The following is a 111,485-nucleotide window of genomic DNA, read 5'->3' as shown; positions in this document are numbered from 1 at the left end:
GTCGTAGCCGGTGGCGTTCTTGATCAGATCCTTGTTCAGTTCGAGCAGATCGCCCTTGCCCGTCACGACCTTCAGACCTGCCACCCAGTTGCGGGTCATGCCATAGCGAATCACCTTGATGCCGCCGGCGTTGGTGCCGATATTCCCGCCGATCTGGCTGGAGCCGGCCGAGGCGAAATCCACCGGATAGTAGAGGCCCTTGTCCTCGGCAAACTGCTGCAGCTGTGCGGTGATCACGCCAGGCTGGCAGACCACGGTGCGATCCATCTCATCAAAGGACAGGATCCGGTTCATGTAGTCGAACGACACGACCACCTCACCATTGGCCGCCACAGCCGCAGCGGAGAGCCCGGTACGTCCGCCAGACGGAACCAGCGCGACCTGGCGCTCGTTGGCCCAACGCACGATGGCCTGTACCTGATCGGCTGTTTTCGGAAACACGATGGCCGAGGGTGCCGGTGCGAAATGCTTGGTCCAATCCTTGCCATAGGTGGTCAGCGAATCGGCATCGGTCAGCACCTTTCCGGGCTCGACCAGGGTCTTAAGCTCTTCGATCAGGGCGGGATCGGTCATCATGGGAACTCTCATTCGATTCATGGTCATCCTGAGTACGCTTCAGCTCGGGATATAGGTGTTTCGGAGGGCCCATATGCTAGCATACGCCCCCCTTTGAAACGTGCCTCGGCAGACTTCCCGACACCGCTGTCACCCGGTTCGGCCAGCCTTCGCTGGACACATCAGTACTCTTTTCCGGCCTAAAGGTTTTACGCAGATGAGCCAGACCTCTCTCGACAAGAGCAAGATACGTTTCCTTCTCCTTGAAGGTGTCCACCAAACTGCCGTGGATACGCTCAAGGCTGCCGGCTACTCCAACATCGAGTACCTGACCGGCTCGCTGCCCGACGCCGAACTGAAGGAAAAGATCGCCGAAGCGCATTTCATCGGTATCCGTTCCCGGACCCAGCTCACCGAGAGCGTCTTCGACGCCGCAAAGAAACTCATCGCCGTCGGCTGCTTCTGCATCGGTACCAACCAAGTCAACCTCAATGCCGCTCGCGAGCGCGGCATCGCGGTATTCAACGCGCCCTACTCCAACACCCGTTCGGTAGCCGAACTGGTGCTGGCCGAAGCCATCCTGCTGCTTCGCGGCATCCCCGAAAAGAATGCGTCCTGCCACCGTGGCGGCTGGATCAAGTCGGCGGCCAACTCCTTCGAGATCCGCGGCAAGAAGCTCGGCATCATTGGTTACGGCTCGATCGGCACACAGCTGTCCGTGCTCGCCGAGAGCCTGGGCATGCAGGTGCTCTTCTACGACGTGGTCACCAAGCTGCCACTGGGTAACGCCCAGCAGATCGGCTCGCTGCATGAACTGCTCGGCATGTCCGACATCGTCACCCTGCACGTGCCGGAAACGCCTGCGACCCAGATGATGATGGGCGCCGACGAGATTCGCGCAATCAAGAAGGGCGGCATCCTGATCAACGCCGCGCGCGGCACGGTGGTGGACCTTCAGGCCCTGGCCGACGCGGTCAAGGACAAGCACCTGATTGGCGCTGCCATCGACGTGTTCCCGGTCGAGCCTCGCTCCAACGATGAAGAGTTCGAGAGCCCACTGCGCGGCCTGGACAATGTCATTCTCACCCCGCACATCGGCGGCTCCACTGCCGAGGCCCAAGCCAACATTGGCCTGGAAGTCGCAGAGAAGCTGGTCAAATACAGCGACAACGGCACCTCGGTGTCTTCGGTCAACTTCCCGGAAGTGGCGCTGCCATCGCATCCGGGCAAGCACCGTTTGCTGCACATCCACGAGAACGTTCCGGGTGTGATGAGCGAGATCAACCGCGTGTTTGCAGAGAACGGTATCAACATTGCCGGTCAATTCCTGCAGACCAACGAGCGCGTCGGTTATGTGGTGATCGACGTCGATGCGGAATATTCCGATCTGGCCTTGGAGAAGCTCCAGCAGGTCAACGGCACCATCCGCAGCCGCGTTCTGTTCTAAGCAGAACGCAGAATGAAAAAGGGAGGCTTCGGCCTCCCTTTTTCATTGCTATCAGTTAGGCATCAATTGGCAGGTGCGAGATTGGCGCCAGCACCCGTGTCGCGGCGCTCGGGTCGTTCCGAAGGGGATCGGCGCTCGATGGGCTCGACCGGCTCTATTGCGGGCGGCGCCTCAAGCGTGGGCGGGCGTGGCTGGCGCGAGTCGGCATCCGGGCGCTCAATGACGTCTTGTGGCTCACGATTGTCCAGCGGATGCTCGCGGCTTTTTTCCGGCAGGGTAGGACCGGTGCCGGTCGCCAGCGCGGCAGATGCCAGCACCAGACTTGCCGCGAAAATTGGAAAACGCAGGTCCATAGATCACCTCCTGAAAGGCAACTCGGGCGCATCGCGCTACAGCGAATCAGGTCGCCAGGCGTCAGCGCTGCCTAAAAGCAAAAAGCCCCGGCCATGGGCCGGGGCTTTCATCATCTGGCTGCACCGCATCAGTTGCCCGTGCCACCAGAGCCGCCAGTGCCGGATCCGGTTCCTGACCCGGTTGCGCTGTTACCAGTACCCGTGGTGTTGCCCACGCTGGTGCCGGTGCCCGTGCCAGGTCCCGCTTCGGCGCCGGTTTCAGTGGTAGTGCCTGCACCGGTGGTCATGCCCGAGCGGTTGGTGTCATCAGTGGTTTTGCCATCCATCGACTCCTGCTTGGTTTCGCCGCTGGTGGCACTGTCGTTGTCGGTTGTGCCCGCTGCGAAAACACCCGTGGACATCAGACCAGCCAGAGTTAAAGCAGCTAATTTTGTCATTTGCATGTGCAATCTCCTTATCCCATGGGTTACATCTATTCCGGCATCCGGCGGGCGCAGGGGTTGCATCGAACGCCGTTGAATTCCGTCCTCAAACGGTTCAAAGCGCCGTGCCAGCAGCGTTCCAGTGAAGTTGACCGTTCGTCGAAAAACCGTAGCCATGACCGTTCGTCGCCCTTCCAGCACGTCGCCCCTCCGAAACGCTGTGCGTACTTCAGCGCAGCAACTGCCACAGCGATATTCCCACCCCGGCCATACTCTCTCCGGCGACTAGCCCAGCGGCCGCCACGATCACGAATCGCTCGGCTAGGCCGCCCCAGCGCGCCGCAAACAGCCAGGCCAGTAGCGCGCCGAACGCCATCATCAGCGATATCGATGCAGGGATGATGAAGGCCAGCCCCAATGCCGCGGAACTCGGCAGCCAGCGCAACCGCGCCATTGGCAACAGGCCTTCCAGCGCTCCCAGACCGATGCCGGTCAATGCACCGGCCACCATTGCCCAGCGTATGTCGGTGCCGATCGAACCCAATCCGGCCGTAAGGGCTTCAGCCACGGCCTTCCAGGTGGCCACCGCAGGCGCTGGCCACTCGGTGGTGATCAACATCGCCTGCGGATCGGGAATCAACAACTGGTAGACGACTACCCCGACCAGACTGCCAACCAGGATCCCAAAGCATTGCGCGACGGCCTGGCGCGACGGCGCCGCGCCGATGGCGTGGCCGACCTTGAAGTCGTTGAGCAGATCGGTGCACTGCCCCGCCGCACCGCCAGCGGTGTTGGCGCTCATCAGATTGATCGCTACCTGGCCGGGTGCGATCACGCCAAAGCTTAGTTGTGACAACTGACCGATGGCGCCGATAGGAGGAATGCCCGTGCTACCTACCACCCGCGCCGCCACCATGGCCAGCAGGACGGCCAGCGGGATGGACAACGCCGCCATAAACGGATGGATATCGAACAGCGTCATCTGCATGATCACCACCAACACCGCGGCTAACGTCAGCCCGAACAGCGGCACGGCGTTGGGTCGAGCCGGCTTCAAAGGGCGTGTCGATTGCTCCCGGCGCGCGCGCAACATGCGCAAGCCAAGAGACGTCAAGGTGGCACATACCATCAGGCTGACACCCGGCCAGAGCAGCCACTCGATCAACAAGGCGAACTGCGGCCCGCTGGCATCCGCCGGCATCACCACCAGCCCTTCGGCGATCAGCCAGGGCGAGAGCAGTCCCCAGGCCAGTACGGCGCCGAGCATCAGCGACAGCCCGACCCGCAGCCCGATGATCCCACCGAAGCCCAGCAGCAGCAGTGATGGCTCCAGGCTGAACGTCAGACGCTCCAGCTGAGCCCCCGGAGCCCAGCGCGGCAACGACCACAGCAGGCTATCGACCAGCTTGCTCAGCGCCGCCAGCAATGCGGCGGCGCTGAGCACCAACAGACGTCTCGTCGCTTCGGCGCCGTGGCTGTAGATCTGCTGCATGGTCGCCAACGTTGCCATCCCCTCGGGGAACCGCAACCCACCTTCGACGATCAGCGACGGCCGCAGATACCAGGCCACCCAGATGCCGAGAAAGCTCACCGAGAATACCCAGGCCATCAACGGCAACGTATCCAATTGCTGACCGGTGATCAGCGTGTAGGCAGGTATCGGAGCCACCAGACCGCTGGAGATGATCGAGGCGGCAGACGACGCGGCGGTCTGGTTGATATTGCTCTCGTGGAGCGACCAGGCAGGCAGGCGCAAGGCTCGCCCGAGGCTCTGCCAGAACGCGAAGCCGACCAGCAACGCGATGATCGACATGTTGAACGACCAGCCGATCTTCAACCCGGAGTAGACGTTGGAAGGGGTTAACAACGCACCGAGCAACAAGCCGGTGAGCAACGCACGGAGGGTGAGTTCGCGTGGGGCTTCGCTCATGCCGGCTCCATCGTATGGGTGATTGACTCACCTTAGTCCATCTACTCAAGCCGATCGTTTAATCAACCACTCGTCGGCTTATCGTCAAGCCAGCGCAGATCGGCCCTCAATCGCAGCGTGAACGCTGAACTTCATCATTCCATGCCGGTCGTTTAGTAACTTTTCTACGCGGCATAACGGCACCCAAACCAAGGATTGAACATGGACGAAGCGGATCTCACTCACCAGGAACGTAACCGGCCTACCGTCACCCTGCTTACCGGCAATGAGCTGCTGGGATTGTTCTTCAAACACTTTCTTGGCGAACAGGCTCAACTGGACGTGGCGTTGGCCGGGCTCGAGAAGATCGCCAGAGAGACCACCGACCTCTATCTGGTCGACGCGGGCAACAGCCAGACCGAACAACTCTCGACGCTGCTCGATCGGATCGATGAGCAGACGCCCGTAGCACTGGTCAATATCGCGCCGGAACAGGCCGAGCAGCTGGTGGACAAGCACCCCGGCATTCGCGGTGTGTTTTACAGCCACGCCACCCGCGAACACCTGCTCGATGGCATCCAGATATTGCTCGATGGTGGCGACTGGCTGCCGCGGGTACTGACCGAGCGATTGCTCAGTCAGTGGCGGCGCATGCGCCAACTGGCCGGCAGCAAGCCGTCGCTGACCCTGCGCGAGCGTGAAATTCTCAGCCTGGCCGGCAAGGGCCTGTCCAACGCGGAGATTGCCGAGCAGCTGTGCCTGAGCCCGCACACCATCAAAAGTCACATCCATAACCTGTTGCGCAAGATCGGCGCCTCCAACCGTGCCGAAGCGGCGTTCCTGCTGCGCGGCAGGCTGGACTGGTCCGAGTCGTGTCACGCCTGACGCTCGGCCTGGTCCTGCTTAGCCTGCTGGGCCCGCTACAGGCGCAGGAATCGCAGGAACAGGCCGAAGCCGAGGCGGAGTTGAGCGGCCTGATCATCGATAACACGATCACCCGCTTCGGCCATGACTTTCACCGCTATCTAAGCTTCCAACTGCAGGACGCCAGCGAACTCGAGAATGACCTGGTGATTCGTGAACGCCCCTCGGCACGCTGGGGCAGTCTCGTTTGGGTGGAATACGGTCAGCGCACCGTTTATCGCCGCTTCCTGCAGCCCAACGTCGCCGAGATCGAGTCGATTGCCGAGCAAGCGGCACAGCTCGTGCTGGAAGAGATCAACCGCAGCAAACTGCAGAATCTGCTTCAGGACACCTTCGACATGGATCGCGATGAGCTCTGATCAATCGCAGGGATTAATCCGCTCCGCTCGTCACGAAGCGGGTGCTTTGAACCGTTCGATGGATGTTCACCGCTTCGTGTTCAGTCAAGAATCCGAGCAATCTTTCGAGGTGCCCGCATGGATCGTCTAGCCTTGTTTCGCCGCGGCTTGCTCGCCGCCCTTCTGCTCACCGGACACGCCTCGCTTCATGCAGCCGACCTGCTGGACAATGCCGACCTCGCCGAGAGCTCGTTCAGCATCGTCAATCCGGCAGTACTTGCGCTGGAGCTGCCCAGCGGCCAGACCGCTCAAGTGTTGCAGCAAGGCAACGACAATCTGGCCGAGCTCAGCCAGATCGGCGAGCACCAGCTGGCCAGCATCGTCCAGCAGGGCAGCGATCAGCAGGCCTTCATCCTCCAGCAGGGCGAAAACCAGCTCGCCAGCATTCTCCAGATCGGCCAGGGCAACATGGCCGCCATCACCCAGATTGGCAGCGACAACCAGGCTGCGATCGCCCAGATGGGCGCCAATAACAACGCCAGCATCGAACAACTGGGCAGCGGTCTGAGCAGCAGTGTCATTCAATACGGAAGCGGTCAGCACATTCAGATCGTCCAACACTACTAAAACAACAAAGGGAATTTTCCATGCGCAGCCGCCTGCCCCTCGTTGCACTCGCCTTCCTGCTGGCTGCTACCAGCGACCTCCATGCCGACAATAGCGCACAGATCGATCAGACCGGCACCGACAACTCCGCCTTCGTCGACCAGACCGGTTCACTCAACGAAGCGCTGATCAGGCAGAACGGTACGAGCAATACCGGCGCGATCTACCAGCTCGAGGCCGGCGAGTCGAACCAGGCCACTCTCGTGCAGCTCGGCGGTGGCAACGACGCATCCATCTATCAAGGGCCTGAAAGCCACTTCGCCAGTGCGAGCGTGTATCAGCAGGGCACAAGTAACCGCGTCGAGGTCGAGCAGACTTGGTATGCCAATGAACTGCAGATCAGCAGCATCGGTGACGGCAACTATGTATCCGCTACCCAACAGGGCCTCGCGCAGGCCGAAGCGCGTCAGATCGGTAACGACAATTCGGTGACTTTCACCCAGGACGGCATCTACCACGGCACCCAGATGGCTGTTTACCAGGTCGGTGACGAAAACATCGCCACCATCGATCAAGGCGATGCCGGCCATCTGACTCTCGCCCAGAACGGTAACCGGAACAGTGCGCAGATCAGCCAGAACTCGCTGTTCGGCGAGGTCATGTTCAATCAGGCGGGCGACGACAATCTGCTGGTCGTGGAGCAAAGCGGGCGAGACAATGATTTCAGAGGCTCATCGACCGGGAACGACAACAGTGTCGAACTGGTGCAATGGTTCGATGGCAACCGGGCCAGCGTCGTGCAGAACGGCGACGGCAACCTGGCCGAGATCCGCCAGTTGGCCGAATACAACGAGGCTCGCGTCAGCCAGATCGGGACGGCAAACGAGGCGGCAATCACCCAGAGCGCCGCGGGCATGCACGCCGTGATCCAGCAGACGGGCAGCGGCAACCTTGCCACGATCGTTCAGCAGTAAGCCGCATCGGCTGACTCGCACCTGGCTATGGTCGTGCACCCATGTTTGCTCTCACCCTGGCGACTTTAATGCTGACAACCACCGCCGCGCCGGTCGAGGCGCAGCTCGAGCTGCGCCCTGACGATGACCGGCTGCGCTTGCGGCTGTGCTTCAGCAGCCCGGAACCCCACCCGCTCGTCTACCATCTCGAAGTGCGTACCAGCGGGCGCGCCGGCACGAGCCGCAGCCGTCAATCGGGCAAGCTGATCAGCGGTCCCGTGGCGCAATGTCCGCTAAACAACCGTATCGGCTTGTCCGACGGCAGCCAAATCGAGGCGACGCTGACCTGGTCCGTCGACGGCGAAGAACAGACACCTCTGCACCAGGCCTATCCCGCTACCCAGCCGACCAGCCCGGCATCCCCGCAACCCGCCCCGTCGCCGCTGGAACAACCGCGAGCACCCGACGAACTGTTCGTCAGCGCCGATTCACACCTGCGATAACCGCAGCGACTCGCTGCGCGCAAGACGGCGGCCGACCTCAATGCCCTTCAGCTCGACGTAGTGATACGTCAAAGTCGATACGGCCAGCACCATCGCCAACTCCAGAAGGGTGAGCAGATCGTCTATCAGCAGGCTGCCCGAACTGATGTAACGCATGATCTGTTCACTGCCGGCTTGCTGCAGGATGACGGTGTAGTCCGTTCCGGTAAGTTTGGACAGCACCACCGCGGCACTGGTAAAGGCAAAGATTACGGCCGCGTGGGTCAGATAGATGGAGAAGGACAACTCTCCCAGGCGGGCGAAGCCCCGACGCTGCAGCAATCGCGACACAGCCCCCCGCTCACAGGCAAATACCAGTACCACCAGGCAGAACAGCAGGCTGGCAATGATGCCCTGATGCGGCGTCTCGTGGGTGAGCGTGCGGTACACCAGCAACAGGCAGAGCAACTCGAGCACATTGAAAAACGCTTGGTCGTGCATGCGGCTAATCGCAGGCTCCAGACGCCGGTAGAGCTGGTAAGTCAGCGCACCGGCAAAGAAGCACGAAGCGCCGCGCCAGATGAAGGGCTTGATTACATCGAGCTCGACGTACAGTGCCGCGAAGGACACCAGCGTGGCCAGCGCCAGTATCTGCCCGCAGTAACGCGGGACGCACAACAGCACCAAGCCCAGCAGCATGTACAGGTAGTACTCGATGCTGATGCTCCAGGCCGGGGTATTGAAAGACAGGCTGTTGAAGCTGCTAATCCAGCTCTGCAACAACAAGGCGTTGGGCAGGATTTCGCTCGGGGCGGTCTTGCCGCTGAACGCCGGGTCGTTGAACGAAAACCCATGATGCTCCGCCCAGAGCTTGCCGAATTCCAAGCCGATGAATACCACTAGCATCAGCAGGTGAAGTGGATACAGGCGAAACGTCCGGCTGATGACGAAGCGTTTCAGCACCTGCGGGCCGAACTCGCGGGTGCCGTACGCATGGAACATGACGAAACCACTCAGTACGAAAAAGAATTCGACGAATAAATCAGCGTGCCGAAAGAAACTGAGCTCGGAAAAACTCAGCAGGATCTGGGTATGAAACAACACCACCGCAACCGCACAAACACCGCGAAAACTATCCAGTACGACAAAGCGTTTCATTCCTTTCACCTTGCTCGACATCCAGTCACATGCGCTGCGCGCGAGCCGCACAACGGCACTGGCCAACGGAGATAAGCGCGGGAGACGTTCCCGAGCCATATTGAGAGCAATTGGCCATCAAAAGAGTTCCGAGGTTTTCGGCAACGACCTCTGAATTCCTTTCGAAAGGCTGAGACTGGACCCCGTCGCGGTTTACCCGTACGGTCAATTACCTCCTAGCCATCCCAGACGTCGAGGTTCGCGTGCCGCGCTGGTATCACCCGTCGACTCTTTTTCGCATCCTCGTTGTCCTAGGCGTCGCTGCCCTTATCGGCTTCGGTGTGATTGCTTTCATCGAGCGCAATACCTTTACGCGTCTCACGCCCCTTCACGGCCCCGAAGCGCGCAGCCAAGTCGCCGGGGCATCCCGCACCGACTGGCGCCGCTATCAGGGCGGCGGCCGGTCGAGGCTGGCTATCTTGCTTACCGATGAAGATTCCGCCTGGCTCGGGCTTGCGCATGGACTGAAAAGCATCGGCGTGCCTTTCACCGTCACCCAGGATCCAGCCGAGGCTACTCGACACAAGGTGGTGTTCGCCTACCCGGCCCTGTCGGGACGACACCTCGACGAGAAAGCACTCCTCACGCTGCGCCGATACGTCACTCATGGCGGAACCCTGGTGGCGACCCAGGTGCTCGGTGGCGGCCTGCAAGATCTGTTCGGCTTCGATTCGGTGAGCGAGTCGCGCAGTCATTACCGTGTCGATTTCGCCGAAGATGCGTCAGCCTCCGAGCCTTCGCTGAGCTGGATAAGCCACCCTCACGAGCGGTCGGTGTTGCTCGGCAATCAGGCAAACCCCGATAGCTGGATCGGCACACAAGTCTATGAAGGCGCGAGCTCAACCCTGGCCCATTTCGAAGATGGCTCGCCGGCTCTGGTGCGGCATCTGGACGCCGGTGGCGGCGCGGCCTACGCGCTGGGCTTCGACCTTGGCTTCTTTATCATGCGTGCCCACGGAGATCGAAACGACCAGGGATATCGCAGCTACGCCAATGGTTATGAACCGTCTGTGGATGTCTGGCTGCGCTGGATCCGCGAGCTGTACCGGCAACGCGAGCCGTTGGCGATTACGCTGGATACCGCGCCACAGGGTAAGCAGCTCGCAGCAGCGGTGACCTTCGACGTCGACTATGTGGACTCGATGGAGCACTTGCTGGCTTATCGCGACCTGCTTCAACGGCAGCAAGTGCCCGGCACGTTCTTCATCCAGACCAAGTACTACCGCGATTATCAGGACGAAGGATTCTTCAACGACAGAACGCTGGAGATGATCGACGAACTGCGACGCAGCGGGATGGAAATCGCCAGCCACTCGGTGAGCCATACGGACATGTATGCCTCGGTTCCCCTGGGCGATGGCAGCGAGCGCTATCCAGACTACCAGCCACGGGTAAAGGCGCATGGCGATACCCGCAATGCGACGGTGCTTGGCGAACTGCGGGTCAGTAAATTTCTACTGGAGGATCAGAGCGACGCCGAGGTGGTTTCATTTCGGCCCGGTTATCTGGCCACGCCCCCCGGCCTGCCGCAAGCCATGGAGGCGTCGGGATACCGTTTCGGCTCCTCCGAGACGGCAGGCAACGTAACGACACATCTGCCGTATCGCAGCAACCATGACCGCCGCTACGAGCGCGAAACCTCGGTCTTCGAATTTCCTATCACGGTCGAAGACGAAATCGCGCCAGCGATGGACCTGCGCACCGATGAAGCCGTCACCCTGGCACAGCAGATCGCCACCTACGGTGGGAGCTTCGTCATCCTCGTGCATCCCAACGAGGTCGATCACAAGTATCGCTTCCTGGAAGACGTCATACCGCGCCTCAAGCCCTTCGCTTGGTTCGGCACCCTCGCACAGCTTGGGCAGTGGTGGGCCGCTCGTGATCAGCTGAGTCTCGATGTCGAACGCGACGGATCCACCCTCGTCGTCAGCCTTACGGCAATCGAGCCTATAAGCGGCATCAGCATGCAGCTGCCGGCAGAGGCGAGCGTTCGCGACATCGAACAGATCGGCAGCCTGCTCGAAGGCAATCGCCTGTTGATCAACCATCTACCAGCCGGGACCACCACGATCCGCCTCGATTGAACTGTCCCGCTCGCCCAGCCGGAAACCGATCGCGGACCGTCGTTGCGGTTGCCGTCGCCATCCATCGCCTGCCCGGAACCGCAAGCGGGCGCATAGCTTCTACCGTGCCAGTCCATCCAACTTGCCAATAGTCGAGGTGCTCCCATGCGCATTTCTCTCAAACCCCTGCACAAGCAAGTCATCGTCATCACCGGTGCCTCAAGCGGGATCGGCCTGGCGACGGCCCGCCTCGCCGTCGAGAAAGGTGCCCGTGTGGTGCTGGTGGCGCGCAATGAAGAGGCCCTGGTCGATATCGAGCGCGACCTGAACGCAGGCGATCGCGTGCTGCATGTGATGGCTGACGTGGGCCAGCGCGAGCAACTCGACCGCGTCGCCAGCGAGACGATCGCCCGCTTCGGTGGTTTCGACACATGGATCAACAATGCGGGCAGTTCGGTCTGGGGTCGCTTTGACGAGGTCAGCGATGAGGACCATTACCAGGTCATGCAGACCAATTTCTGGGGCACTCACTACGGTTCCGCGATCGCGGTGAAGCACTTGCGCGACAAGGGCGGTGCGCTGATCAATATCGGCAGCGTCGAGTCGACCAACGCCCTGCCGTTCCACAGCAGCTACAGCGCCAGCAAGCATGCGATCAAGGCCATGACCGACGTCCTGCGGGTCGAATTGCAGAAGTCGCGCACGCCGATATCCGTGACGCTGGTGCGCCCCTCATCGACCGATACCCAGTTCATGGATCACTCCAAGAACTACCTGCCCAGCGCACCGGTGTTCCCACCGCCGGTCTATGCACCGGAGGTCGTCGCCCAGGCGATTCTTCACGCCGCCGAGCACCCGCAGCGCGACGTCTATATCGGCAACGCCAAGCTGCTCTCGCGGCTGGCGCAGAACGCCCCGCGTCTGGCCGACTGGGTTAACCGAACCTTCGTTTACGACACCATCCAGAGCGGGCGCCCGGACCGTCATCCGCGTGGCGCACTTTACGACAGCGATGTCGGCAGTGCCGGTGATGGCCGCGCCAGCGGTCGCTATCCGGGCATGGTATTTCGGCACAGCCTCTACACCCGCGCCACCCAGCATCCTGTTGCGACTGCCGCAGCCGTGGCGGTTGGCGCAGCGGCGCTGGTCGCGCTGTTCGGACATCGCGGACAGTAGTTAGCCGCCAGACGACGCAGCCCATGCTGCGTCGTCAGTGTCGTTCGCTCAGGTTCGGCCTAGGGTTCAGGCGCGTTTCAGCGTCCTTCCTGCAGCAAGACGTGTCACCGAGCCACGCCGGCAAAGGCGCGACACAGCGGTACAGCGGTACAGAATGAAACAGCTGCTGGCTCGCCGACTGGTTTGTTAACTATCGATCTTATTGAAACTTATAATTGGCTGATCCAATCGATTGACAGCCGCATTGATGTATCACACCCGTCGATTTGTACTATTGATACGCTCACGTTTGTTCAACCCGTCCTCGCCCGTAGCATAGCTCCCGTACCCACTCCTACCGAGGACACCCAAATGAAAAAGCTACTTGCAAGCATGATCCTGGCCAGCATCGCTTCCACTGCCTTTGCCATTCCGCCTAGCCATCCACAACCCCTATTGGGTGAAGTGCAGGACGCTTCAACCGTGCAGAAACATGCCGTTGGTGATCGCACCGTTTCGGAAAATGGTTTCGATCGTACGCCACTGAGCAACCAACTTGCGGAAGATGGCTTTGATCATACGCCAACGGGCGAACAGGTTGCTGAAGACGGATTCAACCTGACACCACAAGCTGACCAACTTGCAGATGACGGTTTCGACCGTACTCCTATCGGCCAATTGTTGGCGGAAGACGGCAGTGATCGCACTGGGCCTGGTTCCGCTTAAACATAATGTTCATTCAAGGCGCCGTAGGCGCCTTTTTTATGCCTTATATAAAAATGTTAGCTGCTAACTATATAAGTTAAGCCTGTTACTCAAGCTTCAAAAAATCACAGGCGCACTTAGACTGATTATTTATTCCGAGCTACCGGCAGTTTCGCCAAGACCCAATCGTTCGATGACGCGGATCAATCCGTCAGGATCTGCGAGATCAAGGACGCGAGCGTGACTCCGAGATGCGCCAGACCAAAAAGCGCAGCCATTACCACTTTCCCACGCGACCCCGCATCAGCGGCCAACAAAGAGCCGGATCTTCTGCGCAGCACGAGGGCGCTGCCATCAACATCGCGGGGCACACCGGCATAGGGAACCCTGCCGAACGGCTGACGGCGCATTGGAGCACCGTCAACAAGCTCCACAGCCAACGAGACTTTGTACAAGAAACGAACAGAACTGAGACAGGGGCAGCCGGTACGCGCCAAGGCCATTTCAGGTCATCAAGCAGCGGCTCGCTTAGAAAAAAGGTTTCATCGCCGAGCCAAAATACCGCAACTGATGGCGCTGCTCGCGCCGTATAACCTGATCAATTCAAGCTGTACCAAAATTTTGGCGAAGTAGGGAAAGACGCCACTTAGACTCTGCGAGGCGATAGGCGGCGGGGGGAGCGAAGCTTTTCAGTCGACGCCATTTGAAAATCAGCTGACCTGAACCCGCCAGAGGCGCAGTCCTTTTTTGTCACGGCAGCTTAGGGGAAACCTGCAGCAGAGGCGCGAGCCTCGCCTTGCACATGCAACAACCCGAAAATACTTGTACAAAACATCATTAAAGTACAATGTTTTAAATGGCTTTATGCCATCATTCTGGCTGCACAGTCAGATCATGGATGATCCCAACCTCAGGGCTCTCCCATGAACCTAACCGTGAAACTGAAGCTCGGCCTTAGCTTCGCCGCACTTACCCTCATCGTCCTGTTCGTTTCTATATTGGCGATGGTCGAGCTGGCCAAGTTCAACGATACGTTTTCCAACTACGTCGAGGGTGTGAGCGTCCGCGAGGAGCTGGCCTCTGGGTTGCTCATCGCAACGCAACGCCGTGCCGTTGCGGCACGCAATTTGGTGTTAGTGTCCACCGACGCCGATTTGCAGCTGGAACATGCCGCCGTGCTTGAGGCACACCGCGATGTGCAAACGCACCTCAGCGGCCTGAAGGCAGCCGTTGCTCAGATACATGACGCCGAAGCGGGCAAAGAAAAGCAGCTGCTTGCCGAGCTAGAGCGTATTGAAGGCCTGTACGGTCCGGTAGCTCTAGGCATAGTGGAGCGCGCCGTAAACGGCCAGCGCGAAGAAGCCATCCTGCGGATAACCCGCGACTGCATCCCCCTGCTCCGACAGCTGCTGGCGGCGGGCGAAGCCTTCATGCAACACAGCCGTGATGTGGCAAACGCCGAAGTCGAGTCTGGACGCGCTGATTATGAGGCCCAACGCAACCTGATGATCGGTGTCTGCGTGCTCGCGGTACTGCTCGCCCTGGGACTGGGTATTGGTATCGTCCGTAGCTTGCTGCGCACCCTCGGTGCCGATCCGCTCGATCTCTCCGCCGCCGCCCATCGCGTAGCTTCTGGCGACATGCGCAACATGCCGGGTATCGAGCAGGCGCCCGCTGGCAGCGTCATGGCTTCACTTGGAGAGATGCAGCGCAGCCTCGGCGAACTGATCGGCCAGGTGCGCCGGTCTGCTGAAACGATATCGTCCGCCGCTGAAGAGCTATCGCAGTCGACCGAACAAGCGAGCGCCGGCGTGGTCTCGCAAAAGCTAGAAGTCGATCAGGTGGCCACCGCCATTCACGAAATGGCCGCCACGGTTCTCGGAGTGGCGCGCAATTCCGAAGAAGCCGCCAGCGCGGCGCTTTCAGCCGACCAGCAAGCTCAATCAGGTGAGGCGACGGCACGTCAAGCGGTCGTGCAGATCAAACAGCTGGCCGATGAAGTGGCCCAGTCGGCCGCGGCAATGGCTCGCCTGAACAGCGAAAGCGAACGAATCGGCGGTGTGTTGGACGTCATCAAGTCGGTGGCCGATCAGACCAACCTGCTAGCCCTGAATGCTGCGATCGAAGCGGCACGCGCCGGCGATGCAGGGCGAGGTTTCGCCGTGGTGGCCGACGAGGTACGTACCCTTGCACGACGTACCCAGGACGCGACGGTGGAAATCCAGTCGCTGATCGAGGGGCTGCAACGGATCGCCGGTGAGTCCGCCAAAACCATGCAAGGCTGTAGCGACCTGACGGAGCGCACCGTTGCAGGCGTCAACGATACCGGCGCTGCAGTGGTGGATATCACCCGCATGATTGCAGCTATTCAGCAGATGATGCAGCAGATTGCGACCGCGGCCGAGGAGCAAAGCGCCGTGGCTGAAGAGATCAGCCGCAGCGTGACCAGGGTGCGGGATATTGCCGATCTGTCCGCTGCCTCCGCCGAGCAGACAGCCGCATCGAGCGTGGAACTAGCGCGGCTTGGTGGTGCTCTGACTCAACAGGTCCGGCGGTTCGAGATCTGACGCGGGCCCCGCCTGGTCAATGAACGGAAACGGGAAGCCGAACGGATCGACCCTGCGTTATAGGTGCTGTGTGTTTAGGGCCGAACGTGTTCGGCCATCCCTCCTCCGCGCCGTACCCGCACGCGAGGTGCGGCCAGGGTTGAAAGCGCAACGCTTCACCACAACCAACCCAACCACAGCAAAGCGGCCAGCAACCAGGCGCTCATGGTGAGCGCGCCGGTGCTCCAGAAGCGGTTCCAGCGGCGCTCCCGTTGCCGCCAGCGCGAGGTATTCGGGTGGAGTGTTTGAATGGTCATGGGTGGGTGTAACACCAGACGTCGGAGTAGCAGCGAGAGCGTCAGCGCCGGGTTGGGTAGATTCGCCAGGCGTGCCGGAACCTTCCAGCCCCTTTTCAAGGCCACGCCACCCAAAACCGATGCCAGCAGTAGCGGCCATAGCGCGGCCCAGATGCCCCCCGGATAGAGGCCATGCAGCATCGGCGCGCGCAGGGCGGGCCACAGCCAGGGCAAGAGTAACGAGCCGCTGCTGAGCAACGCCCAGGGCAACAGCTGAGGTAGCGGTGGACGGTTCGCTGGCGCATCGCGGGCATCCCGGCGCAGCAACCACAACGCGCGAATCAAAAGCAGGGCAGTAGTCAGGCTGCTGAGGCTCAACCAGACCAACCAACCTTCGAAATCACCGGCGTGCCAGACGTCTTTCAACGCTGTCTTGACCGCCCCGCCGCTGGTCAGCGGCAACCCCATGATCGCCAGGGCCGGCAGCGCCAAGAGCAGCCAGCCGATACGCGGCAGACGACCGGCATGGATCAAGCCCGCCGCAAGAAACAGCGCACCCTTGGCGAGGCCGTGATGGACGCCGTAGAGCATCAGCACGACGGTCATCGCCTGAAGTTGCTCGGGATGTCGCCAAGCCAGCGCCAGCAGCATCACCAGATAGCCCATCTGACTGACCGATGAATAGGCCAGCACCGCCTTGGCCTTACCTACACATAGGCCCAGCAGTGCTGGGTAGATGGCGCCGAAGACGCCCATGGCGAGCAACACGTCCGCCCAATCGGACAGCAACGGATCCGCTTCCGGCAAACAGCGCCAGAGGCCGAGAAAGCCCGCCTTGAGCATCGCCCCGGAGAGCACCGCACTGGCCGGTGCCGGCGCCGCCGGGTGCGCCAGCGGCAGCCACACGTGCAGCGGCCAGAACCCGGCTTTCAGCCCGAGGCCGATCAGCAACAGCAGCAACGTCAGGCCATCAATCGGCAGTGTCCGCCAGGCCGCAAAGGCAAAGTCGCCATCGGCGGCATGGCTGCGCAACATCAGCCCACCGAGCAAGGCCATTTCGCCGCAGATCGCCAGTTGCAGGTACAGCCGCCCGGCACGGCGTGGACCCGGGCCGCGCTGATGCACGATCAATCCGTAAGCGGAAAGGCTCATGGCGCTAAAACCGAGGTAAAAGCTCAGCGCATCGGTGGCGATGATCAGCAGCAGGTTGCCGGACAGCGCCAGCAGCCAGAACGTCCAGAAGCGCAGGCGTCTCGGATCGTCCTGTTGGCTGCTGCTGGCGAACACCCCGGCGCAGCCCCAGAGCAAGGCCGTGAAGCCCAGCCAGGCGCGGCTCAGGTGATCACCCGCACCCCAGCGTACGCCTTCCCAGAGCATCGGCAGATCCAGCGCCGGCATGGGCCAGATGACCATCGCCAACGCCGGCACACAGCCGAGCCAGAGCCAGCCGACGGCATGCTCGCGCAGCGTCAACAAGCCCAAGCCGGCCAGCAATGGCGCCAGCGGGACGAGGAGCCACAGCCAGGAACTCATATGTCGAACTCCCGCCGGACGATCAGCTGCGCCCAGCCCAGCGGGCTCAGTGCGGTGCCGGCCAACAAGCCGACCGCCACCGCCAGCGCTGCGGTGAACAACGCCGGCAGCAACAGCATCCAGTGCGTTTCCCAGCGCTCCTCGCGCCAGTTGTCTTCATGCCAGTCGGCCGGGGCGGCAAACCACCCGCGCCACAGCAGCGGTAGGAAATAACCGGCATTGAGCAGCGCCGAGCCCATCAGCACCAGCAGCACCCAGTCTTGGCCGACCTCCAGCGCGCCCATCCCCAGCGCCCACTTGCTGACGAAGCCGGCAATCGGCGGAATGCCGATCATCCCCAGGGCGCCGATGCTGAAGGCGGTCATGGTCAGCGGCATGCGTCGGCCCACGCCGTCCATCTCGCGGATGCGGTGAATCCCCAAGGTTTCGGCAAAATTGCCGGCGCAGTAGAAGAGCGTCACCTTCATCAGGCCCTGATGGACCAGATGCACCAGCCCACCGACCGCCGCAATCGGCCCGAGCAGCGCTACGCCGAGCGTCACGTAAGACACCTGGCTGATGGTCGAGTACGCCAGGCGTTTCTTCAGCTCCTGCTGCTGCAATGCCCGCCACGAGCCGTAGAGGATGGTCGCCGCGGCCAGCCAGAGCAGCGGCCCGGCAATGTCCAACTGATCCATCGCCTCGGCGCCATAGACGTCATAGACCACCCGGACGATACCGAACGCGCCTGCCTTGACCACCGCCACCGCATGCAGCAACGCGCTGACCGGCGCGGGCGCCACCATCGCCTTTGGCAGCCAACCATGTAGAGGAATCAGCGCCGCCTTGACGCCGAGCCCGGCGACCAGCAGGACAAAAGCGACGCGCAGCGTTAGATCGTGCTCGCCCACCGCCTGCAGCAGATAGCCACCGGGCTGGAAATCCTGTCCACTGGCCAGCCCATGCAGCAGCGCCACACCCATCAGCACCAGCGCACCGCCGCCCACGGTGTAGGCAAGATAGACGCGCCCGGCGCGCAGCGCTTCGGGCGTACCGCGATGCACCACCAGCGGGAATGTCGCCAGCGTCAGCATCTCGTAGAACAACAGAAAGCTGACCAGATTGCCCGCCAGCGCGAGGCCTACGGTGGCGCTCACGCAAAGGCTGAAGTAGCCGAAGAAGCGCGACTGCAGCGGAGAATTTTCAAAGTAGCCAATGGCATAAACGGTAGTGGCCAACCACAGCACCGACGACAGCGCGACGAACAACAGCGACAGCGCATCGCCCTGCAGCACCAGCGGCGCGCCGGGAAGGAACGGCAGGCTGAAGCGGAACTCCAGGCCTTTGCTCACGCCATAGATCATCGCCGCCACCAGCAACAGCTTGATCACCACACCGGCGAGGTTGAGCGTGACCCGCAAGCGGCGCTGCTCTTCGCGCAGGGTAAAAATCAGCAGGCCCGGCACCAGCGAGCTGAACACGATTGCCAGCGGTAGCCAATGGGTCCAGTTCATCGCGCCACCCCACCGAGCCAGAGCAGCAAGGGCTCGCTGATCAGCGCCAGGCTGAGCACCAACAGCGCCGGCAGCATCGCCAGCCATTGCGCAACGGGATCAGGCTTGACGCTGGGTGGGTTGGGCCGCGCACGATCGAAGCCCAGCGCCACCACACGAAACACGTAAGCCGCCGACATAAGCGTGCCGAGCAGCACACCAAAAGCCCACGGCCAGTGCTGCGGTTGCTCGAACAGCGGCTGCAGCAACAGCCACTTGGCAAGAAAGCCTCCACTGGGCGGCAGGCCAATCAAGCTGCCACCGGCGACGGCGAAAGTCGCCATGGCCACCGGCATGTTCTGACTGGCGCCTTTCAGCGCCCGTACCCGACGCGTACCCAGCACCCGCTGCAGCTCGCCGGCCGCCAGGAACATCGACACCTTGGCCAGCCCATGCGCCAGAACGAACAACCACAGCGCCGCCTCCATGCGCGGCTCCTGCCAGTGGAGCAGCAGGCCGAGCGCCAGCAGCGCATAGCCCAGCTGGGCCACCGTCGAATAGGCCACCAGCACCTTCAAACGCGGCGCGCGCAACGCCGACCAGCCGCCAGATATCAACGCAAAGATGCCGGCCTCGGCGAACAGAAAACCGGCCTGACGCCCCAACTCCGGTGGCGCGATCTGGCTCCAGATCAGCCACAGGATATAAATCGGTCCCTTGACCACCAGCGCGGAGAGCAAGGCGCTTACCGCCGTCGGTGCGCCGGAATGCGCCGGCGGCAGCCACAGGTGCAGCGGCCACAATGCAGCCTTGAGCATCAGCCCGACACTCATCAGCAGCAGCGCCAGGCGGGTGGTGCTGTCGGCCTCGGTCAGCTCGGCCAGCACCAACACATCAAGCACGCCGTAGCGGCCATAAAACAACGCCACGCCAAACAGGTAGGCGAGCGACCCGGCCAGCGACAGCATCAGGTAGTTGAAGGCCGGGCGATAGGCCTTGCGCCCGGCCAGTGCCACCAGCGCCACGGCACAGAGGCTCAGCAGTTCAAGCGTGACGTACAGGTTGAACAGGTCCGCCGATAGCCACAGTGCGACCAGCGACGCATGCAACAGGCAGGACAACGGCCAGTAATCCTCGTTGCCAGTGGCGTGCGAGCTGCGCGCTGCATAGAGCGCGACCAGCAGATGCAGGCCGGCGGTAAAGACCATCAGCAGCGCGGTGAGCGGGGTCAGCTGGAACCGGATCGCCAACGGTGTCTCCCAACCGCCGATCTGTAACAGCTGCGGCCCGAGGCTGATCGCCTGCTGCAAGGCAAACGCCGCGGCGGTCAGGCTGGCTGCGCTCATCAGGATCACGCAGAGGCCACTACGAGCCGGCCGCAGCAACACCAGCAGCAGAGCTGCAATCAGGGGTAGGGACAGGCTCAGCAACGCCGCATTCATTATTGCGGCTCCTGCTGGCCCTTTGACTGCTCCGGATCTTGCGCCACGCCGGCCAGCCGCAACGCCAGGGCGGTGGCGCTGACCGCCACCACTAGCCCGGTCACCACCAGCGCTACCAGCAGCGGATCGCTCGGCTGGCTGCGCGCCGCCAGGGCGATCATCACCAGAAACACGCCACTGCCCATCAGGTTGAAGGCGATGATCCGGCGCAGTGCCTGACGCAAGGTCAGCAATCCGTGCAGTCCAAGCAACCACAGCGCAGCACCGATGATCATCCAGAACAGGCTGCTGGTCATGAGGAGACATCCTCCCCTTCGCCCACCACCAGCAGGCTGAGGCTCGCAGCGATCGACAGGGTCGCTACGCTCTCGATCAGGACAATGAGCAGCTTGGCCGCCCCGCTTGGGTAGGTCAGCCAGCCCTCGCCCAGCCAGGCGGTCATCAGCGCAACACCGATAAACACCAGCAGGCCGCCCAGCACCAGCAAGCGCAACGGCTTGAAGGACCAGCGCAACCGTGGCACCAAGCCCGACAAGCGCAGCAGCACCACACCCGAGGCCAGTAGCGCCCCAGCCTGAAAGGCGCCACCTGGCGCGCTGGCACCGCGCCACAGAATGTAGCCGGCGGCCAGTACCAGCAACGGGGCCAGCACCCGCGCCCAGGCTCGTAGAAGCGGCCAGGGCTCCGCCAGATCCAGCGGTCGCGGCCCCAGTTGCCGCGCGCCGAGCAGCGCCAGCAGCAGGACGGCCAGTTCCAGCAGCGTGTCCCAGGCGCGGTAGTTCAGCAGCACGGCGGTTACCGGGTGGCTGACACCGGTCTCATCCAGATGCAGGTTGATCAGCGCCGGCAACCGCGGCTCGACCTCACTCAGTGGCGCCAGCCCTTGCACCAGCAGGATCAGCATGGGCATGACCACCGCCGCGGCCGCCAGAAGGCACCTGGCAGATCCGCTGGCTTGTGCTGGCGCGCCAGTGCGGTGAACAGCAGAACGCCGGTCAGCCCGGCGCCAATCGCCGCTTCGGCCAACGCCAGGTCCGCTGCGCCCAGGCGCGCCCAGATCAACGCCAGCGCGAGGCCGAAGGCGATGAACAGCAGCACGCTGGTGTAGAGGTTGCGACCATGCAGCGCGCCGAAGGCGAGCCCCAACAGGAGCAGGCCAAGCACCCCGTCGAACAGCCATTCAGTCATCGCGTGGCTCCTCTCCGGCCTGTCTCGCCAGCAACTGGCAGGCGGTGGCGCTGGACGCCAGCAACAACAGCCAGATCAGCACCATCTGACCGATTTCCCAGAGGCTGTCGGCACGCAGCGAGAGCCCGGCAATCACCAGCCCGAGGCCCAGAGTGTCCGCTTTGGTTAAGGCATGCAGACGGCTTACGGTGTCGGGAAAGCGCAGCAGACCGATACTGCCCGCCACGAAAAACAGCAGGCCGCCAATCAGCAGCAGCCAGCTGAGACCATCCAGCAGCAGCTCAGTCATGTCGGCCCCTGCGCAGCAATTGCACCAGCGCGGCGCTCGCGACCGCTGCGAGTAGCCCCAGCAGCAGCGCCACGTCACGTAGCGCCGGTTGGTGTTGCCATTGAGCAAGCACCAACAGCAAGGCCGTGCCGGTGGTGCCGAACAGCTGGATCGCCAGCAGCCGATCCACCCGACCCGGCCCCAACACCACGCGGCCGAGCCCGATGATGATGGTTAGCAGCAGCAGGGACGCGTACACCGCCATCAATGCGGGCGCCCCCGCACCAGCAGCTGCTCGAGGCGCTGTTCGAGTTCGCTCACGGTGGGTTTCCACGGCTGGCGCTCATCAAGCACATGCACGCGCATCTGGTCGCCCTCCACTCGCGAGGCCAGGGTGCCGGGCAACAAGCCGACCAGCGCAGAGAGCACCAGCCGCACCTGAGGCGAAGGGCTGGCAATCGGGTAGTCGAGCCACGCCGGCTGCAGCGGTCGGCGTGGATGAACCGCACGCACGGCCACATCCCAGGCGCCAGCGGCCATCCTGCCGAGAAAGAAACCGACAAACCCAGGCAGCGCCCGCAGCGACGGCTGCCAGGGCCGCAAGCCCAACCAGACTGAAAGCCCCGCGGACAACAGGACGGTCGGTGCGCCCAGCGACCATCCGCCGCCCTCGCTGAACAGTGCCCAGATCAAGGCATAGATCACCGCCCAGCCCAGCCCATCCAGCCATCGGCGAGCGCTTCCGACCTCCATCATCACTGCGTCTCCTTGTGGCACGTTCTGTTATGGAACGGGCTCTGGACCGGACGTTCCGCTGAATCGACGCGCCGCCTTGTTTCAATCCGTTGCCGAGCGATCCTGCGGCGGCGGGCAGGCGATCTCGAGCGACTCGCCCGGCCCCAGCTGGCAACTGCCTTGAGCATAGTGCAGCGGCACCGAACCCGAATTTTCATGGGCCGCGCGAATCGACAGCGAGCCGTCAGCCAGCTGCAGATGCAGGCGTGCCTGCCGGAACACCAATGTCAGCGCTATCTGCCGCAACTGCGGCGGTGGCGAGGGAAAGACGTACAGACCATCAAGCTCCAGACGTACCCCGAGGTAATGTCGCTGCAACACGTCGAGTGAGCCACACATGGCGCCGAGGTGGATGCCTTCCTGCGTGCCACTGTTGCCCGGCGAACCCAGGTCGGTGGCCAGTGCCTGTTGGTAATAGGACCAGGACGCCTCGCTGTCTATGCCTGCCAACGCGCCGGCGCAGACGACCTTCGACAGACTCGACTCATGAGTGATGCGGGCAAGGTGATAGGCGACGGTGTGGCGTACGCTGGCACTGTCATGGGGATAACCCAGACGCTCGAGAATTTGCTGCAGCGTCTGCCAGGGCAGCAGGTGATAAGCCATCAGCACATCGGCCTGCTTGGTCAGCTGATAGCGATCGCAGCTGTCATGCCGCGCTTCGAGCATCCAGTCCAAACGCGGCCGGTCGCCGTGCAGCCACTCCTGCGATGGCGCTTCCAGCTTGTCGAAGCCTTCAAACTGGCTGAGCAATCGATCGTCGACGAAGGGCAGGTAGAGCCCTTCAGCGACCGTTTGCCAGTGTTCCGGCTCGTCCGGCTCCACCTTCAGTCGTTGCCGTAACGCGACTGCATCGGGCTCGCTGAGCAACGCCAGCACCTGCCGCGCGCGGTCGAGCGTCCAGGCCGCCATCAGATTGGTGTAAGTGTTGTTGTTCAACCCCGGCTCTGCCGCGTCCGGGTAGCTGTTGTGATATTCGTCAGGGCCGATCACACCGCAGATCAGGTAGCGCTGCCGCGACGCATCGAACTGCGCCAGGCTCGCCCAGAAACGCGCCACTTCGATAATCAACTCACCGACCTGCCCGGCCAGCAATGCCTCGTCAGCGGTGGCCAGATACAGCTGCCAGGCGTCGTACGCCACGGCCGAGCCGATATGCCGCTGCAAGCGGGTGTGGTCGGCCATCCAGCGGCCAGACATCGGGTTGCACTGCCACGGCGGCGTCTCCTCTTCGCCCGTGCGTGCGCTGCGCCAGGGGAACATGGCGCCCCGCAGCCCGACACGACGAGCCCGTTCACGCGCCTTGTCTAGCCGGGCATAACGGTAGTCGAGCAGGCTTCTGGCGAGTTCGGGCCAATGGGTCGCGAGTATCGGATAGGCGAACAGCTCGTCCCAGAATACTTGGCCGTAATAGCCTTCCATCCAACCCCGAGGCGGAAAGCCAAGGTCACGCCCAACGCTGAGCGGCGACACGGTTTGCAGCAGGTGAAACGCGTGAAAATGCAAGGTGCGCTGCAACTCGGGATCGTCCGAGGCGAGTGCGTGATCCTGCCACAAGGTTTGCCAGGCCTCGGCGCTCGCCTGTTTCAGGTGCTCATAATCGTCGCCGGGCAACTGTCGCAATGCCTCGCTACGGGCATCCTTGTCGGCAACCGGGCACTCCTCGTCGATCAGCACCACGACCCGCTTTTCAATGATCAACCGACCGTCGTCCGGCACCGCGCATCGGGCGTCCTGGATCAGTCGCTGTTCGTAGATGGTGCTGCGCCATTGCAGCTGTCGCTCAGGCGACCGGAGCTGCATCGCCATCGCCAGGCGCTGGCGATGGTCATGCAATCGGGCGCTGAGGGCGGCGGTGCCATTGTCGTCATGGTCGAACGCCAAGTGCTGCAGACGCCGTCCTTCATAGGCGCGGTTGCGCTCCACCCCGGCGTTACGTACGCCACCGTCCAGCACTGAGCGCAGGCGCACCTCCAGACCGGGCGGCAGCTGCAATTCCCAGCGCAACACGGCGAGATTGGGGGTCGCCATGCTGACCAGACGACCCTCCAGCAACCTCAACCGATGGCCAGCCAGATCGAATTCGAAATGCCGTTCGAGCACGCCAGTGTCCAGACTCAGCGTTTGCCGATAACGCTGCAGGTCGACCCTATCGAGGCTGAACCAATCGCCATCATCTAACGCAAAGCTGAGACCGAAGGGGGCCGGCAAGTTGACCAGGGCCGCCATCTGCACCGAGTCACCATTGACCTCGCGCGGCGCCTCGTCATACCAGCCGGCGCGGTAGAAACCCGCGTAGTGTTGGCTTTCATCCACATGCTGCTGAATCGAGGCTTCCGGTGCACTGGCCCGCCACGACAAGACCCCGTTGCCCAGCGCCAGCAAGGCTTCGCGCCGTCGCTCATCGCCGCGGTCGTAATGCTCGAAGACGATCTGGCACTGCGTTTTCGGCTCAGCCATCAAGCCTCCTCGCCTTCTCGAGCAGCTTCTGCGCCAGCTCGACCACCTGTTGTCGATCGGCATACGCCGGCTGCGAGCCATAACCCGTGACGGCAAGGTTCGCCGCGGCAACGCCCCAGGCGGCGGCCTCCCGTGGATCAAGGCCTTCGAGCAAAGCCACGGCGAACACGCCGGTAAAGGCATCGCCAGCGCCGGTGGTATCGACCGGTTCTACGTCGCCTGGCGGGATGTGCAGGATCTGGTCAGCCGTCGCCAGCACGCAGCCGCCATCGCCCAGTTTGATGCACACCACGGCAGGCCCGTCGCGCTGCAGTTGACGCGCGGCATCCGCGTGCTGGTCCAGGGTGTCGAGCGAATGGCCAACCAGCCCTTCGGCTTCCGAGACGTTTGGTGTGATCGCGTACAGCCTGGGCAATAGCGCCCGCTCCACCCGGTCGGGGAAGGAGGGGTCGAGCACCGCCTGAATGCCCCTTCGAGTCGCTGCTTCCAGCGCATGGCATACCACCGGCGCCGGCACTTCGTAATCGAGGACCAGACAGGCGGGGGTGGCGCAACCGTCGATGGCAGCGGCCATGGCTTCGATGGCCGCTTCGTCCCAGCTGTCGTTGGCATTGGTCGCCAGGACGATATTTTTCTTCCCATCCGGCGGCACCATGATCATCGACACGCCAGTGGACTGACCGGCGGCGCGCCCGACGTTATCCACCTCGACGCCGGCCTGACGCAGCGGGTCGAGTGCCTGTTCGGCCAGCTCGTCGTCGCCGACGCGGCCGAGCAACAGGCTGCAGTGACCGAAACGCGCGCCGAGATAGGCCGTATTGCTGGCCTTGCCGCCGGACAGGCGGCACAGGTCATGGGCCAGCTGGGTTTCGCGACTGCCTGCAGGCTCGTCGACCCGCACCTGGAAGTCAGCGTTGATGCTGCCCAGCGACAGCAAGGTGAGACGTTGCATGGACATGCTCCGACGGCTCAGGCTCGTCCTTCAACGGACCTGAACCGCCGGCGAGGGTTCGCGTTTCGCTGAGTGCAAGACTCAGCCGAGACGGAACCGCGCGGTGTTCTGCGCCAGGCTGCGCGTACCTTCACCCAGCCGGTCAGCCACACCGTGCACCGCTGGCGCAGCTTCGAGCAGACTCAGTGCGGCCTGATCGACCGGGTATTCCCACTGACGTCTTCTGCAGTCGCGGCCTGCTCCACGGCGGTGGCGATCTGCACAATCATGTCGCTGACGCGCTGCACCGCACCGGCGATCTCGCTGAGCTGATCGCCGAGTTCACCGGCATCGCTGTCAACTGCGAAGCGGCGATCGCTCTGTTCGCGGAGCGCTTGGGTAGCACGGTGCCGCCTGCCAGCAACATCAGGACGCGCTACCATTCCCGGTAATGCAAGCTGCCATCTCTTCAGATCGCATCCGAACATCAAGCCGAGAAGAAATAGCGGGTGAGATGGAAAAATACCGGCGCGGCAAAGCACACCGAGTCCATCCGATCCAGCATGCCCCCGTGACCTTTGATCATGGTGCCCCAATCCTTGGCTTGCAGGCTGCGCTTGATCGCCGAGAGCGTCAGACCACCCAAAAAGCCCATCACCACGATCACGAAGGACATGGCCACCGATTCATAGAAGCTGAACGGCGTGAGCCAGTACATGCCGCCGCCCGCCAGCGTTGCCGCCAAGCCGCCGCCGACCAGCCCTTCCACTGTCTTGGATGGGCTGACCACAGGCGCAACCTTGGTTTTCCCGAACAGTTTTCCGAACACGTACTGCAGTACGTCGCTGATCTGAACGACGAACATGAGATAAAACAGCAGCAGGGCGTTCTGCCCCTCGAACCCCTCGAGATCGAGAATGAGCAGCGCCGGCGCATGGCTGATGCAATACACCGTGATCATGATGCCCCATTGGATTTTGGCCGCGCGCTCGAGAAAGCCATCGGTTTCTTGTGACAGCACGGCAATCGACGGCAAGAACAGGAACGCATAAACCGGCATCAGCAACGTGACCATCGAATACCAGTGGATGCCGATGAAGACGTACTGCAAGGGGATGAGAATAAAGAAGGCTGCGAACAGTGCGTTGTGATCGCCTAGCCGAGTGGGGGTCAGGGTGATGAACTCTCGCAGGGCAAACAACGACACGAATGCGAACAGCACCACCGTCGCCGTGTTACCCATCAGATATGAGGCGACAAAAATCGCGATCATCGACCACCAGGCGTTGACTCTCAGATTCAGGTTGTCGACCGTCGCAATCGAGCCTTCCGTCTTGACCAAGCGCTTCAGAATCATCCCCGCGACGGTGGCGACCGCCAAAAGGGAAACGACCCCGGCCATCAACAGGTAGAACTTGTTCTCGATCATCATTGGGCAAGCCTCACCACCGCTTCGCGGGCTCTGTTCAAGAAGTCGCCGATCTCTTCGTTCTCTAGAACCGCAAGCGGATCGCCGATCCGAATGGTGCAGATGATCGGCAGGGGCACGTGCTTGCCTTTCGGCATCGAGCGATAAAGGTTGTCCAGATAGATCGGGACCAGGTGCGCCTGCGGAAACGCCTTATGGAGTCGGTAAAGACCTGATTTGAACTCACCAGGAAGCGCCTGAAACCTGCGCGTCCCTTCGGGGAAGATGATCACCGAGTACCCCTGTGCCATTACCTGACGCACCGGCTCCAGAGGATCTTCACCGTCTTTCGAGTGGCGATTGATCAGCACCGAGTTGAGCCCACGCGTGGCGATATATCTCAAGAACCTGTTCTTGCCCCAGTAATCGGCTGCTGCAAGGGGCTTCGTGTTGATCCTCGTCTCCTTCGGTAGGGCCGCCATGATCGCCAGCGTGTCGATATGGCTTGTGTGATTGGCGAAATAGATGCGCTGACCGGACAGGTCTGGCGTGCTTTCGAAGCGAGCGCTGGCACCCAGTAGTAGCCGCAGAATCGAGATCAATAAGGCCGATATCCACATCACTGGGCCTCCTTCAACTGACCGGCAACTATTCGGGTGCGGGCAGCACAGGTCACGACGGAACCCACCGCGATAATGATCAGCGCGACAAACAGGCTATGGTGTGTGGAGAACAAAAGAGACTCTGGAATATTCAGCGCCAGGCCAGCTGTCATGACCGCCATGCGATGCTGCTTGGCCATAGGTCCGGCGAAACTTTGCTTGAGCCCTAGCGCTCCGCCAAACACCCGTACATAGGCAGTCAACGCAGCGGCGAGCGCGGCAAACCAGCCAAGCGAAGGATAGGCCGCTGCATACCCAAGCGTAACGATCAACAGACTGTCTGCGATGCGATCCGGAAATTCGTTATATAAGCTGCCCAGGGCCGATTGCTTCCCGCCTTCGATGGCCACCATCCCATCGAGCAGGTTGCATACCAGCCTGAGTTGGATGAATGCGATCGCCACAAGAGAAGCAAAGACACTGGCAGACGCCGCCATGCTTGCAGCCGCCGCTGCCGCGAATCCGATACTGGCAACTGAAATTTGATTAGGGGAGATGTCATGCTTGATTAGAAACGTGGCAAGTTTCATTGCCCAACGCTTAGATCGAGATGTAATGGGTCTTCGGTTGTCTTGCATTCGGCGTTCCCTTCCCTGGTATATATATCCGTATTTGTTTAAAGCGACAGCTGCTATCTAGCCTCTATCGAGGAAAAACTACAACTCGACCTAATTCGGCTCGTTATGCCGTGCCGAATAATTGCGCATAGTTATCTGATCGTTCTCTTTTTCTACCAACTTCCGTAAGGAATGCCGTACTTGTCGATATATTGCTTGGTTTTTTCATTAATCTTGTAAGCGTATCGCCCATCAGTCTTCCCTTGCGAAGGACCGAGCGGCTCGATTTCAGCTTGCGCACGGGCGATTTTGACAGGCCTGTTGCATTCATCCCGAGTCCATACCTGCACAATACCGCCCGGCGCCAAACCCAGATGAAGAGCCGCTAAATAAAGGGCTGGCCGGTCCGGTGTTTTCGGGCACCGTCGATGAGTCGAAATATGCATAAGCTGCCGAGCTCTCTCTGGGATATCGATCCATACTCGATAAGTTTGCGGCTCCACGATGGATTGCCAACGGACATAGACACGCTTGGGCAGGTCCGCGCCGACTACTCCGTCAATGCCACCGGACTTGCCTCTTGGCCAACCTCTCGCAAAGTCGGTTTCGAAATTGTCAATGCCGGTACCGACGATACCGCTGCTACCTTTATTGAATGTTCTGCCCTGGATATCTTCAACCAGACTCGCCTCAACCCATCCCACCATGTAGAGCGGTGAGAAGAACTCCAGGCTCCACCATTCATACTTAGGATCCTTATCACCGGATAGGGGATCTGCGGTCTGGCAGCTACTCAAAACCAGTACGCCCAGCAGCGCCATGACGTGCTTGATCAAAATAAAGTCCATTCGGCGGCGTGAGGGTGGAATTGGCGGACCCCGCCAATATTTGGCGCGTTAATATAGTCCAGCCTTAAACCGCTCGGCGCATATTTCGTGAACGGGTTACCCCAGTACGCAGAAACATGGATATAGCGCGTTTTCAACAACTGTTCCTCAGCAGGCAGAATCCGATAGCTACGATCCTTAAACCGTTCGTAACGAGGACTTAGATCGGCTGGAATCGAATACTTGGATCATTCCCTTCGATCTCGTTGAGCCTGGCCTCTTTCTTCTCACCAACTTCCATAAGGAATTCCGTACTTGTCGATGTATCGCTTGGTTTCTTCATTGATTTTGTAAGCGTATCGCCCATCAGTCTTCCCTTGCGAAGGACCGAGCGGCTCGATTTCAGCTTGCGCACGGGCGATTTTGACAGCGTTGTGACATTGATCCCTGACCCATGCCTGCACGACCCCTCCCGGCGCCAGCCCTAAATAGAGTGAAGCCATATAACGCGCGGGCCGTTCAGCAGAACAGCGATGATTTGTCGAGTCGTGCATGATTTGCCGAGCATCGTCGGGTATTTCAATCCACCCTCTATATGTCTGCGGCTCCACTACCGATTGCCAGCGAACAAAGATTCGTTTGGGCAAGCTAGCACCCACTACCGCTCGCTGACCGCCCGCCAACCCATGTGGCCAGCCCCTGGCAACTTCGGTTGCATATCCGGGATCACCGCTCCCCACGACACCGCCTCCGCCATGATAGAAGAAATTGCCCTTAACATCTTCGATGATGCTTTCCTCAACCCAACCTATCATGTAGGTGGGGCCGACAAATTCCAAACTCCACCACGGAGACTTTGAACGGTCCGACTCTGTTTCCGGACCTGCTGCCTTACAGCCGATCAATAAAAGCGTGAGGACGGGAATAAAAAGCAACTTGTTCAAAATAGAGTCCAGTTAGGAGCATGAGGGTGTCGATTGCGAACGCCCCCCTCATTTGGAGCATTGATATAAAGCACCTTGAGACCGCTTGGGGTTCGCTTTCCCTGCGGGTTATTCCAATGCGCGGAAGCATGTATATAGCGTCGTTTCAACAGAGCTTCTTCGTCGTAGTTCAAGCTGTAGTTGCCTTGGATAAAGCGACTACACAAATCAGTTAGGTCACCAGGAAGTAAATAGTGTAATTCGTCAGGTATATCTTCAAACCTTACGCCATTCCTTCTTGCGAGCTCGTACATAACACGAAAATAGACAATCGATAACGCGTTGCTGACGCGGCGCTTGAGTTGTAGACCGGCATACACCCGCTTTTGCCGAGGCGCCAGGCGATCTCGCGGATCGACAGGCAGTAATTGCGCCTCCGGGGTGACGATCTCCAGCATGGCCGGCGGCCACCCCTCCGCAATCATCCGCTGCCTGGCCTCGGCCGCGTCCTGGTAGATGGAGGTCGTCGTCACATCGATGCGCTGAGCTACGACCAGTGCCTGCATCGGGCTGACCATCACTCGCTCTTCGGCGTCGTCCAGGTAGCCACCGCCGATGTCCGAGTGCACGCCCGGCAGGATGATTTCAGGATGGTCCGGGCTGACCTCGCTCAGTGGAAAATTGGCGCGTATCTCGTCACGCGCCACCAACTGCACCACGTTCGCGAAGTATTTGCGCGACAAGTAGAGATTCAGCCATGGCGTGATAGAGCTTCGGATATTACCCAGATTCTTCAAACCACCAACAGAAGCGACGGTATCGAACAGCCCGATAAAGCTGATGTTGATATCGCGTCCGTAATGATCGACGAAATCTTTATTGAAGACGCGCACGTTGCTTTGCAATGCCGCACCTAGAAAGCCCTGCTTGCCTTTGACGACCTCGTTGGCGAAATGCCTAGCCGCTGCAGCACCGCGGCTGAAGCCAAAGGTATCGAAGGTCAAAGAACAAATTTCGTGGTCCGGATAGTCCTGATGTGTACTTTGGATAAGTTCGCTGATCCGGTTAAACGCGTCCTGAACCTGTCCCGCGACGCCTGTACCGCCGCGTCCTGCCGCAGCGCCCAGGTCGCTGTCTTGATTTCCGGCCTCGGTGCCCGCTCCATCTACGTATAGTTTGCGGTACCCCCGTTTGTTAGGAGCCTCTCCTTCCAACGTAGAGGTTGCCCAATACAAATCCATCAGCTTCCGCACATTAGTCACATCATTTCCGTAACTGCTGTCCGGCTCGGCCATATATGGCTTGCAGTTGGAATTCAGATCTTCGGCCGCTATGGGGTGATGGGCGCCGCATGCCAGACCGAGCGCGGCGTTGGTGGCGTTGTTGAGAGTACCATCGAAGAACACGCCGATACGCAAGGCCAGCTGGATCTTCTCGGGTGATTTGGCCGGTTGGCTGCTGTGGCGCTCGTATTCGGTCCAGCGCTCGGCATGGATATCGACGGGCTGGACGTCCTTCAACTCGGCGTCGCGCTTCGCTCTGGGGATATTGGGTACGTAACCGCTCATTATTTCCACCATCCTTGGTTGGAACTTTCGCCCGTGCATAGGCGTCGGTTGGCGCCATCGGGACAGGTTATGCGCCGCGCCATGGTGTTAGTAGGGCTGAGTACAGGGGGCGTTTCAAGCGCGTCGTTCACAAAGTGTGCATCTGGCGTTGCGGTTCTGCGCTTTACCCAGCATCACGCGGATGCCGCTTGCCAGCGGATATTTCGCCGAAACGCGTCACCAGAAATCGTTAACGGGTCCCGGCACCAGCTGCAGGCGCCGCCGTCGCCCCACTCTTGAAGTGAACGCCCCTTCCAAGTGCAAGAATTCTCCGTATAGTGCGCCGTCGCCTTCGGATGTGCCGACCTTACAAGGTCTGGCGTGTGCCGAAGATCAGGGCATGATCCTTGCCTGAGCCATAACGCAGCCCATCACCCCGGCGCTGCGTCCGCCGAATGCCCTACCCGGGTGGCCGGCCTGATGCTGGAGATATACGATGTCTACCGAACCCGTCACCTTGATGGTGGCTCGCCGCGTGCGTGATGGCCGCTACCACGATTTACTCGCCTGGCTGCACGAAGGCGAACAACTGGCCGCGGACTTTCCCGGCTACCTCGGCTCCGGCGTGCTGGCACCGCCGCCCGGCGACGATGAATTCCAGATCGTCTTCCGCTTTGCCGATGAGCAGACGCTCGACACATGGGAGCATTCGGCTTCGCGCCGGGCTTGGTTGCAGCGTGGCAGCGAACTCTTCGCCCAGCCTCACGAGCACCGCGCCCGAGGCATCGACGCCTGGTTCGGCGAAAACGACAGCGCGCGCCCTGCGCGCTGGAAGCAGAGCATCGCGATCTGGCTGGCGTTTTTCCCGGTGTCGCTGGTGTTCAATCTGTCCTTCGGCGGTGTGCTTGGCGAGCTCAGCCTGGTGATGCGCATCCTGCTCAGCACACTGGCACTTACACCACTGATGACGTACTTGTTCATTCCACTGTCGACTCGCCTGCTGGCAACCTGGCTACAAACGCCATCGCCCCAACGCGCCCGTGAAGAAAAACAACCCGCACCCGCCCGTTGATCGGAACGGCAAGAGCCGCTGCATAAAACCATTGCTGCCATTCATCTGACGCCATTAAAGTGCCACCACGGGGTGCCGATACGCTGATGAGTCCGCTGCGTTTTGGCGCAACGGAACGGTTTCGTCTCAGCAACGCAGCCATGGACCGTAGTCGAGGAGACCGGCGTGCAGCGCGCAGCCAGTCACCGCGAGGGCCGGATGAACACTCCCGCAGCGGATGGATACTCAATGAATAATAAGAAGATCACCTCGCGCCGCATCTATAGCGCGTTGCTTACAGCGACCTGTCTGCTGTTTCCCACAACCGCGCCGCGCGCCGCCGAAACCCTGAACCTGCTGAATTGGGAGGAATATCTCAGCGAGGCAGTGATCGAGCGCTGGCAGGCCGAAACCGGCGTCCAGATTCGACAGGTGTACTTCGACAGCGGTGACAGGCGCGACGAGGTGCTTGCCAAGCCGGGTCACCAGATCGACATAGCGCTGACCGAATTGATCAGCGCTGATCGCTTCGGCCAACGCGGACTGCTCGATCCGATTGATGCCGCTTCGCTGCCCAACCTCAAGCACATCCCCCAGCGCTGGCAGAACAACTGCGGGCCGCATGCCGTTCCTTATCTGTGGGGCACCCTCGGCATCGCCTACCGCGCCGACCGGCTGCACACAGCACCGCAATCCTGGGCTGACCTGCTGCAACCCGCTGAGCGCGACGAACCACACATCATCATGATGGAGGATCACGAAGACATTCTCGCAGGCCCGCTGATTTACCAGCAGCATTCGATCAACACCACCAGTAACGAAGAGCTGAAGAGGGCCTTCGAGCTGCTGACCGCGCAATCGAGCGCGGTACTGAGCTACGAATATGCAATCACGTCGCTGCGCAGCCAGCATCATCTGGACACCGCGGACATGGCTCTGGCCTACAGCGGTGATCAGCAGGTGCTCAATGACGTCGAAGGGATCGAGGGCGAGCCCTGGCGCTATGTGGTGCCCAAGGAAGGTACTCTGCTCTGGGTCGATTGCCTGTCCGTCACGGCGAGTGGCACGAAGAAGCAACTGGCCTATCGCTTCCTTAATTTCATCAATGATCCGCAGATCGCCGCGCTGAACGCCACGGAGTTGGGCGTTGCCACGCCCAACGCTGCCGCCAAGGCCTTGCTGCCGGATGACATGAAAGCGGACCTGACGATCTATCCACCGGCCGAAGTGCTGGAAAACAGCCAGGTCTACGAACCGCGGCCGCTGGCGTCGACGCAGACCCGGCGGCGTATCATCAGCGCACTGATCAATGCCCATGACGCTCGGTAAACGCGCACTGCTGGTGATCTTCCCGGTCATCCTGATCATCCAGCTGCTGGCCGCGACCGCCGCCTACTTGACTCAACGGTCTTCACTGCTGGGGCTTGAAAAGGCACGCCTGGCCCAGCAGCTGTCTGCGTTGAAGTCTGCGTATCTGGACTACGAGGCGTTCAACCGCAGCGTGCTGTATTCCATCATCGACAGCGAGGCGTTACAGCTGTTTCTGCGCGAGTCGGACACCGCTTACCGCAACGAAACACTTGGCTTGCGCATTCAGCAGAGCATTCGCTCGTTGTCCACCAGCCAGCTGTCGTTCGTCTCATTCGCCATCGTCCAGCCCGACGGTACCGTGGCGTACTATTTTGAAAGCAGCCTATCGCCGTTCGCCACCATCAACGCTCGGCAGCAGCAGCTTGTACAGGATGCCAGGCATACGGCGAATACGGGTGCGATGAACTACCTGGACGGTGCCGACGACGGTCCTCTGTTGTTGCACACCGATTTCCTGCTTTCGGCGTCCAGCAGCCGACCACTTCCCAGCCAGCGGGGGGAGGCCTTCGCTCTGCAGCTGGCGGTGCGGCCAGAGCGCTTTCTCGCGTTGAAGAAAAAACTCGAAAAGGAATACGGCGCGGCGGTCGAAATCGCTCCGGCACTGCCGTCCGCGGCCCCAGGCCTGTCCGCCGAAATTGGCCTATCGAGCTCCCTACGCGCGAGGATTACGCCAACAGCTGACTATATTGCTGATCATCTGCAGACCCTGAGACTGGCCTTCGTCATTGGCGGCTCGCTGATCGGCCTGATCACCATCGGTCTGTTGCTGCTGCTGATCCGCCGCTACATCACCGACCCCATCAGCCAGCTCGACAGCCAGCTCACCGACCTGCTGCTGTGCAAACGCGACGCCCTGGACGAGCCCAGCGATGGCGGCGAGATCGGCCGGCTGACGCTGAACATGAAGACCCTCCACGAGCGCAATACCGCCGCGCTGCAACGTATCCAGGAAATTTCCTGGACCGACAGCCTGACCTGCATCAGTAACCGGGCCCATTTCGGCGTGCTGGCCGGCGCCATGTACGACCAGTGCGCACAAAGCGGTCGGCAACTGGCGCTGCTGTTTCTCGATCTGGACGACTTCAAGCAGGTCAACGACCAGCATGGCCACGACGCCGGCGATGCACTGCTGCAAATTTTCGCCAAACGCGTGCAGGGCGTGCTCGAGCGTCACCGCCAGCTCCATCCGGACACCGAGGCGGCGTTCGCCCGGCTCTCCGGCGACGAGTTCGCCGTCTTGCTGATGGCCGACGCCAACAATGACACCTTGCCTGCACTCACCGACGCCCTGCTGGGCCTGTGCCGAGGCGGCTTCCATCTGGACGATCGCATCTACCCGGTGAGCGTCAGTATCGGCACTGCCCGCTACCCCGCCGACGCCGACTCCATCACCCAGTTGCTGACCCGTGCCGACACCGCGATGTATCAGGCCAAGGCCGAAAGCAAGAACGTCGCGGTGGCTTTTTCAGCGCAGCTGGAGCAACGCAACCAGCGCATCCGCCAGGTAGAGGAACAGCTGCGCCTGCTCAATGGCGACGAACAGTTCCGCCTGGTTTACATGCCCGCCGTGGATCGCCAGGGAGCCGTGACCAGCTGTGAAGTACTGTTGCGTTGGCATTCGCCGCTGCTGGGCACGGTCTCGCCGGGAGAATTCATTCCCATCGCCGAGCGCGCCGGGCTGTTTCCGAAGATCGACGGCTGGGTGATCGACAATGCGCTGGCCGGCTATCCGGAGCTGGTCAAGCTGTTCGGCGAGGGTGTGATTCTGGCGATCAACGTGTCATCGGCGCAGCTGACCGATGACCGTCTTTGCAACTACCTGATCGAGCGCGCTGCGCATTACCGCATCTGTCCCAACCGCATCGAGATCGAACTCACCGAGACCTACGCCGCCGAGCTGAGCAGCAACACCATGGAAGTGGTGCGCGCGATCCGCATGGCCGGCTTCCGCGTGGCCATCGACGATTTCGGCGTCGGTTACACCTCGATCCAGCAGTTGCTCGAATATCCGGCCGATACCATCAAGCTGGACATGGCCATCGTCGACCGCCTGACCCGTGCCGATATGCAGGAGAGCCTGAAGGCGATCGTCGCGTTCTGCCAGGCCCAGGGCAAGCGGGTCAATGCCGAGGGCGTGGATACACTGGAGAAACAGTCCGCGCTGTTGCAGGCCGGCTGCGATCTGTTCCAGGGTTACCTGATTTCTCCGCCGCGCTCGGTGGGCGCATTGGCTGAATGGGTGGCGATCCGCGATCGCTCTCCGGCCGAACTGCAGCAGGTACCGCAGGTGATCGCCCTGCGCTGAGCAGATACCGGGGGCGGACAGCGCTCCGGCGGTGCCTGCAGCTTGGGCGAGCGCACGTCGCCCAAATGCCTAGCCCATTCGAAACCGCCAACCGTGGGCGGGGTTAACGGCTGGCTCAGACCTCGTCCTGATCCTTCTCACCCAAACGGCGATACAGCGTACGACGGCCGATTCCCAGCAGCGCGGCGGCACGGCGCTTGTTGCCCTCGACCCGTTCGAGCACGTGCTGGATGTAGCGCATCTCCAGCTCGTCCAACGTTGGCAGCAGGGGGCCGTCGATCATCAGCCCGAGCAGATCATCGGCCTGCTCGACGGGCGTGCTTTCCTGATAACTGGCGATGCGCGCCGGCAGGTGCTCAAGTTCGATAGTGCGACCATGGCAGAAGGTCACCGCACGCTCCATGGCGTTCTGCAGTTCCCGCACGTTACCGGGAAAGGGGTAACGCCTGAGCTGCTCCAGCGCCGCTGGCGACAGGCCTCGCACCGGCCGCCCGTCACGCGCGGCGACATGGGCGACGAAGCCAGCCGCGAGCAGCTCGCGGTCCTCCTCCCGATCACGCAACGGCGGTACTTGCAGGATGAAGGTCTCCAGACGGAAGAACAGGTCTTCGCGGAAGGACTCGCGGCCGGCGGCGGTTTCCAGCGGCCGATTGCTGGCCGCGATGATGCGCACGTCGACACTCAGTTCGCGCTCGCCGCCCACCGGACGAATGGTGCCTTCCTGCAGTACGCGCAGCAGTTTGGCCTGCAGCGGCAGCGGCATTTCGCCAATCTCGTCGAGAAACAGCGTGCCGCCGTCGGCCTGCTGGAACAGCCCTTTGTGCGCACGGCTGGCACCGGTGAAGGCGCCGACGGCGTGACCGAAGAATTCGCTTTCCAGCAGCTCGGCCGGCAAGCCGGCACAGTTGATCGCCAGGAAGGGGCGCTGCGCCCGCTCGCTCTCGGCATGCACGGCACGGGCGACCAATTCCTTGCCGGTGCCGCTTTCGCCAATCACCAGCACCGGCCCGGCGGCACGCGCCATCTGCCGGATCTGGTCGAACAGTCCACGCATCACCCGGCTGCGCCCGAGCATGCCGTGGAAGCGATCATCGCTGAGCAGTTGCTGAAAGCGCCGCACCTCATCGCGCAGATGACGGGTTTCCAATGCCCGAGACACCGCAAGTCCCAGATGATCGAGGTCCAGCGGTTTGGTCAGAAATTCGTCAGCGCCCTCCTTCAGAGCCGCCACCGCCTGCTGAATACTGCCAAACGCGGTAATGACCAGAAACGCCGGTGCGGCCTGCATCGCCTTGACCCGCCGTAGCAAGGCCATGCCGTCGGCGCCCGGTAGCCGCAGATCACTGACCACCAGATCCGGCTCCCAGCCCTCCAGCAGCGGTACGGCCTCTTCCGCGCTCGCCACGGCTTGCACTTGCAGCGCACGGTCTTCCAACTCCTCGACCAATAGTTGTCGCAGGCCGTCATCGTCTTCCACGATCAGGACCCGCTGCGGGGCGTTGTCATCCATTTGCATCAAAATCTTCCTCATCCGCCAGCGCCAGGGAAATCCGAAACGCCGCGCCACCCAGCGAACCCTCGACCAGTTCGATCCGCCCGCCGCATTCGGCCACTACGCCATGGACGACAGCCAGTCCCAGCCCGCTGCCCTTGCCTACCGGCTTGGTGGTAAAGAAGGGCTCGAACAGAGCGGCACGGTGCTGTTCGGCAACGCCCGGCCCGTCGTCCTCGACCTGGAACAGCAGGCACTCCTGCTCACGCCACCAGCGCAGCAACACCCGCCCGCCCGGGCTGGCCTGAGCGGCGTTGCGCAGCAGATTGGTCAGCGCCTGCTCGAAGCGCGGCGGATCGACCTCGCAGAACAACGGCTCAGGCGATGCGTGAAGCGTCAGTGCGACGCCCAGCGCGCTCAACTCGTCCGCCACGAATGGGCCAGTACCTCGGCGGGCATGCGGCGGACCGGGCGCCCGGCGGCGCGGCCGAAGTCCAGCAGCTGGCGGACGATCTCGCTCAGGCGTTGCACCTGGCTGCGGATCTGCAACAGGCCCTTGCGCTGGCCGTCCTCCAGCGTCTCGCTGCGCAGGACGCGCTGGGCCTTGCCGTCGATCACGCTGAGCGGGCTGCCCAGTTCATGAGCCACACCAGCTGCCAGACGGCCGACCGCCGCCAATTGCTGAGAACGCCGCAGACGCGCTTCGAGCTCCGCCTCGCGCGCCTTCTGTTCGGCCATGCGCTGTTCGGCATCGGCAATGCTGTCGAGCATCTGATTCAGCGCCCGACCCAACACCGCAATTTCCTGGGGACCGCTACGGGGGGCGCGATGTTGACGATCGCCAGCGGCGACCCGTGCCATGCTCTGGGTCAGTTGCTGCAAGTGGCGCCCGATCGCTGACCAGTGTCCGAGCAGCACGATGCAGACCGCCAATAGCGCCAGTACCGCAGCGGATATGCCAGCGATCAGCCGCAGCCGCCGAGTGCCTGTTTCGAAGTCGTTCCAGCGACGCGTCACCTGCAACAGCCCATTGATGCGCCCGCCGCTCTGCTCCAGCGGCAGAAAGTAGGAATACACCTCTCGCCCGCGGATGCGCTGATAGCCACCGCGGCGCTTGCCGTCGGCGGTCAGCTCCTGAATCGAAGACTGATCCTGGTCAGGCTCGATGGCGCCCGCGAAGGCCACCAGCTCGCCCTGATCATCGTAAAGATAGGCACCATAGACACGGCCGACGCCAAGCACCGATTCGAGCACCTGCTGCGAGGTGCGCTCATGCTTCTTTTCCAGGCTGTCGCTGAGCGGCAGCCGCACCGCCCGCGCCACCAGTTCAACTTCCTCCTGTAGACGTCGCTCGCTGTTGCGCTCGACCGTCCACAGCAACAAGTAACTGAAGCCGAGCATGATCGCGACCAGGGGAATAACCACCTTCAACAACAGCGCCCCGCGCAACGTCGAAGATCTTTGCCAAACTGCTACATGTGCCATTCTGGCACCATACAGAGCGGCTTCTATAGCGTCGACGCGAACAGGACGAACGGTGAAAATCTTTACATTTCAGCCATTTAAGATATTTCAATAGTGCTGGCACGGCTGATGCAGTGTTCGTTGCGTCTTTCAAATCGCAGGAAAACCGAACATGACCAAGCTCAAGACCCGTTTCGTGACTGCCAGCCTTGCCGCTCTTCTCATGACCGCTGGCGCATCCCAGGTATCGGCGCAGCAGACCAGCCAGACACCAGCGACGCAGCCCGCCCCAACCGTTCAGGCAGCGGACATCAGCGACAAGAAGCTGGAGAAATTCGCCGATTCGCTCGGCGAGATCATGGAGATCCGCGAAGACTTCACCGCCAAGCTGGAGAAGACGGGCGACCCGGCCGAGGCCCAGGAGCTGCAGCAGCAAGCCAATGAGAAGATGATGAATACGGTGGTCGAGAACGACCTCAGCATCGAGGAATACAACGCCATCAATCAGGCGGTACAGAACGACCCGCAACTGCGTGACCGTGTCGTGGCGATGGTCCAGAACTAAGCGTTCAGGGATTCCATGAGGCTGCTCCGGCGGTGCTCAGGCTGTAAACGACCCCGTCTGCTGGCGGGGTTTTCTTATAAGTAATCCAGAAATAGTGCCCTGGAAGAGGAAGCCGGACGCTCCGTGATCCATGAGCCGTTTCGATCGTTCGCGCGTTTTGCACGGGGACGCAGACCCTCGGACGCCCTGCGTCCTACTTTTTGCGAGCAGGACGCGAAGGGGACAGACTACGGACGGATCAGCACCTGCATATCCAGACCACTGGTCATTTACCGCGCAGCGACAGCCCTTTGAGAAAGTTGCGCAGCAGCTGATCGCCGCAGGCCCGGTAGTTGCTGTGGCCGACCTTGCGGAACAGCGCGTTGAGTTCCGGCTTTGACACCGGGAAATCGACTGACTGAAGAATCGCATGCATATCATCTTCCTTCAGCTCGAAGGCCACGCGCAGCTTCTTCAGCACCATGTTGTTGGTCACCGGCAGCTCGATAGGTGGCGTCGGCCGGCTCTCGTCCTTGCCGCGCTTATAGATCACAAGTCCATCGAGAAAATGCGCCATGATCCGATCAGGGCAGGGTTTGAAGCCCTCCTCCTCGTCCTTCTTCAGGTAGGCCACCGCCTCGCTATCGGGAATTTCGCAACCGGTAAGCCGGGTGATTTCGGCGATCTTGGCGTCGTCGACGTTGAGGATGTAGCGCAGGCTGCGCATCACATCGTTATTGAGCATGGGGGATCCTTCTGGATGGCTGACGCCGTGACGGTGCCGGGTCGCATTCAACGGGAGGGCCGGCGCGCGCCGAGCCTCGATGGTGCGCGAGTATAAAGGGTCGGCAGCTCGTTGGTGAAAAACGCGGCCCGCCGGGCTACTGCGGCAGCTCGACGTTCACCTTGATAGCGGAATACCAGGCGGTGACCTGAGCGATATCCTCGTCGCTCAGGCTCGCTGCGATCACGCTCATCTGCGGATGCTTGCGCTCGCCCGAGCGGAACGCCTTGAGCTGGCGGGCCAGATACAGCTCGCCATTGCCCGCCAGATTCGGCGCATCGGCCACCTTACTCAAACCATTCAGCCCATGGCAGGCGGCGCACATCTTCGCTTTGGCTTTGCCGGCTGTCAGGTCGGCGGCCCTGGCTTCGGTGGTGAAAAGCAAGGCCAGCAGCATGATCCAGGGCACCAGTCGCCCGCCGCGGTGAGGTCTAGTCATGGGTATTCCTCGAACAGCACCGACCGACCGGCGTACAAGCCGGTCGGCCTCGCGCTATGCCCCTCAATCGGCCTTGCCGCTGTAGGAGATTCGGTAGATGGCCCCGGCGGTGTCGTCACTGACCAGTAACGAGCCATCCTTGAGTTGTGCCACGTCGACGATGCGACCGTAGTACTCGCCGGTTTCCTCATCCAACCAGCCTTCGGCGAAGGGCACGGTATCGCCCGAGGGCGCGCTGCCATCGGCGGCGAACGGCGTGAACATCACCCGTGCGCCCGCCGGCACGGTGCGGTTCCAGCTGCCGCGCTGCGCAGAGAACAGGCCGCCACGGTACTGCTCGGGAAACATCTTGCCGGTATAGAAGGTGAGCCCCATGTCCGCAGCGTGTGCCACCGTTTCCACAACGGGAAAGGTCAGGCCCTCCGGCGGTGTCTCATCGGCATATTCATTGGTGCGCACCTGACCGCCGCCATACCAGGGCATGCCGAACTGCATACCGGCCTTCGGCGCGTGATTGATCTCACCTGGGGGAATATCGTCGCCCATGCCATCCACTTGGTTGTCGGTGAACCACAGCTCCTTGCTGGTCGGGTTGTAGGTGATACCCACCGAGTTGCGCACCCCGGTGGCGTAGACCTCCCGTTTGCTGCCGTCGCGCTCCATGCGCACGATTCCGCCGATACCGTTCTTGGCGTACAGCTCGAGCTTGTCCTTTGGCGGCACGTTGTGCGGCTGGCCGAGGGACACGGTGAGTTTGTTATCCGGCCCGACGGCGCAGACACGCGCACCGTGGTTGTAGCTTTCCTCATCGGTGGGGATCAGCTCGCCGCTCGGCACTACGATGTCGGCGGCCACATCTGGCCCTTCGTAAAAGAACTCGGCGGCGGGAAAGACCAGCACCCGGTTGTGCTCAGCGACGAACAGAAAGCCATCCGGGCTGAAGCACGGCCCCGGCTGGGTGAAGGAGATACCCGGCGCAAAGCGTTTCACTTCATCGGCGGTGCGATTCTTGGTACGGTCGGTGACTGCCCAGAGATCGGTCTTGCGCGAGCCGACAAACACCACACCGCTGGACGGACCCACTGCCATATGCCGCGCACCAGGCACCACCGCGTAGAGCTCGATCTTGAAGCCCTCCGGCAGCTTGATTCGCTCGAGGTTCTGACGAATCGCATCGGCGATCTCACCGTCCTGCGGCACGGTTTTCATGTCGAGCGACTGACCCGTGGTCTTCATTGAGCGCATGCGTTCCAGCGCTTCGTCGCTGGTGGGCGCAGCAAGCGTTATCCCGGACATGCAAATCAGAAAGGCGCTCAGCGTAAAAGGGGCATATTTCATTGGGCCAACCTCAGCGAGGGTCGTCTCGATGGACGATCGATGTTGTTGCTCAGCGCCTCCCAGGCCCACGGTGACAACCGTTCAGCCACGTCAGGAATACGAAAACCGAGTTCAGTCACAGCGTAGCGTTAAACGAAACCTTTGCCAGACAAATGGCCTGACGCATTCGTCAAGCAACCTGTCGATTCGACTTGTCAGAGCTCATGAGCGCCCCGGGCAATTTCCGGGCTCGCCCATGTTGATTGGTGCAAGTGGGAGAAGCGTCATGAAAAGAGCGGCATTGAGCCTTGGTGTTCTGCTGGCTTACTCGGGTGCATGGGCTGTCACCCCGGGTACTCATTGGGATTACTCCGGCGAAGCCGGGCCGGAGAACTGGGCGAAGTTGACGCCCGAGTTCGGCGCGTGCGCGGGTAAGAATCAGGCGCCGGTCGACCTCAGTGACTTTGTTGAAGCCGATTTGGCCCCGTTACAGCTCAGCTATGTCGCGGGAGCCAGCAAGGTCGTCAACAATGGGCATACGGTGCAGGTGGTCTATGAACCTGGTAGCCATCTGACACTCGACGGTAATGAATATGACCTGCTGCAATTTCACTTTCACATGCCCAGCGAGAACCACATTGAGGGCCAGTCCTACCCGCTCGAAGGGCATCTGGTACATGCGGACAAGGACGGCAATCTCGCCGTGATCGCCCTGATGTTCAAGGCTGGCGAGCAAAACGCCGCGCTGGCTCGTCTGTGGGACGCACCGCCGAAGGCAGGCCAGACTCAGCTGATCACACCGATGGCGACGGTTACCGATTTACTGCCCGCCGATCTGGATTACTACCGATTCAGCGGTTCACTAACCACGCCGCCCTGCACCGAAGGCGTACGCTGGCTGGTACTCAAGCAATCGGTGGTTGCCTCGCGGGAACAGATCGGGGCGTTGACAGCGGCGGTAGGCCACACCAATAACCGCCCGCTACAACCTCTCAATGCCAGGGTCGTGCTTCAGTAAGAAAGGGCCCTGCACGCACCCAACATTCGATTTAGCGGCATTCGGCCGCGGCGGATTCAAGCCCGGCGAGACGGGATCATCACAGCGGTGCTTCCCGCCTTCGCTGGGCGTGTGCCCCTGAATGACAGGGTCAGCGGGCGAGGCTACACTGCGCGCCTTCCTTCGACCGATTCGATTCGCCTGCCAGCCACGGCCCGCGAATCGCTCGTCTGTTCCCAACCTCTGCCGGGGCCACCGGCCAGGACTCGTCATGATTCGCATCAACGAACTGCAATTGCCGCTCGACCACCCCGCCGAGGCGCTGCGCCGCGCCATCGTGGCACGGCTGGAGATCAGCGATACCGAGCTGCTCGACTTCACCGTGTTCAAGCGCAGCTACGACGCGCGCAAAAAGAACAGCGAGATCACCTTCGTCTACATCATCGATGCCAGCGTGGCGGATGAAACCCAGGTGCTCGGCCGCCTGGCTGATGACCGCAACATCCGCGTCTCGCCGGACACCGGCTATTACCCGGTCGGTCAGGCACCCGAGGGCTTGAGCGAGCGTCCGCTGGTGATTGGCTTTGGCCCGTGCGGCCTGTTCGCCGCGCTGACCCTGGCGCAGATGGGCTTCAACCCCATCGTGCTGGAGCGTGGTCGTGATGTACGCAGCCGCACCAAGGACACCTGGGCGCTGTGGCGCAAAAAGGTGCTGAGCCCGGAATCCAACGTGCAATTCGGCGAGGGAGGCGCCGGGTTGTTCTCCGACGGCAAGCTCTACAGCCAGATCAAGGATCCGAAGTTCTACGGCCGCAAGGTGATGCACGAATTCGTCCGCGCCGGTGCGCCGGACGAGATCATGTTCGTCAGCAAGCCGCACATCGGCACCTTCCGCCTGACCGGCGTGGTCTCGACCATGCGCGAGGAAATCAAGTCGCTTGGCGGTGAGGTGCGTTTCAACAGCCGTGTGGTCGACTTCATCATCGAGGACGGTCGCATCCAGGGCGTGCGCATGGCTGACGGCGAAGAGCTGCGCAGCCGCTACGTCGTGCTCGCCCTGGGTCACAGCTCGCGCGACACCTTCCGCATGCTCCACGAGCGCGGCGTTTACCTGGAGGCCAAGCCGTTCGCCGTGGGCTTTCGCATCGAACACCCGCAATCGCTGATCGACAACGCGCGCCTGGGCAAGTACGCCGGGCACCCGGAATTGGGCGCCGCCGACTACAAGCTGGTCTACCACGCCAAGAATGGCCGAGCCGTCTACAGCTTCTGCATGTGCCCGGGCGGCACCGTGGTGGCAGCCACCTCCGAGCCCAACCGTGTGGTCACCAACGGCATGAGCCAGTACTCGCGAAATGAGCGCAATGCGAATGCCGGCATCGTCGTCGGCATCAATCCGGAAGAGGATTTTCCTGGCGGCCCGCTGGCGGGCGTCGAGCTGCAGGAGCAATTGGAATCCCGCGCCTTCGAACTGGGCGGAAATGACTACTGCGCGCCGGGGCAGCTGGTGGGCGACTTCGTCCGCGGCAAGGCATCGAGCGCGTTCGGCGAAGTCGAGCCGTCCTACAAGCCGGGCGTGCGCCTGGGTGACCTGGCGCCATCGCTGCCGGATTATGTGATCGAAGCCATCCGCGAAGCCCTGCCGGCGTTCGGCAAGCAGATCCGCGGATTCGACCGTGCCGATGCCATCCTCACCGGCATCGAAACGCGCACCTCATCGCCGGTGCGAATCAAGCGCGACAACGAGTCGCTGCAGAGCATCAACACCCGCGGCCTTTATCCAGCGGGCGAAGGCGCCGGTTATGCGGGAGGCATTCTTTCGGCAGGCGTCGATGGCATCAAGGTCGCTGAGGCCCTGGCAACCGCAATGCTGGCCGATCTGCAGGGCTGATAAAGCAAGCGTAACGGCGCGGCACCCGGTTTCGCTCAACGCTCGTCGGACATGAGGCGCGCCACTGTTCCGTCCGCTTGCAGCTGTTCAAAGGCCGCCTGGGTGCGCAGCACCACGTCCTCGCTGGTCTGCAGGCTGTAGGCCATGTAGAGGCTCGTGGCGGTATTGAGGGTAAAGGCACGTTCCAGACAACCATCAGCGAGCCCCGCTTCAGTGCAGAACATCCTGACGCCTTGTTCCGACATCGGTACCAGGTCGACCTGGCCATTGAGAAGGAGTTTGAAACTGTCCGCGTTCGAGACGGTTACCACCAGCTTGGTAAACCCCTCTCCCAGCAGATAGCTGTACCGGACATCGCCTCGCAGCGCACCGATGCGGTACTGCTTGGCCTGCTCCAGCTTTGCGACCTGGATGTCCTCTCTCAAGGGCAATCGGTACAGGTGATAGTCGATCCGCAGGATTTCTCCAGCCCAATGAAACTGGTCTTCACGCTCGGGGGTGCGGGCGATCAGGTAGATCAGCACGTTCGGCTCGCGCAGCGCCATGTCATAGGCCCGTGCCCAGGGATAAAGGCCGATTTGATGATCGGGCAGCCCCGCACGCGCAAGGGTTGCCTCCACCACCTGGGTCGCAGGGCCGACCACCCTGCCCTGGCGCAAGAAGCTGAACGAGGTGTCTTCAGTGACGACACGAATGGTCTCAGCCTGCACGCAGGGCACCAGGCAGGACAGCAGCAAGGCGATACGAACGATCAGCGGGGGCATCATAAAGGCCTCGGTAATTCCCTAGTCGGCAACCCGATCGCGGCCCTGTGCCTTGGCCCGGTAAAGGGCTTCGTCGGCGCTGTGCAGCAAGAGGTCGAAATGATCCATGGTTTCGGCATCGAATGTGGCAACGCCAATGCTCAGCGTCACACGTGGCGAAATCGGTGAGTCGCCGTGGGGCACGGCCCGCTCGGCCAGCCGTTGCTGCAAGCGCTCGGCCGCTCGCCTGGCGCTGGCCCGATCCGAGCCTGGCAAAAGCACCACGAACTCCTCGCCACCCAAGCGCGCAACCACCTCGCCGGCCCGGCCAAAGGTGCTCGTCAGCGTATCGGACACGATCTGCAAACATCGATCACCGGAGGCGTGACCGTGGGCATCGTTGTAGCGTTTGAAGTGATCAACGTCACACATGAGCACCGCCAGCGGCTGGCCTAGTCGTAGCGCGCGGCGGAATTCGACTTCCTTGATTTCATCGAAGTGTCGGCGGTTGGCTAGTCCTGTCAGCGGGTCGCTGCGCGACAGTTCCTCGAGCCGCCCGTTGGCTGCACGGAGCTCGGTGGTGCGTTCTTCGACTAGCTCAGCCAGGCGGTCCCGATGGGCAGCCAGCGCCAGTTCGTCCTGATGCTGGCGTTCGAGATATGCCGAGAGTTTCGCCTGCAAGCCGTTGACTCCAGACTCCAGCAGGCTCAGCTCATCGTGGCGCTCAACGGGGCGCTCGAGGCGCAGGGTCTGATCCAGATTTTCAGGCGTCAGACGAGTCAGGTGACGGGCAATCCGACGCACATGCAAGGTCACGGTGCGATTGAACATCCACATGATCAGCCCGGCCAGCAGTAGCGATTGAATGACCTGCGTGATGACGATGTTGGTGATTTCATCGACCAGCCGCTCCCACAGCAGCCCTTCGTTACCTTCCAGCTTCAGCTCGCCCACCGTTTCAAGGGCGCCGGGATAAGGCTCGTACGTCAGGCGATGCTGCAATGTCGGCGCCCGGTGCTGAGCCTGCTGCTGAGTCCGTTCGCGCCGGATGATTTCCGGCTCGCGCCCGGCGCGGATGATCTGCAATTCGACACGGCCAACCGGCGCCGCCTTGGCAACACTTTCAATCTGCGTTTGTAGGGCATCGCTGTCCATCTCCCAGATCGCCTTGGCCAGGTTGTTCTGGAATACCTGATCGATCAGCACCAATTCGGCATTCATTGCGGCCAGGCTGGTCTGCCAGGCCGACCAGGTGCGCACCCCAACAGTGAGCAGCGTAAACAACAGGCAAAAGCCGAGTGTGGCCAGCACCAGACGACGTCCGAGCGAACCGGTCTGACGCTGCGAGAGCGTTGTGGGATCGGGTTTGTTGCTCGCTTTCATTTCAGCCATTTAGCGGCAATCGCGTCATAGCGACCATCGGCTCGCACTCGCGCCAAGGCCTGACGGAACCGCTCGACCAACTCATCCGAAGTGTTGAGGCTGAAAGCCATGCACAAGCCGTTGGCACCGCCCAGGTCATCCAGGCTCAGCTGAGGGACGGCGCTTTCGTTCGGATTGCCGCTGGCCTGGCGCACCAGATAATGGGCGTTGAGCTCGTTGGATATCCACAGGTGCACCCGCCCGGCCTTGAGCTTCTGGTAGTTGTGTTCGTACTTATTGCTCGACTGGAGATTGCGACCCACCTCGAAGCCCTGGCTGATCAGATACTGCTCGCCGACATCTTCCTTGACGGTCGCGATCTGGTATTGGCGCGCATCCTCGAGGCTTTTCAGACTGAACTGCGTGCCGGGCAGCGAGAACAGGTACCAGCGGGTCGGCGCAATGACGCCTACCCACTTGAACAGCGACTCGCGCTGCGGGGTCCGGGCGATGGAATAAATCAGGACGTTTTCGGAATTGAGTGCAATGTCATAGGCTCGCGCCCAGGGCATCGATTGAATGTGTGCGGGTTCCCCGACCTCGTCCAGAACGGCCTGCACCACCTCGGTGGCCATGCCGGTGAGCTTGCCGTCGATGGTCATGTTGTAGGGCGGCAGTTCTTCGGTAACCACACTAATGCCAGCCGAGGCAGAGGCCGTCTGGCTGCCGAACAGCAATGCGAGCAACGACAGGGCAAGCGTCAGATGGCGGTGCGATGGTGGGTTCATCGGGAAACCTCTGGGACGAAAATGTCAGGCATGCACGCATAGACTGCCATCATCCTGACATCATTCAAAGAGCGTTCAAGCTCTCCTTTTTTCGGCGGCGCGAGCACAGACTTGAACGCGAAGGCTTCGTCACCTCGGCGCGCTGACGAGCGGTAGCGGCTGCGGAACGCCGGGACAAGCGGGGAGATGCCCGCAGATAAGCCGCCGGCTGCGGTGGCGATCTGCTGGTTTATCCGCTGAGTGATGGATACTGCGGCGGCGATCTCGTTCAGTGCGAGCGACGTCTGGTTCGCGTCGCGGTCTGATAGCGGCCTGTATCACTGCGCGCAATGACGGGTGATGAGGCGGGTTATCAACAGCGAGACGATAACGCCGGCGATCAGAGCCAATCCGGAAGCAATAAGAATCAAGTTGCTGCTGGCTACCGGATCGGCCTGCATGGATCTTGCTGAGCCTGATAGGCCTATCCGTCATCAATACCAGTACCGACAATCACGGGCTGAATGCCTCATTGCAAGGACATGTGCGATGCGGCTGGCGCTCGACGGTCAGGCGGTCAGGCGGTCAGGCCGTTGGCGGTTGTATTCGAAAGCTTCGACACAAACGGGTGGCTACTGCGCCACTGCCTCCAGACCGGTGGACGTAACAACCTGACGTGCCTGTTCTGATCCGAGGTAATCGAGCAGCGCCTGCGCCTTGTCCGGGTGCTCCGCCGTGCGGACCACGCCGCCGGCGAAGCGTGTGACCGATTGCAGCGACTCGGGGATCTTGCCGATGAAGCTCGCGCGCGGCTCGGCGATCAACTCGCTGACTTGCTGAAAGCCGAGCTGATATTCGCCGTCCGCCACAGCGGTAGCGACCGGTTTGTTGCGCACGCGATGCCCCTTGCCCTGCATCTGCGCTTCGATGCCCAGGCGCTTGAACAGCTCTTTCTCGATGTAGTCGCCGCTGGCACTGTCTGAGTAGGCGACCGATTCGGCCTGCAACAGCGCTTCGCGTAGCTGCTGCTCGTTGCCGATCTGTGGAACTGGCGCACCTTTGCGAACAACCGCGCCGATGCGCGAATCGGCAAGTTCCACACGCGAATCCGCCAGCACCACTCCTTGTTCGATCAATGTATCGAGGGCGTACCCCACCATGATTACCGCATCCGCTGGCTCACCCCGGGCGAGGCGATTGGGTATCGACTTTTCCGATTTACCCATCGAGGGGCCGCGGGTAGTGGTGACGGTATCGCCCTGGCGCTTGGCGAAATCGGGCGAAAGCTTCTGGTGCGCAGCGTTGAAGCCTCCGGAAATCATCACCTTTATTTCCTCAGCCCGGCCTATGCCAGGCAGCGTCAACAACAGGAGGGCGGTGAAGGCGGCTGATGTTGAGAAATTGGACATGATGTAACTCCGGATAATTGTTGTTAGCGGGAGTAGCCGATCCCGGCTTCGGGACGCCGGGATCATGCGGGTGCCAGAAGCCGAGCCCCGATCAGGCCTGATGCGGAACGGCGTTGCGGCGGCGTTTGCGGCGCAACTGTTTGGCCCCGATCCATACCAGGATCAGTGCAGTGGCGAACAGGCAGGTCGCACTGATGGGTCGTTCGAAAAACGTCAGCGGGTCGCCGCGGGAGAGGAGCATGGCGCGGCGGAAGTTTTCCTCCACCATCGGTCCGAGCACGTAGCCCAGCAGGATCGGCGCGGGCTGGAAGCCAAGACGCACGGCCAGGTAACCGAACAACCCGATCGCCAGCACCACACCCACATCGAACACGCTGTTGTGGGTGCTGTAGACCCCAATGGAGATGAAGAACAGGACGCAGGGGTAGACGATGCGATAGGGCACCGAGAGCAGACGGGTCCAGATCCCTACCAGGGGAATGTTCAGCACGAGCAGCAGGAGGTTGCCCACCCAGAAACTGGCGATCAGCCCCCAGAAGACGTCCGGGTGCTCGCTGATCAGCTGTGGCCCTGGCTGGATGTTGTGAATCATCAGCGCCCCGAGCATCAGCGCCATGGTGGCGTCTCCCGGAATGCCCAGCGTCATGGTGGGTATGAAAGCCGTCTGTGCCGCCGCGTTATTGCACGACTCAGGCCCGGCCACGCCCTCGATGGCGCCCTTGCCGAAGCGTGAGGGGTCGCGCGCGAGCTTCTTTTCCACCGCATAGGAGATGAAGGAGGCAACTGCCGAGCCGGTACCGGGAAGCGTGCCGAAGAACGAGCCGATGCCCGCGCCGCGCAATACCGGCATCGTCGCCTGCTTGACCTCGGCCTTGGAAAGACGCATCGACATGCGCCCGCCAATCGCCGTACCGCTGCCAATCCGATTCACCCCACGCAGCACGTCGGCGATACCGAACAGCCCCATTGCCAGGGCGACCAGTGCGATGCCATCACTGAGGTGTTCCATACCGAGGGTGAAGCGCATCGCACCGGAATTGACGTCAGTCCCTACGAGGCCGAACACCAGGCCAATAAGAACACTGGCGATGCCCTTCAATGGCGACCCGCTGGAGAGCGTCGACGCCGCGATCAACCCGAGCAGCATCATGGCGAAGTATTCCGCCGGGCCGAACTTGAAGGCGATCTCCGCAAGATAAGGCGAGAACAGCGTCATCAACACGATGCCGAACGAAGCGCCGACAAACGAAGACAGCATGGCCGTCAAAAGTGCCTGTCCGGCTCTGCCTTGCTTGGCCATGGGGTGCCCATCCAGGCAGGTCACGGCATGCGACGCGACGCCAGGCAGGTTCAGCAGAATGGAAGTAGTAGCGCCGCCGTATTGAGCGCCGTAGTAGAGACCGGCCAGCATCATCAACGCGCCGGTTGGATCGAGGGTGTAGGTAATCGGCAGCAGCATCGAAATCGCCGCCAGCGCGCCGATGCCTGGCAGCACACCCAGCAGGTTGCCGATGAACACGCCGATGAAGCAATACAAGAGGTTGGACGGCTGCAGCGCGACACCGAACCCGCCCATCAGACTTTGCAGGATTTCCATGTCAGACCCCACGCAACAATGGGAACTGGATCTGCAGTCCGTAGGAGAAGACCAGCACGGCGATCACCGTCATACACAGCGCCAACAACGCGGCGGTCGTAAGCGAGTTTTCCTTGTCGCCGAGTGCCGAGATGAAGATGAGGCTGAAGGTCGCCGGAATCAGACCGGCATAGGCCCCCAATACGATGAACGCCAGCATCCCGCCGATCACGCAGACCCACCCGCGGTACTGTGGCGGCCCGTCCTCCTCCTCATCCTGACCGGACGCGCTTGGTGTTGCCAGGTGCAGCACACCGATCAGCAGGAGCAAAGCGCCCAAAACCATCGGAAAGTAGCCGGGACCCATTCGCGCCGATGTGCCAGCTTCATAGTTCAGAGAACCGAGCAGCGTACCGAGACCGATCAGAAGAATAAGGCCGCTGGATGCCAGGTGCCGTGGATTGGAAAGCAGATTCATGGAACGCCTCGGCTATACGAATCGAGAGGCGGGCGACGATGCACTGACATCGCCGCCCGGATAGGAGCAACCCCGACTGAGGCCACGAGAGGCCTGAAATCAGTCGGCGCGAATGCCAGCCTTCTTGATCACAGCGGTCCACTTCTCGCGTTCGGTGCCAACGAATTGCTGGAACTCCCGCGCGGAGCCCGAGGAAATGACCACCCCAAGTTCACTGAGGCGCTTGCGCGTCGCCTCGTCCGCCAGTGCAGCCTGGAGCGCCGCATTCTGCTTCTCGATGGTCTCGGCAGGCAGGCCCTTGGGGCCAACCAGCCCCCACCAGACTGCCGCCGTGCTGTTCGGATGGCCCAAGGAGGTAACGGTAGGCAGGTCCGGCAGCAAAGCGTTTTGCTTGTCATCCAGCACGGCCAGGGCGCGCAGCTTGCCGGCCTTGATATGGCCGATGACTTCGGTCGGGTTGATCGACATGAACGAAATGCGTCCGCCGATCAGATCGGTGATCGCGGGCGACCCGCCTTTGTAGGGAATGTGCAGCGCCTCGAAACCACCATCCTGCTTGAGCAACTCGCTCGCCATGTGGCCAGAACTGCCGTTGCCCGCCGACGCATAAGTGAGCGCTTGCGGGTCCTTGCGACCGGCGGCAATCAAATCATCAAGCGTCTTGTAGGGTGAGTCTTGCGGCACTACGACGACCAGCGGCGCATAGCCGATCTGACCGATCGCAACCAGATCAGTCGCAGGGTCAAAGCTCAGGTTCGAATACAGCGCTGCGTTACTGGCAAGGGTATTGGAGGCAGTCAGCAGCATGGTGCCGTCCGGCTCGGCCGAGGCTACGGCCGCCGAGCCGATATTGGTTGCCGCGCCGGGGCGGTTCTCGACGATGATCGAGGTGCCGAGTGATTTCTCCATCTCTGGCGTAACGAGACGGGTGACGATATCCACGCCGCCACCTGCTGCGTAAGGCACCACGATCCGCACTGGATCGTCGGCAGCAAAGGCAGATGTCATGCTCGCCGCGGTAGAAATGAGAAGGGCCGCAACCGCCCGGGTGAGCATGAGAGGTTTTTTCACGGTATTTGGCATTGTTGTTTTTCTCCAAGTACTCGGGACGGAACAACCGCCCCGTGCTAAAAAGCATGGCGACGGCGATTGATATGGTCCAATACATTTTCCAGGCTCGACTTATTCGGTAAACGTATAGATGGATTTCCGACAGCTTCGTTATTTCGTGGCCGTGGCAGAGGAGCTCAGCTTCAGCGCGGCCGCGCGGCGCCTGCACATCAGCCAGCCGCCGCTGAGCATGCAGATCAAGGCGATAGAGGAGGAGTTGGGAGCACCGCTGCTCAAGCGAACCAACCGCCGAGTCGAACTGACCCAGGCTGGCACGCTGCTGCTGGCCGAAGCACGGCAGGCGTTGGCGCAGCTCGATCATGCTGGAGACGTGGTACGCCAGGCCGTGCGAGGCGACCTGGGTGCCATTCGGATTGGTTTTACCGCGTCGGTACCCATGTATGACGCGTTCCCGGCAATGCTGAGCCGCTATCAGGGCCGCTATCCCGGGGTCCGAACGGATCTGACGCACCTGTCGACGGCCGAACAGCTGAGAGGATTGGTCGCGAAAACCCTGGATGTCGGCTTTCTGCGGCCGTCGATGCTGTTCGCGCCCCCCAGTGGCATTACCGTGCACGAAATGTGGAAGGACCGGCTGGTGGCGGTATTGCCGAAGAATCACCCGCTTGCCCAACGCGACTCGACGTCCGTGTCGGTGGGCGAGCTGGCCGACCAGCCGTTCATCCTGTTTCCACGTGGCCTGGGCTGCGGGCTGTTCGAACATGTCAGCGCTCTGGCAAGCCGCGCCGGGTTCGCGCCACGTCTGCAGCATGAAGTTCGCGAAGGCACGACCATTCTCGGCTTGGTCGCTGCAGGCATGGGCGTTTCCATCCTGCCGGAAATCTATGCACGCACCGGAATCCCTGGCGTGACCTACCGCGCCCTGGATACGGCGGATGCTGCGAGCCGTCTATTGCTGGCGCACCGCTCGGGCGAACAGACGACCTCTCCCCTGCTTCAACGATTGCTCGCCACCGCGCTGGAGACTTGACCGGCCCGGTCGATTGCGTACGGATCAAACCCGAGCTCGAACCTGCCGCGGGTTGATACCGAACTGCCTTTTAAACGCGGTGGCGAAGTTGGCTGCGCTGTTATAGCCGGCACCCCACGCCGCTTCGGTGACAGTGGCGCCTTCGCGCTCCAGGGCTTCGCGAGCCCTGTGCAAACGTCTGGAGCGCTGATATTCGAACACCGTCATGCCTTTGAACAGCCGGAACTGACGCTGCAGCGTCGTGGCATTCACGCCCATTTCCCGCGCGATATGGTCGAGCGTCCAGGTATCTGCTTCACCACTGTCGAGCAACGCGACCAGGCGCTGCAGCCGGCGGTATTCTTGCGGCCGTAGCCTCTGCTGTGCGGCATGATCACATTCGCCGAGACTGCCCAGTGCCTCGCAGGCGATATCCAGCGCGCGACTCTCCAGATACAACCCTTCGAGCAGTGCGTCATAGCCGGGCGGGTTGAGCATCTGATCAGCCAGCGTCAGCAGGCGCGAGGAAGGCTTCCAGACTCGAGGCGCCAGGTGGCTGTCCATGAACCGGCGGACCGCGCTATCGGTCGCACCGGTATCTTCACCACGGCCTTCGAACCAGTCCGGGGTCAGACTGACCACCAGCTTGCGAATGTGACTGCCACGCCGCGCCTGACGGCGAAACTGCACCGGCTCGTTCATCGAAACCGCGATGCCCTCGGGCGCTTGGCGTGCCGATGGTTGCCCAAGTGTAAGAGCCAGATCCCCATAGCTGACCTGACTTTGCCCCTGAAGGAAGAGCACGAACGACAATCGCGGCCCCACCGTGTTCTCGGTGACGAAGTCCTGTAACTCTTCACAGTCGGACCAGTGGAGCGACAAGCCGTCGCGCAGCTGGGCCCACTTCACCCGGCCGTAGAACAGACGGTCGTCGTCTCCGTCGGACAGGCGCAATCCCGTCCGGCTCAGGACCGGAAGCTCGTCGCCGCGAATGATGTGATCAGGCTGATTCATGCTGCGTTGCACCTCGTGGGTGATTGATCGCAAAGCAAATGTTCGACCGCGCAAAGGTTTGCCGGCCAGACGCATGGCAGACTACGCGCCGACATCTTTTGATGCAAATCATTATCATTAAGCGGCGCGAACGTTTGCCATTCACGTCCGTCGTCCCGCTGCGACAGGAGCCGCCCATGGACAGAACTCTCCACCCTTCCCGCTTCGGCCAGCGTGCTTTCCCGCTACTGCTTGCCGGCCTGCTCGCCCCCTTCCCGCTCAGTGCGCTGGCGCAAAGCGTTGCACCGCAGAACGAGCCGGTTGAGCTGGAGAGCATCACGGTCGAGGGCAACCGCCTGTATGACATGCCATCTTCCGAGCAGAGCGGTGGCTATACCGTCCCCGCCGCGACCGTCGGCACCAAGACACCGGCTGAATTGCGCGATATCCCGCAGTCGATCAGCTCCTACACCAGCGATTACATCCGCGACCGTCAGTTCGTGAATCTCGACGATCTGGCCAAGTACTCCACGGGGCTGCGCACACTGACCAACGACAGTGGGCGCTCGTCGATCTACGCCCGCGGTTACGAGTACGACGAGTTCAACATCGACGGCCTGCCTGCACCCATGGCCAGCATCCACGGCACCGTGCCGTCGCTGTCGCCGTTCGACCGGGTCGAAGTGATGCGCGGCCCGTCCGGCCTGTTCAACAGCACCAGCGAGATGGGCGGCATCGTCAACATGGTGCGCAAGCGTCCGACCAGCGAATTCCAGGGCAGCGTCACTGGCCGCTACGGCAGCTGGGATACCACCTACCTGGAAACCGACCTCTCCGGCCCGCTCGATGAGCAGGGCCGAGTACGAGGGCGCATCGTTGCATCGCGCGCGGACTCCAACGGCGAGGTCGACTACAACGAGAACACCAGCGAGAGCTTCTACGGTGCGCTGGACATTGACCTGACCGACGCCACCGTGATGTCCTTCGGCCTGATCCACCAGACCAAGGACATTGCCCCGCACAATGGCTACCCCACCGATGCCAACGGCAATCTGCTGGACTGGAGCCATTCGACCTACCTCGGTGCAGACTGGAACGACTTCGACGGCCGCACCACGGACGCAATCGCCGAGCTCACGCATCGCTTCGACAATGGCGGTTACGGGCGCATCGCCGTGCGTGGCTCGCAGCGCGACACCAACTATCTGTACGCCTATTCCGGCGGCGCCGTCGCAGCCAATGGCGATACGCGAATGGTGGCCACCGGACGCGATTTCCAGCAGGACACCTATGCCGTCGACGCCAGCTACAGCCAGCCGTTCGAGCTGCTTGGGCAGGTCAGCGAATTCGTCGTCGGCACCGACTTCAAGCGCTACGACAGCGATTACCGCAACGGCAGCGCCACGCTCGGCACCGTCAACATCTATAACTACACCCCCAGCCTCTATGCCGAGCCCGACCTCGTCTATAGCTCGAAGGTGACCAGTGATGATCAGGAAGCCGGGCTCTATGGCAAGCTGACGTTCCGCCCCGTCGAACGGCTGGCACTGATCGGCGGCATGCGCCTGAGCTGGTACGAGGGCGAGTCGAGCACGACCAATCTCGTGAATGGCGCCAGAACGTCGGACGATCAAAAGCAGAACGGCCACGTCACGCCTTACGGTGGAGTGGTGTATGACCTCGATTCGAATCACTCCCTGTACGCCAGCTACTCGCAGGTCTTCAAGCCACAGTCCGACACGGACGCCAATGGCCAGCTGATCGATCCGCGCGAAGGTGAGCAGTACGAACTGGGCATCAAGGGCAGCTATTTCGGCGGTGACCTCAACGCCCGTATCACGGCGTTTCAGCTGACGGATGAGAACCGCGCGACCAGTGCGCTGGATAGCTTCGGTGTGCCCATCAGTGGCGTTTACGAAGCCACCGGCAAGGCCCGCATCCGCGGGGGTGAATTCGAAGTGAGCGGTTATCTCACACCCGAGTGGGAGGTGATGGCCGGCTACACCTACATGAAGACCGAAGACCTCTCCGGCGACGCCAATACGCTCTTCATGCTAATGCCGCGCCACCAGGCCTCGCTGTGGAGCAAGTACACCCTGCCAAGCGGGACCCTGCGGGGCCTGGGCCTCGGTGCCGGTGTGACCACCATGAGCGACTTCTATCTGGAGCGCTCCGGCACCCGTGTTAGCGCGCCGGGTTACGCCGTGGTCGATGCGAAGCTGTCCTATCCGGTAACGGAGCAGCTCACGGCTACCCTCGATGTGAACAACCTGTTCGACCGCGATTACGTATCACGCGTCGGCAGCGTCGCCACCTTCAACTTCCAGGGCCCATCGCGTAGCGTTGCCCTAGGCGCCCGCTACGAATTCTGATCCACCCGAGCCGCCGGCCTTCTATAGCGTCTGCTATAGCTGCCGGCGGCTTTGTCATGGAGACGTTAATGCCTCAGTTTCATGCAAAAGTCCCAACACCACGCGCGTCGCGCAACATGACCCGTCTGTGCAAGCACTTCGCCCACAAGGCCGAAGTACAAATGAACGAACGCCACGCGCAGGTCCAGTTCGCGTTCGGCCAGTGCCGGATGCTCGCAGAGGCCGATCAGCTGCTCATCGATTGCCAGGCCGAGGCCGGCGAAGCGGAAAAGCGCCTGCGCTTCGTCATCGACGATCACCTCTATCGTTTCTCTGGCGAGGAGGCGCTGAAAATCGAATGGCGGGACGGTCCGCTGCCGGATGCCGCGCCCGAGCTGCCGACATGAAAGGCGCGCTGGCCCTGTTGCTCATCAGTCTTGGCATCGGAGTCTCGCCTGCAAAGGCTGCCGAAACGGACGGTTGGCAGCCCGTAGTGCTGCCGCAAACCGAACAGCGCGATATTCATTCGCGCCACACCGGCAACGATTACCGCATCTTTGTCTCCCAGCCACAGCAGCCACCGCCACCCGGCGGGTATCCGGTGCTCTACGTACTGGACGGCAATGCCCTGTTCCCGATACTCGCGCTGCAGGCCAACGCGTTGGAAAACCGACCCGACCCGGCCTTGCGCACCTCGGTGCTGGTGGTTGGCGTCGGCTATCCAGGCGATGCGCTCTACGACGTTAAAAAGCGCGCCAGGGACTACACGCCACCACCAGTGAAAGCTGGCGCAGCGGAAGAGCCGGACCCGCGATACGGCGGTGCGGAGGCGTTTCTGGCGTTTTTGCAGAGCGAGCTGAAACCGCTGATCGAAGCGCGTTATCAAGTTGATCGCCAGCAACAGTCGCTGTTCGGGCATTCCCACGGTGGGCTTTTCGCGCTGTACACCCTGATCAACCAGCCCGGTGCGTTCCAGAATTACCTGGCCGCCAGCCCCTCGCTCTGGTGGAACGATGGGCAGATCCTCAGGCAGAGCGACCGCCTGCTCGCCAACGCTTCGAGCCTTGCACCGACTCGCCTATGGCTGACCGTCGGCGGCGCCGAGGAGCCTCCCGCCGGCACCACTCCGGCATCAGCGCGGGAGAGGCACCAGGCCGAGCGGCGCATGCGTAGCAACCTGCAAGCCTTGCATGAGCACCTGGCGCCGCTGGACAGCCATGGATTGAGCCGCAAGCTGAGCATCAACCCGGATGCCGGTCACGGCGACAATGGCACGCTGACGGCCGCCCGAGCCGTGGCGTTCGCCGCGCAACCCAAGGCGGCGGACTAAGCGGAATCAGCGAACCTGAAACCGCTGTTCGGCCAGTTTGCGGTCGCCCTGGAACACCATGAAATGCCACTCGCCCGGCACCAGCTCATGGGTCTCGGTGAATTCGAATGCCATCACGTCCAGCGGCGCATCAGGCACCAGCTTCTGGATCACTTCGTAGCGGTCGTGACGCTCGCCGCTTGGGTCGACCACGCCAGGGGTGAGATAGAGCAAGGTTAGAGGCGTATCGTCGGCGCGCTTGCCGTCCAGTTGGTAACGCAAGCCGAACTTGGTTCCGATCTTCATCGGCACGGTGTCTGCCTCGAGGATACGCTGGTCACTGCGGGTCAGGACACGCTCGCCGGGCTGCTGATCCTGGTAGCGCTTTTCGAATACGCCGGCTTCGATCGGCCCTGCAACTCGCACATCGGCGTAGGCCAGACCCGGTAACAGCAACGCGAACAGCAATGAACGAAGAGTAGGCATAGCAGGCGCTCTCAAGGAAAAGCGGCGAGCCTATGACATTGGCGTGACAACCTTGTGACGCTCAAATGTGCCAGCCTAACGACGGCATTCCGGTCGTAGATGGGCCCTGATCCGGACAACCAGCCGCGACCTGTCGAAACCAGTGATAGAGTCCCGACCAACTTCCCAATCGCAGGAGAAACCATGCGCTCACTGTTCACCGCTCTGATGCTCGCAGTCCCCCTGGCTGCCTCCTCGCTCGCCTTCGCCGTCGACTCCCCTGCGGGACGCTGGCAGACCATCGACGACGAAACCGGCAAGCCCAAGTCCATCGTCGAAATCCAACAGGCCGCCGACGGCACGCTCAGCGGCAAGGTGGCGGAAATTCTTCAGTCGGACCACGGCCCCAACCCGGTGTGCAGCGAGTGCGACGGCGATCGCAAAAACAAGCCGATCACCGGCATGACCATCCTCTGGGACCTTAAACCCGACGGTGAAAACGTCTGGAGCGGCGGCACCATCCTCGACCCCGCCAAGGGCAAGACTTACCGATCCAAGGCGACGCTGCTCGAAGGCGGCGACAAGCTGGAAGTGCGCGGCTACATCGGCATCGAAGCGTTGGGTCGCAGCCAGACCTGGATTCGCCAGTAAGCATAGGCAGATCCGGCAGCCCGCCGGGCACGGAGGGCGCGCACCAGCCAACCGCCGCCACGCGGACCAGCACGCCGAGATGATTCGCGGGTCATACCCAAATGCGTTCTCTCTCCTCCGGCGCCAAGGCGCAAGTACCCCATAAGTATCGCCACGCACTCTGCGTGGCGTTTTTGCTGGTTATCAGCCTAAAGAGCTCCGCTGAAACCGCTGGCAGATTCAACCCAGTGCTCGAGCAGGCCGAACAGCTCGAACAGCTGGAAACGCTGATCATCGCCCAGCATGGCGAGATCATCGTCGAGCGTGGCTTTCACGGCCATCGCACGACCTCACCGGCCAACATCAAATCTGCGTCCAAGTCAGTGATTTCCGCGCTGGCCGGCGTCGCCATCGACAAGGGTATTCTCGAAGGGCCCGATCAACCCATCGCCGATCTTCTAAAGGCGGATATCCCGGCCAATCCTGACCCGCGATTGCAGCAGGTGACGGTGGGCAATCTGCTCTCGATGCAGGCCGGGCTAGGATCGACTTCGGGGCGCAACTACGGCGCCTGGGTAGCAAGTCGCAATTGGGTGCGTGCGGCGTTGGCCCGGCCGTTCGAGGCTGAACCAGGCGGCGCGATGATCTATTCCACAGGCTCCAGCCACCTGCTCTCGGCCATCCTCACCCGCCGCACCGGCAAAACCACCTTGCAGCTGACGCGGCAATGGCTGGCACCGCTCGACGGCTTCGCCATCAGCGCCTGGACGCGCGATCCGCAGGGCATCTATCTGGGCGGCAATGAAATGGCGATGACGCCGCGCTCGTTACTCGCCTTCGGCGAGCTGTATCGCCGTGGCGGGCTCACAGCTTCGGGAGAGCGGCTGCTGTCCAAGGAGTGGATCGATACGTCGTGGACGCCGCGAACCCGCTCGCGTTACACCGGTCACGGTTATGGCTACGGTTGGTTCATCACTCAATTGGGCGGCGAAGAGGTGCGCTATGGCTGGGGCTACGGCGGGCAGATGATCTATGTGGTGCCTGGGCTCGACATGACCGTGGTGATGACGTCGAGCACCCAGCAGCCCTCCGGCGGCGCCATGGGCCATCGTGATGCGCTGCATCGCTTGCTCGGTCAGATCCTCATTGTGGCTCGTAACGCAGCCCCATCTCCCAGCGAGTAAGCAGCCGCTCTGCGCTGCGTCCTTACGCGTTTTTTTGGCAGGGAAACCGCCCGACCGGGCGGCCTCATTGGCTTGCGCCCCCGACGAGCGGTGAGCCAAACCAGGCCCAATTAGCTCAACTCACCCGGCCCGGCGCCGATAGAAAACCTGATCCGTAGATATCGCTGCGGTGGTGTCAGTCGGCTATGACTGGCCCTCGGATAATTCTGAAGCAGGTTCATTTCATGAACATCAAACAAAAACTGACATGGGCGTTTCTCACCATCGCGTCGCTGCCCGTCATAGTCGTGGCGATTGTTGTCATCCTCAACGTCCGGAACGACGCGCTGGAACGCTTTCTCGATAGCAGCAACCGGGAGATACGACAGGTCGAGAACGCCATGAACCTGTTTTTCGAGGGCATCGAACAGAACGTTGCCTATTTTGCGACCCTACCTGCGATAACCGAGGCGCAAGGGCTGAAAGACTTCAGCTCGCCAGACGCGGCGTCCACGCCCTTGCCGGAAAGCAACCAAGCGCTCCTGAAACTTTTCGACCATTACGCCAAGCATCATCCCACCACGGCTTATCTATCGCTCGGCCGCGTCGACGGCTCTTATGGTGTGTGGCCGGAAGACCCCCGACTGAGCAGTTATGATCCACGCGTTCGTCCCTGGTACAAGGAAGCTTTGGCACAGCCCGGCAAGACTGTACGTACCAGTGTTTATTACTGGGCACCTGACGACGTATCTCTCATCAATCACAGCCGCACGGTCACCAATGCGCAGGGCCAGATGGTTGGCGTATTCGGTCTGGATGTATCGCTCAATCAGCTGACCGACCTGGTAAAGCAGATCAAGATCGGCAAAAGCGGGTATCTCATGCTCGTCGAGACAGGCGGAAACGTACTGGCCGACCCGAGCAACCCCGAGCACAACTTCAAGCCGCTTGCTGAGCTGGGCGGCAGTTATGCCGATCTGGCCAGCGCGAATGGCCTGGTGGAAGTCGACATCGATGGCACGACCTACATGGCCAACGTCTGGTCGTCCGAGTCGCTTGGCTGGCAATTGATCGGGTTGATCAAGCGCGACGAAGTCATGGCTCACGCCAACGGCCTGACGCTGGAGATCCTCGTGATCGCAGCGGTGCTGGCCCTTGTGTTCGCGGTTATCGGCGCCGCGTTCGCCGGCATGATCGTTCGGCCTATCCGGGGCGTAACCGGTGGCCTGGAAAGCATCGCGCAAGGCGAGGGCGATCTCACTCGCAGCCTTGAGGTGCGCGGCAAGGACGAAACGGCCTTGCTTGCACGTTGGTTCAACCAGTTCCTCGGCGCGATTCGCGACCTGGTACAGCGCATCAGCAGTGCATCCACGTCATTGAGCGGGGCTTCCGACAGCGCAACACGTGTGGCCAGCGATATGAATGACGCCGCTGGGCGCCAGCGCGAAGCGGTCGAACTGGTATCGACGGCCTTCAACGAGATGGTCGCCACTGCCAACGAAGTGGCTCGCTCGTGCAGTGAAGCGGCCAGCTCGGCGGATTCCGGCCAGCGTCAGGTACGTGACGGACAGCTGCAGATCGACGAGGCAACCGGTAGCGTTTCTCAGCTGAGCGAAAACCTGCGGCAGTCAGCCCTTTCGATGGAGGTGCTCGAGCAGGACAGCCGCAACATCAACACCATCCTCGACACCATTCGCTCCATCGCCGAACAGACGAATCTGCTCGCGCTGAACGCCGCCATCGAGGCGGCGCGCGCAGGGGACCAGGGCCGGGGATTTGCCGTGGTAGCCGATGAAGTGCGTGCGCTGGCCAAGCGTACGGCTGATTCAACCGGTGAGATCGACGGCCTGCTCGGTGGCCTCGCCCGGCGTACTCAGGATGTCACCAAGCAGATGCAAAGCAGCCTGGAGATGTCCAAAGCCAGCGTCGACCGTATTCAAAAAGCGCGTGACAGCTTCGAGCATATTCGCGGCTCGGTCGATCAGATCCGTGACCAGAACGCTCAGATCGCAACTGCGGCGGAAGAGCAGCACCACGTTGCCGAAGACATCAACCGGCACATCACGCAGATCCATGAAGATGCGTTGCTGGTCGAGCAATTGGCAGGTTCAGCGCAATCCGACTCGCAGCGCCTGTCGGACCTTTCCGGTGAGCTGCGCGGGCTGGTCGGGCGCTTCCGGACCTGATATCGCACTGGCGCGCATCACTGCAGCGGGATGCAGGAGTCTAATCCGTCAGCCGTCTGCCAACCGCTGCAGCGCGGCGCGATCCAGGCAACGGTAGCGAAACGATGGACGGCCGATCTGGCCGTAGTGAAAGGACTCTTCCAGCAGCTGTGCGTCACTCAGGTGCTTGAGGTATTTGCGCACCGAGACGCGCGACATCCCGGTGGCAGGCAACAGGGTCTCGCTGGTGAAGCCGTCGCCATCCAGCGTCAGGATCGCCGAGGCCACCTGCGCCAGCGACGCGGGGGTAAGGCCCTTGGGCAGATCGCCGGGGCGACGAGCGTCCAGCGCAGGCGGCGGGCTGAATAGCCGATCGATGTCACTCTGCCCTAACTGCTCGGGCAGGCGGGCCAATGCTTCACGGGCACGCCTGCACGCCTCCACCGCATCGCGAAAGCGTTCGAAGTTGAACGGTTTGACCAGATAGTCTCGTGCGCCAAGCCGCTGGGCCGCGTGCACGGTATCGAGTTCTGACGCTGCGGTGATCAGCACGGCGTCGGTATTGACGTCCTGCGCCCGTAGATAGCGCAGCACCTCCAGCCCCGAGCGGCTGCGCAGGTAAACATCGAGCAGCACCAGGTCCACCACCTCGCGCTCCAGCAGGTCGAGGGCGGCCGGCACGCTTTCGCACTGACCGACCAGGTCGACGCCATCGAGGCGGGCCAGGTAATCGACATTCAGGCGCATGACCATGGGATCGTCCTCGACGATCAGTACGCGCAAGACATGTTTCATGGTTCTGCCGTCCCAGCGGCGGTACGATAAGGCAGTTCGATCTCGAATAGGCTGCCGCGACCGGCCTCGGAATACACAGCCAACGTGCCTCCCCAGGCCTCGACCTGTTCGTGAACGGCAGTCAGCCCGATCCCCCGCCTCTCACCCTTGGTCGATACGCCCCGCTCAAACAGACGCTCACGCACGGCGGCCTCGATGCCCGCGCCGGTGTCCTGTACATGCAGCGACAGCATGGCTTCATCGTAGTCCAGCGTCAGGTTGACGCGCCGTTCATCCTGCTCGGCCACCGCTTCGAACGCATTCTCCAGCAGATTTCCGACGATGGTCACCAATCCATGCACCTGTTCAGGCGCCGCTGCCGGCACGGGATGTTCGACATCCACCTTGAATAAGATGCCGCGCTCACGAGCCTCGCTCTGTTTGCCCAGCAGAAATCCCGCCAGCACCGGCTCACCAATGCCCTCGACCAGCGCGGTGGCGGGCGCCAGCTGATGATCGGCCAGGTCATGAAGATAGGCCCGCAACGCATCCAGATCGCCCATCTGCGCCAAGCCGAGCAGGACGTGAAGCTTGTTCTTGAACTCATGGGTGGTTGCGCGGAGCGCTTCGGCGTAGCGACTCACGCCGGTCAGTTGCTCGGCCAGTGCGTTGACCTCGCTTTTGTCGCGGAAGGTCGCGATGGCGCCAATCACTCGGCCCTGATGACGGATCGGTGCGCGGTTAACCAGGATCGCTCGACCGTTTAGGCTGAATTCCCGATCCAGTTGCTCGGTGGCGCTGGCCAACACCTCGGGCAGGCCACTGTTCGGCAGATATTCCGCAATCGGCCGGCTCAGCGGCGCTTTACCCAGCCCGGTGCTGGCAAGCAAGCGCTCGGCGGCAGGGTTGACCAGCGTTATACGGGCCCGGTCGTCGACCGCCATCACCCCCTCGCGCACCGACGCCAACATGGCTTGGCGCTCTTCGACCAGCCGGGTGATCTCGTAGGGCTCCAGGCCCAATAACACGCGCTTGATGTAGCGCGCCAGCAAATGTGCACCGAAAGCGGCGATCAGCATGAGCGCCAGCACACCGATCAGCACATCGCGGCGGCGCTCGTTCAGCAAATCGCCGAGCGAGGCCAAGGTAACGCCGACCGAGACAGCGCCGATCACGTATCCCTGCTCGCCGATCACCGGGGCGAAGCCGCGAATGCTGGTACCCAGACTTCCCGCCGCACGCGAGGCGTACGTCTCGCCCGCCAACGCACGGGCCTCGTCATTGCCGCTGAACGCTCGCCCGATGCGCACAGGCTCCGGGTGCGTCAGGCGCAAGGCGCGGCGATCCATCACCACGATGAAGTCCACACCCAGCTGGCGACGCAACGCGTCGACCTCGGCTTGCAGCGGGTTGCTGGCTCGCAGGTCAGGACTTGATTGCCCCAGGGCTCGCTGCACGTCCGCACGCGCCGCCACGCTCTGCGCCAAGTTTGTCACGCGCGCGGCTTGGCCTTCCTCCAGGGTCTCGCGCAACTGCACGTTGAACAGCCAGAGGGCGAGCCCCAACGCCAGCACCACCATGACAGCGACGAGCAGTGAGATCAGCGTATTCAGGCGCAAGCGCAAAGCTCTACTCCAATAGTTGACCGGGCGCTTGGCGCGTCGCGGAAATGCCGAATCGAGCCAGCCCTGCACCACAGGGTCAAGCCAGCCTCCGCTTTTTTTAGTTTGTTAATGCTTTTTTAACTTCTTCAAACATTGGCGGCGAGCGATCTCTGCTTAAGGTAGCCCGGCGCGGTTGTCCGGCCGCGCACGTTCGTCCGAATCGGGCGCCTTTGCAAACAATCACCCGCGCGTGCAGCGCCTGGCCGCCACGTTCGAAGGAGTACAACAATGAATCGGACCACGCTTAGCCCTGCCGTGCCTGAAGGCAGTCTGAACCTGGGCCTGCGCGCCCAGCGCATCTTCAATCTGCCACTGCCCCTGTTCGCGATCGCTCTGGTCATCATGGCTGCGGCCATCGCTACCGATACCCTGCCAACCGGCATGATCGGTGCGCTGCTGGTGATGATGCTCCTCGGTGAACTGCTCGGCTTCCTCGGCGACCGCTTGCCGATCGTCAACACCTACCTCGGCGGCGGCGCGATCATGGCGCTGTTCGGTGCAGCCGCCATGGTCTATTACGGCTGGCTGCCAGCAGCCGTGTCGGAGGACATCGCAAGCTTCATGCAGGGCGGCGGCTTTCTCGATTTCTATATCGCCGCGTTGATCACCGGCAGCATTCTGGGCATGGATGCGAGGGTGTTGGTCAAGGTCGGCTCGCGCTATGCGCTCCCGCTGCTGTGTTCGGTGCTGTTCGCAGCGCTCTTTGCGATGGCCGTGGGTACGCTGCTCGGCTTCTCGGCGCAAGATGCAGTGGTGGTCATCGCCATGCCGATCCTGGGCGGCGGCATGGGCGCCGGTGCGGTACCGATGAGCCAGATCTACGAGCAACTGCTCGGCCAACCGGCGAGCTATTACATCTCTATCCTGGTTCCCGCTCTCGCCTTGGGGAACGTCTTTGCCATCATCATCGCCGGTCTGCTCAACGGCCTCGGGAATCGCTTCCCTTCCCTGACCGGCAACGGGCAGATGATGCCCGGCGTGGATGTGACCGAAAAGGAAGGCGCCATCACCCTGCCCGCCCTCGGCATCGGCCTGGTCACGGCGCTGAGCTTCTTCATTGCCGGCCAGATCCTGGGTGAATTCGTGCCGCTGCATCCCTACGCGCTGATGATCGTGCTGGTGGCCCTGCTCAAGGTGACCAATCTTGTGCCAGAGTCGATCAACGACGCGGCGTCCCAGTGGTTCCGCTTCGTCGCACGCAATTGGACCTTTGCGCTGTTGTTCGGCATCGGCGTGGCCTTTACCGACCTGGGCCAGGTGATCGACGCCATCTCGCTGACCTACGTACTGATCGTGTTCGCAGTTGTTGCCGGTGCAGCTTTCGGCGCCGGGCTTGTGGGCAAGCTGGTGGGCTTCTACCCCATCGAATCAGCCATCACCGCCGGCCTGTGCATGGCCAATATGGGCGGTACCGGTGACGTCGCGGTGCTCTCCGCCGCCCGCCGAATGTCGCTGATGCCGTTCGCACAGATATCCTCACGCCTGGGAGGCGCGTTGATCCTGCTGATATCAAGTGTGATAGTGCCGCTGTTCTTTACCTGACACGGACGAAAAGCGCTCGCCTCCACCACGAGCCCCAGCCGCACGGTTGGGGCTCGTGGCGTTGAGCCACAAGGCGCACTGTCGCTGCGTGAAAGGCTTTATTGATCAACCACTCCATCGCGTATCTCCGTCTCGCCGCCCGCCCGGGTGCTTCTGAACTGTGTGCCGGAGATGCCCTCCTCCAGTAATCGACTTCTACGCCTCAGTCTCTTCACCGCCAGTAAGAGACGAGCGCATGCACTCGTCCGCATGCGGCGTAACAGGCAGCACATCCTCGCGGATCAGGCCGGGCTCAGCTTGTAATGCCTTTCCATGCGCGCCACCGTGCCCTTTGCACTATAAATAGAGGATTCGGAAACACGGTACGTGGGACCAGCTTACCCAGCCAATCCACTCGTCCCATTTGCGCAGCAAAGCCGCGACCGCCTTGCACCGGCCGGATTGGCATCAGAGCATCCGCATCGGAGAATGACCATGTTCCGTCAGCTACATCGTCTCATCGCCACGGCGGTGGGCATCATTTTGCTGCTGAGCAGCATGGCGAGCGTTGCCCAGGATCAACAGCCCCTGCGCATTGGCATCATCGGCACGGGAGCCATGGGGAGTGCCCTGGCACGGCTCTGGGTAGAGGCCGGCCATGAGGTCATGTTTTCTTCCCGTCACCCTGAGCAGCTGCAACCCTTGGCAGAAGAACTCGGCGAGCGCGCCCGGACCGGCAGCCCCGCGGATGCAGCACGCTACGGTGAAGTGATTCTGCTCACCGTGCCTTACGCAGCCACGCCCCAAATTGGCCATGACCACGGCGCGCTCATGGAGGGCAAAATCCTGCTCGACGCCGGCAATCCGCGACCGGACCGCGACGGTGAAATGGCCATCGAGGCCCGCGAACTTGGCTCGGGTTTGGCCTCCCAGCGCTTTCTGCCGGGTGTACGACTGGTTAAAGCCTTCAATGCCATCTCCGCCTACCAATTGCGCAGCGAAGCGCATCGCGAAGGCGAACGGCAAGCCATTCCCTTGGCGTCGGACGATGAACAAGCCCTCAAAGTTGCCGCCCGCCTTGTACGAGACGCCGGCTTCGATCCGGTCATCGTGGGCCCGCTCGAGACGGCAAAAGACTTCGACTTCGCGAGCGGCATTTCAACCCGCTCCCTGACGGCAACTCAGCTGCGCGAAGCGCTCGGGTTGTGACAGGCGGTTCTTCGGCGATGGCATGAGCACACCGATGCGCTTGGTCCCTATGACGCTACAGCGGATCTCCGCCTGGCCGGGTAACCAGTGGCGGTCGCCCTTTCAGAGCGCCATCAAGCACATCGAGTAATCCAAGATAGAGGCTGGCTTACGTTTACAGCCCCTACCGCCGCGCTACACCCCGGCTTGCTGATGCCGCCATTCCTGGGTGCGCCCGCCATAGCCGTAAGCCGCCGCGCGCGCATCGATCAGATGCACGTAGGAGGTTTCATGCAGGCCAGCCCGAAGCGCCGCAAACTCCTCATACAGCTCACGCACAAAACGCGCCTTCTCCGCCTTGGTGTTGGTCTCGTCGGTGATACTGATATCCAAATGAAAGGCGCTGCCACCCAACACAGATAGAGGCTGACCGCCGATGAACCAGTCGTCATCGGGAATGTATTGAACGGTCGTTGCCATGAATTGTGGCATTTTGCCGAGCACCTCGGCAGTCAGGCGATTGACCGTCGCGACGGCGTTGCGGCCGAGTTCGGTGTCGCGTGGGCCGGACAGCTGGATGACGATATGAGGCATGGCGAACTCCTTGGAAGAGGTGGACGCAGAGATATTGATTGGCCTGTATCAATCGGAAAAGCGGGAATATAGGATGGCTGCCATCGACGAAACGGATAGATAGACATGCAAGGATTTGACCTTGACCAACTGAGGACACTGGTCGCCGCGGTAGATGCGGGCAGTCTATCGGCAGCCGCGCCCGTGCGCTTGCTGTCGCAGTCGACGCTCAGCGAGCAACTGCGCAAGTTGGAAGAACGCGCCGGCCAGACGCTGCTGCAGCGGAGCAAGACCGGCGTCGTACCCACTGCCGCCGGCGAGCGGCTGCTCGCGCATGCGCGGCAAATATTGGCGTTGTCCGATGCCGCATGGCGCGACTTGCACGGCGTTTCACTCGAGGGTGAGGTACGTCTCGGCATCACTGGCTACTTTCGAGCCTCGGAACTGATCCATCTCCTGGCCCGCCTTGGTCAGCAATATCCTCGGCTGCGGCTGCGCACGCAGATAGGCAAGAGCGACGACATCGAGGCCGCCTACAACCGCCAAGCGCTTGATCTGGCCATTGTGATGCGGGTGGCCGAACGGCCTATTGGCGAGGCGCGCGTCCTGCGTCGCGAACCGCTGGTCTGGGCGGCATCGCCGAAGAACATGTTGATAAGTGCCAATGAGCCGATTCCGCTCGCCCTGCTGCCAGAGAGCTGCTCGCTGCATCGCCTCGCCCGAATGCAGCTCGACGCACACCGACAATCCTATGTGGTCAACCACGTGGCGTCCGACGTAGCGGGTATCCAGGCAGCTGTCGCGGCGGGCTTGGGCGTCGCCTGCATCAACGCTTCGTCGTTGATCCGCGACAGCATGGTGGCGCTGGCGGATCCGGCGTTGCCGCCATTGCCCGACGTCACCTTCGCGTTGTTGCCGCCCGTATCCAGCAAAGCTCAGCAGGCGGAGCGGTTGAATGCGCTGGCTGAGGTGGTGGCCCAGGCACTGATGAGCTCACCCCCTAGCACAACGGCTTCATAACGTCGCAACAGCATGCAAGCAAAGCCTGGTAACCACCCACCTCCGGCGCACTGTGCACGGATGCAAAAGAGGCCGAACGGCGGAACTCGAAAGGGAAACGCCAAACCAGGAACAAAGCAATTACCAACTATTCGCTGATGGTTTTGGCCTCTACGCCTGAACGGCTGCGATTGCTCAGCTTCATCCACAACGTGGTCCCCCGCGTTATTTGGCGGATAGAGCAAGCTCCGCGAATCCCGTCATCCGCAGGGTTTGCCCGCAATACCGAGCGCCTCGACGTTGTTCAACAAGCCCTCGCCCTTGCTCACGCCGGCCGCACTCTGTGCCCGCTCGGCATAGCTGGCGTCGGTGAGGCTGTTCTTCGTATCGATCACGCTGCCGGCGATCTTGAGTAAGCTACGGGCACTCGACAGCAGGCTGCCGGTGGTGCTCGGCGTGCATGGCTGGTTGGCCGCAGCGGCTGAGCTTTGCGCAGGGACGGTCGTGTCGGCGTAGCTCTGCAGGCAGGTGGTTGCCAGCACAAACGCGCTGACCAAGGCGAGGTAATTACGGTTCATGGTCGCTCCTGAAACTTGAGTGTCCTGCCTTCCCTGATAAACGGGTACGCCGGCACGGCGCAGCGGCCGGGTGCCGATGCTGGAGCAATTGTAGGCGGGTGCGTCCGCCGTCCTGAATAGTACGAGTGCACTAGCGCACGGCTGTTTAGCGCCACCGTCCCTATACTCGAAGCAAGCTCTTGGAGAACATGGACATGGAGACAGCCAGCGCCACCCACGATGTCGAACTGGCACAGGCACGAATCCGCCCGATCGTGGCGGCGCTCTGCATCCTGTACGTCGGCGGCCTGCGCTATTGGGCCTTGATCAGCTCGCAGCAGTTCTATCAAGTTCTGGCCTTCAGCCTGCCGTTCATGCTGATTTCGCTAGTAAGGATCGGATGGATTCAGCGTCGGCCAGGCCTATATCCGTCTCGGCGCGCGCTGGCAATCGTCTTCGATTATGTGAGCATCGGCTACTCGCTGAGCGTGGTTGGCGAACCGATGCTGCCCGTGTTCGGCGCCATGCTTTGGGTGACCGTTGGCAACGGTATGCGCTACGGCTCGCGGTATTTGGCACTGGCGACGCTGATCGCGCTGCTGACAATCGCAGCGGTCGTACTCAATACGCACTTCCTACTGCACAGCCCCTACGTGCTGCTGACCATGATCATCACCACACTGGTGGTCCCCGCCTACGCTCACATACTGCTCGAACGCACCCGCCAGGCGTCGGAAAGGGCGCAGGCTGCCAACGTTGCCAAGTCACGCTTTCTCGCCCAGGCGAGTCACGACCTGCGCCAGCCGATCCATTCGATCAGCCTGTTCACCGCCTGCCTGCGCGATGCCCGGCTGGGCATCGAGGAGCGGCGCATGGTGGAAAACATCGACCGATCGCTGAACAGCGTGTCGCAGCTGTTCCGCTCGATTCTCGACCACTACACGCTGGACAACGGCAACGTGCGGCCGCAAATCCAGCCCATGCCGTTGCAGGCGCTGCTTGATGACATCCGCCAGCAAAACGCCGAAACCGCACGTTGGGCGGGCGTGACGCTGCGCATTCACGCCACAAGCCTGCAGGTAACCAGCGATCCAAACCTGCTGGCGACGATGCTGCAAAATTTGGTCTCCAACGCCATCAAGTATGCCCAGGGCAAACCGGTGCTGATCGGCTGTCGCCTGCGCAACGGCGCCGTCACCCTCGAAGTCCGCGATGCCGGCAAGGGCATTCCGGAGGCGCAGCTGAGCCTCGTGTTCGACGAGTTCTATCGGGTGCGCGCGGTCCGCGACAAAGATGTCGAAGGTCTGGGCTTAGGCTTGTCCATCGTGCGCCGCATCGGCGAGCTGCTCGGCCTCACGGTGACCCTGCGTTCACGCCTGGGCACCGGGACCTGCGCTTCAATCAACGGCTTGTCGCGAGCAGCGCCTCGCGTTTCGCCCATCTCGTCCGACAACGCCTCGCGCGCCATCGCCGCCAGCCCGCTCAACGGCCTGCATGTGCTGCTCATCGAAGATGACCAAAATGTCCTACTGGCCACCGCCACGCTGTTGCAGCGCTGGGGCTGCCGCGTAACCTCTGCCACGACCATTCCCAACGGGCCGGTGGAGTGCGACCTGGTCATCACCGACTTCGATCTCGACGCGCAGGCCTCCGGCGCGGACTGCATCGCCTATTTGCGTCGCCTCAGCGGCTGGCAAATCCCGGCCGTGGTGATCAGCGGCCACGACGTCGCTCGGGTCGAACAGGCCGTCGCGGATCCCGGCGTCCCAGTGCTCGCCAAACCCGTGCATCCGGCCGAGCTGCGCTCGCTGCTGGCGAGCCTGAAGCTGCAGCGCAAGCGCCCCACTTTACCCGCATGATTCAGCCGCGGCGTGACCAGCGCAGCGCATGTGCACCCTTCGCAGCCGCTGCGGCGCGGCTGCTGACATTCAAAGTGCGCAGTAGCGCTGACACGTGGATGCGCACCGTGAACGGCGAGATCTGCAACGCACGGCCTATTTCCTTGTTCGAAAGCCCCTCCACGATCAGCCTCAGCACGTCGAGCTGGCGCGGCGTCAGGGCATCGAGTGCTGCCTCTTCGCCTTCTCGTGCGTGCAGCCCGGCGAGCGCTTGACGCACCACAGGCTCGCCGGCACGGATCGCCAGTAGTGACTGAGCGATGTCGTCCGGAGAAACGGCCTTGCCAATGAAACCGTCCGCACCGGCCGCCATCACCGCATCGATAAGCTGCGGGTCGTCGACCATCGACACCACTACCAGCGACGTGCGCCGAAACTCCTGACGCAGCGCGCCGATGGACGCCACCGGCTCCATGCCCGGGAACAGCAGGTCGAGGATCATCACATCCGGCGCAACATCACGCCGCGCCTGCAGCAACACTTCATCGAAGGTCTCCGCCTCATCCACCTGTGCCTTGGGGAATGCGCGCGCGACGATCCGTACCAACCCCTCGCGAAAGACGGGGTGATCGTCAGCAACAATGATGCGCAAGTTGGACTCGGACATGGGTCTCTCGGGCAGGACGACAGGACGCCAACCAGCTTCAGATAGCCTGAGATCGGTCGGCGATCAATTCCGATGGTAACCAAACCAGGCCTGGGGAACTGTATCTGGATGCAAAAGCGGCCGAACCGCAGGGAAGAAAGCATAAAGTCATCTGAACTCTCTCTCTGACGGTATTAGTCACAATCGACGTGTTCGTAAAATCAGGGTCAGTTCAGATTTTTAGTTGTTGGCTAGCGGCCTACCCTGGCCTATTTGCTCGATACGAAGCCCAGCGATACGTCTGGAAATGGGAACTAACGCAAAGCTGCTGCGATTGAATATTTTTTGCGCACAGCAAAAAGGCGCCCTAAGGCGCCTTTTCGTTGCAGCTAAGCGGGAATCAAGCCTTGGCTTTCTTCGCAGCGCGGTTACGCTCGCCTTCGTCGAGGATCTTCTTGCGAAGACGGATCGACTTCGGGGTCACTTCGCACAGCTCGTCGTCCTGGATGAATTCCAGTGCCTGCTCCAGGGTAAAGCGGACCGGCGGGACCAGGGCGATGGTTTCGTCTTTGCCCGAAGCGCGCATGTTGTCGAGCTTCTTGCCTTTGGTGGGGTTAACGCCCATGTCGTTGTCACGGCTGTTCAGGCCGACGATCTGACCGTTGTAGATTTCCTGGCCGTGCTCGACGAACAGCTTGCCGCGCGCCTGCAGGGTTTCCAGGGAGTAGGTCAGGGCTTTGCCGGTATCGATCGATACCAGTACGCCGTTCTGACGGCCGGACATGTGCCCGGACTTCATCACGTCGTAGCGGTCGAAGATCGAGGTCAGGATGCCTGCGCCGTTGGTCAGGGTCAGGAACTGGTTACGGAAACCGATCAGGCCGCGGGCCGGGATGTTGTACTCGAGGCGAACACGGCCCTTGCCATCCGGCACCATGTTGCTAAGGTCGCCCTTACGCAGGCCCATCTCTTCCATGACTTTGCCCTGAGATTCTTCAGGGATGTCGATGGTGACGTTTTCGAACGGCTCATGCTTGGCGCCGTTAACTTCGCGAATGATCACTTCCGGACGGCCTACGGCCATTTCGAATCCTTCACGACGCATGGTTTCGATCAGTACCGACAGGTGCAGCTCGCCGCGGCCGGAGACTTTGAATTTGTCCGCCGAATCGCCTTCTTCAACGCGCAGGGCCACGTTATAGAGCAGCTCCTTGTCCAGGCGCTCCTTGATGTTACGGCTGGTGACGAACTTGCCTTCCTTGCCGCAGAACGGCGAATCGTTGACCTGGAAGGTCATGGAAACGGTCGGCTCGTCGACAGTCAGCGGCTTCATCGCTTCGACGTTGTTCTGGTCGCAGAGGGTGTCGGAGATGAACAGTTCGTCCATACCGCTGATGCAGACAATGTCGCCGGCGGTGGCTTCGTCGACGTCGACACGGTGCAGACCGTGGTGACCCATCAGCTTGAGGATACGGCCGTTACGCTTCTTGCCATGCATGTCGATGGCAGTGACCGGGGTGTTCGGCTTGACGCGACCACGGGCGATGCGGCCGACACCGATGATGCCGAGGAAGCTGTTGTAGTCCAGTGCGGAGATTTGCATCTGGAACGGGCCGTCGATATCGACGTTCGGGGCCGGAACGTGGTCGACGATGGCCTGATACAGCGGGGTCATGTCTTCAGCCATATCGGTGTGATCCAGACCGGCGATGCCGTTCAGGGCCGAGGCGTAGACGACCTGGAAGTCCAGCTGCTCTTCAGTGGCGCCGAGGTTGTCGAACAGGTCGAAGATCTGATCCAGCACCCAGTCAGGGCGCGCGCCCGGACGGTCGACCTTGTTGATCACCACGATCGGACGCAGGCCGGCTTCGAAGGCCTTCTTGGTCACGAAGCGGGTTTGCGGCATCGGGCCGTCCTGGGCGTCGACCAGCAGCAGCACGGAATCGACCATCGACATCACGCGCTCGACTTCACCGCCGAAGTCGGCGTGGCCGGGGGTGTCAACGATGTTGATGCGGTAGTCATTCCAGCGAATGGCGGTGTTCTTGGCCAGGATGGTGATGCCGCGCTCTTTTTCCTGGTCGTTGGAGTCCATCACGCGCTCGTCGTTGAGCTCGCCGCGCTCCAGGGTGCCGGACTGACGCAGAAGCTTGTCGACCAGGGTGGTTTTGCCATGGTCAACGTGAGCGATGATGGCGATGTTACGTAGATTCTCGATCACAGTAGTGGTCTCGTAGTTGGGTCGGGCCAGTGAGCGGATGCGTCCAGCGGCCCTACGCGAAAAATCGGATTTGATAAAAGCAGATGATTGACGAGGTGTCGCGGCCGTTACAGGCCGCGGTGCAAGTCGGGAGGGCGGTGACGGATACTGCCGCCATTCAGCCCGGGCGTCTTATGCCGGACGATAAACGCGCACATTGACATGCCCCTCGCTCAGCAGATGATGAGCATGCAGGCGGCTCATGACACCTTTATCGCAATACAGCAGGTACTGGCGGTTCTCATCCAGCTCCTTGAAACGGTTGTTGATCGCGTAGAACGGCATGGTTTGCACTTCGATGCCGTCCATTTGCAGAGGTTCGTCCTCGGCAGCGTCGGGGTGACGGATGTCGATAACCACCTGGCCGGCAGTCGCCTCGACGACTTCCTCCACCTGCAGATCCTGACCTAGCTCATCAATCACGCGATCGATGGCGACTTGCCGGGTGTTCGCCATGGCGCGTTCCAGCACCGCCATGTCGAACTGCTTTTCTTCGTGCTCGATGCGGTAGCGCTTGGCCTTGGTGGTCGGGTTCTTGGAGATCACGCCGCAGTACTCAGGCATGTTCTTGGCGAACTCGGCGGTGCCGATCTCGAACGCCGTATCGATGATGTCCTGCTTGTGGCTGGCGATCAGCGGACGCAGCACCAGCATGTCGGTGGCCGAATCGATCACCGAGAGATTCGGCAGCGTCTGGCTCGATACCTGGGAAATCGCCTCGCCGGTGACCAGCGCATCGATATGCAAGCGCTCGGCGATCTGGGTCGAGGCGCGCAGCATCATACGCTTGAGCACCACGCCCATCTGACTGTTATCAACCTTCTCGAGGATCTCGCCGACAACTTCTTCGAAGGGCACGCTGATGAACAACACACGATGTGAGCTGCCGTACTTCTTCCATAAATAGTGAGCGACTTCCATCACGCCCAGTTCATGGGCACGACCGCCAAGATTAAAGAAGCAGAAATGGGTCATCAGCCCGCGGCGCATCATCTGGTAGGCCGCCACGGTGGAGTCGAAACCACCGGACATCAACACCAGTGTTTGCTCCAACGCACCCAGCGGGTAGCCGCCGATGCCGTCATGCTGGGCATGCACGATGAACAAGCGCTGGTCGCGGATCTCCATTCGCACTTCGATTTCCGGCGCTTTCAGCGAGATGCCCGCGGCGCCGCAGTGCACACGCAGCTCACTGCCCACATGACGCTCAACGTCCATCGAACTGAACGGATGCTTGCCGGCACGCTTGCAGCGCACGGCGAATATCTTGCCGGCCAGCCGGTCGGCGAAGTGCGCCTTGCACTTGTCGACGATATCGTCGAGATCGCCCAGCGGGTATTCATGGACTTCCAGGCAATGCGCAATGCCTGGCGTGCAGCGCAGACGCTCGATCATCTCGTGCAATGACCGGCTGTCGCTGAGCGCCGTTTCCACCTCAACGTTGTCCCACACCCCCTCCACCCGCACGTCGGGATCGAGGTCGCGCAGCACGGTGCGGATGTTCTTCGCCAATTGGCGAATGAACCCCTTTCGCACCGGCGGGCTCTTGATGGTGATTTCTGGGAATACTTTTACGATCAGCTTCATGGAAACAGCGCGTGCGCCGACAAGGCGTAAAAAGAGGGGGGCGGAGTATATCGGAAATTGGTCAAGCTTTAGGCAGTTTTCTCAAACCTGCGCATATCGCACCAAAATAGAACAACGCAAAACCATGCCGCACCATTAAAGTGCGTAAAACCAGGAATAGGCTTGCACGGATACCTCAGGTTACCGGCCAGCCAGCGTTTTCAGGCGTTCGGACCCATCACGGAGCACTGGCATGCAATTTGCTCCCTTGTGAGGCAGGTCGCCTTGACGGAGTATCCCCGCTCGGCTTCACCCCCTAGATTTCGGAAGCTTATCTGTCAACGCTTCCACCACTTGGAGAGCACCATGTCGAAGTCGCTTCAACTGATCAAAGATTACGATGTGAAGTGGATTGATCTGCGCTTCACCGACACCAAAGGCAAGCAGCACCACGTGACGGTCCCGGCGCGTGATGCTCAGGACGAAGACTTCTTCGAGCATGGCAAGATGTTCGACGGCTCGTCCATTCATGGCTGGAAGGGCATCGAAGCCTCCGACATGATCCTGATGCCGGTCGATGAAACCGCCGTACTGGATCCGTTCACCGAAGAACCGACCCTGATTCTGGTCTGCGACATCGTCGAGCCAAGCACCATGCAAGGCTACGATCGCGACCCGCGTTCGATCGCCAAGCGCGCCGAGGAATTCCTCAAGTCCACCGGTATCGGTGACACCGTATTCGTCGGCCCGGAGCCTGAGTTCTTCATCTTCGACGAAGTGAAGTTTAAGTCCGACATTTCCGGTTCCATGTTCAAGATCTACTCCGAGCAAGGCTCCTGGATGACTGACCAGGACGTCGAAGGCGGCAACAAGGGCCATCGCCCAGCCGTCAAGGGTGGCTACTTCCCGGTTCCGCCGTGCGACCACGACCACGAAATCCGTACCGCCATGTGCAACGCCATGGAAGAGATGGGCCTGGTTGTAGAAGTGCATCACCACGAAGTAGCGACTGCCGGTCAGAACGAAATCGGCGTCAAGTTCAACACGCTGGTAAACAAGGCTGACGAAGTTCAGACCCTGAAGTATTGCGTGCACAACGTGGCTGACGCCTACGGCAAGACCGCAACCTTCATGCCGAAGCCGCTGTACGGCGACAACGGCTCGGGTATGCACGTGCACATGTCCATCTCCAAGGATGGCAAGAACACCTTCTCTGGCGAAGGCTATGCCGGCCTGTCCGATACCGCCCTGTACTTCATCGGCGGCATCATCAAGCACGGCAAGGCTTTGAACGGCTTCACCAACCCGTCGACCAACTCCTACAAGCGTCTGGTTCCGGGCTTCGAAGCGCCGGTGATGCTGGCCTACTCGGCCCGCAACCGCTCTGCCTCGATCCGTATTCCGTACGTTTCCAGCCCGAAAGCCCGCCGTATCGAAGCGCGCTTCCCGGACCCGGCTGCCAACCCTTACCTGTGCTTCGCCGCGCTGTTGATGGCTGGCCTGGACGGCATCCAGAACAAGATTCACCCTGGCGATGCTGCTGACAAGAACCTCTACGACTTGCCGCCGGAAGAAGGCAAGCTGATCCCGCAAGTCTGCGGCAGCCTGAAGGAAGCCCTGGAAGAGCTGGACAAGGGCCGCGCGTTCCTGACCAAGGGCGGCGTGTTCTCCGACGATTTCATTGATGCCTACCTCGAGCTGAAGAGCGAGGAAGAAATCAAGGTCCGCACCTTCGTACACCCGCTGGAATATGACCTGTACTACAGCGTCTAAACCCGTCCCGCACCACTACAAGGCCTCCTTCGGGAGGCCTTGTAGTTTACGACCCCGCCTTTCGGCGGGGTTTGTTTTTCCCGGCCCGATTGCGCAACCGGTTTGTCATCATGCCCGCCGCACTCATGTCTCGCGGTGGAACACAGCTTGCTGTCGCTCGCAATTCGCACGGATCAGGCTTGCCTGCGAGCCCGGGCGGTGCAAGGCTTGCAGCACCCATCCCGCGGAGCTTCCCATGCGCATCGCATTGTTCAGCCTGCTTTTGCTCGTCACGGTCCCGGCCTTGGCGCAGATCTATAAATACACCGATGAGAAAGGCAACACGGTGTTTACCAATCAGCCACCCGAAGGTGTCGCCGCCGACACGGTCGAGTTGCCGCCCGCCAATACGGTCAATATCCGTACACCAGAACCTCCGCCGCCGCTGGAGTCTGAACAGGATCACGGCCAGCGGCAGCCCTATCGGAGCCTGTCCATCGGCGGGATTCCGGATGACGAGGCGCTACGTGCCAACAACGGCACCTTTGTGGTCAGCGCCCAGCTCGACCCCCAACTGAAAAAAGGTCATCAGGTCCGCTTCCTGCTCGACGGCGTTGCCCAGGCAGCACCGGGCAGCACTACCTCGCTGCAGCTCAACACGGTCGATCGGGGCACGCACACGCTTGAAGTCGAGATTCTCAGCAATGGCGAAGTCGTTCAGCGTGCCGCTGAGCAATTCACCGTGCAACGGGTCAACACCTCTAGCCCCGCCTTGCGACCGAAGCCGGCTCCGCAACCCAAGCCAAAGACAACACCTTGACGATCGTTCAGCAGTGGCTGGCCGCTGTGCTCCTGGCTGCTGCCTTGCCCGCCGTTGCTGGTGTCTATACCTACATAGATGCGCAGGGCAATCGGGTATTCACCGATCGCCCTGGCGGAAGGGCGGTCGAATCGGTGGACACCCGCCCCGTCAACAGCATGCCTGCACAGCCGGTGGCGCCGTCGGCCCCCCCACCTGAAGCCCCGCCCGAGCCGGCCTTCGCTTACCGGTTACTCGATATCGTTCAACCCGAGCCCGACGCCACGATCCGCAATAACGCCGGCGATCTGTCCGTCAGTGTCGCCAGCGAACCCACCCTGCAGCCTGATCACCTGTATCGCCTGCTGCTCGACGGCAGTCCGATCGCCCCGGATGGCAGCGAGCCTGTCTTCGCGCTTCATAACATCGATCGCGGCACCCACCAACTGATCGTGGAGGTTGTCGACAACCAGGGACAGACGCTGCAACGCAGCTCACCGCGCACCTTTCACCTACTGCGCACTTCACTCGCGCAGCGACGCAGGGTCAACCCCTGCCAGAACGACGATTACGGTGTTCGTCCCGAATGCCCGCTGAAGGACAAGCCCGAGGAAAAGAAAGATATTCCCTTCGTGCCCTTTCTGTGACCATGCTATGCACCTTAACGGTGCGCAAGCCGGACCGATCTGATCCGCTTCACTTGCTTTCTACGACGCCCCGCTCTGGAGCGCTTGCGCACACGGCGCCGCGCTGAAAAAGAGCGCCTTGGTTTGCTTCTTGCATTTCCCTCCTACCCATCGGATGCAGACAGCCATGATCAACGAAGCCCTACAGCGCCTGCTGATCGAGAACCTAACCACCGCGACCCTGCTGCTCAACTCACGCTTGCGGCTGGAATATATGAACCCGGCCGCGGAAATGCTGCTCGCCGTGAGCGGCCAGCGCAGTCACGGTCAGTTCATCAGCGAGCTTTTCACCGAATCGTCTGAAGCGCTGGCCGCCCTGCGCCAAGCCGTGGAGCAGGCGCACCCCTTTACCAAACGCGAAGCGACGTTGACCTCCACCAATGGCCAGACGCTGACCGTCGACTACGCCGTCACGCCGATATTGACCCGTCAGGAAACCATGCTGTTGTTGGAAGTCCTGCCCCGTGATCGCTTGCTGCGCATCACCAAGGAAGAGGCGCAATTGTCCGCTCACGAAACCACCAAAATGCTGGTGCGCGGCCTTGCGCACGAGATCAAGAATCCGCTCGGCGGCATCCGCGGCGCGGCACAGCTGCTATCGCGAGAGCTGCCTGAAGAACATCTCAAGGACTACACCGAGGTGATCATCGAGGAGGCCGACCGCCTGCGAAACCTGGTCGATCGGATGCTCGGCTCGAACAAGCTGCCCTCCCTGTCGATGACCAACATCCACGAAGTGCTCGAACATGTGGCCAGCCTGATCGAGGCTGAAAGTCAGGGCAGCCTCATTTTGGTGCGCGACTACGATCCGAGCATCCCCGAAGTGCTGCTCGACCGCGCACAGATGATCCAGGCCGTGCTCAACATCATGCGCAACGCCATGCAGGCACTGGCCGGACAGTGCGAATTGGGCCTCGGTCGCCTGACCCTGCGCACCCGCACCCTGCGCCAGTTCACCATCGGGCATGTCCGGCATCGTCTGGTCGCGCGTCTCGAAATCATCGACAACGGTCCGGGAATCCCGGCCGAGCTGCAGAACACCCTCTTTTATCCGATGGTCAGCGGCCGTCCGGACGGAACCGGGCTTGGCCTGGCCATCACCCAGAACATCATCAGTCAGCATCAGGGCTTGATCGAATGCGAAAGCCATCCCGGCCACACCGTATTCTCGATCTTCCTGCCGCTGGAACAAGGAGCCTCTTCCCTATGAGCCGAAGCGAAAACGTCTGGATCGTCGATGACGACCGCTCCATCCGCTGGGTGCTGGAAAAGGCGCTGCAGCAAGAAGGCATGGCCACGCAAAGCTTCGACAGTGCCGACAGCGTGCTGGGCCGGCTGGCGCGGCAACAGCCTGATGTGGTCATCTCCGACATCCGCATGCCGGGCACCAGCGGCCTGGATCTGCTGGCGCAGATTCGCGAGCTGTATCCGCGGCTGCCGGTGATCATCATGACCGCTCATTCGGACCTCGACAGCGCGGTGGCGTCCTACCAGGGTGGCGCCTTCGAATACCTGCCCAAGCCGTTCGATGTCGACGATGCGGTATCGCTGGTCAAGCGCGCCAACCAGCATGCGCAGGAACAGCAGAACCTGCAGGAGCCGATCAACCAGCACCAGACGCCGGAAATCATCGGCGAGGCGCCGGCCATGCAGGAAGTCTTTCGCGCGATCGGCCGCCTCAGCCATTCCAATATCACCGTACTGATCAACGGCGAGTCCGGTACCGGCAAGGAGCTGGTGGCGCATGCCTTGCATCGTCACAGTCCGCGTGCGGCATCACCGTTCATCGCGCTGAACATGGCAGCGATCCCAAAGGATCTGATGGAATCAGAGCTGTTCGGACACGAGAAAGGCGCCTTTACCGGCGCGGCCAACCAGCGCCGCGGACGCTTCGAGCAGGCCGACGGCGGCACTCTGTTTCTCGACGAGATCGGCGACATGCCGGCCGACACCCAGACCCGTCTGCTGCGGGTCCTGGCCGACGGTGAGTTCTACCGCGTCGGTGGCCATACACCGGTCCGGGTCGATGTACGGATCATCGCCGCCACTCACCAGAATCTCGAAACCCTGGTGCAGGCCGGCAAGTTCCGCGAAGACTTGTTCCACCGTCTGAACGTCATTCGCATTCATATTCCACGCCTGTCGGATCGGCGCGCGGACATCCCGGCGCTGGCCAGGCATTTTCTCGCCAGCGCCGCACAAGAGTTGACCGTCGAGACCAAGCTGCTCAAACCTGAGACCGAGGACTATCTGCAGAACCTGCCCTGGCCGGGCAACGTGCGCCAGCTGGAAAACACCTGCCGCTGGATTACTGTCATGGCCTCCGGTCGCGAAGTCCACGTCAGCGATTTGCCCCCCGAGCTGCTCAACCAGCCCACCGATGCGCTACCGGCAAATAACTGGGAACAGGCGCTGCACCAGTGGGCGGACCTGGCGCTGGCGCGCGGCCAGTCGAATCTGCTCGATGAGGCAGTGCCGGCATTCGAGCGAATCATGATCGAAACGGCGCTCAAGCACACCGCGGGTCGACGCCGTGACGCGGCGCTGCTGCTGGGCTGGGGACGCAATACCCTGACACGCAAGATCAAGGAGCTAGGGATGGGCGTCGAAGGGGGCGAAGACGACGATAACGAGGACAGCTGAACGACCCCACAGTGAGGTCGCGAGCTCAGCGTGGCGCGACCTTTACCTCCATTAGCCAATCACCATTCCGCTTTTCGCCATGCCACTCGGCAGCCAACGGCCGGGTCGCGACGAAGTGCAGCAGTAGGCCTTTCTCGGTAGTTTGCACGCGCCAACGCACGTTCGTGCCAGCGAGCTCCAGCTGTCCAGCGCTGGCACTGCCCTGCGCCTGGAACAGCATACCCACCGCGCCCTCCACGTCCTGACTAAAGAGTTCCGGCTCGCGATCGAACCAGAGCTGCAGCCCGTCGGCGGCCGGCTCGACACGCAACAGCTGCACCGGCCCGGGCGCAGTGACGCGACCGATCATGACGCCCACCAGCAATCCGATCAGCACCAGCGAGCCGAAATAGCGCCAACGCAAACGACGTAGCGGGTCTTTCGACGCAGTAGAATACCGGTCGTTTTCAGAGTCGGTGACGCGCATGTTTCATGTGATCCTTTTCCAGCCGGAGATTCCGCCCAATACCGGCAACATTATCAGGCTCTGCGCCAATGCCGGCTGTCGCCTGCATCTGATCGAGCCGCTGGGCTTCGAACTGGATGACAAGCGCCTGCGCCGGGCCGGTCTGGACTATCACGAATACGCGCCGCTCCAACGCCATGCGGACCTCGATAGCTGTCTGGCGAGCCTCGGCCAGCCGCGGCTGTTCGCCTTCACTACCAAAGGGTCACAGCCCTTTCACCAAGTGCAGTTCCAGCGCGGCGATGCCTTGCTCTTCGGTCCGGAAAGCCGTGGCCTGCCAGCGGAGATTCGCGACGCCTTGCCCAACGAGCAGCGCCTGCGCCTGCCGATGCGCCCGGACAGCCGCAGCCTGAACCTGTCCAACACCGTCGCCGTTGCCGTGTACGAAGCCTGGCGGCAGTTGGATTTTGCGCTCGAGTGAAACGCCGCCTGGCTGAAATGCCAGCCGCCGGGTTGGTCGATCACCCAGGCCTCGCGGCGCGATTAGATTAACTCGCCGCCCCAGTCCTCGGGCATCAGCAACGCCCACCCAGCCCAACCGATGAACTTGCTGACGCTCAGGTCGGGAATCCCGGGCGTTGGTTGAAATGCGCGGCAGCGTCCCCCATATCAAGCGAATTCGGGCATTCATCGCCCCGCTGCGTGGAGATTTTCCCTTGACCACCATCGTTTCAGTACGCCGCAACGGCAAAGTCGTCATGGGCGGCGACGGCCAGGTTTCCCTCGGCAATACCGTCATGAAAGGCAACGCCAAGAAGGTTCGTCGCCTGTATCACGGCCAGGTGTTGGCCGGTTTCGCTGGCGCCACCGCCGACGCCTTTACGCTCTTCGAGCGCTTCGAAGGCCAGCTGGAAAAACACCAGGGCCATCTCGTTCGTGCAGCCGTCGAACTGGCCAAGGACTGGCGCACCGACCGTTCGCTCAGCCGTCTGGAAGCCATGCTCGCCGTGGCCAACAAGGACGCCTCGCTGATCATTACCGGTAACGGCGACGTGGTACAGCCTGAGAATGACCTGATCGCCATGGGCTCCGGCGGCGGTTTCGCCCAGGCCGCCGCCATGGCCCTTATGCAGAAAGGCGGCGATGACATGTCCGCCCAGGCCATTGCCGAAACCGCACTGAACATTGCCGGCACCATCTGTGTCTTCACCAACCAGAACCTGACCATCGAGGAGCTCGACAGCGCGATCTGATCGCCCTCGAGCCCCGGAGTACCGCACCATGTCCATGACGCCCCGCGAGATCGTCCACGAACTCAACCGCCACATCATCGGCCAGGACGACGCCAAGCGTGCCGTCGCCATCGCCCTGCGTAACCGCTGGCGGCGCATGCAGCTCTCCGCCGAGCTGCGTCCGGAGGTCACCCCGAAGAATATTCTGATGATCGGCCCGACCGGCGTCGGCAAAACCGAAATCGCCCGCCGCCTGGCCAAACTGGCCAATGCGCCCTTTATCAAGGTGGAAGCGACCAAGTTCACTGAAGTCGGCTATGTGGGGCGTGATGTGGAGTCGATCATTCGTGATCTGGCCGACGCCGCGCTGAAGATGATGCGCGAACAGGAAGTCGGCAAGATGCGCCACCGCGCCGAGGACGCCGCCGAGGAGCGCATCCTTGACGCCCTGCTGCCACAAGCGCGTCCGGTCGGCTTTAGCGAGGAGCCGATTCAAAGCACCGATTCCAACACGCGCCAACTGTTCCGCAAGCGCCTGCGCGAAGGCCAGTTGGACGACAAGGAAATTGATATCGAGGTCGCAGATAACCCGGGCGGCGTGGAAATCATGGCACCGCCGGGCATGGAGGAGATGACCAGCCAGTTGCAGAATCTGTTCTCCAACATGGGCAAGGGCAAGCAGAAGAGCCGCAAGCTGAAGATCAAGGACGCCCTCAAGCTAGTCCGCGACGAGGAAGCCGCGCGCCTGGTCAATGAGGAAGAACTCAAGGCCCGTGCACTGGAAGCGGTGGAGCAGAACGGCATCGTCTTCATCGACGAGATCGACAAGGTCGCCAAGCGCGGCAACACCGGCGGCGCTGACGTATCGCGCGAAGGCGTACAGCGTGATTTGCTGCCGCTCATCGAAGGCAGCACGGTCAACACCAAACTCGGCATGGTCAAGACCGACCACATCCTGTTTATCGCGAGCGGCGCCTTCCACCTCTCCAAGCCCAGCGACTTGGTGCCCGAGCTGCAGGGCCGCCTGCCGATCCGTGTCGAGCTCAAGGCACTGTCGCCGGAAGACTTCGAGCGGATTCTCACCGAACCGCACGCCTCGCTCACCGAGCAGTACCGCGAGCTGCTGAAGACCGAAGGGTTGGGCATCGAATTCACCGAAGACGGCATCAAACGCCTGGCGGAGATTGCCTGGCAGGTCAACGAGAAGACCGAGAACATCGGTGCCCGTCGCCTGCATACGTTGTTGGAGCGTTTGCTGGAGGAGGTCTCGTTCAGCGCCGGCGACCTGGCCGGCCAGCAGAACGGCGAGCCGATCCGCATCGATACCGACTATGTAAACAGCCACCTCGGCGAGCTGGCCGAAGACGAAGACCTGTCGCGGTATATTCTTTAAAAAGCAGCTGAAAAGCGGGAAGCCGTCCGAGCAGGGCAGCTTCCCGCTCCGGCTTCAGCTCCTACGGAGTAGGCTCCATGCGCATCCCCGTTGCGATCAAACTGCACAAGGCTTCGAAGACCCTGGAACTGGAATACGGCACTGAACAACGCTATGTGCTGCCGGCCGAGTTTCTGCGAGTGCATTCGCCTTCAGCCGAAGTCCAGGGCCATGGCAATCCGATCCTGCAAACCGGCAAGATCAATGTCGCACTGGAAGGCATCGAGCCGGCGGGTCAATACGCGCTGAAGCTGATGTTCAGCGATGGCCACGACAGCGGCCTGTATACCTGGGACTACTTGCATCATCTGGCCATCAATCAGCAGCAGCTGTGGGCCGATTACCTCGACGCGCTGGCCACCGCTGGGAAGTCCCGAGATCCAGACATCTCACCGGTGAAGATGATGCTCTGAGGGTTGACCGTAGGGTGGATCACGCTTCATCGATCCACCGGCAGGGTTGCGGTGGATTTTAAAAATCGACATCCACCCTACGTCGAGGCGGGTTTCAGGCTTCCAGCGCCTTGTCCAATGCGCGCTCGATTTGTGCCTGGACACTGCCACCCATCGCCGACAGCAGCAGCCCCAGATTCAGCAGCACCCGAACCCGGCCTTCCTCGACTTCGATGCGCCCGTCGGCACCCCTGCGGCGGACTTCCAGCACATCGCCTCGCCATTCGCAGCGCACGCCATACTCGCTCGCCAGCTTCCCCGCCAGTTGCTCGGCCTTTTCCCGAGCCGCGTCTCGACCAAGGTTATGGGTACGCTCAACGATAATGCGGGCCATGGTGGCTCCTGACTTCGAGCCGAAAAAAAGGGCGTCACTATAACAGCTGCGGTCTTGCCAGCCCGCCAGTGGGAGTGCCCGCCACCCGGCGGTGGCTGCACTGACTTGCCGCTTGCGGCTTCACGCTCGACGTCGCTTTTAGGTTTAGAATGCCGGGCACATTCTTCCGGTGACAGTGACATGACCGATCCCCGCAAAGAGCATGACGCAGAGCCAACCACGCACTTCGGCTACAAGAACGTGCGGGAGAGCGAAAAAGCCCAGAAGGTGGCCGAAGTCTTCCATTCCGTGGCCGCCAAATACGACCTGATGAACGACCTGATGTCCGCTGGCGTGCATCGCCTGTGGAAACGCTTCACCATCGAGCTGTCCGGGGTACGCCACGGTAACCGAGTGCTGGACATCGCCGGCGGTACCGGCGACCTGACGCGGCAATTCTCGCGCATCGTCGGACCGACCGGCGAAGTGGTGCTGGCCGATATCAATGCCTCGATGCTTAAGGTCGGCCGTGACCGCCTGCTCGACAAGGGCGTGGCGGGCAACGTGAAGTTCGTCCAGGCCGATGCCGAGAAGCTGCCCTTCCCGGACAACCACTTCGACGTGGTGACCATCGCCTTCGGCCTGCGCAACGTGACGCACAAGGAAGACGCCATCGCTTCCATGCTGCGCGTGCTCAAGCCCGGCGGCCGGCTGCTGGTGCTGGAGTTTTCCAAGCCCACCAATCAGCTGTTTTCCAAGGCTTACGACGCCTATTCGTTCAGCCTGCTGCCGATGATGGGCAAGCTGATCACCAACGATTCCGAGAGTTACCGCTACCTGGCCGAGTCGATCCGCATGCACCCGGACCAGGAAACCCTCAAGGGCATGATGACTGACGCCGGTTTCGAGCGCGTCACCTATCACAACATGACCGGCGGCATCGTCGCTCTGCACCGCGGTATCAAGCCCTGATGCTGCGCGCAGCCCTACTGGCGGGCGTCGAGCGTGGGATCAACCGTGTGTTGCGCCTGGATCCGACGGCGCTGCCACGCCTGGCCAGGCTCAGCGGGCAGATCATCGAAGTCGACTGTATCGCGCCGGACTGGCGGCTATTCATTCTCGCCGATGCCGAGGGACTGAGACTCGCCGAAGATTGGGGCAGCGAGCCGGACTGCCGCTTGCGCGCCTCGGCCAAGAGCCTGATACGCCTGGCCACCAGCCGCAACAAGACCGCCATCCTGCACGGCCCGGACGTAGAGATCGAAGGTGACAGCGCGCCGCTGATGAATCTCGCCGATGTACTGCAGGACCTTGAGCTGGATTGGGAGTACGAAGTCTCGCGCTGGCTCGGACCGGTCGGTGCTCATCTGCTCGGCAGCAGTGTCCGCGGACAGGCCGCCTGGGCGCGGCAGAGTGGCGAAAGCCTGCGCCAGGATCTGGCTGACTACCTCAGCGAGGAATCACGCGCGCTGGTCGGCCTGGCCGAGGCGGAAACCCGCTTCGCTGAACTTGACCGTCTCAAGCTTGATCTCGACCGCCTCGAAGCCCGGGTCGAGCGGCTCAACCAATCTCTGAAACCAGACCAACCCGAATGAAGCTGTTCGCCGCCGCCCGCCGCTTGTTCCGCATCCTGCTAGTGGTGATTCGCTACCGCCTGGATGACATCATCCTCGACCTGCCGATGCCCTGGTGGCTGCGTGCGACCAGCTATCTGTTGCCCTGGCGCTGGCTGCCGCGCCGGCGCACCGAGCTGTCTCGCGGTGCGCGTCTGCGCCTTGCACTGGAGGGGCTCGGACCGATCTTCATCAAGTTCGGCCAGATTCTCTCGACACGCCGCGACCTGCTGCCACTGGATATCGCCGAAGAGCTGGCGATGCTTCAGGATCGCGTGCCGCCCTTCGACTCGGCGGTGGCGACGGCTCTGATCGAGCGTCAGCTGGGCGCGCCAGTGAGCGAGGTCTTTGCCCGCTTCGACAGCAAGCCGCTGGCGTCCGCCTCGGTCGCCCAGGTTCACGCGGCCAAGCTGCGCAGCGGTGAAGAAGTGGTTGTCAAGGTGGTACGCCCCAACCTGCGGCCCATCATCAGCCAGGACATTGCCTGGCTGTTTCTGCTGGCCAAGACCGCCGAGCGCGCCTCCACCGAGGCCCGCCGGCTGCATCTGGTTGAGGTGGTCGATGATTACGCCAAGACTATCTACGACGAGCTCGACCTGTTGCGCGAAGCCGCCAACGCGAGCCAGCTGAAACGCAATTTCCAGGGCTCACCGCTGCTCTACGTGCCCCAGGTGTATTGGGATCTTTGCCGTCCGCAGGTGCTGGTCATGGAGCGCATCTACGGCGTGCCGGTGACCGACATGAAGCGCCTGGCCGAACAGCGCACCGACATGAAGCAGCTGGCCGAGCGCGGCGTGGAAATTTTCTTCACTCAGGTCTTTCGCGACAGCTTCTTCCATGCCGACATGCACCCCGGCAACATTTTCGTCAGCACCCATCAACCCTGGAATCCTCAGTACATCGCGGTGGATTTCGGCATCGTCGGCAGCCTGACGCCCGAAGACCAGGACTACCTGGCGCGCAACCTGATGGCCTTCTTCCGACGGGACTACCGCAAGGTCGCGCAACTGCACATCGACTCGGGCTGGGTGCCGGCGGAAACCAAGGTCAACGAATTCGAGGCGGCGATTCGTACCGTCTGCGAGCCGATCTTCGAAAAGCCTCTGAAAGACATTTCCTTCGGCCAATTGCTGGTGCGCCTGTTCCAGGTCGCGCGGCGTTTCAACATGGAAGTCCAACCTCAGCTGGTGCTGTTGCAGAAGACGCTGCTCAACATCGAGGGACTCGGCCGCGAGCTGTATCCCGAGCTGGACCTCTGGGCCACCGGCCAGCCGTATCTCGAGCGCTGGATGCGCGAACGCATGAGCCCCAAGCAGTTGCTGAAGAACGCCCAAGCGCAGATCGAGCAGCTGCCGCACCTGGCCGGCATGACGCGCGAGCTGCTCGAACGCATGTCCAATCCCCATGCGAACAACCCGCCGCCGCCATGGCACGAGCATCACCGGCACTGGCCACTGCGCCTTGTCGGTGCCGTGCTGCTGGGCGCAGGTGCAACCTTGGCCGCTGCTGCGGACAGCTTCACCGCCGTCACCACCTGGCCGGCTTGGGTGATGCTGTGCGCCGGCATCTACATCGTGGTGCGCCGATAGCCAGCAGTCGGTGAGGCTGGCACACTTGACGCATTGAGCGGAGAATCCGATGAACTGGCTGGACCAAATCAACTGGAACGAAGACGGCTTGGTGCCGGCCATCGCCCAGGACCATCAGACCGGGCGCATCCTGATGATGGCCTGGATGAATCGCGAGGCGCTGGGTTTGACCGCCGCGGAAAACCGCGCCATCTACTGGTCACGTTCGCGTGGCAAGCTGTGGCGCAAGGGCGAGGAATCCGGCCATGTGCAGAAACTGCACGAACTTCGCCTGGACTGTGATGCGGACGTGATCGTACTGATGGTCGAACAGGTGGGCGGCATTGCCTGCCATACCGGCCGCGAAAGCTGCTTCTACCGGGTCTTCGAGAACGGCGAATGGAAAACCGTCGAGCCGGTCCTCAAGGACCCGCACGCGATCTATGCGGAGCACACACATGAGTGACACCTTCGCCCGTCTGGCCGAGGTGCTGGAAGCCCGCAAGGGCGCCGCTGCGGACAGTTCCTATGTGGCCAGCCTGTATCACAAGGGCCTGAACAAGATTCTCGAGAAGGTCGGCGAGGAATCGGTGGAAACCATCCTGGCCGCCAAAGATGCCGCCATCAGTGGCGATGCCAGCGACCTGATCTACGAAACTGCCGATCTGTGGTTTCACAGCCTGGTGATGCTGGCCGCACTGGATCAGCATCCCCAGGCGGTACTGGACGAGCTGGACCGGCGTTTCGGCCTCTCCGGGCACGCGGAAAAAGCCGCGCGCCCACAATCCTGACATTCAACTGGAGTAACGCAGCATGGGTTTTGGTGGAATCAGCGTCTGGCAACTCCTGATCGTTCTGCTCATCGTGGTCATGCTCTTCGGCACCAAGCGCCTCAAGGGCCTGGGCTCGGACCTCGGCGATGCGATCAAAGGCTTTCGCAAGTCCATGGGCACCGATGAGGAAAAGCCCAGCGTCGAAGAGAAGCAGAACCACACCATCGATGCCGAGGCCCGCAAGGTCGAAGAACCGACGAAGAAGAACTGAACCGCCATGTTCGATATCGGCTTCACCGAACTGCTGCTGATCGGTCTGGTTGCGCTGTTCGTACTCGGCCCGGAACGCTTGCCGGGTGCCGTACGCACCGCCGGTTTGTGGATCGGCCGCGCCAAGCGCAGCTTTGCCAACATCAAGTCCGAGGTCGAACGCGAAATCGGCGCCGACGAGATCCGTCGTCAGCTGCATAACGAGCGCATCCTCGATCTCGAACGGGAAATGAAACAGAGCATCATGCCCAGCTCACCGACCGCCAGCGGCAGCGCCTCTCCGCAATCCGCCACGCCTGCACCGGAGGCGAGCACACTTGATGTGCCGGCGCCCAGCGAAGCCAAACCCGCCGATACGGCCCCCGTACCCCGCCCGGACAGACCCGCTGAGCCATGAGCAATACTTCCAACGATGATCAGGAAATGCCGCTGGTTGCCCACCTGACGGAGCTGCGCAAGCGTCTGTTGCGCTGCGTGGTAGCCATCCTGTTGCTGTTCGGCGGGCTGTTTTATTTCTCCCAGCAAATCTACGCGCTGGTAGCGGCACCCTTGCGAGCCTATCTGCCGGAAGGCGCGACGATGATCGCCACCGGGGTGGCCTCACCCTTTCTGACGCCGTTCAAGCTGACCATGATGGTGGCGCTGTTCCTGTCGATGCCGGTGATCCTGCATCAGATCTGGAGCTTCATCGCGCCGGGGTTGTACAAGCATGAAAAGCGCGTGGCGGTGCCGCTGCTGATCTCCAGCATTTTCCTGTTCTATGGCGGCATGGCCTTCGCCTACTTCGTGGTGTTCCCGATCATGTTCGGCTTCTTTGCCAGCGTGACGCCCGAAGGCGTGGAGATGATGACCGACATTGGTCAATACCTGGATTTCGTGCTGACGCTGTTCTTCGCGTTTGGCGTAGCCTTCGAAATTCCGGTGGCGACCTTTTTGCTGATCTGGGTCGGCATCGTCGATGTCGCCACCCTGCGCAAGAGTCGCCCTTATGTCATCGTCGGCTGCTTCGTGGTCGGCATGGTGCTGACGCCACCAGACGTATTCTCCCAGGCGCTACTCGCGATACCGATGTGGCTGCTGTTCGAGGCCGGGCTGATCTGCGGCAGCATGGTGAAGAAACGCGAGGAAGACTTCCGCGGCGACGCGGAAGACGACGCAGCGCACCGCAGCGACCAGTCGCCCACGCCTCGCCCGTGAACCTGTTACTGCTGGAGGCGGCCGACTTCGTTGCCGCCAATCGCGTGATCCTGCGTGACCGCCGCCTCAAACACATCCAGGACGTACACCGCGCCGAAACAGGCGCAAGTCTGCGGGTCGGCCTGCTTGGCGGTGAGATGGGACAGGGCCGACTGCTGCGCCTGGACGCCGACGAGGCGGAACTGGAAGTCGCGCTGAATCAGCCGCCGCCGTCCAAGCTGCCGATCACCTTGCTGCTGGCATTGCCCAGGCCAAAGATGCTCCGTCGTGTGCTTCAGACCGTCGCCTGCATGGGCGTACCACGACTGGTGCTGCTCAACAGTTATCGAGTGGAGAAGAGTTTCTGGCAGACGCCGTTTCTCGAACCGGAGGCGATTCGTGAACAGTTGCTGCTTGGTTTGGAGCAGGCGCGCGATACGGTGCTGCCGGAGGTGAGCATCGAAAAGCGCTTCAAACCCTTTGTCGAAGATCGCCTGCCGCAAATCGCCGTCGGCACCTGCGGGCTAGTGGGTCATCCGGGTGACTACCCGGACTGTCCGCGCGCCATTTCCGACTCGGTGACGCTGGCGATCGGACCGGAAGGCGGCTGGATACCTTACGAAGTCGACAAATTCACCGAGGCGGGCCTGCAGCCGGTCCAAATGGGTGAGCGCATCCTGCGCGTCGAAACCGCCGTCAGCGCCCTGCTGGCACGCCTGTTCTGATCGACGCTGGCTCTTCTGATCGGCAGAAGCCATGCGACCGATGAACGTAGTGCACCCATCTGGAACATCCGGGTCAGAGCTACTGAACCCCAAAACAGCAGTCACTGCCATGCGACCCTTGACCATAGACGTTCACCGCCTGGAATACGCGCTGGACAGCCGTGACGCCAGCGAGCATTACCTCGACCTGGAATCCGGCCAAATCCTCGCAGTGTTTCCGGGCGAAACCGCACCGGGCACGGACGAGAAGCATGACGTGCAGGAAGATCGCTTTGTGCATATCGAACCTCTTGCGCTCGCGCAATCGATCGCCATGCGTGAAGCATTCCTGTTCACCCAGCACGACCCCAACGCCCATACCGTGCTCAGCCATGCCTTACAGGGACGCAAGCCGTTGCGAACCTTCGATTTCAAACTGGAAGATTTTCCCGAAGTTCGCCAGGCCTGGCTGAATTACCAGACTGTGCAGCTGCGCGAGCATGCGATGAGCTGGCTGCATGAGAACGGCCTGGAACCGTCGAAGCGCTGACCGAACCGCGGCGGGGGTCTCAGCTTTCCAGCATGAAGGTCACCGGCCCATCGTTTTGCAAGTGCACCTGCATGTCGGCACCGAAACGACCGCATGCAACCTGCTGGTGCTGTCGGCGGGCCTGGGCGAGCAGGTATTCATAGAGTTCTTCGCCGAGCTGTGGCGGCGCTGCACTGGAGAAGCTGGGCCGCAGCCCGCTGCGCGTATCGGCTGCCAGGGTGAACTGGGAAACCAGCAGCAGGCCGCCGCCAATGTCGCTCAAGGAGCGATTCATCTTGCCCTGCTCATCGCCGAATACCCGGTAGCGCAACAACTTATGTAACAGCTTGTCAGCGCGGGTCTGGTCATCGTCACGCTGAATGCCGACCAGAACCAGCAGGCCCTGGCCGATGCTGCCAACCACCTCTCCCGCCACCTCGACCCGCGCCTGTCGCACGCGCTGGATCAAGGCTTTCATCAGGCTTCCTCGGGAGGCACGTCGAGCAACCGCTTGGCGATATCCGCGGCAGCCCGGACCAGTGCATCACAGGTGCCGGATTCCGACGCCGAATGCCCCGCCTCACGGATGATCTGCAGCTCGCTGTTGGGCCACGCCTCGTGCAGTTCCCAGGCATTTTCCAGCGGGCAGATGACGTCATAGCGCCCGTGCACGATGATGCCCGGCAAGTGTGCGATCTTGTGCATCTCGCGCAGCAATTGATCGGGCTCGAGAAAGGCGCCGTTGACGAAGTAATGGCATTCAATGCGCGCCATCGCCAGCGCCCGATGGGTGTCGGAGAAGCGATCGACCACCTGGGTGTTGGGTCGCAGCGTAGCGGTGCGGCCCTCCCAGCAGGACCAAGCCTTGGCCGCGTGCATTTGGGCGATCTGATCGGTGCCCGTCAGGCGTCTGTAATAGGCCTGCATCAGATTCCCACGCTCGTCCGGCGGAATCGGCGAAAGGAAGTCCTGCCAGTAATCGGGGAATAGTCGGCTGGCGCCCTCCTGGTAGAACCAGGAAAACTCCTTCGGACGACAGAGAAAGATCCCGCGCAGAATCAATGCATGTACATGCTCGGGATAAGCCTGAGCGTAGGCCAGGGACAGTGTCGAGCCCCAGGAGCCGCCGAACAGCACCCATTTATCGACACCGAGGGATTCACGAATGCGCTCCATATCGGCGATAAGGTGAGCGGTGGTGTTGTTTTCCAGGCTGGCGTGGGGCGTTGAACGGCCACAACCACGCTGATCGAAGGTGATGATGCGGTACAGGTTGGGATCGAAGAAGCGCCGGCTCAGTGCATCACAGCCGCCGCCCGGGCCACCATGAACGAACAGCACGGGCAGCCCCTCCGGTGATCCACTCTCGTCGACGTAAAGCACATGCGGTGATTCAACCGCCAGCTCGTGCCGGGCGTAGGGTTTGATCTCCGGGTACAAGGTCTGCATGGCACACTCCATGGTCGGTGCGCGGGCTCGATGACCCGCCTGACGTTTCCGGCATCATAACGAGGTTCGAGAGGTTCGGCATGCCCCTATGGAAATTAGCCGCAACTGCCGTGGCGCTGGCGCTGCTGCTGGTCGGTTGTGGTCGTGATGATCCCCAAGCCGCACTGGATGCGGCTGCGCAATCACTGCAGGACAGCATAGAGAACAAGGACAACAGCGACCTGATGGCGCGCATTCATCCTGAATTCAGGGCCAATCAACAGCTCGACCGGGATTGGGTGCGGCGCACGTCCAGCTTGATGTTTCTGCGTCATAACAACGTGCGGGTGATCGCGTTGAAACAGCGGAGCTGGATCGACCCTGCCTACACGGACAAGGGCTACAGCGAGGCTCAGGTGGGGCTGACCGGCGCCGAGCGCTGGCTGCCTCAACGCGTCGGTCACTATCAGGTCAGGCTCGAATGGTGGCGGGAAGATGGCGAGTGGCTGTTGGCGCGGCTGCACTGGGAGTAGTCGCGACACGCTTGCCAGCACGCAAAGCGGCGCCGCTCAGCAGGTTTGAGCTCCGGCGCGTTCAGGACGACTCGCCGCGCCAGATCAGCTCACTGACGTCGTAGCCGCGCTTACGGGCTTCATTGAGCAGCGTGTCGCGTATCGCCGAGTCAACTTCCGGTTCTCGCGACAGCAGCCAGAGGTAGTCGCGATCCGGACTGCCCACCAGCGCCACGCGATAGTCATCGTCGAGGTAAAGAATCCAGTAATCGCCCTTGGTCAGCCCCGGAAAGAGATTGCTGAACCAGTTGTCGAAGCGAACCCAGAGCTTATCGGTTTTGCCAGGTTGTTGGGGAGCTGCCTCACCCTCTGCCTGTTGCCATTCGCCATCTGCAGTTTCACAGCGATTGGTCACCGCCACGCGGCCGTCGTCTCGCAGCTCGTAATAGGCCTCGGACCGTACACAGTTACGCTGGAAGAACATCGGTAGACGCGCCAGTTCATACCAGGTCCCCTGGTAGCGCTGCAGGTCTACCTGATCCGTCGTCTCGGGCGCTTCACGGGCGTCCGGGCGTGCGCAGCCGGCGATCAACAAGACACAGCACAACGTCACGACGAGACGCATAGAACGCTCCTTACTTCAGGCCTTGGCCGGAGAACATCATCACCTTGTCGCCGGCGAACTGGACACTGATGAAACTGTTCTTCTGGCCCCAGGTGCAACTGTACATACCCAGCGCGCCAGCGCATTCGCCCGGCTTGCCGAGCAGCTCTTCGACTTCCGAGCGAGGCATACCGGCCTTCAGCTTAGCGAAGTTCTCCTGGGTGACCGGGCTGCAGGCAGCCACCAGCACAACGGCGACGATCAATGACAGATAACGCAACGACATGGCAGATTTCCTTGGATCGGTCGGTGGCTGGCCCTGCTTGGCCACGCCTGTCAAATTAACAGTTCGGAGCGGAACGCGAGACTACGCCGCCACCGCCTAGAAGCGCGAGCCGGGCGCGGCCAGGAATACCTGTTCGGCCTCGGTGGTTTCCCGGCCGAGCACATGATTGCGATGGGGAAAGCGGCCGAATCTGGCAATCACTTCGCGATGACGCACCGCATAGTCGAGAAAATCCGCAAACAGCGCCTGGTCTTCGGACCCAACAAGCCCGTGGAGCATCTGAAACTGCGCGACGGCCTGCTCCTGTACGCGAAGATCCTCCGCATGCTCGAGCACCAGATAGATGAACACCCGCTGAATCGGGGCGAGCAGTACATCGCCGCCATGGGCCATGCCCTCGCGCACCAGCTGCAGGGCGCGCTCGTCTCCGGCGAAGGCGCGCGGCGTCCCGCGATAGATCATGCGGGGCAGCTGGTCGAGCAACAGCACCAGCGCCAACCAGCCATGGGGCGATTCAGCCCAGTCGCCCAGCCCGCCAGACAGCGCTTCATCGACCTGATCGCCGAAGCGTGCACGGGCCTCGGCGTCCTGTTCGGGCTTGTAGCCGAACCACAAGCGGTGTTTTTGCTTGGAAATTTCGCTGACAGTGACGCCCTCGCCGAACCACCAGTTCAGCAATTCCAGCCAGGGCATCTGCTGCATCGATCAGCCCTGGTGATAGCCAGTAGCGCGCTCGACCTCTTCCTTGGAGCCCAGGAATACAGGTACGCGCTGATGCAGGGAGTCAGGCTGGATATCGAGGATGCGCTGGATGCCGTTGGTGGCGGCGCCGCCGGCCTGCTCGATGATGAAGGACATCGGGTTGGCTTCGTACATCAGGCGCAGCTTGCCGGCCTTGCCCGGCTCGCGCGAATCCTTGGGGTACATGAAGACGCCGCCACGGGTCAGGATGCGATGCACATCGGCCACCATCGAGGCGATCCAGCGCATGTTGTAGTTCTTGCCCAGCGGGCCTTCAGCACCGTCCAGCAGCTCGCTGACATAGCGCTGCACCGGTGCTTCCCAGTGGCGCTGATTGGACATGTTGATGGCAAATTCGGCGGTGCTTTCCGGAACGCGGATATTGTCGTGGGTGAGCACGAAGCTGCCCAGTTCGCGGTCCAGGGTGAAACCCATCACGCCGTTGCCCAGGGTCAGCATCAGCATCGTTTGCGGACCATAGATGGCATAGCCGGCAGCCACCTGCTTGGTGCCCGGCTGGAGGAAGGCTTCCTCGCCGAGCGCGTCGTTCTGGCTAAAGCAGTGATCCGGGCAGCGCAGCACCGAAAAGATGGTGCCGACCGACACGTTTACGTCGATGTTGCTCGAGCCATCCAACGGATCGAAGACAAGCAGGTAGGCGCCTTTCGGATACTTGCCGGGAATCTGGTAGGCGTTGTCCATCTCCTCCGACGCCATACCGGCCAGGTGGCCGCCCCACTCGTTGGCTTCGAGCAGAATTTCGTTGGACAGCACGTCGAGTTTCTTCTGCACTTCGCCCTGGATGTTCTCGGTTTCAGTCGAGCCAAGTACGCCGCCCAGCGCGCCTTTGGAAACGGCGTGGCTGATTTCCTTGCACGCTCGGGCCACTACCTCGATAAGAAAACGCAGGTCCGCAGGGGTGTTGTTACAGCGGGTCTGCTCGATCAGGTAGCGACTCAGGGTTACGCGTGACATGAAATGACTCCGGAGGATGGAAAAACCCGCGCAGTTTAGCAGGCCAGGGGGAAACTAACCCTCCTCAGACCCGCCCAGAGGCCGCAGAGTTCAGCGCACCGGCAACGTGCCTGCAGCGTTCTTCAGCCAGCCGCTCTAGCAAGCGCTTTGCTCCTCTGGCAGGGCGAGCGCCTGCAGTGCACGCCGCAGCTTTGCAGGCGCTCGCCCCGTTGCGATCAGAGCACCTTCCAGATTTCCTCAGCGTATTCGCGGATGGTCCGGTCAGACGAGAACCAGCCCGTGCGCGCCGTGTTCAGCACCGCCGAACGCCACCAGCTGTCGGCATCGCGCCAGCGCGCCTCGACGTCCAGCTGTGCCTGCCAGTACGCCTCAAAATCGGCACAGACCATGAACGTGTCGTGCCATTTGAGGCCGTCGATCAACGCCGTGTAACGCGAGGGATCATCCGCAGAGAAGGCACCGTTGCGAATCGCCATCAGCACTTCGTTGAGCCGCGGAGAATCGATGATGGTGGCTTCGGCGTTGTATTCGTTGGCCTGTTTGCGCGCTTCGACCTCTTGGGCGGTCAAGCCGAAAATAAACATGTGCTCGGCACCGATCTGCTCGCACATTTCAACGTTGGCGCCATCGAGCGTGCCGATCGTCAGCGCGCCGTTGAGGGCGAACTTCATGTTGCTGGTGCCGGAGGCTTCGAGTCCCGCGGTGGAAATCTGCTCGGACAGGTCGGCAGCCGGAATGATGCGCTCGGCCAGACTAACGTTGTAGTTGGGCAGGAACACCACCTTGAGCAGGCCGCGCACCGTCGGGTCATCGTTGATGGTCCGCGCGATGTCGTTGGTCAGTTTGATGATCAGCTTGGCCGTGTGGTAACTGGCGGCTGCCTTGCCGGCGAAGATCTTCACACGCGGCACCCAGCTGCCGCCCGGGTCGGAGCGAATTGCCTGATACAGCGCCACGGTATGCAGCAGATTGAGCAGCTGCCGCTTGTATTCGTGGATGCGTTTGACATGAACATCGAACAGCGCATTCGGATCGACACTGATACCCAGCCGCTCCTGAATCATCCGTGCCAACAGCTGTTTGTTGCCCAGTCGCTGGGCGGCGAAGCGGGCGCGAAAGTCCGGCTGATCGGCGAAAGGCTCCAATTGGCGCAGCATGGTTTCTGGCGCGTCGAGCAGCTCCTCGCCGATGTGTTCGACCAGCAATCGGGTCAGCTGTGGATTGGACTGGTACAGCCAGCGGCGGAAGGTGATCCCGTTGGTCTTGTTGCTGATGCGCTTCGGGTACAGCGAATGCAGATCGGTGAATACCGTCTCGCGCATCAATCCGGTGTGCAGCGCCGAGACGCCATTGATGCAATGCGAACCGAGGAATGCCAGGTTGCCCATGCGCACCCGCCGGCCGTGCCCTTCCTCGATCAGCGATACCGAGCGCAGCAGGTCAAGATCGTGCACACCCCGCTCACGCAAGGCATCGAGATGCTGCGCATTGATCAGGTAGATGATCTGCATGTGGCGCGGCAGCAGGCGCTCCATCAGCCCCACCGGCCAGGTTTCCAGGGCTTCCGGCAGCAGGGTGTGGTTGGTATAGGACAGGGTGCCGACGGTCAGCTCCCACGCCTTGCGCCAGGGAATGTCATGCACGTCGACCAACAGCCGCATCAGCTCCGCCACCGCGATGGCCGGGTGGGTGTCGTTGAGCTGGATGGCGGCGAATTCTGGGAGGTTCAGCAGCGTGCCGCGTTGGTCCAGGTGCCGCCGTATCAGATCTTGCAGCGAGGCGGCGACGAAGAAGTATTCCTGGCGCAGGCGCAGCTCTTGGCCGGCTTCGGTACTGTCGGCCGGATACAGCACTCGCGAGATGCTCTCGGCGCGGGCTTCCTCGGCGACGGCCCCAATGTGGTCACCCGCGTTGAAACGTTCCAGATGGAAATCCGCCTCGGCACGGGCTCGCCACAACCGCAGCGTATTGACGCTCGCCCCGCGCCAGCCGACCACCGGCGTGTCATAAGCAATGGCGCGCACGCCCTCGGCCCAGTGCCAGAAATGCTTCGGTTGGTCCGGCCCGGTTGCGTCGTGCGGCATCGCCGTGACGCTGCCGCCAAAGCCGATCAGATAAGTCACTTCGGGGCGTTCGAACTCCCACGGATTACCGAAATTCAGCCAGGTTTCGGTCTGCTCGTGCTGCCAACCGTCGACGATGGCCTGACGAAACAGCCCGTGATCGTAACGAATCCCATAGCCATGCGCCGCGACGCCCAGCGTCGCCATGCTTTCCATGAAGCAGGCCGCCAGCCGCCCCAGGCCGCCGTTGCCCAGCGCAGCATCCGGTTCGGCCATGCGAATGGTCTCGAAATCCACATCGACGCCAGCCAATGCCTCGCGAGCCACGTCCAGCAGCCCCAGGTTGCTCAGGCTATCGGTGAGCAGCCGACCAATGAGAAATTCCAGCGAGAGGTAGTACACCCGCTTCTTGCCTTCGCGATAGCCCTGGCGCGTGCGGTCCATCCACTGATCGATCATACGGTCGCGAGTGGCCAGGGCCACCGCCTCGAACCAGTCATGGTTGGACGCGTTTTCGGGGTCTTTGCCGATCGAGTAGGTCAGCTTGCTGATGATCGCGTTGCGAAAGGCTGCGATTTCATCGGTATTGGGAGCGGACGATTCTTGCGACATGGACAGACCTCATGAATCTGAAAATGGGGATGAAGAATTCATGGCAGCGCTACAGGGCTGCCTCGTAAAAAGGGCAATACAGACAGGTTTGCAGGTTTCCGCTGACTCTGCGTGACCGTTTGTCCGGCGTTCGACTCGTCGGATTCGCTGGAAATTCCACAGGGGGCCGTTATGATCGCGCGCCGCCCTGATCGATACCGCTGCCGTGAAGACAAGATTGATTGCTTCTGCTGACCCCGACCGCCTGGAAACCTGGGCGCGCTACAGCAACGGGCTGTGCCGCGATTGCCATGCGACCTGCTGCACATTGCCGGTCGAGGTGCGCATCGATGACCTGATCCGCCTGGAAGTGGTCGATGCGTTCGAGCGTGACGAACCGCCGAAAAACGTCGCCAAGCGCCTGAGCAAAGCCGGCATCGTCGAGCACTTCAATCAGAAGCATGGCATTTTCACCCTGACCCGACTCGCCAACGGAGACTGCCTCTACCTTGATCGCAAGACACGCTTGTGCACGGTCTATGCCAAACGGCCGGATACCTGTCGCAACCATCCCAGGATCGGGCCGCGCCCCGGTTACTGTGCCTACCAGCAGAAAAGCGCTGTGCGCTGAAGCGCGCTGCCACGTCGCATCCTGACCGTCGAGTGACGCCTGGGAAACCGCAAAAAAAGCGTATGTGGAAACTGGCAATCTCGTGACTCAGCAGTCATGCTTGACGTCTGCCTGTATCTGCAAACGTTTAGGAATCCACCCGGCATGAGCCGCGACAGCCGTTACCTGGAAGCCATTCTGCATCACGATATCCCACTGACCCGGGCGATGGGCCTGCGTGTCGAGCAATGGGAGAATCACGAGTTGCGCCTGAAGGTCCCGCTACAAGCGAACATCAACCACAAGAGCAGCATGTTCGGCGGCAGCTTGTATTGTGCGTCGGTGCTGGCTGGCTGGGGCTGGCTGCATCTGCGCTTGCGAGAGGCCGGAATCGAAGACGGCCACATTGTTATCCACGAAGGTCAGATCGACTATCCGCTGCCGGTCGTGGACGACGCCACCGCGATTTGCTCGGCGCCGGACGATCAGGCCTGGAGTCGCTTCGAAACCATCTACCGTCGGCGTGGCCGCTCCCGCCTCACGCTGACCAGCCGGATACTCGCCGCCGACGGTCGCGATGCCGTGCGTTTTACTGGTCAATTCGTGCTGCATAAGTAGCGCCGCACCACGATCCGCTTGAAATCGGTGCGCCGGCTTGCAGCGCGGCGCTCCAGCATCCCATCGAGCCAGACTGCATAGTCCACTCGCCAGCTTTCTGCATTACCGCAAGCATCGAGCACTTTCGCATAATCTCGCCTGCTCCAGCGGTCGCCTCGAACGCCGTCGAGCTGCGTCGTGGCGGGGTTCGATCCGGTTCAGATCGATAGACTTTCTCGCTTCTAACGAGCCAGGGATTACAGCCGATCGACAGCCTGAGCGAGGAAGAGAACCTGCGCAAATTGCTCAGCGGGCGCATCGTCCTCCGGGCAACAGCCGATCCAGTCTGGCGCTACCACGCCAAACAGCGCGGCGCGGACGGCTTACAGAAGGTGCTGAGTTTCCAACCGACCGATCTTTATCTGGCCTTGAACAAGGACACCCCGGCCGAAGCGGTGAACCGTCTGCAGCAGGCACCGAACGAGGTCATCAGTGAAGGGTACGCCCGCTGCAGCGAGACGCCGGATCTCCGCGACCTGATCCGCGACCGCAAGGCGCCGTAGAGGCGCCTTGCGTCGAAAAGCCGTCAAACGTAGCGCGACTTGGGCGTAGCCATCGGCAGCGGGCCATCGCCAATCAGGCGAAACTCACCGCGCGACGCATCGTAGGCACGAATTTCGCTGGTGCCGATGTTGTACACCCAGCCGTGAATGAACAGGTCGCCACTGGCGAGCCGCGCCGCGACCGAGGGATGGGTGCGCAGGTGATCGAGCTGCGCCAGTACGTTTTCCTCGGTCAGGATGCCCAAGGTGTTGTGATCGGCGCAGCCACAATTGGCCTCCACCACCGTGCGCGCCACCTCGGCATGCCGCAACCAGGTTCTCACGGTCGGCATCTTGTCCAGGCTGGACGGATTCAGCACCGCTTTCATCGCACCGCAGTCTGAGTGCCCGCAGACAATGATGTGATGAACCCCGAGGGCCATGACGGCGAACTCGATGGCGGTCGATACGCCCCCGTTCATGACCCCGTAAGGCGGCACGATATTGCCGACGTTACGCGTGACGAACAGGTCGCCTGGCGAGCTCTGGGTGATCAGCTCCGGCAGGATGCGCGAGTCCGCGCAGGTGATGAACATCGCGCGCGGCGTCTGCTCGTTGGCCAGCTTGCTGAACAGCTCGCGCTGCTGCGGATAGACATCTTCGCGGAACTGCATAACCCCCGCGATCAGATTATCGAGCGCCTCCTGCGCCGTTTCGGTCGTCTTGTCTTCGAGACTCATGGCGATCTCTCTTTATTTATGGTTGATGGATACGTTGCACGCTTAAGGCCAGCCCCTCGATGGGTGACAGACCGTAACGCAACCGGGGCCCTGCCCCGGCTGATGAATCGAATCGCGACCGGCCCTCAGAAGATTGACCAGCCGATGCGCTGCGACAGCTTCTCCAGCGCCGCCATGCCGATCAGCGAGTTGCCGGCCTGGTTCAGCTCAGGCGACCAGACGCAGACGGTGAAGCGCCCCGGCACCACCGCGACGATGCCACCACCGACACCGCTTTTACCGGGCAAGCCGACACGGTAGGCGAAGTTGCCGGCCTCGTCATACAGGCCGCTGGTGGCCATGATGGCATTGACCTGCTTGACCTGCCGCGGGCTCAGCACCGGCGCGCCGCCCTCCGGGCACGCTCCGGCGCGGGCGAGAAAGCCGAACGCTCGGGCCAGGTCGATGCAGCTCATGCGCAACGCGCAGTGATGAAAATAGCTACGCAGCACCGCCTCGACATCGTTGTGGAAGTTGCCGAATGCCTGCATCAGGTAGGCCATCGCTGCGTTGCGCGCCCGGTGCTGATACTCCGAATCGGCGACCCGCGTATCGGAGACGATCTGCGGATTGCCGGACAGGTGCCTGACGAAGTCGCGCATGGACAGCGCCGGCACGGCGAAGCGCGACTGGTTGATGTCGCAGATCACCAGCGCGCCGGCGTTGATGAAGGGGTTGCGTGGCCGGCCGCGCTCGAACTCAAGTTGCACCAGCGAATTGAACGGCTGGCCGGACGGCTCGTGGCCCAGCCGCTCCCACAGAAACTCGCCACCATGCTGAATCGCCTGCACCAGGCTGAATACCTTGGAAATACTCTGGATCGAAAACGGCGTACTGGCATCGCCCGCGTGGTAGATCTCGCCGGACGCGCTGCAAACGGCGATACCCAGCTGATCGGCCGGCACGTCCGCCAGCGCGGGGATGTAGTCCGCTACCTTGCCCTGACCGAGCAGCGGGCGGACTTCATCGAGTATCTCGTTCAACAGGTTTTGCATACAGGGTTCCATGGGTGAAAAGTCGCGGCACACCAGTGAATTGGCGCGCAGGCTCATTGCGTCTTAGGCTACAGACGCCAGGCAGCCGATGATCATCACAGTCAATGCCAGACCTGCCGCAGGCCATTCAGTGTCCCGATCACACCAGATGGAAAACCACCATGTCGCCTCTCCAAATTCGCCCCGTAACATCCGATGATCATGATGCCTGGCTGACGCTCTGGCAGGGTTATCTGCACTTCTACCAGAGCGAAATGCCAGCCCAGACCAGCGCCAGCACCTGGCAGCGCTTCCTCGAACCCACCGAACCCACCCATGCCGCACTGGCCTGGCTGGACGGGCAGGCGATCGGCCTGGTGCAGTGGATCTTCCATCGCTCCAACTGGACCGTGGAAGACAGCTGCTACCTTCAGGATCTGTTCGTCAGCCCGGGGCTGCGCGGCACCGGCGTCGGACGTCGCCTGATCGAGCATGTCTATGCCCAGGCCCGTGCTGCCGGCAGCTCGAAGGTGCATTGGCTGACTCACGAGAGCAACCACACCGGCATGCAGCTGTACGATCGCATCGCCGAGCGTTCCGGCTTTCTGCAGTACCGTCATGTGCTTTGACCCGGAAAGCCAAGCCACCTGACCCTTCCAAACACCCCCACAGCAAGATCGAGGCCCAGAGCGCGGGCAGCGCTACATCGAGCCGGTACCGCTAGACAACAAGGCAGCCTCGACGGTGGCTTTGCAATGCGCCGTTCAGCGCCACGACTTCGCCATCATCCTTGGCCGGGGGTATAGTGCCGCCCGCTTTACAGGGCACGGTGTGTGCCCTGGGCATCATCACAAGGACTGAATCGATATGTTGTTGAAACGTGCAGCGAGCCTGTTGGCACTCGCTATCTTCCTCAGCGGTTGCTCCACCGCGACTTATTTCAAGCTGCCGGAACACAGCCAGGTGTCCGTCTATGAGCGACCGCAACAATACTCCCAGGGCCTGGTCAAGACCCGTCCGTTCTTCTGGACCGCCGCTGGCGGCATTCCCTACACGCTCAGCAATGATCAAGGCGAACTGCTGCAGCAAGGCAAACTGCGTGCGCGCTTTCGCGTCGCGTCGATCTTCTGGCCACCCGGCGGCATCATCTATTGGCCGATGGGCTTCGGTCAGCGCTGCTATGACCTGACCGGCGCCGAACCGCTGACCTGCACCCAAGGCGATCTGATGGAACTGCGCAAGCAAACCCGCCTGAAGCGCTGAGTTGCCCCTACACCGCGATCTGCTTGATCAGAACAGCGTCGGCGATCCGGTGCTTCGCCGGTATCTCCCGTATCGTTCGATGATCAGCAGAACGCGAGCAAAAAAAGGGAGCCTTGCGGCTCCCCAAGGGACATCTGTCAGGCCTCGATCTCGATCAGCAGATCGCCGGGGGTGACCCGGTCGCCCTTGGCCACATGCACGGCCTTCACCGTACCGGCTATGGGTGCCTGAATCTCGGTTTCCATCTTCATCGCTTCGCTGATCAGCACCGCCTGCCCAGCCTTGACCACGTCGCCAACCTTGACCAGCACATCGACCACGTTACCGGGCATGCTGGTGCTGACGTCGCCAGGCGCGCTGGCCTGCTTGCGCTTGCTGCCGCCCTCGCCGACGAAGTTGTTCAACGGCTCGAATACCACTTCCTCCGGCATGCCGTCGATGGAGAGGAAGAAGTGCCGCTTGCCCTCACCCTTGACGCCCACACCGGTGATATCGACGCGGTAGCTTTCGCCGTGCACGTCGATGACGAATTCGGTCGGCACGCCCTCGCCGGTCGCGGCGCTTACCGCGCTGCCATCCGGAATAGGCAACAGCACTTCCGGTTGCAGGGTGCCGGCCTCGCGCTCCTCGAGGAATTTGCGGCCGATATCGGGGAACATGGCATAGGTCAGCACGTCCTCTTCGCTATGGGCCAGCGCACCGATGTCCTGGCGCAGCTTGTCCAGCTCCGGCTTGATCAGGTCCGCCGGGCGGACCTCGATGATCTCTTCACCACCGATGGCCTGGCGCTGCAGCTTGGCATCGATAGTGCCCGGCGCCTTGCCGTAACGGCCCTGCAGGTAGAGCTTCACTTCATTGGTGATGGTCTTGTAGCGCTCACCGGCCAGCACATTGAAGAACGCCTGGGTGCCGACGATTTGCGAGGTCGGCGTCACCAGCGGCGGGTAGCCCAGATCCTTGCGCACGCGTGGGATCTCGGCGAGCACTTCGTCCATGCGGTTGAGCGCGCCCTGCTCCTTGAGCTGGTTGGCCAGGTTGGAAATCATCCCGCCGGGCACCTGATTGACCTGTACCCGGGTATCGACGCCGGTGAAGTCGCTTTCGAACTGGTGGTACTTCTTGCGCACCGCATAGAAGTACAAGCCGATCTCCTGGATCAGCTCCAGATCGAGGCCCGTGTCATACGGCGTGCCGCGCAGCGCGGCGACCATCGACTCGGTGCCCGGATGGCTGGTGCCCCAGGCCATGGATGAAATCGCCGTATCGATGTGGTCGGCGCCGTTCTCGATGGCCTTGAGCTGACACATGCTGGCCACGCCGGCGGTGTCGTGCGAGTGGATGAACACCGGCAGATCCACCTCGGCTTTCAGCGCGCGCACCAGATCGCCGGTGGCAAAGGGGGTCAGCAGACCCGCCATGTCCTTGATGGCGATCGAATCGACACCCATGTCGCGCATGGTCTTGGCCTGCTCGACGAAGAGCTCGACGGTGTGCACCGGGCTCGTCGTGTAGGCGATAGTGCCCTGGGCGTGCTTGCCGGTCTTCTTCACGGCCTTGATGGCGGTTTCCAGGTTCCGCACGTCGTTCATCGCGTCGAAGATACGGAACACGTCAATGCCGTTGTCCGCCGCCTTGGCGCAGAACGCCTCGACCACGTCGTCGGCGTAGTGGCGGTAACCCAGCAGGTTCTGTCCGCGCAACAGCATCTGCAGGCGAGTATTGGGCAACGCGGCCTTGAGCTGGCGCAGACGCTCCCAGGGGTCTTCCTTGAGGAAGCGCACGCAGGCATCGAACGTCGCGCCACCCCACACTTCGAGCGACCAATAGCCGACGCGGTCGAGCTTCTCGCAGATCGGCAGCATGTCTTCGGTGCGCATGCGGGTCGCGATCAGCGACTGATGGGCATCGCGCAGGATGGTGTCGGTAACGGTGATTTTCTTCTGAGCAGTCATGGTTCGTTCCTCACAGGCCTGCGTGGGCGGCGATGGCGGCGGCGATGGCCAGGGCCAGTTCGCTCGGCTTGCGCTTGATCGAGTAAGTCATCAATTCCGGATGGTTGTCGACGAAGCTGGTGTTGAACTGCCCGCTGCGAAAATCCGGGTTTTCAAGAATCTTCTGGTAGTAGAAGGCGGTGGTTTTCACACCCTGCACACGCATGTCGTCCAGCGCGCGCGAACCCCGCGCCAATGCCTCTTCCCAGGTCAACGCCCAGACGATCAGCTTCAAGCACATTGAGTCGTAGTACGGCGGGATGGTGTAACCGGTGTAAATCGCCGTATCGGTGCGCACGCCCGGGCCGCCCGGCGCGTAATAGCGGGTGATCTTGCCGAAACAGGGCAGGAAATTGTTGCGCGGGTCCTCGGCGTTGATGCGGAACTGCAGGGCGAAGCCGCGATATTGGATGTCCTCCTGCTTGACCGAGAGCGGCAGGCCGGAGGCGATGCGGATCTGCTCGCGGACGATGTCGATGCCGGTGATTTCCTCGGTGATGGTGTGCTCCACCTGCACCCGAGTGTTCATCTCCATGAAGTACACCTCGCCATCGGCGAGCAGAAACTCCACGGTACCGGCGTTCTCGTAGCCCACCGCCTTGGCCGCCCGCACCGCCAGGTCGCCGATGTAGGCGCGCTGTTCCGGGGTCAGCTGCGGGCTGGGGGCGATCTCGATGAGTTTCTGGTTGCGCCGCTGGATCGAGCAGTCGCGCTCGAACAGGTGCACGGTATTGCCCAAGGAGTCGGCGAGGATCTGCGCCTCGATGTGCTTGGGCTCGACGATGCATTTTTCAAGAAACACGTCGGCCGAGCCGAACGCCTTGGTCGCCTCGGAGATGACCCGCGGATAGGCCTGGGCCAGTTCGTCTCGCGAATTGCAGCGGCGGATACCGCGACCACCGCCACCCGAAGTGGCCTTGAGCATCACCGGATAGCCGATGCCATCAGCCGCGGCCAGCGCTTCTTCGACATCCGCTACGTTGCCTTCGGTGCCAGGGGTGACCGGCACACCCGCCTTGATCATGCTGCGCCGCGCTTCGGTCTTGTCGCCCATGCGGCGAATCACTTCGGCACTGGGACCCACGAAGCGAATACCGCGCTCGGCGCATATTTCCGCCAGTTCGGCGTTCTCGGAAAGGAAACCATAACCGGGGTGCAAGGCATCGCAGCCGGTCTCTACAGCCAGATTCACCAGCTTGCGCGGGTTCAGGTAACCCGCCAGCGGATCTTCGCCAATGAAATAGGCCTCGTCGGCACGTTTGACGTGCAGCGCATGGCGATCGGGCTCGGCAAATACCGCCACCGAGCGCACGCCCATTTCTGCGCAAGCCCGCACGATGCGGACGGCAATTTCCCCGCGGTTGGCGATCAGCAGCTTCTTGATCACGCTTCGTCCCTCGGATCAGTGAGCAGGCAGTCCCGTGTCGGACCGTGTGATAACGCCGCTTCAGGCGATGTTTTTTACCCTACCCTTTACGCAGCAATTACCGAAAATGAATAATTGTTTGGCTAAGCATAAGTTTTAACTTATATAGCGCCGTCGAATAGCGTCATCGGCGACCGATATCCGCAAAACGAGACCCGCTAGAGGCCCCATGAGAAAGTCATTGATGCGCATGACATTGCGCCAGCTGCGCGTGTTCCGGGCGGTCTGCGACAACCATTCCTACAGCCGTGCGGCTGAACAGATGGCCCTGACCCAGCCCGCTGTCAGCCTGCAGATTCGTCAGCTGGAGGAGCTGCTGGGCCAGCCGCTGTTCGAGTATTCCGGCAAAAAGCTGTATTTGACCGAAGCCGCCGAAGCGCTCAGACGCACCAGCGAAGACATATTCGGCAGGCTGGAAAGCCTCGACATGCAATTGTCGACCTTGCAAGGCTCGTTGCAGGGCCGACTGAAATTGGCGGTGGAATCGAGCGCCATGTACTTCGCTCCCCACCTGTTCGCGTCGTTTCGTCAGCTGCACCCTGAAGTCAGCCTGCAGCTCGTGGTGGTCAATCACGCTCAGGCAATCCACCGGTTGAACGCCAACCGCGACGACCTGCTACTGATCTCCCAAGTGCCGACGGACATGGACCTGGAATTCCTGCCCTTCCTGGACAACGCCATCGTTGCCGTCGCGCCAGCGGACCATCCACTGTGCAGCAGGGCGGCGCTGACACTGCAGGACCTCACCGCCTGGCCCTTGCTGATCCGCGAGCCCGGCTCCGGCACCCGGCGCGCCACGGAGCGTTACTGCGATCAGAAACGTGCGCATTTCGACCAGACCATGGAACTCGGCTCGATGGAAGCACAGCGTGAAGCCGTGCTGGCCGGACTCGGCCTGGCGCTGCTGCCTAGGCACGCGGTACTCCGCGAACTAAAGATCGGCGCGCTTCGCGAGTTACCCGTCGAAGAACTGCCGCTGATGCGCAGCTGGTGCCTGGTGCACCCGCGTGGAAAATACCTGTCACCCGTGGCACAGACCTTCTTTGCCTTCGCCCGTACCGAGCGGCAACGGATCAACGCGCTGGAGCGGCGCTTCAGCGCAGGCGAACAGTAGGGTTCGGCGAGGCTGCTGACGGCGCTCGGCCCTTTGTCGGAAAAGGTGAAGCGGATTTACGTATACGATATTCTCTGGCCCATCCCCTGTTCATTAGAGTCATCGCTGTGCCGCTCAACTCCTTCAACGCACCGAACCTCGGTATCGTCCCCTCGGCTTCCGAAGTGATTGCCAAGCATCTGCGTGAGGCGATTATCAGCGGTCAGTTCGCCGAGGGAGAGCCAGTGCGCCAGGATGACGTGGCGCGGCTGTTCAATGTCAGCAAAATACCGGTACGTGAAGCGCTCAAGCGCCTGGAAGCTGAAGGATTGGTGTCATTCCAGCGCAACAAGGGTGCCGTGGTAACGGTACTGACCGAGCCGGAGCTGGCGCAAATATTCGAAGTGCGGGTGCTGCTGGAAACTCAGATCATCCGGCTCGCTGTGCCCAACATGAGCGAAGCCACCTTTGCCGAGGCCGAGTCGATCTGTGCCGAATTCGTGCACGAAGACAATGCGGCGCGCTGGGCCGAGCTGAACTGGGCCTTTCACGCCTGCCTCTACGGACCGGCGCAACGGCCGTTCATGATGCAGATGATCCGCTCCATCCATGACAAGGTCGAGCGCTACCTGCGGGTACAGATGAGCATTCATGAAGGCAAACACGGTGCTGATCTGGAACATCGCGAAATCCTCCGCGCCTGTCGCAGCGGCGACGTGGATCTGTGTGCGGAACTGATCGAACGTCACATCATTGGTGTGTGTCGGGCGCTGTTCGAGCATCTGCCTCACGGCCATCGCTGGGCCGGTATCGAAATACCCGCCTGGCCTATGCCGATTTCGTCATCTGCTCAAGCGAAAACACTCAAGCCGTAAGCAGGCAGCCGTTGGATGCTTGCCACTTATTCCCCGTACAGGCAGGGCGGCCATGAAGCGCATTCAGATTCTCGACAGTCACACCGGTGGCGAACCAACCCGGCTGGTTATCGATGGGTTTCCTCAGCTTGGAACCGGCAGCATGGCCGAACGCCGCCGTCTGCTTGCCGAACAGCATGACCGCTGGCGTGCTGCAACCATGCTCGAACCACGCGGCAACGACGTGCTGGTGGGTGCGCTGCTCTGCGAACCGGTAGACCCGACGGCCTGTGCCGGCGTGATCTTCTTCAACAACACGGGCTACCTGGGCATGTGTGGTCACGGCACCATCGGCCTGGTGGTATCGCTGGCGCACCTGGGGCGCATTCAGCCCGGGGTTCACCGCATCGAGACGCCGGTGGGTACGGTGCAGGCGACCCTTCATGAAGACCGATCGGTGAGCGTGCGCAACGTGCCCGCCTATCGCTACCGCAAGGCCGTGAGCGTCGAGGTGCCAGGTCTCGGCACGGTGACCGGCGATATCGCCTGGGGCGGCAACTGGTTCTTTCTCGTGTCCGAGCATGGGCAGCGCATCGCAGGCGGCAATATCGAGGCGCTCACTGCCTATACCTGGGCGGTGCGCCAGGCACTCGAAGCGCAGGGCGTACATGGTGAAGACGGCGGCGAAATCGACCATATCGAGCTGTTTGCCGATCCTGAGGAGGCGGGTAGCCAGCCGGGCGTCTCATCGCCAAGCGCCGACCACGCGAACGCAGCGGATTCGCAGCAAGCCGACAGTCGCAACTTCGTCCTGTGCCCCGGCAAGGCCTATGACCGCTCGCCGTGCGGCACTGGCACCAGCGCCAAGCTGGCCTGTCTAGCAGCTGACGGCAAACTACAACCCGGCGAAATCTGGCGGCAGGCGAGTGTCATCGGCAGTGAATTTCTCGCCAGTTACGAGCTGGACGGAGCGTGCATCGTGCCCACCATTCGCGGGCGCGCTCACCTGAGCGCCGAAGCAACCCTGCTGATCGAAGACGACGACCCCTTTGGCTGGGGCATTCGGGTGTGAA

Annotated in this window: 112 protein-coding genes and 3 pseudogenes (2 of these 115 running past the window's edge); 56 read left to right on the top strand and 59 right to left on the bottom strand. The window is 61.7% G+C overall.

Features of this window, described 5'->3' with window-relative positions; all coding sequences use genetic code 11:
* Window positions 1-573, bottom strand: partial view of an FAD-binding oxidoreductase gene (locus tag CH92_RS01600; protein ID WP_025240054.1) — the beginning only. It extends 831 nt beyond the left edge of the window; 573 of the gene's 1,404 nt are visible here — the first part of the coding sequence; it begins with the start codon at window positions 571-573; its stop codon lies beyond the left edge, outside the window.
* A 199-nt stretch (window positions 574-772) separates the two neighbouring features.
* Between CH92_RS01600 and serA the strand changes: the two genes are divergently transcribed.
* Complete coding sequence (gene serA, locus CH92_RS01595; protein WP_025240053.1) at window positions 773-2,002, top strand: phosphoglycerate dehydrogenase; 1,230 nt, start codon at window positions 773-775, stop codon at window positions 2,000-2,002.
* Between the two features lie 62 nt (window positions 2,003-2,064).
* On the opposite strand, the gene CH92_RS01590 is transcribed toward serA, so the two are convergent.
* From CH92_RS01590 to CH92_RS01580, 3 genes are all read right to left on the bottom strand, one after another.
* Window positions 2,065-2,355 (bottom strand): hypothetical protein, encoded by a 291-nt coding sequence (locus tag CH92_RS01590; protein ID WP_025240052.1) that lies wholly within the window; start codon window positions 2,353-2,355, stop codon window positions 2,065-2,067.
* A 128-nt stretch (window positions 2,356-2,483) separates the two neighbouring features.
* Window positions 2,484-2,954, bottom strand: a complete 471-nt coding sequence (locus CH92_RS01585) for a hypothetical protein (protein ID WP_144380946.1) — start codon at window positions 2,952-2,954, stop codon at window positions 2,484-2,486.
* A 52-nt stretch (window positions 2,955-3,006) separates the two neighbouring features.
* Complete coding sequence (locus CH92_RS01580) at window positions 3,007-4,707, bottom strand: OPT/YSL family transporter (protein ID WP_025240050.1); 1,701 nt, start codon at window positions 4,705-4,707, stop codon at window positions 3,007-3,009.
* 279 nt (window positions 4,708-4,986) lie between these two features.
* Between CH92_RS01580 and CH92_RS01575 the strand changes: the two genes are divergently transcribed.
* The 5 genes from CH92_RS01575 (at window position 4,987) to csgH (ending at window position 8,010) form a co-directional block, all read left to right on the top strand.
* Window positions 4,987-5,571: a helix-turn-helix transcriptional regulator gene (locus CH92_RS01575; protein ID WP_025240049.1), complete on the top strand. Its 585-nt coding sequence runs from the start codon at window positions 4,987-4,989 to the stop codon at window positions 5,569-5,571.
* A complete protein-coding gene (locus CH92_RS01570) occupies window positions 5,559-5,969 on the top strand; it encodes a CsgE family curli-type amyloid fiber assembly protein (protein WP_025240048.1) in 411 nt (136 codons plus the stop codon). The genes CH92_RS01575 and CH92_RS01570 overlap by 13 nt, the downstream gene beginning before the upstream one ends.
* Window positions 5,970-6,086: 117 nt before the next feature.
* Window positions 6,087-6,575, top strand: a complete 489-nt coding sequence (locus tag CH92_RS01565; protein ID WP_025240047.1) for a curli production assembly protein CsgB — start codon at window positions 6,087-6,089, stop codon at window positions 6,573-6,575.
* Window positions 6,576-6,595: 20 nt separating this feature from the next.
* The gene (locus tag CH92_RS01560) at window positions 6,596-7,528 is read left to right on the top strand and encodes a hypothetical protein (protein ID WP_025240046.1); all 933 of its coding nucleotides are present in this window, start codon (window positions 6,596-6,598) and stop codon (window positions 7,526-7,528) included.
* Window positions 7,529-7,596: 68 nt separating this feature from the next.
* Window positions 7,597-8,010 carry a curli-like amyloid fiber formation chaperone CsgH gene (gene csgH / locus CH92_RS01555; protein ID WP_051517541.1) on the top strand — a complete coding sequence of 138 codons (414 nt, stop codon included), beginning with the start codon at window positions 7,597-7,599 and terminating at the stop codon, window positions 8,008-8,010.
* On the opposite strand, the gene CH92_RS01550 is transcribed toward csgH, so the two are convergent.
* Complete coding sequence (locus tag CH92_RS01550; RefSeq protein ID WP_025240044.1) at window positions 7,996-9,147, bottom strand: acyltransferase family protein; 1,152 nt, start codon at window positions 9,145-9,147, stop codon at window positions 7,996-7,998. The two genes, csgH and CH92_RS01550, sit on opposite strands and share 15 nt — an antisense overlap.
* 242 nt (window positions 9,148-9,389) lie before the next feature.
* Between CH92_RS01550 and CH92_RS01545 the strand changes: the two genes are divergently transcribed.
* The 3 genes from CH92_RS01545 (at window position 9,390) to CH92_RS01535 (ending at window position 13,130) form a co-directional block, all read left to right on the top strand.
* Complete coding sequence (locus CH92_RS01545; RefSeq protein WP_025240043.1) at window positions 9,390-11,270, top strand: polysaccharide deacetylase family protein; 1,881 nt, start codon at window positions 9,390-9,392, stop codon at window positions 11,268-11,270.
* 144 nt (window positions 11,271-11,414) lie between these two features.
* Complete coding sequence (locus CH92_RS01540; RefSeq protein ID WP_025240042.1) at window positions 11,415-12,425, top strand: SDR family oxidoreductase; 1,011 nt, start codon at window positions 11,415-11,417, stop codon at window positions 12,423-12,425.
* A gap of 351 nt (window positions 12,426-12,776) precedes the next feature.
* The gene (locus CH92_RS01535; protein ID WP_025240041.1) at window positions 12,777-13,130 is read left to right on the top strand and encodes a hypothetical protein; all 354 of its coding nucleotides are present in this window, start codon (window positions 12,777-12,779) and stop codon (window positions 13,128-13,130) included.
* A gap of 182 nt (window positions 13,131-13,312) precedes the next feature.
* Here the strand turns inward: CH92_RS01535 and CH92_RS01530 are convergent, their stop codons facing one another.
* Window positions 13,313-13,519 carry a hypothetical protein gene (locus CH92_RS01530; protein WP_144380944.1) on the bottom strand — a complete coding sequence of 69 codons (207 nt, stop codon included), beginning with the start codon at window positions 13,517-13,519 and terminating at the stop codon, window positions 13,313-13,315.
* A gap of 513 nt (window positions 13,520-14,032) precedes the next feature.
* Here CH92_RS01530 and CH92_RS01525 point away from each other — a divergent pair.
* A complete protein-coding gene (locus CH92_RS01525) occupies window positions 14,033-15,676 on the top strand; it encodes a methyl-accepting chemotaxis protein (RefSeq protein ID WP_025240039.1) in 1,644 nt (547 codons plus the stop codon).
* 155 nt (window positions 15,677-15,831) lie between these two features.
* On the opposite strand, the gene CH92_RS01520 is transcribed toward CH92_RS01525, so the two are convergent.
* From CH92_RS01520 to CH92_RS01445, 17 genes and pseudogenes are all read right to left on the bottom strand, one after another.
* Complete coding sequence (locus tag CH92_RS01520; protein ID WP_025240038.1) at window positions 15,832-17,484, bottom strand: proton-conducting transporter membrane subunit; 1,653 nt, start codon at window positions 17,482-17,484, stop codon at window positions 15,832-15,834.
* Window positions 17,481-18,977 carry a complex I subunit 5 family protein gene (locus CH92_RS01515; RefSeq protein WP_025240037.1) on the bottom strand — a complete coding sequence of 499 codons (1,497 nt, stop codon included), beginning with the start codon at window positions 18,975-18,977 and terminating at the stop codon, window positions 17,481-17,483. The genes CH92_RS01520 and CH92_RS01515 overlap by 4 nt, the downstream gene beginning before the upstream one ends.
* Window positions 18,974-20,398 (bottom strand): complex I subunit 5 family protein, encoded by a 1,425-nt coding sequence (locus tag CH92_RS01510; protein WP_025240036.1) that lies wholly within the window; start codon window positions 20,396-20,398, stop codon window positions 18,974-18,976. The genes CH92_RS01515 and CH92_RS01510 overlap by 4 nt, the downstream gene beginning before the upstream one ends.
* On the bottom strand, window positions 20,398-20,694 hold the full coding sequence (locus CH92_RS01505) for an NADH-quinone oxidoreductase subunit K (RefSeq protein WP_025240035.1): 297 nt from the start codon (window positions 20,692-20,694) through the stop codon (window positions 20,398-20,400). Before CH92_RS01505 ends, CH92_RS01510 begins: the two co-directional genes overlap by 1 nt.
* A pseudogene (locus tag CH92_RS01500) lies at window positions 20,691-21,586 on the bottom strand (Na(+)/H(+) antiporter subunit B). Before CH92_RS01500 ends, CH92_RS01505 begins: the two are co-directional and overlap by 4 nt.
* Window positions 21,579-21,875 (bottom strand): cation:proton antiporter, encoded by a 297-nt coding sequence (locus CH92_RS01495; protein ID WP_025240034.1) that lies wholly within the window; start codon window positions 21,873-21,875, stop codon window positions 21,579-21,581. Before CH92_RS01495 ends, CH92_RS01500 begins: the two are co-directional and overlap by 8 nt.
* Window positions 21,868-22,119 carry a monovalent cation/H+ antiporter complex subunit F gene (locus CH92_RS01490; RefSeq protein WP_025240033.1) on the bottom strand — a complete coding sequence of 84 codons (252 nt, stop codon included), beginning with the start codon at window positions 22,117-22,119 and terminating at the stop codon, window positions 21,868-21,870. The genes CH92_RS01495 and CH92_RS01490 overlap by 8 nt, the downstream gene beginning before the upstream one ends.
* Window positions 22,119-22,610, bottom strand: coding sequence for a Na+/H+ antiporter subunit E (locus tag CH92_RS01485; RefSeq protein ID WP_025240032.1), 492 nt, complete (start codon window positions 22,608-22,610; stop codon window positions 22,119-22,121). Before CH92_RS01485 ends, CH92_RS01490 begins: the two co-directional genes overlap by 1 nt.
* 81 nt (window positions 22,611-22,691) lie before the next feature.
* Window positions 22,692-25,109, bottom strand: coding sequence for a glycoside hydrolase family 65 protein (locus tag CH92_RS01480; RefSeq protein WP_025240031.1), 2,418 nt, complete (start codon window positions 25,107-25,109; stop codon window positions 22,692-22,694).
* Entirely contained in the window at window positions 25,102-26,061 is a 960-nt protein-coding gene (locus CH92_RS01475; RefSeq protein ID WP_025240030.1) for a PfkB family carbohydrate kinase, read from the bottom strand. The genes CH92_RS01480 and CH92_RS01475 overlap by 8 nt, the downstream gene beginning before the upstream one ends.
* Window positions 26,062-26,142: 81 nt before the next feature.
* A pseudogene (locus CH92_RS22220) lies at window positions 26,143-26,381 on the bottom strand (methyl-accepting chemotaxis protein); the annotation flags it as partial.
* Window positions 26,382-26,527: 146 nt separating this feature from the next.
* Window positions 26,528-27,472 carry a phosphatidate cytidylyltransferase gene (locus CH92_RS01465; RefSeq protein WP_025240028.1) on the bottom strand — a complete coding sequence of 315 codons (945 nt, stop codon included), beginning with the start codon at window positions 27,470-27,472 and terminating at the stop codon, window positions 26,528-26,530.
* Window positions 27,469-28,068, bottom strand: a complete 600-nt coding sequence (locus CH92_RS01460; RefSeq protein ID WP_025240027.1) for a lysophospholipid acyltransferase family protein — start codon at window positions 28,066-28,068, stop codon at window positions 27,469-27,471. The genes CH92_RS01465 and CH92_RS01460 overlap by 4 nt, the downstream gene beginning before the upstream one ends.
* Window positions 28,068-28,688 carry a CDP-alcohol phosphatidyltransferase family protein gene (locus CH92_RS01455; RefSeq protein ID WP_025240026.1) on the bottom strand — a complete coding sequence of 207 codons (621 nt, stop codon included), beginning with the start codon at window positions 28,686-28,688 and terminating at the stop codon, window positions 28,068-28,070. The genes CH92_RS01460 and CH92_RS01455 overlap by 1 nt, the downstream gene beginning before the upstream one ends.
* A gap of 152 nt (window positions 28,689-28,840) precedes the next feature.
* Complete coding sequence (locus tag CH92_RS01450; RefSeq protein ID WP_025240025.1) at window positions 28,841-29,500, bottom strand: DUF2931 family protein; 660 nt, start codon at window positions 29,498-29,500, stop codon at window positions 28,841-28,843.
* Between the two features lie 281 nt (window positions 29,501-29,781).
* The gene (locus tag CH92_RS21530; protein WP_080689958.1) at window positions 29,782-30,438 is read right to left on the bottom strand and encodes a DUF2931 family protein; all 657 of its coding nucleotides are present in this window, start codon (window positions 30,436-30,438) and stop codon (window positions 29,782-29,784) included.
* The gene (locus CH92_RS01445) at window positions 30,435-31,985 is read right to left on the bottom strand and encodes a T6SS phospholipase effector Tle1-like catalytic domain-containing protein (RefSeq protein WP_025240024.1); all 1,551 of its coding nucleotides are present in this window, start codon (window positions 31,983-31,985) and stop codon (window positions 30,435-30,437) included. The genes CH92_RS21530 and CH92_RS01445 overlap by 4 nt, the downstream gene beginning before the upstream one ends.
* Before the next feature lie 475 nt (window positions 31,986-32,460).
* Here CH92_RS01445 and CH92_RS01440 point away from each other — a divergent pair, with 475 nt between their 5' ends.
* The 3 genes from CH92_RS01440 to CH92_RS01430 all read left to right on the top strand — a co-directional run bounded on the left by CH92_RS01440 (window position 32,461) and on the right by CH92_RS01430 (window position 36,691).
* A complete protein-coding gene (locus tag CH92_RS01440; protein ID WP_025240023.1) occupies window positions 32,461-33,036 on the top strand; it encodes an antibiotic biosynthesis monooxygenase in 576 nt (191 codons plus the stop codon).
* A 228-nt stretch (window positions 33,037-33,264) separates the two neighbouring features.
* Complete coding sequence (locus tag CH92_RS01435) at window positions 33,265-34,344, top strand: ABC transporter substrate-binding protein (protein WP_025240022.1); 1,080 nt, start codon at window positions 33,265-33,267, stop codon at window positions 34,342-34,344.
* Window positions 34,331-36,691 (top strand): putative bifunctional diguanylate cyclase/phosphodiesterase, encoded by a 2,361-nt coding sequence (locus CH92_RS01430; protein ID WP_025240021.1) that lies wholly within the window; start codon window positions 34,331-34,333, stop codon window positions 36,689-36,691. Before CH92_RS01435 ends, CH92_RS01430 begins: the two co-directional genes overlap by 14 nt.
* A gap of 115 nt (window positions 36,692-36,806) precedes the next feature.
* On the opposite strand, the gene CH92_RS01425 is transcribed toward CH92_RS01430, so the two are convergent.
* Genes CH92_RS01425 through CH92_RS01420 form a run of 3 tightly spaced genes read right to left on the bottom strand, consistent with a single transcriptional unit; the run spans window position 36,807 to window position 39,668 of the window.
* The gene (locus CH92_RS01425) at window positions 36,807-38,201 is read right to left on the bottom strand and encodes a sigma-54-dependent transcriptional regulator (RefSeq protein WP_025240020.1); all 1,395 of its coding nucleotides are present in this window, start codon (window positions 38,199-38,201) and stop codon (window positions 36,807-36,809) included.
* The gene (locus tag CH92_RS22215; RefSeq protein ID WP_235206182.1) at window positions 38,194-38,616 is read right to left on the bottom strand and encodes a sensor histidine kinase; all 423 of its coding nucleotides are present in this window, start codon (window positions 38,614-38,616) and stop codon (window positions 38,194-38,196) included. The genes CH92_RS01425 and CH92_RS22215 overlap by 8 nt, the downstream gene beginning before the upstream one ends.
* Window positions 38,601-39,668, bottom strand: a complete 1,068-nt coding sequence (locus CH92_RS01420; protein ID WP_235206181.1) for a histidine kinase dimerization/phospho-acceptor domain-containing protein — start codon at window positions 39,666-39,668, stop codon at window positions 38,601-38,603. Before CH92_RS01420 ends, CH92_RS22215 begins: the two co-directional genes overlap by 16 nt.
* 151 nt (window positions 39,669-39,819) lie before the next feature.
* On the opposite strand from CH92_RS01420, the gene CH92_RS01415 reads away from it, so the two are divergent.
* Complete coding sequence (locus tag CH92_RS01415) at window positions 39,820-40,212, top strand: DUF4168 domain-containing protein (protein ID WP_025240019.1); 393 nt, start codon at window positions 39,820-39,822, stop codon at window positions 40,210-40,212.
* A 265-nt stretch (window positions 40,213-40,477) separates the two neighbouring features.
* On the opposite strand, the gene CH92_RS01410 is transcribed toward CH92_RS01415, so the two are convergent.
* The 3 genes from CH92_RS01410 to CH92_RS01400 all read right to left on the bottom strand — a co-directional run bounded on the left by CH92_RS01410 (window position 40,478) and on the right by CH92_RS01400 (window position 42,752).
* Window positions 40,478-40,936, bottom strand: a complete 459-nt coding sequence (locus tag CH92_RS01410; protein WP_025240018.1) for a DUF1456 family protein — start codon at window positions 40,934-40,936, stop codon at window positions 40,478-40,480.
* 136 nt (window positions 40,937-41,072) lie between these two features.
* Window positions 41,073-41,414 (bottom strand): c-type cytochrome, encoded by a 342-nt coding sequence (locus tag CH92_RS01405; protein WP_025240017.1) that lies wholly within the window; start codon window positions 41,412-41,414, stop codon window positions 41,073-41,075.
* Window positions 41,415-41,477: 63 nt separating this feature from the next.
* Complete coding sequence (locus tag CH92_RS01400; protein ID WP_025240016.1) at window positions 41,478-42,752, bottom strand: PQQ-dependent sugar dehydrogenase; 1,275 nt, start codon at window positions 42,750-42,752, stop codon at window positions 41,478-41,480.
* Window positions 42,753-43,017: 265 nt separating this feature from the next.
* Here CH92_RS01400 and CH92_RS01395 point away from each other — a divergent pair, with 265 nt between their 5' ends.
* Window positions 43,018-43,749: a carbonic anhydrase gene (locus CH92_RS01395; protein ID WP_025240015.1), complete on the top strand. Its 732-nt coding sequence runs from the start codon at window positions 43,018-43,020 to the stop codon at window positions 43,747-43,749.
* Window positions 43,750-43,999: 250 nt separating this feature from the next.
* Window positions 44,000-45,619 carry an NAD(P)/FAD-dependent oxidoreductase gene (locus tag CH92_RS01390; protein ID WP_025240014.1) on the top strand — a complete coding sequence of 540 codons (1,620 nt, stop codon included), beginning with the start codon at window positions 44,000-44,002 and terminating at the stop codon, window positions 45,617-45,619.
* A gap of 35 nt (window positions 45,620-45,654) precedes the next feature.
* On the opposite strand, the gene CH92_RS01385 is transcribed toward CH92_RS01390, so the two are convergent.
* The 8 genes from CH92_RS01385 to CH92_RS01355 all read right to left on the bottom strand — a co-directional run bounded on the left by CH92_RS01385 (window position 45,655) and on the right by CH92_RS01355 (window position 52,962).
* A complete protein-coding gene (locus CH92_RS01385) occupies window positions 45,655-46,386 on the bottom strand; it encodes a substrate-binding periplasmic protein (RefSeq protein WP_025240013.1) in 732 nt (243 codons plus the stop codon).
* A gap of 18 nt (window positions 46,387-46,404) precedes the next feature.
* Window positions 46,405-47,745, bottom strand: a complete 1,341-nt coding sequence (locus tag CH92_RS01380; protein ID WP_235206240.1) for a diguanylate cyclase — start codon at window positions 47,743-47,745, stop codon at window positions 46,405-46,407.
* Window positions 47,742-48,512, bottom strand: a complete 771-nt coding sequence (locus CH92_RS01375) for a substrate-binding periplasmic protein (RefSeq protein WP_025243819.1) — start codon at window positions 48,510-48,512, stop codon at window positions 47,742-47,744. Before CH92_RS01375 ends, CH92_RS01380 begins: the two co-directional genes overlap by 4 nt.
* Before the next feature lie 317 nt (window positions 48,513-48,829).
* Window positions 48,830-48,952 carry a hypothetical protein gene (locus tag CH92_RS22385; RefSeq protein ID WP_256059184.1) on the bottom strand — a complete coding sequence of 41 codons (123 nt, stop codon included), beginning with the start codon at window positions 48,950-48,952 and terminating at the stop codon, window positions 48,830-48,832.
* 171 nt (window positions 48,953-49,123) lie between these two features.
* Window positions 49,124-49,900, bottom strand: a complete 777-nt coding sequence (locus CH92_RS01370) for a substrate-binding domain-containing protein (protein WP_025240011.1) — start codon at window positions 49,898-49,900, stop codon at window positions 49,124-49,126.
* A 91-nt stretch (window positions 49,901-49,991) separates the two neighbouring features.
* Window positions 49,992-51,497 carry a tripartite tricarboxylate transporter permease gene (locus CH92_RS01365; RefSeq protein WP_025240010.1) on the bottom strand — a complete coding sequence of 502 codons (1,506 nt, stop codon included), beginning with the start codon at window positions 51,495-51,497 and terminating at the stop codon, window positions 49,992-49,994.
* A gap of 1 nt (window position 51,498) precedes the next feature.
* On the bottom strand, window positions 51,499-51,954 hold the full coding sequence (locus CH92_RS01360; protein WP_025240009.1) for a tripartite tricarboxylate transporter TctB family protein: 456 nt from the start codon (window positions 51,952-51,954) through the stop codon (window positions 51,499-51,501).
* A gap of 99 nt (window positions 51,955-52,053) precedes the next feature.
* Window positions 52,054-52,962: a Bug family tripartite tricarboxylate transporter substrate binding protein gene (locus CH92_RS01355; RefSeq protein WP_200869636.1), complete on the bottom strand. Its 909-nt coding sequence runs from the start codon at window positions 52,960-52,962 to the stop codon at window positions 52,054-52,056.
* Between the two features lie 193 nt (window positions 52,963-53,155).
* Here CH92_RS01355 and CH92_RS01350 point away from each other — a divergent pair, with 193 nt between their 5' ends.
* On the top strand, window positions 53,156-54,055 hold the full coding sequence (locus CH92_RS01350; RefSeq protein ID WP_025240007.1) for a LysR substrate-binding domain-containing protein: 900 nt from the start codon (window positions 53,156-53,158) through the stop codon (window positions 54,053-54,055).
* A gap of 24 nt (window positions 54,056-54,079) precedes the next feature.
* Here the strand turns inward: CH92_RS01350 and CH92_RS01345 are convergent, their stop codons facing one another.
* A complete protein-coding gene (locus CH92_RS01345; protein ID WP_025240006.1) occupies window positions 54,080-55,048 on the bottom strand; it encodes a helix-turn-helix transcriptional regulator in 969 nt (322 codons plus the stop codon).
* Between the two features lie 176 nt (window positions 55,049-55,224).
* On the opposite strand from CH92_RS01345, the gene CH92_RS01340 reads away from it, so the two are divergent.
* The 3 genes from CH92_RS01340 (at window position 55,225) to CH92_RS01330 (ending at window position 58,708) form a co-directional block, all read left to right on the top strand.
* Window positions 55,225-57,399: a TonB-dependent siderophore receptor gene (locus CH92_RS01340; protein ID WP_025240005.1), complete on the top strand. Its 2,175-nt coding sequence runs from the start codon at window positions 55,225-55,227 to the stop codon at window positions 57,397-57,399.
* A 68-nt stretch (window positions 57,400-57,467) separates the two neighbouring features.
* Window positions 57,468-57,785: a DUF2218 domain-containing protein gene (locus tag CH92_RS01335; protein ID WP_025240004.1), complete on the top strand. Its 318-nt coding sequence runs from the start codon at window positions 57,468-57,470 to the stop codon at window positions 57,783-57,785.
* Complete coding sequence (locus CH92_RS01330; RefSeq protein ID WP_025240003.1) at window positions 57,782-58,708, top strand: alpha/beta hydrolase; 927 nt, start codon at window positions 57,782-57,784, stop codon at window positions 58,706-58,708. The genes CH92_RS01335 and CH92_RS01330 overlap by 4 nt, the downstream gene beginning before the upstream one ends.
* Window positions 58,709-58,714: 6 nt before the next feature.
* Here the strand turns inward: CH92_RS01330 and CH92_RS01325 are convergent, their stop codons facing one another.
* Window positions 58,715-59,173: a DUF3859 domain-containing protein gene (locus tag CH92_RS01325; RefSeq protein ID WP_025240002.1), complete on the bottom strand. Its 459-nt coding sequence runs from the start codon at window positions 59,171-59,173 to the stop codon at window positions 58,715-58,717.
* 183 nt (window positions 59,174-59,356) lie between these two features.
* On the opposite strand from CH92_RS01325, the gene CH92_RS01320 reads away from it, so the two are divergent.
* The 3 genes from CH92_RS01320 (at window position 59,357) to CH92_RS01310 (ending at window position 63,131) form a co-directional block, all read left to right on the top strand.
* Window positions 59,357-59,803, top strand: a complete 447-nt coding sequence (locus CH92_RS01320) for a DUF2147 domain-containing protein (protein ID WP_025240001.1) — start codon at window positions 59,357-59,359, stop codon at window positions 59,801-59,803.
* A gap of 101 nt (window positions 59,804-59,904) precedes the next feature.
* Entirely contained in the window at window positions 59,905-60,966 is a 1,062-nt protein-coding gene (locus tag CH92_RS01315; RefSeq protein ID WP_080689957.1) for a serine hydrolase domain-containing protein, read from the top strand.
* 224 nt (window positions 60,967-61,190) lie between these two features.
* Entirely contained in the window at window positions 61,191-63,131 is a 1,941-nt protein-coding gene (locus tag CH92_RS01310) for a methyl-accepting chemotaxis protein (RefSeq protein ID WP_025239999.1), read from the top strand.
* Window positions 63,132-63,179: 48 nt separating this feature from the next.
* Here the strand turns inward: CH92_RS01310 and CH92_RS01305 are convergent, their stop codons facing one another.
* On the bottom strand, window positions 63,180-63,905 hold the full coding sequence (locus tag CH92_RS01305; RefSeq protein ID WP_025239998.1) for a response regulator: 726 nt from the start codon (window positions 63,903-63,905) through the stop codon (window positions 63,180-63,182).
* Window positions 63,902-65,509: a DcuS/MalK family sensor histidine kinase gene (gene dcuS, locus CH92_RS01300; RefSeq protein ID WP_025239997.1), complete on the bottom strand. Its 1,608-nt coding sequence runs from the start codon at window positions 65,507-65,509 to the stop codon at window positions 63,902-63,904. The genes CH92_RS01305 and dcuS overlap by 4 nt, the downstream gene beginning before the upstream one ends.
* A gap of 267 nt (window positions 65,510-65,776) precedes the next feature.
* Between dcuS and CH92_RS01295 the strand changes: the two genes are divergently transcribed.
* Window positions 65,777-67,090, top strand: a complete 1,314-nt coding sequence (locus CH92_RS01295; RefSeq protein WP_025239996.1) for a 2-hydroxycarboxylate transporter family protein — start codon at window positions 65,777-65,779, stop codon at window positions 67,088-67,090.
* 474 nt (window positions 67,091-67,564) lie between these two features.
* Window positions 67,565-68,278 (top strand): NADPH-dependent F420 reductase, encoded by a 714-nt coding sequence (locus tag CH92_RS01290; protein ID WP_051517540.1) that lies wholly within the window; start codon window positions 67,565-67,567, stop codon window positions 68,276-68,278.
* Window positions 68,279-68,452: 174 nt separating this feature from the next.
* Here CH92_RS01290 and CH92_RS01285 read toward each other — a convergent pair whose 3' ends face one another.
* Window positions 68,453-68,851, bottom strand: coding sequence for a tautomerase family protein (locus CH92_RS01285; protein WP_025239994.1), 399 nt, complete (start codon window positions 68,849-68,851; stop codon window positions 68,453-68,455).
* 105 nt (window positions 68,852-68,956) lie between these two features.
* Here CH92_RS01285 and CH92_RS01280 point away from each other — a divergent pair, with 105 nt between their 5' ends.
* Complete coding sequence (locus CH92_RS01280) at window positions 68,957-69,850, top strand: LysR family transcriptional regulator (RefSeq protein WP_025239993.1); 894 nt, start codon at window positions 68,957-68,959, stop codon at window positions 69,848-69,850.
* A 239-nt stretch (window positions 69,851-70,089) separates the two neighbouring features.
* On the opposite strand, the gene CH92_RS01275 is transcribed toward CH92_RS01280, so the two are convergent.
* Entirely contained in the window at window positions 70,090-70,407 is a 318-nt protein-coding gene (locus CH92_RS01275) for a hypothetical protein (protein WP_025239992.1), read from the bottom strand.
* A gap of 194 nt (window positions 70,408-70,601) precedes the next feature.
* On the opposite strand from CH92_RS01275, the gene CH92_RS01270 reads away from it, so the two are divergent.
* Window positions 70,602-72,245 carry a hybrid sensor histidine kinase/response regulator gene (locus CH92_RS01270; protein ID WP_336434104.1) on the top strand — a complete coding sequence of 548 codons (1,644 nt, stop codon included), beginning with the start codon at window positions 70,602-70,604 and terminating at the stop codon, window positions 72,243-72,245.
* A gap of 1 nt (window position 72,246) precedes the next feature.
* Here the strand turns inward: CH92_RS01270 and CH92_RS01265 are convergent, their stop codons facing one another.
* The 3 genes from CH92_RS01265 to thiI form a co-directional block, all read right to left on the bottom strand.
* The gene (locus CH92_RS01265; protein ID WP_038622671.1) at window positions 72,247-72,891 is read right to left on the bottom strand and encodes a LuxR C-terminal-related transcriptional regulator; all 645 of its coding nucleotides are present in this window, start codon (window positions 72,889-72,891) and stop codon (window positions 72,247-72,249) included.
* A 379-nt stretch (window positions 72,892-73,270) separates the two neighbouring features.
* Complete coding sequence (gene typA, locus CH92_RS01260; protein WP_025239989.1) at window positions 73,271-75,091, bottom strand: translational GTPase TypA; 1,821 nt, start codon at window positions 75,089-75,091, stop codon at window positions 73,271-73,273.
* A gap of 171 nt (window positions 75,092-75,262) precedes the next feature.
* Entirely contained in the window at window positions 75,263-76,717 is a 1,455-nt protein-coding gene (gene thiI / locus CH92_RS01255) for a tRNA uracil 4-sulfurtransferase ThiI (RefSeq protein WP_025239988.1), read from the bottom strand.
* A 345-nt stretch (window positions 76,718-77,062) separates the two neighbouring features.
* Here thiI and glnA point away from each other — a divergent pair, with 345 nt between their 5' ends.
* From glnA to ntrC, 5 genes are all read left to right on the top strand, one after another.
* On the top strand, window positions 77,063-78,469 hold the full coding sequence (gene glnA / locus CH92_RS01250) for a glutamate--ammonia ligase (RefSeq protein WP_025239987.1): 1,407 nt from the start codon (window positions 77,063-77,065) through the stop codon (window positions 78,467-78,469).
* Between the two features lie 235 nt (window positions 78,470-78,704).
* Complete coding sequence (locus CH92_RS01245) at window positions 78,705-79,268, top strand: DUF4124 domain-containing protein (RefSeq protein WP_025239986.1); 564 nt, start codon at window positions 78,705-78,707, stop codon at window positions 79,266-79,268.
* Window positions 79,265-79,894, top strand: a complete 630-nt coding sequence (locus tag CH92_RS01240) for a DUF4124 domain-containing protein (RefSeq protein WP_025239985.1) — start codon at window positions 79,265-79,267, stop codon at window positions 79,892-79,894. Before CH92_RS01245 ends, CH92_RS01240 begins: the two co-directional genes overlap by 4 nt.
* Before the next feature lie 166 nt (window positions 79,895-80,060).
* On the top strand, window positions 80,061-81,143 hold the full coding sequence (glnL, locus tag CH92_RS01235; protein WP_025239984.1) for a nitrogen regulation protein NR(II): 1,083 nt from the start codon (window positions 80,061-80,063) through the stop codon (window positions 81,141-81,143).
* Window positions 81,140-82,576, top strand: a complete 1,437-nt coding sequence (gene ntrC / locus CH92_RS01230) for a nitrogen regulation protein NR(I) (protein ID WP_025239983.1) — start codon at window positions 81,140-81,142, stop codon at window positions 82,574-82,576. Before glnL ends, ntrC begins: the two co-directional genes overlap by 4 nt.
* Before the next feature lie 25 nt (window positions 82,577-82,601).
* Here the strand turns inward: ntrC and CH92_RS01225 are convergent, their stop codons facing one another.
* Window positions 82,602-83,042, bottom strand: coding sequence for a hypothetical protein (locus CH92_RS01225; RefSeq protein ID WP_025239982.1), 441 nt, complete (start codon window positions 83,040-83,042; stop codon window positions 82,602-82,604).
* Here CH92_RS01225 and trmL point away from each other — a divergent pair.
* From trmL to CH92_RS01205, 4 genes are all read left to right on the top strand, one after another.
* Entirely contained in the window at window positions 83,041-83,502 is a 462-nt protein-coding gene (gene trmL, locus CH92_RS01220) for a tRNA (uridine(34)/cytosine(34)/5-carboxymethylaminomethyluridine(34)-2'-O)-methyltransferase TrmL (RefSeq protein WP_025239981.1), read from the top strand. The genes CH92_RS01225 and trmL overlap by 2 nt on opposite strands.
* A gap of 235 nt (window positions 83,503-83,737) precedes the next feature.
* Window positions 83,738-84,274: an ATP-dependent protease subunit HslV gene (gene hslV / locus CH92_RS01215; RefSeq protein WP_025239980.1), complete on the top strand. Its 537-nt coding sequence runs from the start codon at window positions 83,738-83,740 to the stop codon at window positions 84,272-84,274.
* A gap of 28 nt (window positions 84,275-84,302) precedes the next feature.
* Window positions 84,303-85,646 carry an ATP-dependent protease ATPase subunit HslU gene (hslU, locus tag CH92_RS01210; RefSeq protein WP_025239979.1) on the top strand — a complete coding sequence of 448 codons (1,344 nt, stop codon included), beginning with the start codon at window positions 84,303-84,305 and terminating at the stop codon, window positions 85,644-85,646.
* A gap of 77 nt (window positions 85,647-85,723) precedes the next feature.
* Complete coding sequence (locus CH92_RS01205) at window positions 85,724-86,098, top strand: gamma-butyrobetaine hydroxylase-like domain-containing protein (RefSeq protein WP_025239978.1); 375 nt, start codon at window positions 85,724-85,726, stop codon at window positions 86,096-86,098.
* A gap of 94 nt (window positions 86,099-86,192) precedes the next feature.
* Here the strand turns inward: CH92_RS01205 and CH92_RS01200 are convergent, their stop codons facing one another.
* Complete coding sequence (locus CH92_RS01200) at window positions 86,193-86,471, bottom strand: polyhydroxyalkanoic acid system family protein (protein ID WP_025239977.1); 279 nt, start codon at window positions 86,469-86,471, stop codon at window positions 86,193-86,195.
* A 180-nt stretch (window positions 86,472-86,651) separates the two neighbouring features.
* Between CH92_RS01200 and ubiE the strand changes: the two genes are divergently transcribed.
* The 10 genes from ubiE to CH92_RS01150 all read left to right on the top strand — a co-directional run bounded on the left by ubiE (window position 86,652) and on the right by CH92_RS01150 (window position 93,104).
* Window positions 86,652-87,422: a bifunctional demethylmenaquinone methyltransferase/2-methoxy-6-polyprenyl-1,4-benzoquinol methylase UbiE gene (gene ubiE / locus CH92_RS01195; protein WP_025239976.1), complete on the top strand. Its 771-nt coding sequence runs from the start codon at window positions 86,652-86,654 to the stop codon at window positions 87,420-87,422.
* Entirely contained in the window at window positions 87,422-88,045 is a 624-nt protein-coding gene (locus tag CH92_RS01190) for a ubiquinone biosynthesis accessory factor UbiJ (RefSeq protein ID WP_025239975.1), read from the top strand. Before ubiE ends, CH92_RS01190 begins: the two co-directional genes overlap by 1 nt.
* Entirely contained in the window at window positions 88,042-89,652 is a 1,611-nt protein-coding gene (ubiB, locus tag CH92_RS01185) for a ubiquinone biosynthesis regulatory protein kinase UbiB (protein WP_025239974.1), read from the top strand. Before CH92_RS01190 ends, ubiB begins: the two co-directional genes overlap by 4 nt.
* Before the next feature lie 49 nt (window positions 89,653-89,701).
* Window positions 89,702-90,097: a phosphoribosyl-AMP cyclohydrolase gene (gene hisI, locus CH92_RS01180; RefSeq protein ID WP_025239973.1), complete on the top strand. Its 396-nt coding sequence runs from the start codon at window positions 89,702-89,704 to the stop codon at window positions 90,095-90,097.
* Entirely contained in the window at window positions 90,090-90,422 is a 333-nt protein-coding gene (locus tag CH92_RS01175) for a phosphoribosyl-ATP diphosphatase (RefSeq protein WP_025239972.1), read from the top strand. Before hisI ends, CH92_RS01175 begins: the two co-directional genes overlap by 8 nt.
* A gap of 22 nt (window positions 90,423-90,444) precedes the next feature.
* Window positions 90,445-90,675 (top strand): twin-arginine translocase TatA/TatE family subunit, encoded by a 231-nt coding sequence (tatA, locus tag CH92_RS01170; protein WP_025239971.1) that lies wholly within the window; start codon window positions 90,445-90,447, stop codon window positions 90,673-90,675.
* Between the two features lie 6 nt (window positions 90,676-90,681).
* A complete protein-coding gene (gene tatB / locus CH92_RS01165; RefSeq protein ID WP_025239970.1) occupies window positions 90,682-91,071 on the top strand; it encodes a Sec-independent protein translocase protein TatB in 390 nt (129 codons plus the stop codon).
* On the top strand, window positions 91,068-91,871 hold the full coding sequence (gene tatC, locus CH92_RS01160; protein WP_025239969.1) for a twin-arginine translocase subunit TatC: 804 nt from the start codon (window positions 91,068-91,070) through the stop codon (window positions 91,869-91,871). The genes tatB and tatC overlap by 4 nt, the downstream gene beginning before the upstream one ends.
* Window positions 91,868-92,575 carry a 16S rRNA (uracil(1498)-N(3))-methyltransferase gene (locus tag CH92_RS01155; protein ID WP_025239968.1) on the top strand — a complete coding sequence of 236 codons (708 nt, stop codon included), beginning with the start codon at window positions 91,868-91,870 and terminating at the stop codon, window positions 92,573-92,575. The genes tatC and CH92_RS01155 overlap by 4 nt, the downstream gene beginning before the upstream one ends.
* 109 nt (window positions 92,576-92,684) lie before the next feature.
* Window positions 92,685-93,104 carry a UPF0158 family protein gene (locus tag CH92_RS01150; RefSeq protein WP_025239967.1) on the top strand — a complete coding sequence of 140 codons (420 nt, stop codon included), beginning with the start codon at window positions 92,685-92,687 and terminating at the stop codon, window positions 93,102-93,104.
* A gap of 19 nt (window positions 93,105-93,123) precedes the next feature.
* Here the strand turns inward: CH92_RS01150 and dtd are convergent, their stop codons facing one another.
* Together dtd and pip are read right to left on the bottom strand one after the other, a co-directional pair.
* Window positions 93,124-93,561, bottom strand: coding sequence for a D-aminoacyl-tRNA deacylase (dtd, locus tag CH92_RS01145; protein ID WP_025239966.1), 438 nt, complete (start codon window positions 93,559-93,561; stop codon window positions 93,124-93,126).
* Window positions 93,561-94,532: a prolyl aminopeptidase gene (pip, locus tag CH92_RS01140; protein WP_025239965.1), complete on the bottom strand. Its 972-nt coding sequence runs from the start codon at window positions 94,530-94,532 to the stop codon at window positions 93,561-93,563. Before pip ends, dtd begins: the two co-directional genes overlap by 1 nt.
* An 80-nt stretch (window positions 94,533-94,612) precedes the next feature.
* Here pip and CH92_RS01135 point away from each other — a divergent pair, with 80 nt between their 5' ends.
* Complete coding sequence (locus tag CH92_RS01135; protein ID WP_025239964.1) at window positions 94,613-95,044, top strand: hypothetical protein; 432 nt, start codon at window positions 94,613-94,615, stop codon at window positions 95,042-95,044.
* A 61-nt stretch (window positions 95,045-95,105) separates the two neighbouring features.
* Here the strand turns inward: CH92_RS01135 and CH92_RS01130 are convergent, their stop codons facing one another.
* The 5 genes from CH92_RS01130 to CH92_RS01110 form a co-directional block, all read right to left on the bottom strand.
* Window positions 95,106-95,648 (bottom strand): lipocalin family protein, encoded by a 543-nt coding sequence (locus CH92_RS01130; RefSeq protein ID WP_025239963.1) that lies wholly within the window; start codon window positions 95,646-95,648, stop codon window positions 95,106-95,108.
* A gap of 10 nt (window positions 95,649-95,658) precedes the next feature.
* Window positions 95,659-95,913 (bottom strand): hypothetical protein, encoded by a 255-nt coding sequence (locus CH92_RS01125; RefSeq protein WP_025239962.1) that lies wholly within the window; start codon window positions 95,911-95,913, stop codon window positions 95,659-95,661.
* A 96-nt stretch (window positions 95,914-96,009) separates the two neighbouring features.
* The gene (locus CH92_RS01120; RefSeq protein WP_025239961.1) at window positions 96,010-96,615 is read right to left on the bottom strand and encodes a DUF924 family protein; all 606 of its coding nucleotides are present in this window, start codon (window positions 96,613-96,615) and stop codon (window positions 96,010-96,012) included.
* A 3-nt stretch (window positions 96,616-96,618) separates the two neighbouring features.
* Window positions 96,619-97,629, bottom strand: coding sequence for a class 1 fructose-bisphosphatase (locus CH92_RS01115; protein ID WP_025239960.1), 1,011 nt, complete (start codon window positions 97,627-97,629; stop codon window positions 96,619-96,621).
* 215 nt (window positions 97,630-97,844) lie between these two features.
* The gene (locus CH92_RS01110) at window positions 97,845-100,304 is read right to left on the bottom strand and encodes a glycogen/starch/alpha-glucan phosphorylase (RefSeq protein WP_025239959.1); all 2,460 of its coding nucleotides are present in this window, start codon (window positions 100,302-100,304) and stop codon (window positions 97,845-97,847) included.
* A gap of 205 nt (window positions 100,305-100,509) precedes the next feature.
* Here CH92_RS01110 and CH92_RS01105 point away from each other — a divergent pair, with 205 nt between their 5' ends.
* From CH92_RS01105 to CH92_RS01095, 3 genes are all read left to right on the top strand, one after another.
* On the top strand, window positions 100,510-100,914 hold the full coding sequence (locus tag CH92_RS01105; RefSeq protein ID WP_025239958.1) for a YkgJ family cysteine cluster protein: 405 nt from the start codon (window positions 100,510-100,512) through the stop codon (window positions 100,912-100,914).
* 144 nt (window positions 100,915-101,058) lie between these two features.
* The gene (locus CH92_RS01100; RefSeq protein ID WP_025239957.1) at window positions 101,059-101,511 is read left to right on the top strand and encodes a thioesterase domain-containing protein; all 453 of its coding nucleotides are present in this window, start codon (window positions 101,059-101,061) and stop codon (window positions 101,509-101,511) included.
* A gap of 281 nt (window positions 101,512-101,792) precedes the next feature.
* A complete protein-coding gene (locus CH92_RS01095) occupies window positions 101,793-102,053 on the top strand; it encodes a hypothetical protein (protein WP_025239956.1) in 261 nt (86 codons plus the stop codon).
* Between the two features lie 23 nt (window positions 102,054-102,076).
* On the opposite strand, the gene CH92_RS01090 is transcribed toward CH92_RS01095, so the two are convergent.
* Together CH92_RS01090 and glsB are read right to left on the bottom strand one after the other, a co-directional pair.
* Window positions 102,077-102,772 carry a carbonic anhydrase gene (locus CH92_RS01090; RefSeq protein ID WP_025239955.1) on the bottom strand — a complete coding sequence of 232 codons (696 nt, stop codon included), beginning with the start codon at window positions 102,770-102,772 and terminating at the stop codon, window positions 102,077-102,079.
* A gap of 125 nt (window positions 102,773-102,897) precedes the next feature.
* Window positions 102,898-103,806 carry a glutaminase B gene (gene glsB, locus CH92_RS01085; protein ID WP_025239954.1) on the bottom strand — a complete coding sequence of 303 codons (909 nt, stop codon included), beginning with the start codon at window positions 103,804-103,806 and terminating at the stop codon, window positions 102,898-102,900.
* A gap of 161 nt (window positions 103,807-103,967) precedes the next feature.
* On the opposite strand from glsB, the gene CH92_RS01080 reads away from it, so the two are divergent.
* Both CH92_RS01080 and CH92_RS01075 read left to right on the top strand, forming a co-directional pair.
* Window positions 103,968-104,414, top strand: a complete 447-nt coding sequence (locus CH92_RS01080) for a GNAT family N-acetyltransferase (protein WP_025239953.1) — start codon at window positions 103,968-103,970, stop codon at window positions 104,412-104,414.
* 238 nt (window positions 104,415-104,652) lie between these two features.
* On the top strand, window positions 104,653-105,048 hold the full coding sequence (locus tag CH92_RS01075; protein WP_025239952.1) for a hypothetical protein: 396 nt from the start codon (window positions 104,653-104,655) through the stop codon (window positions 105,046-105,048).
* Between the two features lie 137 nt (window positions 105,049-105,185).
* Here CH92_RS01075 and oadA read toward each other — a convergent pair whose 3' ends face one another.
* Both oadA and CH92_RS01065 read right to left on the bottom strand, forming a co-directional pair.
* The gene (oadA, locus tag CH92_RS01070; RefSeq protein ID WP_025239951.1) at window positions 105,186-107,000 is read right to left on the bottom strand and encodes a sodium-extruding oxaloacetate decarboxylase subunit alpha; all 1,815 of its coding nucleotides are present in this window, start codon (window positions 106,998-107,000) and stop codon (window positions 105,186-105,188) included.
* 10 nt (window positions 107,001-107,010) lie between these two features.
* A complete protein-coding gene (locus CH92_RS01065; protein ID WP_025239950.1) occupies window positions 107,011-108,426 on the bottom strand; it encodes an acetyl-CoA carboxylase biotin carboxylase subunit in 1,416 nt (471 codons plus the stop codon).
* Between the two features lie 208 nt (window positions 108,427-108,634).
* Between CH92_RS01065 and CH92_RS01060 the strand changes: the two genes are divergently transcribed.
* The 4 genes and pseudogenes from CH92_RS01060 to CH92_RS01045 all read left to right on the top strand — a co-directional run.
* The gene (locus tag CH92_RS01060; protein ID WP_025239949.1) at window positions 108,635-109,579 is read left to right on the top strand and encodes a LysR family transcriptional regulator; all 945 of its coding nucleotides are present in this window, start codon (window positions 108,635-108,637) and stop codon (window positions 109,577-109,579) included.
* A gap of 107 nt (window positions 109,580-109,686) precedes the next feature.
* Window positions 109,687-110,349 (top strand): annotated as a pseudogene (locus CH92_RS01055) (GntR family transcriptional regulator); the annotation flags it as partial.
* A 136-nt stretch (window positions 110,350-110,485) separates the two neighbouring features.
* Window positions 110,486-111,484, top strand: a complete 999-nt coding sequence (locus CH92_RS01050) for a proline racemase family protein (RefSeq protein ID WP_025239947.1) — start codon at window positions 110,486-110,488, stop codon at window positions 111,482-111,484.
* Window positions 111,481-111,485, top strand: partial view of an NAD(P)/FAD-dependent oxidoreductase gene (locus CH92_RS01045; protein ID WP_025239946.1) — the start only. It continues 1,144 nt past the right edge of the window; only the first 5 of its 1,149 coding nucleotides appear in the window; the start codon lies at window positions 111,481-111,483; its stop codon lies off the right edge, out of view. Before CH92_RS01050 ends, CH92_RS01045 begins: the two co-directional genes overlap by 4 nt.

The sequence above is a fragment of the Stutzerimonas stutzeri genome (genome assembly GCF_000590475.1).
Classification (GTDB): Bacteria; Pseudomonadota; Gammaproteobacteria; order Pseudomonadales; family Pseudomonadaceae; genus Stutzerimonas; species Stutzerimonas stutzeri_D.
Note: the sequence above shows the minus strand (reverse complement) of the source record. Positions and strands in the feature narration are given on the sequence as shown.

Bases quoted from the DNA above. Each gene is read 5' to 3' on its own strand.
- CH92_RS01200 (WP_025239977.1), bottom strand. From the start codon at position 86,471: ATGGCCCGCATTATCGTTGAGCGTACCCATAACCTTGGTCGAGACGCG.
- CH92_RS01290 (WP_051517540.1), top strand. From the start codon at position 67,565: ATGTTCCGTCAGCTACATCGTCTCATCGCCACGGCGGTGGGCATCATT.
- CH92_RS01435 (WP_025240022.1), top strand. From the start codon at position 33,265: ATGAATAATAAGAAGATCACCTCGCGCCGCATCTATAGCGCGTTGCTT.
- hisI (WP_025239973.1), top strand. From the start codon at position 89,702: ATGAACTGGCTGGACCAAATCAACTGGAACGAAGACGGCTTGGTGCCG.
- ubiB (WP_025239974.1), top strand. From the start codon at position 88,042: ATGAAGCTGTTCGCCGCCGCCCGCCGCTTGTTCCGCATCCTGCTAGTG.
- CH92_RS01205 (WP_025239978.1), top strand. From the start codon at position 85,724: ATGCGCATCCCCGTTGCGATCAAACTGCACAAGGCTTCGAAGACCCTG.
- CH92_RS01525 (WP_025240039.1), top strand. From the start codon at position 14,033: ATGAACCTAACCGTGAAACTGAAGCTCGGCCTTAGCTTCGCCGCACTT.
- CH92_RS01320 (WP_025240001.1), top strand. From the start codon at position 59,357: ATGCGCTCACTGTTCACCGCTCTGATGCTCGCAGTCCCCCTGGCTGCC.
- CH92_RS01440 (WP_025240023.1), top strand. From the start codon at position 32,461: ATGTCTACCGAACCCGTCACCTTGATGGTGGCTCGCCGCGTGCGTGAT.
- CH92_RS01560 (WP_025240046.1), top strand. From the start codon at position 6,596: ATGCGCAGCCGCCTGCCCCTCGTTGCACTCGCCTTCCTGCTGGCTGCT.
- thiI (WP_025239988.1), bottom strand. From the start codon at position 76,717: ATGAAGCTGATCGTAAAAGTATTCCCAGAAATCACCATCAAGAGCCCG.
- ubiE (WP_025239976.1), top strand. From the start codon at position 86,652: ATGACCGATCCCCGCAAAGAGCATGACGCAGAGCCAACCACGCACTTC.
- CH92_RS01115 (WP_025239960.1), bottom strand. From the start codon at position 97,629: ATGTCACGCGTAACCCTGAGTCGCTACCTGATCGAGCAGACCCGCTGT.
- CH92_RS01505 (WP_025240035.1), bottom strand. From the start codon at position 20,694: ATGACCAGCAGCCTGTTCTGGATGATCATCGGTGCTGCGCTGTGGTTG.
- CH92_RS01060 (WP_025239949.1), top strand. From the start codon at position 108,635: ATGAGAAAGTCATTGATGCGCATGACATTGCGCCAGCTGCGCGTGTTC.
- CH92_RS01515 (WP_025240037.1), bottom strand. From the start codon at position 18,977: ATGAACTGGACCCATTGGCTACCGCTGGCAATCGTGTTCAGCTCGCTG.
- CH92_RS01270 (WP_336434104.1), top strand. From the start codon at position 70,602: ATGGAGACAGCCAGCGCCACCCACGATGTCGAACTGGCACAGGCACGA.
- CH92_RS01520 (WP_025240038.1), bottom strand. From the start codon at position 17,484: ATGAGTTCCTGGCTGTGGCTCCTCGTCCCGCTGGCGCCATTGCTGGCC.
- CH92_RS01090 (WP_025239955.1), bottom strand. From the start codon at position 102,772: ATGAGTCTCGAAGACAAGACGACCGAAACGGCGCAGGAGGCGCTCGAT.
- CH92_RS01510 (WP_025240036.1), bottom strand. From the start codon at position 20,398: ATGAATGCGGCGTTGCTGAGCCTGTCCCTACCCCTGATTGCAGCTCTG.
- CH92_RS01580 (WP_025240050.1), bottom strand. From the start codon at position 4,707: ATGAGCGAAGCCCCACGCGAACTCACCCTCCGTGCGTTGCTCACCGGC.
- CH92_RS01375 (WP_025243819.1), bottom strand. From the start codon at position 48,512: ATGAACCCACCATCGCACCGCCATCTGACGCTTGCCCTGTCGTTGCTC.
- CH92_RS01425 (WP_025240020.1), bottom strand. From the start codon at position 38,201: ATGGATGACAACGCCCCGCAGCGGGTCCTGATCGTGGAAGACGATGAC.
- CH92_RS01080 (WP_025239953.1), top strand. From the start codon at position 103,968: ATGTCGCCTCTCCAAATTCGCCCCGTAACATCCGATGATCATGATGCC.
- CH92_RS01150 (WP_025239967.1), top strand. From the start codon at position 92,685: ATGCGACCCTTGACCATAGACGTTCACCGCCTGGAATACGCGCTGGAC.
- CH92_RS01225 (WP_025239982.1), bottom strand. From the start codon at position 83,042: ATGCGCGTCACCGACTCTGAAAACGACCGGTATTCTACTGCGTCGAAA.
- CH92_RS01490 (WP_025240033.1), bottom strand. From the start codon at position 22,119: ATGGCGGTGTACGCGTCCCTGCTGCTGCTAACCATCATCATCGGGCTC.
- CH92_RS01430 (WP_025240021.1), top strand. From the start codon at position 34,331: ATGACGCTCGGTAAACGCGCACTGCTGGTGATCTTCCCGGTCATCCTG.
- CH92_RS01460 (WP_025240027.1), bottom strand. From the start codon at position 28,068: ATGTGGATATCGGCCTTATTGATCTCGATTCTGCGGCTACTACTGGGT.
- CH92_RS01495 (WP_025240034.1), bottom strand. From the start codon at position 21,875: ATGACTGAGCTGCTGCTGGATGGTCTCAGCTGGCTGCTGCTGATTGGC.
- csgH (WP_051517541.1), top strand. From the start codon at position 7,597: ATGCTGACAACCACCGCCGCGCCGGTCGAGGCGCAGCTCGAGCTGCGC.
- CH92_RS01125 (WP_025239962.1), bottom strand. From the start codon at position 95,913: ATGTCGTTGCGTTATCTGTCATTGATCGTCGCCGTTGTGCTGGTGGCT.
- CH92_RS01340 (WP_025240005.1), top strand. From the start codon at position 55,225: ATGGACAGAACTCTCCACCCTTCCCGCTTCGGCCAGCGTGCTTTCCCG.
- CH92_RS01325 (WP_025240002.1), bottom strand. From the start codon at position 59,173: ATGCCTACTCTTCGTTCATTGCTGTTCGCGTTGCTGTTACCGGGTCTG.
- CH92_RS01365 (WP_025240010.1), bottom strand. From the start codon at position 51,497: ATGGAAATCCTGCAAAGTCTGATGGGCGGGTTCGGTGTCGCGCTGCAG.
- ntrC (WP_025239983.1), top strand. From the start codon at position 81,140: ATGAGCCGAAGCGAAAACGTCTGGATCGTCGATGACGACCGCTCCATC.
- CH92_RS01390 (WP_025240014.1), top strand. From the start codon at position 44,000: ATGATTCGCATCAACGAACTGCAATTGCCGCTCGACCACCCCGCCGAG.
- CH92_RS01330 (WP_025240003.1), top strand. From the start codon at position 57,782: ATGAAAGGCGCGCTGGCCCTGTTGCTCATCAGTCTTGGCATCGGAGTC.
- CH92_RS01345 (WP_025240006.1), bottom strand. From the start codon at position 55,048: ATGAATCAGCCTGATCACATCATTCGCGGCGACGAGCTTCCGGTCCTG.
- CH92_RS01355 (WP_200869636.1), bottom strand. From the start codon at position 52,962: ATGACATCTGCCTTTGCTGCCGACGATCCAGTGCGGATCGTGGTGCCT.
- CH92_RS01445 (WP_025240024.1), bottom strand. From the start codon at position 31,985: ATGAGCGGTTACGTACCCAATATCCCCAGAGCGAAGCGCGACGCCGAG.
- serA (WP_025240053.1), top strand. From the start codon at position 773: ATGAGCCAGACCTCTCTCGACAAGAGCAAGATACGTTTCCTTCTCCTT.
- tatA (WP_025239971.1), top strand. From the start codon at position 90,445: ATGGGTTTTGGTGGAATCAGCGTCTGGCAACTCCTGATCGTTCTGCTC.
- CH92_RS01335 (WP_025240004.1), top strand. From the start codon at position 57,468: ATGCCTCAGTTTCATGCAAAAGTCCCAACACCACGCGCGTCGCGCAAC.
- CH92_RS01485 (WP_025240032.1), bottom strand. From the start codon at position 22,610: ATGATGGAGGTCGGAAGCGCTCGCCGATGGCTGGATGGGCTGGGCTGG.
- CH92_RS01400 (WP_025240016.1), bottom strand. From the start codon at position 42,752: ATGAAATATGCCCCTTTTACGCTGAGCGCCTTTCTGATTTGCATGTCC.
- CH92_RS01285 (WP_025239994.1), bottom strand. From the start codon at position 68,851: ATGCCTCATATCGTCATCCAGCTGTCCGGCCCACGCGACACCGAACTC.
- CH92_RS01395 (WP_025240015.1), top strand. From the start codon at position 43,018: ATGAAAAGAGCGGCATTGAGCCTTGGTGTTCTGCTGGCTTACTCGGGT.
- CH92_RS01415 (WP_025240019.1), top strand. From the start codon at position 39,820: ATGACCAAGCTCAAGACCCGTTTCGTGACTGCCAGCCTTGCCGCTCTT.
- hslU (WP_025239979.1), top strand. From the start codon at position 84,303: ATGTCCATGACGCCCCGCGAGATCGTCCACGAACTCAACCGCCACATC.
- CH92_RS01350 (WP_025240007.1), top strand. From the start codon at position 53,156: ATGGATTTCCGACAGCTTCGTTATTTCGTGGCCGTGGCAGAGGAGCTC.
- CH92_RS01590 (WP_025240052.1), bottom strand. From the start codon at position 2,355: ATGGACCTGCGTTTTCCAATTTTCGCGGCAAGTCTGGTGCTGGCATCT.
- CH92_RS01410 (WP_025240018.1), bottom strand. From the start codon at position 40,936: ATGCTCAATAACGATGTGATGCGCAGCCTGCGCTACATCCTCAACGTC.
- CH92_RS01305 (WP_025239998.1), bottom strand. From the start codon at position 63,905: ATGAAACATGTCTTGCGCGTACTGATCGTCGAGGACGATCCCATGGTC.
- glsB (WP_025239954.1), bottom strand. From the start codon at position 103,806: ATGCAAAACCTGTTGAACGAGATACTCGATGAAGTCCGCCCGCTGCTC.
- trmL (WP_025239981.1), top strand. From the start codon at position 83,041: ATGTTTCATGTGATCCTTTTCCAGCCGGAGATTCCGCCCAATACCGGC.
- CH92_RS01265 (WP_038622671.1), bottom strand. From the start codon at position 72,891: ATGTCCGAGTCCAACTTGCGCATCATTGTTGCTGACGATCACCCCGTC.
- CH92_RS01175 (WP_025239972.1), top strand. From the start codon at position 90,090: ATGAGTGACACCTTCGCCCGTCTGGCCGAGGTGCTGGAAGCCCGCAAG.
- tatC (WP_025239969.1), top strand. From the start codon at position 91,068: ATGAGCAATACTTCCAACGATGATCAGGAAATGCCGCTGGTTGCCCAC.
- CH92_RS01540 (WP_025240042.1), top strand. From the start codon at position 11,415: ATGCGCATTTCTCTCAAACCCCTGCACAAGCAAGTCATCGTCATCACC.
- pip (WP_025239965.1), bottom strand. From the start codon at position 94,532: ATGCAGACCTTGTACCCGGAGATCAAACCCTACGCCCGGCACGAGCTG.
- CH92_RS01565 (WP_025240047.1), top strand. From the start codon at position 6,087: ATGGATCGTCTAGCCTTGTTTCGCCGCGGCTTGCTCGCCGCCCTTCTG.
- glnL (WP_025239984.1), top strand. From the start codon at position 80,061: ATGATCAACGAAGCCCTACAGCGCCTGCTGATCGAGAACCTAACCACC.
- CH92_RS01370 (WP_025240011.1), bottom strand. From the start codon at position 49,900: ATGTCCAATTTCTCAACATCAGCCGCCTTCACCGCCCTCCTGTTGTTG.
- CH92_RS01380 (WP_235206240.1), bottom strand. From the start codon at position 47,745: ATGAAAGCGAGCAACAAACCCGATCCCACAACGCTCTCGCAGCGTCAG.
- oadA (WP_025239951.1), bottom strand. From the start codon at position 107,000: ATGACTGCTCAGAAGAAAATCACCGTTACCGACACCATCCTGCGCGAT.
- CH92_RS01405 (WP_025240017.1), bottom strand. From the start codon at position 41,414: ATGACTAGACCTCACCGCGGCGGGCGACTGGTGCCCTGGATCATGCTG.
- CH92_RS22385 (WP_256059184.1), bottom strand. From the start codon at position 48,952: ATGCAGGCCGATCCGGTAGCCAGCAGCAACTTGATTCTTATTGCTTCC.
- tatB (WP_025239970.1), top strand. From the start codon at position 90,682: ATGTTCGATATCGGCTTCACCGAACTGCTGCTGATCGGTCTGGTTGCG.
- CH92_RS01475 (WP_025240030.1), bottom strand. From the start codon at position 26,061: ATGCAACGTCTCACCTTGCTGTCGCTGGGCAGCATCAACGCTGACTTC.
- glnA (WP_025239987.1), top strand. From the start codon at position 77,063: ATGTCGAAGTCGCTTCAACTGATCAAAGATTACGATGTGAAGTGGATT.
- CH92_RS01100 (WP_025239957.1), top strand. From the start codon at position 101,059: ATGAGCCGCGACAGCCGTTACCTGGAAGCCATTCTGCATCACGATATC.
- CH92_RS01585 (WP_144380946.1), bottom strand. From the start codon at position 2,954: ATGGCTACGGTTTTTCGACGAACGGTCAACTTCACTGGAACGCTGCTG.
- CH92_RS01480 (WP_025240031.1), bottom strand. From the start codon at position 25,109: ATGGCTGAGCCGAAAACGCAGTGCCAGATCGTCTTCGAGCATTACGAC.
- CH92_RS01455 (WP_025240026.1), bottom strand. From the start codon at position 28,688: ATGCAAGACAACCGAAGACCCATTACATCTCGATCTAAGCGTTGGGCA.
- CH92_RS01360 (WP_025240009.1), bottom strand. From the start codon at position 51,954: ATGAATCTGCTTTCCAATCCACGGCACCTGGCATCCAGCGGCCTTATT.
- CH92_RS01420 (WP_235206181.1), bottom strand. From the start codon at position 39,668: ATGGCACATGTAGCAGTTTGGCAAAGATCTTCGACGTTGCGCGGGGCG.
- CH92_RS01245 (WP_025239986.1), top strand. From the start codon at position 78,705: ATGCGCATCGCATTGTTCAGCCTGCTTTTGCTCGTCACGGTCCCGGCC.
- CH92_RS01385 (WP_025240013.1), bottom strand. From the start codon at position 46,386: ATGATGCCCCCGCTGATCGTTCGTATCGCCTTGCTGCTGTCCTGCCTG.
- CH92_RS01315 (WP_080689957.1), top strand. From the start codon at position 59,905: ATGCGTTCTCTCTCCTCCGGCGCCAAGGCGCAAGTACCCCATAAGTAT.
- CH92_RS01135 (WP_025239964.1), top strand. From the start codon at position 94,613: ATGCCCCTATGGAAATTAGCCGCAACTGCCGTGGCGCTGGCGCTGCTG.
- CH92_RS01310 (WP_025239999.1), top strand. From the start codon at position 61,191: ATGAACATCAAACAAAAACTGACATGGGCGTTTCTCACCATCGCGTCG.
- CH92_RS01120 (WP_025239961.1), bottom strand. From the start codon at position 96,615: ATGCAGCAGATGCCCTGGCTGGAATTGCTGAACTGGTGGTTCGGCGAG.
- dtd (WP_025239966.1), bottom strand. From the start codon at position 93,561: ATGAAAGCCTTGATCCAGCGCGTGCGACAGGCGCGGGTCGAGGTGGCG.
- CH92_RS01550 (WP_025240044.1), bottom strand. From the start codon at position 9,147: ATGAAACGCTTTGTCGTACTGGATAGTTTTCGCGGTGTTTGTGCGGTT.
- CH92_RS01295 (WP_025239996.1), top strand. From the start codon at position 65,777: ATGAATCGGACCACGCTTAGCCCTGCCGTGCCTGAAGGCAGTCTGAAC.
- CH92_RS01190 (WP_025239975.1), top strand. From the start codon at position 87,422: ATGCTGCGCGCAGCCCTACTGGCGGGCGTCGAGCGTGGGATCAACCGT.
- CH92_RS01050 (WP_025239947.1), top strand. From the start codon at position 110,486: ATGAAGCGCATTCAGATTCTCGACAGTCACACCGGTGGCGAACCAACC.
- CH92_RS01075 (WP_025239952.1), top strand. From the start codon at position 104,653: ATGTTGTTGAAACGTGCAGCGAGCCTGTTGGCACTCGCTATCTTCCTC.
- CH92_RS01110 (WP_025239959.1), bottom strand. From the start codon at position 100,304: ATGTCGCAAGAATCGTCCGCTCCCAATACCGATGAAATCGCAGCCTTT.
- CH92_RS01130 (WP_025239963.1), bottom strand. From the start codon at position 95,648: ATGCGTCTCGTCGTGACGTTGTGCTGTGTCTTGTTGATCGCCGGCTGC.
- CH92_RS01535 (WP_025240041.1), top strand. From the start codon at position 12,777: ATGAAAAAGCTACTTGCAAGCATGATCCTGGCCAGCATCGCTTCCACT.
- CH92_RS01465 (WP_025240028.1), bottom strand. From the start codon at position 27,472: ATGATGATCGAGAACAAGTTCTACCTGTTGATGGCCGGGGTCGTTTCC.
- CH92_RS01280 (WP_025239993.1), top strand. From the start codon at position 68,957: ATGCAAGGATTTGACCTTGACCAACTGAGGACACTGGTCGCCGCGGTA.
- CH92_RS01530 (WP_144380944.1), bottom strand. From the start codon at position 13,519: ATGCGCCGTCAGCCGTTCGGCAGGGTTCCCTATGCCGGTGTGCCCCGC.
- CH92_RS01275 (WP_025239992.1), bottom strand. From the start codon at position 70,407: ATGAACCGTAATTACCTCGCCTTGGTCAGCGCGTTTGTGCTGGCAACC.